This window comes from Mesorhizobium sp. M0910 (genome assembly GCF_040319465.1).
In the GTDB taxonomy this organism is placed as follows: Bacteria; Pseudomonadota; Alphaproteobacteria; order Rhizobiales; family Rhizobiaceae; genus Mesorhizobium.
In genome coordinates this window covers 457,565-569,689 of sequence record NZ_JAMYNZ010000003.1, presented here as the reverse complement: position 1 = coordinate 569,689, position 112,125 = coordinate 457,565, and the positions used below count along the sequence as shown (strand labels likewise).

Below are 112,125 nucleotides of genomic sequence, written 5' to 3'. Positions count from 1 at the left end.
TGCGGTCGAATTCCTTCGCGCGCCGCGCCGAGGTGTGTTCGTCCAGCACCCGCTCGCGCGCACGGCGGCGAATCGCGTCAAGCTCGGCGTCGGACAGGTCGAGCGCCGCGACCACGTCGTCGGTGCTGTTGGCCACGACGATCTCTTCACCGGGCCGGAAAAAGGCCTCCAGTCCGGGCCATGTGTCGCTCACCATCGCAGCCCCGCAAGCGGCGGCTTCGAACAGCCGGCCGGAAGGACACCAGCCCCGTTCGGCCATCGCCTCGCGGGTCACGTTCAGGGTCATTCGTGATGATGAAAAGAAGGCGGGGTGGTCGGCCGGCGGCAGATGCCGGACGAAGAAGATATTGTCGCTCCACGGGAATTCCTGCGGATATTGTGCGCCGCCAATAATGAAACGGTGATCCGGCAGGCGCGCAGCCGGGCTGACCAGCAACCTCTCGACCCCGGCCTGGCGGTCTGCCGCATAGGTTCCAAGATAGGACAGGTCGCCGGCAAACTCCGGCCTGGGCGGGGCGGGCCGGTGTCGCTCTGGATCGACATGGCCGTAGAGCGGCATGACGCGGCGTGCACCCAGCGTCGACCTCAATGCGTCGATCGCGGTTCCTCCCGTGTAGCTCAGCACGAGATCGAAATCGCGAAGCCCTTCCGGCCCGAAATAGGCCGGAGGCTCGCCTTGTTCGATCCGCGCCAGCGTCACCGGCGTGTCCAGATCGTAGAAGACCTTCAGCCCGCGACAGGCCTGGTGAGCAAGGCGCGACGCGCTCACGGCATCGGGGCAATAGGAGGTGACGATGACGACATCGGCCTCTTTCATCGCCTGCTCGGCAACGCGCTGGATGTCCTCCCAATCCGGGTAAAGGACAAGGTTGCCGCCATCCAACTGGTCGAGATCGCGTGTACCGGCATAATAGGGAGTGTTGCGTTCGAAGAAGGTGATGGACCAGCCCAGCCCGGCCATCGCCCGGATCAATCCGCGCCACAGCGTGGCGTGGCCGTTGCCCCACGACGATGTCACGGTAAGACCGAAAATGACCATGCGCATCCGGCAAATTCCTCGTCAGGCAGCTTCGTTGAGTCTGATCAGCTTCGACCCCCAGTCCCCCCAAACAACTGTGGTGATCGACGCTGGGTCGATATCGAAGCGAAAGCAGTTCCCCAGCGACAGGCCGAGCACTTTGCACACCGCGGCCTTGATGACGTCGGCATGGCTGACCAGTGCAACGGACTGGTTCTGGTAGGTGCCGCGGACCTGTTCGATCAGCAAGACGACGCGTTGCTGCACGTCCAGCATGGTCTCGCCGCTCGGCGTTCTCGCCTGCTGACGCTGGTCGTTCCACGCTCGCCAGTCGGCATCCTTGTTCAGCTCCTCGAAGGTCTTTCCCGACCAGGTGCCGAAGTCGATCTCATCGAGTTCCTCGCGGATCACGATTTCACCGGCATTGCAGGCAAGCGCCATCGGATTGGCAGTCTCCTGCGTGCGTTCGCGCGGGCTGCAGAAGATTGCCGCTACCGGCTCGCGTGCCATACGGTCAGCCAGATGCGAGGCCTGTGCCCTGCCGGCCTCGCCGAGGCAAACGCCGGCCATCCGCCCGGCAAGATAACAGCCGACATTGTCATGCGCGGCGTGGCGCACCAGAAAAAACGTCGTCGTCATTCCGCCGCATCGAGCATCGGCTCGTCCTTGCCAGCGATGAAAGAGAGTGTGCGCTGGCGGGCTTCCGCGTCGGTGAACTGCTCGGGCGGCGATTTCATGAAATAGCTGCAGGGGCCGGTCAGCGCGCCCGCGATGCCGCGGTCGAGCGCCAGCTTGGCGCAACGCACCGCATCGATGACGACGCCGGCCGAATTGGGCGAATCCCACACTTCCAGCTTGAGCTCGGCATTCAGCGGCACGCCGCCGAAGGTCGTGCCTTCGACCCGGATATAGGCCCACTTGCGGTCGGTCAGCCATGGGACATGGTCGCTCGGCCCGACGTGAATGTTGCCGGGCTCCAGGGGAACGTCGATCTGGCTGGTGACGGATTGCGTCTTTGAGATCTTCTTTGATTCCAGCCGCTCGCGTTCCAGCATGTTGAGGAAGTCGGTGTTGCCGCCGAAATTGAGCTGGTAGGTGCGATCGATGCGCACGCCGCGCTCACGGAACAGGTTGGCGAGCAGCCGGTGGACGATCGTCGCACCGACCTGGCTCTTGATGTCGTCGCCGATCAGCGGCAGCCCGTGCTGCTCGAAGCGCCGGCGCCACTCCGGCCGCGAGGCGATGAAGACTGGTATGCAGTTGACGAAGGCGCAGCCCGCCTCGAGCGCGCACTCGGCATAAAAGCGTGTTGCCTCCTCCGAACCGACAGGCAGATAGGACACCAGGATCTCGGCGCCGCTTTCGGCGAGGATGTTGCCGACATTGGCGACCGGCTCGTCGGCCTCCTCGATCTCGTCGCGCAGATATTTGCCGATGCCGTCCAGCGTCGGTCCGCGTTCGACGCGAACGCCGGTAGGTGCAACATTGGCAAAGCGGAAAGTATTGTTGGGCGCGCTGTAGATCGCGTCTGCCACATCACGTCCGACCTTGCCCTTGGCGACGTCGAAAGCGCAGACCACCTCGATGTCCTTGACATGGTAGCCGCCAAGATCGGCATGCATCAGCCCGGGTATGGGCTCATTGCTCCTTGCGTCGCGGTAATAGGTGATGCCCTGAACAAGGGAGGAGGCGCAGTTGCCCACGCCGACTATTCCGATCCGAACTTTCTTCGATCCCACGAAACCGCTGCCTATGCTGTTGAAGGTAAGTTCTTCGTGCCAAACCGCCTTCCTCCCGGATTGTTCCTTGCCGGCTGTAAAAATCGTGCAACCGACGGTGGATCAAAGTAGCGTCGGCCGAGTTGTGCAGCGGGGGATGAGGCCAACCGGGACGGACAATGATCGTCTATGGCGACCACAAGCAAACTGAGAGCGCGCGATATGTTCGCGCCTCGGCTCGCGACGCGGCCGGGCACATCGCGGACATGCCAAGCGGGATCGGACGGCACGCAGCCCTGGTCGGCCTGTTCATCAAGGTCTCGGAATTGGTCCAGGGCCTTGCCGACGCGGAATTCGAGGCCAAGGGCACGGACAGGAATTCTCCACAACGGATCGCGGGCGCAAATCTCCTGGTCGGCTTGGCCCGGGACGTGGGCAGATCGTGGAGGGCCGGATTCGCCGTCGACGGCCCGGTCGATGCCGAAGTGCCGCGAATGTTGGCCGAACTCGAATGCGATGGCGACATTCTGACCGGCGCGGCTGAGGGCTACGCTCATTACGGGCTTTATCCGGAGAGCTATTTCGTCGCCGCGCGGCAGTCGGGTCTCGATGCGAACACATGCGTAATCGGCATCCGCAGCATCGGCCTGGGGCTTGCAGCGATGGTGGCTGCAGCCATCGGCGCGCCAGCACCCGTCAGCGTCCGTCCGACCGGCCATCCGTTTCGCAGGCGGCTTGCCGCCGATCCGGAGCTGATCGGCGGCTGGATGACGAAGCCATCGGCCCGCTTTGCCATCGTCGATGAGGGCCCGGGTCTGTCCGGCAGCTCGTTCCATGCCGTCGTCGCATGGCTACAAGCGCTGGGCATCGATACCAGGCGCATCCATCTGTTCCCAAGTCATTTGCGTGGCCCGGGCCCCGAGACATCGGCGGACATCCGTGAGGCATGGACGGTGTGCCAAAAACACACCGCGGATTTCGAACGGACTTTCCCCGCTGGATCCGCTCTGCCGGCGCTGCGGGATTGGGTGGCTAGAATGATCGGCCGCACAGCGGTCAGCCTGATGGAAATATCCGCCGGAGAGTGGCGTCGCTTGCATTATGGCTCGCAGGATCATTGGCCGCCCGTTCATCGCGGCTTCGAGCGGCGGAAGTTCCTCGCTTCCGCGGGCCGGGAAAAATGGTCGGTCAAATTCGTCGGCCTCGGTGAAATCGGAATGCACAAGGCCGAGACCGCCAGGAGGCTGCACGACGCAGGCTTTGGCCCGGAAGTCGCCGGGCTGTGCCATGGCTTTCTGGTCGAACGCTGGATCGACGGCACAACGCTGGACCGGGCAACGCTTTCGAAAGAAAAATTGGTCGCTCACCTGGCGGGCTATCTCGCCTGGCGCGCAGCCAATCTGCCCGCCTCGGAGCCAGGTGCCTGGCTGGAGGCGCTTGCGGACATGGCCGTGCGGAATACAAGTGAGGCGCTGGGCGAAGGCCGCGCGGCGGAGCTGCAGACCTGGTTCTCGAAACAGGCTCCACCCAAGACCATGCAGCGGGTCGAGATCGACGGGCGGCTTCACCCGTGGGAGTTCATCCTTTCGCGCAGTGGAACGCTGGTCAAGACGGACGCCCTCGATCATTGCCGATCGCACGATCTGATCGGCTGCCAGAACATCGCCTGGGACATTGCCGGCGCCCGTGTCGAGTACAGCCTCTCCGACCCGGCGACTGGGGCGCTTTGCAAGGCCGTGGAAGCGAGAGCCTCCCGTCCCGTCCATGCCAATCTGGTCCACTACTATGAGCCCTGCTATCTTGCGTTCCAGCTTGGCTTGTGGAGCATGGCTGCACGATCTGGCGATGATCGGGAACAGATCCGGCTGGCGGCCGCGGCAAGACGTTATACCTCGATGTTGCTTCGTTTCCTGGAGAACCAAGGGGAGCTGCGGCCCTTCGACCAGGATCAGTCCAGCCGGCGAAGCATATCCGCTTCCTTTTCGAGGATGGCGACTACCTCCTCGCGCTGAAGATGCGTCATCATCAGGCTCACGCAACATTCCAGATAGGTGATGGAGGCGCGCCGCAGGAAGGCAGCCGTCTCCTTTGCGGCCATTTGCTCGATGTCTTTGGCGGATCGCTTCGGATGCACAATCGTCTCCATGCCGGTACCTTGGCAGAACCAGAAGCTGGACGGGTTGTTCCCGCGACGAGAAAAAGTGACCAAATCCGAAACGACCGCGCGATCATGCAGCGGCCAGACGCTCCCCGCCTCAGGCCGGCAGGTTTTGCAGCCGGCCTGAGGCAGAACGTACGGTGGCGGCAATTTGACGTCTTCTGTCGATCATCTGCGCCGTCTCAAGCTCGGCAAAATAGCCGATCGTGTGCATCAAACCTTGCCTGAGCGGCACTTTTGGCGACCAGCCGAGAAGCTTCCTTGCGCGGGAAATATCGGGTTGCCGACGACGAGGATCGTCTTGCGGCAGCGGCAGGAATTTCACGTCCGATTTGGTTGCGGTCATGCCTCTCACCAGGCTCGCCAGTTGCAGGATGGTGAACTCCCCCGGATTGCCCAGATTGACCGGCTTGCGTGGATTGGGATCGACCTCCATCAACCGGATCAAGCCGTCGACCAGATCGGAAACGTAGCAGAACGACCTCGTCTGCAGCCCGTCGCCGAATATCGTCAGCGGCCGTCTCTCGAGTGCCTGCATGATCAGATTGGAAACGATCCGTCCGTCCGCAGGGTCCATCCTGGGACCATAGGTGTTGAAGATGCGCGCGACACGGATATCGGCTTTTCCCATTCTCAGATAATCGAAGCATAGGGTCTCGGCGGTGCGCTTGCCTTCGTCATAGCAGGCGCGGGGGCCGATGCAGTTCACGTGGCCGACATAGTCTTCCTTCTGCGGATGCTGTTCGGGATCGCCATAGATCTCGCTGGTGGACGCCTGCAGGAAGCGGGCGCCACTACGGGCGGCAAGCTCCAGCAGATTGAGCGTCCCGATGACACAAGTCCGCGTCGTGTGGACCGGGTCGGCCTGGTAACGCGGCGGCGAGGCCGCGCATGCCATGTTGAAGATGCGATCCACCGGTTCGCCAGGCTCCAACGGCCGGCAAATGTCTTGCTTGATCAGCCGAAAATCCGGACGATCGGCGATCGATGCTATGTTCTCCATGCGGCCGGTAAGGAAATTGTCGACGCAGATCACGCGCCAGCCGGCCTGGAGCATTGTCTCGCAAAGATGCGAACCGAGGAAGCCGGCGCCGCCGGCGACAAGCACGGTCTTGGTCCGTTGCGCCTTTCTTGATAGCTGCATCTCTATCTTCTCCCGTCTGCGGGTCATGCTGCGCTCTCGACGTCCAGATCGAGAACAGAACGTGGCGATTTGGCTTGCGCCAGCAGCGCAACGAATTCGCGGGCTCTTGCGATGCTTGTGTGAGCTGCCAGGATGAGCACGCGCGCCTGCGTGGCCATGGCAAGCCGGGCGCCGTCGGATTCTCCAGACAGGATACCGATTACGTCCTCGGTCCTGCGCGCCGTGTGAATCGTCCGCCCTGGAAACAGGCTGTCCAGTCCGGCCCAGCTATCGCTGATGATCGCCGTGCCGCAGGCCGCTGCCTCGAAGAGGCGCACGCTGGGCGACCATCCGGCCGCGATCATGGAACTGCGCGTGACGTTCAACGTGTAGCGTTGGCGGCTGTAAAAGGCGGCATGGTCTGCCGGCGGCAGGTGTTCGATGCGATCGACATTGTCCGGCCAGGCGATTTCGCGCGGATATTGCGAGCCGGCAACGACGAAGCGACGCTCAGGCATGCGACGCGCCGGTTCGAACAGCAGGGCCTCCAGCGTCGCCTGGCGGTCGGGGCTGTACGTGCCGAGATAGCCGAGATCCCAGCGGATTGGGTCACCGGTTCCGTGATGCCGTTCCGGGTCGACGGAACAGTAGAGCGGCTCGGCCCGCCTCGCGCCGAATTCCGCAGTCAGACGGGCAAGCGTCGGCCCGCCGGTAAAGGAGAAGTAGACATCGAAATACGGGACCTGCCGCCTGGCAATATACTCGCAATCATCGGTTGAAAGCTTTGCCAGCGTGACCGGCGTGTCGATGTCGTAGAAGCAGAACTGACCTGTGCACAGCGATGCCACGACGTCGATGATTTCAGGACCTTCGGGAACGAAGGAGCCGACGACCACGATATCGGCATCGCGCAGGCAGCGCGCAAAATTGCGGCGAAGATCATCGGTCGTTTCATAGTAGCGCAACGCGCAGAAATCGGGGTCGCGCAGATCCCGGTGACTTGCGTACCACGGCACGTCGCGTTCGAGAAAGGTGACGCGGTGACCGAGTTCGTGGAGACCTTTAAGCAGCCCCCGAAAGGTGGTGGCGTGGCCGTTTCCCCAGGACGAGGAGAGCGACAGGCCAAGAAAGACGATGTCGAGCGGCTTCGTCATTCGGCCGCCTCCACGGTCGGACGCTCGAAATGGCGCCTGAAAATGGCGTCGGCCAAAACGGCCCGTGTCGTATAGGTATGTTCGCCAAGTACCCGCCGAAGCGCGGATGCCCCGATCGCCTTGGCCTGTTCGGCGCTAAGGCTTTGCATGATCTCGGCGACGTCCTCGCCATCGCGCGCGACCAGGATTTCCTCGCCGGGTTTCAGGAACAGGTCCACACCGAGCCAGGCGTCGGTGATGAGGCACGCGCCGGCGCCGGCTGCCTCGAACACGCGCGTCGCAGGTGAAAAGCCATTGGCCGCCATGCTGTCGCGGCTGATGTTCAGCACCGCCTTGGCCGTGACGTTCAGAGCATTGTGGTCACGCGTGCCGACATGGCCGAGCCATCGGACATTGGCGGGCATCTGCTTGTCGCCCCAGCCAGATCCGCCGAGCAGGAAGCGCTGATCGGCCGAGCGGCCGGCCGGGTCGAGGAAGAAGGCCTCGACGCGCGCCTCGCGGTCCGGCAGCCGGTTGCCGAGGAAGGCGAGATCGCAGGCAAAACGCATATCTTTGCCGACCGGATGATGCGTTTCCGGATCGAGCGCATTGTAGATCGGCACGCATTCGGCCGCTCCCATGGCCCGATAGGCCCAGACCACCGGGTCGCCGCCGCCATAGGTCAGCACGAGGTCGATTTCCTGCAGCGCGCGATGCAGCGGATGGTCGGGCTCGTCGCGCAACTGGCCGAGCGTCGCCGGCGCATCGACATCCCAGAATACGGTCAGCGCATCGGCACGGGCGTGATCGAGCACCGCCCGCAACAGCGCGTCGTCGGCGAAACCGACGCCGCTTGCCTTGACGACGATATCTGCCTCCGCCGCCCGCGCGGCCACCTGCATCATGGCATGCGGGGTGGCCTCGTAGACGACCACGGCACACCAGTCCGGCGCCTCGATGTCGCGGTTTTTCTGGCGATCGTAGACGTCCGGCTCGTAGAAGGTGATGTCATAGCCGAGCCTTGCCAAGGCCTTGAGCAGCCCGCGGTAATAGGTTGCCGCGCCGTTCCAATAGGACGACAGCAGACTCGATCCATAGAATGCGATCTTCATTCGGCGGCCTCCTTTGCAAGGATCGTGTCGGCGGCTTGGCGGTGCCCGCATTCGGCGAGCACGCCGAACAATTCATCCGCCCGGTGCCGGCATGTGTGCCGCAAGCGGATGGTCTCGAGGCCCGAGGTCGCCAGAGAAGCGGCGAGATCCGCATCGTGCAGCACGGCGCGAAGATGACGCCGCATCTCGAAGCCATTATTTGCAAACAAGAAATCGGTGCCGGGCCTGAACAAGCGTTCGACATCGGACCAAGGCGCCGAAACAAGCGGAATGCCGCAGGCGAGCGCCTCGAACATGCGGATGGTCGGGATGCCGGGCAGGCTTTCGCGATATGGACGCCGCGGGATGTGAACCGTGATGCGGTTCGCCGCGAATGCCTTCGGCACGTCGGCATTGGCGATCCAGCCTTCGTAGCGCAGGCCGGCGGCCGCAAGGTCGGCGAGCGCCTCCGGCGGATAGCGAACGCCGTGGACGGTTCCGCTCAGGCCGAGCTCACGCACCGGGCCGACCAGGAACTCCCTGATTTCGGCGCTGCGCTCGTCGTCGCCCCAATTGCCGATCCAGATAAGGTCGGAACTACGCTCGATTTCAGGATGCGGCTGGAACAGGTGGTCATCGGCTGCCTCGTGCCAGGTGAAGACCCGCTTGCCCCATCCGGCACGGAGATAGCTTTCCCGCAGCGCCTCGCCGAAGGCGAGCACGCCGTCATAATGTTCAAGCCGCAAGGAGGAGATCGCTTGCGTGGCCGATATGGCGCGATGGTGCGTGTCGTGGAACAGCAGCGTGAAACGCCCGCCATTCGCTTTCACCCTGCCCAGCCGCGCGACAAGATCCGGCTCGGTCCACTCATGCACGATCACCACATCGGCATCGGAGATCCAGGCTTCGTGGTCGAAGGCGGCGTCATAGGTGACCGGCATCAGCTCGGGAAAGTCGTTCCGGAATCGTTCGATGGCGAAGGATCCTTTCTCGGCCAGCAGGTTCGACCGGCTCCAGCCGTCGGCGGGCTCCAGCGCGATAGCCTGGTGCCCGCGCGCGACCAGCTCACGCATGATGCCCCGCAGGAAATGTGCGTTGCCGTGGTTCCAGTCGGAAACGATCGAATGGGTGTAGAACAAAAACCGCATAATCAACTACCCGCCATGGTGGCCAGGGCCGCCTTGTCGTAGACGCCGCGCATGGCGGTCGCCTGTCTTGCCAATGAAAATCTACGGCTTCGGCGGGCCGCTGCCTCACCGAGTTCTCGCCGGCGCTGCGCGTCACTGCACAGGCTGCTGATGCATCTGGCGAGATCGCTCGGATCGCGCGCGTCGTAGAACATGGCCGCGCCGTCCCACAGTTCGCGATAGGTCGAAATATCGGCGAGCACCAAAGGCGTCTTCGACATCGCGGCTTCCAGCGTGGCCAGACCGAACGGTTCGTAGCGCGACGGCGATACGAAAATGCCGGCCCGCGCCATCAGCAGGCGCACTTCCTCATGCGGTACCGGCCCGACGGGAACGGCGTGGCTGAAGCCAACATGCTGGCCGTCCGGGCCTTGCAGCGAGCCGGCGACGAAGACCGGCCATTGCGTGCGGGAAGCGGCCCGGTCCAGCACCGCCGCATTCTTTCCCTCGTCCCACCAGCGCGCAGCGGCGAAAACGACCGATTCCCGCCTTTCGCTCTTCGGCCCGGGCCGTGCACCGTTGCCGACGACGCTCAGGCGGGCGATCGGCCCGTAGCAGGTTTCCAGCATGTCGGCATGGCTGCGGCTGGGTGCAACGACCATGCCTGCGTCATCGAAACCGCGCCGGTTGCGGTCCTTTTGCCAGGCCCAATCGCCGTCCGCCGCCTGTCCTTTGACGGCGTGGAACCATGTCACCACGCAGGAATGCGACACCGCCACGACCGGGCAGGGCACGTCGAGCCCCGCAGCCTGCGTCGGCGCGTTGAGATGGACGATTTCGATGGCGTAGTCACGGATGAGCGGGAGCAGCTCCTGCTGCAACGCGTCGAGGTCTTGCTCGTCGCGGGTCATCCAGTCGGGCGGCGTGTTGAGCCAGGTCAGCGCCGCGAATGACTGGGCCTCCTCGGCCTGCTGCCTGGACGGTTCCGGACCAAGCCCGGCAAGCACGACACTGTCGCCTCCGGCGACGAGTTGCCTGGCCAGATCGAGCGCATAGCGCCAGACGCCGCCGACGGCATCGACAGTCATCAGGATGCGACGCGGCGGGCTCAGTGTCCGCAACATGTGGCCTCCAATTCAGCCAGCGGACGCGGACGCTTCTCCTGGATGTCGCTGAACGTCCGGAAGGATGCGAGGTAATGTTCATGCGCGCGCTCCCAGGCGAGATCGTCCGGCTCGCCCCAAAGTTCGCGGTAGCTGGGCGAACTCGGATAAGGATAAAGCGGCACCGGTTCGTTGGCCCAAACGCCGTTGTCGATCAGGTGCTTTCGCCAATAGTCGACCAGCGCGGGATCGTCTTCGACCACGCCGATGAGATTGGCCTGAACGAACGGCACATGGCGCCTGGCGTCGACCAGCAACGCAGCCAGTTCCTCGGTGCCCAGCCGGCAGCGTTTTGCCAGCATGGCGCGGCCTTCCACCGTCAGGCTTTCGAGCCCCGCCTCGATCGAGACGCAGCCGGCGGCGCCAAGCAGTTTCAGCAGTTCCGGTTTCCAGAGGTCGATCCGCGTCTGCACGCCGAACTTCACATCGCGATCGACCAGCGCTTCCAGCAATGCCTTTTGTGGCAGGAATATCTCGTCGATGAAGTAGATGTAGCCGACGCCCTGTGCGATCAGCCGGTCGATCTCGGCGATCACCGCTTCGTGGTTCCGACGGCGATAGGCGTCGCGGAAATCGATCTTGGCGCAGAAGCTGCAATTATACGGGCAGCCGCGCGAAGCCTCGACCTCGGCGCCAAAGCCGACCTGGTTGTCGTCGAAGCGGTGATGGTGGTGCGAATGGGCGGCAATCCAGTCCGATGGCCATTCGAGCGCTGGGTGATCGATGAACGAGCTCGCATGCGCGCTGCCGTTCGAAACCAGTTCTCCATCCTCAAAATGGGCGGTGGACGGCACAGCATTCCAGTCGTCGCGCCGGGCGAGTTCCGCGACCACTTCCTCGCATTCGCCGCGCACGACAATGTCGACGCCAAGCTTGCGCAAAGGCGGCGCCGGCGTCGCCGAGCCATGCGGCCCGACGGCGACGGTGCGGCCGCCGCGCCCGGCAAGATGGTTGAGAAACTCAGCCGGCACGCGCAACTCGGGCGGTGCGCAGCGCCAGAACAGGTAGGTCGGCGCGGTGCTGACGACGGTCATATCAGCCTCGAAAGCGGCGACGCGATCGGCAAGCGCGGCGTTGTCGAGCTTCTGGATCTGCCCGTCCAGCATCAGCACCTCGTGACCGGCGGCTTCGAGCAAGGCTTTCGAATAGCCGAGTTCGAGCGGCAGATGCGGCTGGCGGCAGCCGAAATAGATGCTGTCCTGGTAGGTCCAGGACGGATTGACCAGAGCGACCTTCATGCTACGTACCTCGCCGGTTCGGGATGCGGGTCGGCGCGATGACGCTGCAGCCAATCGGCGAGGTCGCGGATGCCGTTTCGCCACGAGACATGCGCTTTCCATCCCAGCGCCGCCTCGATCGCGCGTGTGTCGGCGACGAAGAACGGTTGGTCGCCGGTGCGTTCGCGGTCGTAACGGATCGAAACGTCCCGTTTCGTTATGTCGCAAATCTCCTTCAGTAGCATGCGCAGGCTGACGGCGTTTTCCGGTCCGCCGCCGAGATTGAATGCCTGGCCCTTGATTTCCTCGATCCGGTCGAGCACCGCGCGGTAGGCCGCGACCGCGTCGGCAACATGCAGGATGTCGCGCACCTGCTTGCCGTCGCCATAGATGGTGATCGGCCGGTCGGAAAACGCGCTAAGCAGGAAATGGGCGACCCAGCCCTGATCCTCCGTCCCGAACTGGCGCGGTCCATAGATGCAGCTCATGCGCAGCACCGCCGTCGGCAGATCGTATGACTTGGCGTAGTCGAGGACATACTGGTCCGCCGCGCCCTTGGAGCAGCCATAGGGCGTGCAGAAATCAAGGCCGCGCGTCTCGTCAATGCCGTGCGCCTGGATGCTGGCGTCGCAAGGCGCATATTTGCCGTCGTCTTCGCGCATCGCAATGTCAGCGAGCCGCCCATAGACCTTGTTGGTGCTGGCGAAAACGACGGGGATGCGTTTGCCGCTGCGGCGAGCGGCTTCCAGGACGTTGAACGTTCCGCGCAGGTTGATGTCGAAATCCTCGTCCGGCCGAACCAGGCTCGTGGTGACGGCGGTCTGCGCGGCAAAGTGGAAAACCGCCTTCGACCCAGCCACCAGCGGCATCAGCGCCTCCGATTCGCGGATGTCGATGATTTCAGTGGTGAGACGGCTGCCGTGCTTTTGCGTCAGCCATTCGAGGTTCTGCTCGACGCCGGGACGGCTCAGATTGTCGATGACCAGAACCGGTTCGCCATCCGACAACAGGCTGTCGGCGAGGTTGGAGCCGATGAAGCCGCTGCCGCCGATAACGGCGACGGGCGCTTCGCGAAAATCGGGTGAATCCGGTCTCATGATACCAGCCCTCGCGCTTCGAGTTCCCGCTTCATCTCGGCGCTGCGATCGATGGCGACGGTGTTGCGCACCCATGCGACGAAATCGCCGAGCGAATGCTCCAGCCGGTATTGCGGCTGGAAGCCGAGCAGTTCGCGCGCCTTCGATATGTCGGCAAAGCAATTGCGGATATCGCCGGAGCGTGCCTTGCCGAGGATTTCCGGCTGGCGGCCAGGCACGCCCATTGCTTCGGCGAGCAGCCGGGCGACGTCGCTGACTGCGTAGGCCCGCCCGCTGCCGATGTTGATGACGTGGCTGCGCGCCTGGGGCTGTTCCAGCGCCAGCCGGAAGGCGCGGGCAACGTCGCGCACGTGCACGAAATCGCGCTGCTGTTCGCCGTCCTCGAAAATCAGCGGTCGCTGGCCATTGGCGATGCGCGAGGCGAAGTTCGCCAGGACGCCGGTATACGGGTTCGAGAGCGCCTGTCCGGCGCCGAAGACATTGAACAGGCGCAGTGCCACCGCGTCGATGCCATAGGCTTCACCGAAGATCAGTACGGCGCGTTCCTGGGCGTATTTTGTCAGCGCGTAGATCGAGGCGAGGTCGACCAGTTTCTGCTCGTCGGTCGGCAGCGGCGATAGGACTTCGCCTTCCGGCGACAGGGGATTCCATTGGCCATTGCGGATGTCGTCCAGCTGCCGTCTTGCATTGTCGATGCGCCGGCCGTCCGGCGTGGCATAGAGACCCTCGCCATAGACGCTCATCGACGAAGCAACGACGATCCGTTCGATCGGGCGTTTGATCAGCGCTTCCAGCAGCGTGGCGGTGCCGAGGTCGTTGGCGCCGACATAGCGGGCGATCTCGTACATGGACTGGCCGACACCGACTTCGGCCGCCAGGTGAATGATCGCGTCGACATCGGCGACCGCCTCTGCGATGGCCTCGCGATCGCGAACGTCGCCTTTGATCAGCTTGGCGCCTGGCGGCAGGCTGATTGCCTCGCCGCCATGCACCTGGTCCAGCAACGCATCGAGAATTGAAACCCCATAGCCATGTTCAACGAGTTCCTGGGCGACGTGGCGGCCGATAAAACCGCAGCCTCCCGTGACCAGTATACGTTTCACGACAACTCCTCATACGAATGGCTTTGCCGCCCCAAACTTCCGGGCGAAAGGTTTGTTCCCTTGCTTCAACAAAGTTCCCGAGCGCTGCGCTCCGGAAGCGACCGCCTTGGGCTGGGCACGGGAACATCGAAGCGCGCTTGGTGTTAGGAGCCATAATCGACCAACCGCGCGCATATGCTCGGCAGCAATGCATCTGCTGGTTGTACGAGGCAGACCGGGATCTCGCGGTGTGCGGTGGAATCGAAGGGAGATTGGAATGTCTGAATCGAAGACGACCACCGATCATGATGAAATCCGCCGTTGGGCTGAGGATCGCGATGGCCGGCCGGCGGTGGTGCGCACCAAGGGCGAGGGCGGCATACTGCGCATCGACTTCGGCGAGCCTGAAGAGACGTTCGAGCCTGTCGAATGGGACGAGTTCTTCAGGATATTCGACGAGAACGAACTGGCCTTCCTCTACCAGGAAGAGACCAGCGGCGGCAAAACCAGCCGCTTCAACAAATTCGTCGAACGCAACCGGAAAGGCTGACCTCGTCTGATTGCCGACAACTGCCGCGGTCAGTGCAGCAGGTTCGCTCCACGTGCCCTGACGATGTTTCGCATGATGCCGTTGAGCCAGTCCTCGGTGGAGGAGCCGGATGGTCTCCGGTCGATTTCGCCGATAGCCTGTTCGAGCGTCCGCTCGACCAGCCGGTCGGAGGCCTCGACATCTCCCAGCAGCAGGCGCGCCGCGAGCCTGAGCTTAGGCAGCAGCGAAAATACGTCGTCCGAGGGCTCCGACGCTCGACCTCCTGTCGATGCCGACGTCTCGGCTGGAAAGAGAGCGTCGAAAACAGCCTGGGCGTCCGAGGATTTTCGGAGGCTGCTGGCATACCGAAGCCGCTCGGGAATAACGATGTCTTCATCGCCGCTGAAAAACACGAACGGCACGCCACGGCGCATCAGTTCGTCGGCGATCGGAAATACCCGTCGTCCGTTGAGATTGATGTCCAGGATCGCGGCTTCGGCCTCGTCCGTATGTTTCGATGCCTGTTCCACCGTCGCTACCGGGCCAAGCACCACGGCGCCCATCTTGCTGAAATAACGTGCAAGATCCCCCGCCAGCATCCATTCGTCCTCGACGATCAGGATATGCAGGCCTTGCAGGTCGCGCACCTCATTGTTCCTTCTTTCTGCGGGATCTACGCTTGTCGGCGCGGACTTCTGCAAAGTGGCGCTCCAATACCTCTTGCAACCGTTCCGCGAGCGCGAGCAGGCGAGGCGGAATGTTTTCAGATACCGGGAACTTGGTCAGATCCGGCGAGGGCAACAGAATTCGCTTGGCCGGCTTTATTTCAGGTGATCGTTTTGCCATTGGAACCGCCTCCAAAGTCAAATGTTAATGCCCACCGGCGGTACTTTGTTCCGTTGGTGGACTATTTACTGGCCTCAGGCTCGGCCCGGTCTTAATCTGAGGCGCGATTTGGGTCTAAGGCCCGATTTGACGGCTTTGTGTTTGCGGCTGTTACCAGGGGCTTGGCGTGGCATCCCAGAATGGAAGATTTCCCATAGTCGGGGTCGGCGCATCGGCCGGCGGCATTCCCGCGATGGAGGGCCTGTTCAAAGGGCTGACCGGCGACACCGGCATGGCGTTCGTCGTCGTCACGCATCTCAGCCCGGAGCGGGAAAGCCTGCTGCACGAGGTCATCCGACGTTATACCGAAATGCCGGTCTTGGTGGCCGAGGAGGGGGCAGCGGTCCAACCCGACCAGGTCTATGTGATGCCGCAAAACGTTGTCCTCACCATCCGTAAGGGCGCGCTTTCGCTGCGCCGGCCGAACACGCTCAACCGCGAGCGCAAGCCGATCGATATCTTCTTCAGCGCATTGGCCGAGGACCAGGGCGAGTATGCCGTCGGCATTATTTTGTCGGGTGGCGATTCGGACGGCACGCTCGGCGCCAGGGCAATTAAGGAGCATGGCGGGCTGACCATTGCCCAGGCCTCCAACGGTTCCGGCCCCCGCAATCCAGATATGCCGCAGAGCGCGATTTCGAGCGGCCTGATCGACATAGCGGCGCCCGCCGAGCAGATCGGTGCAAAGCTTCAGGCGTTTGTCCGCGGTTTCGACGTGCTGAACGGCCTGACCGAAGCGGACGACGAACGCAAGGCCGAGATAGATCGAGCCCGCGATGAAATCTACGCCATTCTGCGCAGCCATTCCGGTCACGACTTTTCCGGCTACAAGGCCAAGACGTTCCTGCGTCGCGTAAAGCGGCGCATGCAGATAACGCAGCTACAGTCGATCAGCACCTACATAGAACGGCTGAAGAGGGATCCCGACGAGGTGGCGAAGCTGTTTCGCGACCTGCTCATCAATGTCACCAGCTTTTTTCGGGACGCCGAAGCGTTCAAATTGCTGGAGGACAAGATCATACCGCAGATTTTCGAGGGCAGGAACGCGTCCGATGCGGTGCGTGTCTGGGTGCCCGGCTGCGCCACCGGCGAGGAGGTGTTCTCGATCGGCATGCTGATGCGCGAGCGCATGGAGAAACTTCCCGCGCCGCCGCGCGTCCAGATATTCGCGACCGACATCGACGAGCCGGCGCTCGCGGTGGCGCGTGCGGCGCGTTATCCCGAAGCGCTGCTGCACGGGCTATCGCCACAGCGCAGGCAACGCTTTTTCCACAGCGACGGCGAGAGCTATGTGCTGGCCAAAGAGGTGCGCGAACTCTGCATTTTTTCCCCGCACAGCGTCATCCGCGATCCTCCGTTCTCGCGTATGGATATGATTTCGTGCCGCAACCTGTTGATCTATTTCGGCCCGCAGATCCAGAACCGGGTCGTCCCGATCTTCCACTATGCGCTGAGGCCGGGCGGTTATCTGTTCCTCGGCACCTCGGAAAGCGTCGGTCAGCACGGCGACCTGTTCGCCACGGTCGATAAAAAGCAGCGGATATTCCAGGCGCGGGAACATGCCACGCCGCGACCGCCGGTCCTGATCGGCAATGGCTTCACAGCTGCCCTGCCGGCGGGACGCCGTGGCTCAAAAAACGATGGCGCGAGCCATTCGCTGCGCCAGGCAATCGAGGCTCAGGTGCTGGAGCGGTTCGCCCCGCCTCACGTGCTGGTCAATGGCGATGGCGACGTCGTCTACTATTCGGGGCGGACGGGTAAATATCTGGAAGCGCCGCAAGGTGCCCCGAGCCGGCAGTTGCTGACCTTGGCCCGCCGCGGGCTGAGACTTGAGATGCGCGCCGCGTTGCGGGAAGCAGCAACGACGCGCCGCACGGTCGTGCGGGAGAACATAGCGGTCGAAGAAGACGACGGACAGCTTCAGTTCATTACACTGACAGTCGAGCCGTACACGGAACGCAGCAATGGCGAGCCCCTCTACCTCGTCCTGTTCAATCCGGTGGGGCAGGCCCAGATACGCTCCGATCCGGCCCGCGAAAGCCGCGGCACAGACGACGCGGCCGATCTCGAACGGGAGTTGCGCGACACGCGCGAGCGGCTGCAGTCGACCATCGAGGAGTACGAAACCGCGCTGGAGGAAGTAAAATCTTCGAACGAGGAACTCGTCTCCGTCAATGAAGAGGCACAGTCGACGAATGAGGAGCTTGAGGCCTCGAAGGAGGAAATGCAGTCGCTCAACGAAGAGCTCAACACCATCAATGCGGAACTGACCGGCAAGATAGAGGAACTCGATCGCGCCAACAGCGATCTCAGAAACTTGTTCGAAAGCACGGAAATCGCCACCATCTTCCTCGACCGCAACCTTGTGGTGCGAACCTTTACTCCTGCCGCGTCGTCGTTCTTCAACTTGCGTCCGTCAGATGTCGGCCGACCGCTGACCGATCTTTCGAGCCAACTCGACTACCCCGAGTTGAAGCGGCACATCCAGGCGGTGTTCGAGACGGGAGAGACCCTGAACCATCACCTTGCGCGCGACGACAAGGGCCGGTTCTACCTGGTCCGCATCAACCCTTACCGGGACAAAGGCGGCAGCATCCAAGGCGTGGTCGTGACACTGATCGACGTGACGACACTGGCGCAGGCGGAAGAGCGTCAGCAGGTGCTCATCTCGGAGCTGAACCATCGCGTCAAGAACATGCTGGCGGTTGTCGCCAGCATCACCAACCGGACGCGGGAATACTCGGCGTCAAAAGACGAGTTCGCTGAAGCTTTGATCGGCCGTCTGCATGCAATGTCACGAGCCTACAGTCTGCTCTCGCGCGAAAGCTGGACGGAAGCCTCCGTCGAGGAACTGCTGCGCCAGGAGCTTGGTCCCTTCGGGGCCGAACGGTTCGAGCTCGATGGCAAGCGGGTAAGCCTCAAGCCTGTACAGGGGCTTTCGTTCGGCATGGCAATCCATGAACTGGCGACCAATGCCGCTAAATATGGCGCACTGTCGAAGCCTGCCGGGCGGATAATTGTGAAATGGTCGGTGGTGGATGGAACCTTCAAGCTCGTCTGGCGCGAGAAGGGCGGCCCCCGCATCAAGGAGCCAACCGACAGCGGCTTCGGCCTTACCCTTCTGCGCGGAGAAATCGGCTACAGGCTGGGCGGAAAAATTGAAACAACTTTCCGCTCAAATGGTTTGGAGGCGGAAATTGCATTCCCTCTGACCCGCGAGGGCTCGTCGTGACCGGAAAGGTGCGTGTGCTGATCGTCGAGGATGAATGGCTGATCGCCGACGACGCGGCGGCTTACCTGCGCAAAGCCGGCCATCAGGTGGTTGGACCGGTTTCGTCGGTAACGGCAGCACTTCGGCTCGTTGGCGAAGGCGGCATCGACGCGGCGTTGTTGGATATCCAGTTGAACGACGAAACCAGCTATCCGATCGCGGAAGCGTTGCAAACGCGCGGTGTTCCGTTCGCCTTCCTCTCCGGGTACGGCGAACGCGAAATTCCAGCCGGGTTCCGCGCTTGCAGGATCGTGCAGAAGCCGGCGAGCCAAAGTGCGATTTTGAATGCCGTAGATGAACTCGCGCGCGCCGGCTGAATTCCTGTCGTTCCAGCGGGCCCGCCTTTTCAATCCAGCGGCTTGTCGGTGGGGCAGCGAGGTGCCAGCCTGCCGCCGCCGATTCCGGTCGAGGCCTTCCGGAACCATTTCCGCCATCGTTTGTTCGGCTCGAAGAAAGGAGCCGCGCGAAATGGAGCGACGTAACGCGTTAATTGCGATGGTGATTTCGGCCATCATCATCGTCGGCTTTCTCATAGGCTTTCTGTACGGCGATATGGGCTGGCAAACCTCGCCGCTCAAAAGAGCCCCTGAACAGAACCAGGGTGGCAATGCTCCGGCCGATACCTCGCCTGCCGCCGGCATCAAGAAGAACCCCAAGGAAAATACCGAAATGCCAGGCCAGCAATGAAGGCCGGTCCAGCAATGAAGTTAACCAATGCCACGAACTGAAACGGGCTCCTGTTTTTGCGGCGCCATAACGGCGGAGATGCGCGGCGAGCCTTTCTGGATTTGCTCCGATCACGATGACGACTGTCGCAAGGCGATAGGAAGCCCTCTGACGGTGTGGGTCGGTTATCGGCCTTCCGAATTCACGTTGCTCACCGGCACGCCGAGGACCTTTTCGAAAACCTCCGGCGTGCTCCGGTCCTTCTGCGCGGATTGCGGGACATCGATCGGCTATGTCGACCAAGGGTTGCCCGACGAACTCTATCTGGCAATCGGCTTTCTCGATCATCCCGAACGGTTTCCGCCACAGGCCCATGCATACTGGGACATGAGGTTGCCCTGGGTCGACTTTCCAGACGAGCTGCCGCGGGTGGGGACGTATTCGAGGCGGCGAGATCCGACCTTCGGAAATCCGGCGGAACGCTAGCCTGGGGTCCTTGCAAGTTGGAAGACGTGCCATCGGGGCTGCGTACGAAAACGACAGTTGGCGCGGGGCCGAAAACGCGCAATTATCGGCCGATGAGCCGCCGTTTGGATGACAAGCTCGATTGCAAGGCGTGCGGGACGATCCTGATGGATATTCCCGACGACCCGAAGGATTCGACGCCGATCTATTGCAGCAATTGCGGCGCCTATCTCGGCGAATGGGGCGAACTGCAGGAGGATTTCTATAAACAGGCTTTCGGTGCCCAGGCCTTCGATCTGAACCACGGAACCATCATCAAGAAATAACCCCGGATTGTGCAGGCGTCCCCTGGGCTCAAGCCGTGGTCCGGGACCCGGCTCGTAGCGACAAGCGCCGTTCGTATCGGACCCTCGGGAACCTTTCTCCCGACCCGCTTGTTTGGGTGGCGGAAGGAGAAACGCCATGAGCACAAAACCTCCCCCTGTTCCACCGGAGAATCTGAGCCCAAAAGGAGCCGGTGACAAAAAAACGGTAGCCGCCGACCAAGCACCGCACGGCCAATCGACCGTGCCGGATCCCGACAAGCAGGGCCAGCAAGGCAATACGAAGGTCAACACCACCCACCAAGGCAACGTCCAGGATCGCTAGGTCATGTCCACGTCGAAGAAGACTCCTGCCAGCATCCGCCAGGGTGGTCCTGGCGCGGCGCACGAAAACGCCAAGAAGCCGCTGAGCGTCGAAAAGCCGCCCGCCGATCCCGACCGGCGCAGCCACAGCAAGGTCTCCGGTGGCGGCGGCGAACGCGACAGCCACCATACCCACGACCCCGAAAAGAAGGGCGACACCCGGCCTGCGCATCAGGGCAAGTGAAATCTGGTGGCGACGCGAAGATCGGTGGCTCGAGCGAAATTTCAGCGGGGACGGCGCGCCGAGGCGAACGGCACGACATTGTCGACATTTGCCGTCGGCAAATCAAACAGCATCGGAAGCCCCCGCGTCGCGGCCATCTCCACGATCAGCTCTTCGATGGAGTGATTGGTCAGACGTGTCTCGACGCCCAGCCGGATCATCGCCGCCAGCTTGTGCACCGGCACCGGCACGGACTTCGCCCGGTCGTCGAGCAGCTTGCTGATTTCGATGACGACGTCTGCGTCGATATCCCTAGGCAAGTCTCGCATAAGCGCCTCCCCGCCAAACGAAACGAAAAGCCCGCCGCACCTTTCGATACGGCGGGCGATCCAGTAATGCGCACCGGCGAGGGGATCGGATGGGCGTGCCGGCGCGCGCAGATCGCAAGTATTTTTAGTTAAATCCGCCAGCCTCGATGTGTCACGCGAAAACGTCTGTACGTTTTTACCGAACCGCGCGGATCGCTGGCTCTCCTCGCGTCGCGCGGCGCAACCCACGGATGGCGTGACCCTCTGCCCTCCGGACAACGAACCTAAACAGTATACATTATAAACTTAAAACATCTTGCCAGGCGATCCAGCCTGTGCTCCACTTCGCATTGGAACGTGGTCTGCAGGTCGAATTCTATCGATATGTAGCTGCAATTCCAACGGATCACTGCGAGAACACCAGCCTCAAACGATATACGAAATCTTCGCATGGGAAGGCGTGGATGACGGAAACGATAGAGCTCAAACGGGTTGGCGATGGCAATCTGCGTGCCCAGGTCTATCAACAAATCCGTCTGACCATACAGCATGGCGAATTGGCGCCTGGCCAGAAGCTCGTCGATGTAGACATTGCCGCCCAGCTCGGTATTTCCAGAATGCCTGTCCGCGACGCCTTGATGCAGTTGGTGCATGAGGGCTATCTCGTCGGCACCACACGCGGCTTCACCCTGCCCACGCTTACCGCGACGGATGTCGCCGACATCTTCGAGGTCCGCCGCTTGCTCGAGCCGCGGGCCGCCGCACACGCTGCGCGGACACTCGACGCCGCTGGCCTCAAGACGCTTGCGGCCGCGCTTCGGGAGGCGGAGGCTGCGGCCGCCGCCGGCGATGCCGACCGCTTCTTCCAGGCCAATTCGGCATTCAGGAATTGTTGGCTCGGCGCTGTCGCGAACCAGCGCCTTTCACAAACCATTGCAAGGTTCGCCGACCATGTCCTCGTCGTTCGTTTAAGGACGCTGTCGCACCAGCCGACGCAGGCCGTCGTCGTGGCCGGCATGCGCGCAATCTATGAGGCATTCGTCAAGCGCGACGCCGTCGCCGCTTACGACCGCATGACCCACTTCATTCAGAACGCCGAGGAGCGTTTCACGAAGCTGAGCCCACCGTCTCAACATTCCACCGGTGAAGGTGAGAACATGTCGCAGCCGGGGAAATCATGATCAGGAAGCAGCACCCGCTGAAAGGGCCGAACAGGTTCAAGCTCGGCGTCTTTTCCATGAACGCCGATGGCGGCCTGGCAATGACCACCGTTCCCGAGCGCTGGCGTGCCCGCTGGGAAGACAACCTCAATTCCGCCTGCATCGCCGACCGCGCCGGCCTCGAGTTTCTGCTGCCGATCGCCCGCTGGCGCGGCTTCGGCGGTTTGACGCATGTGCGGGAATGGTCGTTTGAGACGTTCACCTGGGCGGCGGGTCTTGCTGTCGCCACGGAAAACATCGGCCTGTTCATGACGGTGCATGTGCCGCTGGTTCATCCGCTGCAGGCTGCCAAAGCGCTTGCGACGGTCGACCACATCTCCAACGGGCGTGCCGGCTTGAACATCGTCTGCGGCTGGAACCCGGACGAGTTCGCCATGTTCGGGCAGACGGTCGGCGAGCGGACCTACGATCAGGCCGAGGAATGGATCAACATCATCGTGCGTGCCTATCAATCGAGGGAGCCGTTCGACTTCAGCGGCGAGTTCTATGATCTGAAGAGTGTCGTTAGCCGGCCGCCAAGCTTGCAAGTGCCACGACCGGTGACCATGAACGCCGCCTTCGGCGCGCCGGGGCGCAACTACGCGGCGCGCCACTGTGACTATCTGTTTTCGACTTTTTCCGAAATTGCCGACGGCCGTGCGCATGTGGTCGACATTACCAACCGCGCGGCCGAAGTCGGGCGCGAAGTCGGCGTCTATACGGTCTGTCACGTCGTCTGCCGGGAGACCCAGCAGGAAGCCGAGGACTACTACCGGCACTACGCGCTGGAATGCGCGGACGAGGGTGCCGTCGACGAGCATATGCGCAAGAAGAAGGAATTCGCGAACTCGCATGACGCGAAGGCCTTCACCGAATATCGGCAGAGGTTCGCCGGCGGTGCCGGGACGTTCCCGCTCATAGGCACGCCGGAAAAGATCGTCGACGACCTCGCCGAGATCATGGAACAGGGTTATTCCGGCGCCGCCCTCACATTCGTCAACTACACCTACGAACTGCCCTTCTTCTGCGACCGCGTGCTGCCGCTGATGCGCCAGGCCGGGCTTCGAGTAAATTGATGCCGGCGGCCGCCATTCCGACGCTATGGGTGGATGGGCACAACGCCATCGATCCGCGCGCGTTCAAGCAGGCTATGCGGGCCGTGGCGGGCTCCGTCGCCATCCTCGCGTCGGAGCATGACGAGATCGGCTTTTGCGGCATCACGGCGACCGCTCTCTGCTCGTTCAGTGCCGAGCCGCCTTCGCTGCTTGCCTGTGTCAACCGCGGCAGCACCTTTGCCTCGGCCATTCGCGAAGGTTTGCCTTTTTCGGTCAATCTTCCCGCCGGCGACCAGGAGAACGTTGTGCGTGCCTTTGGCGGCATGACCAAAGCCAAGGGCGCCGCGCGGTTCTCGTCCGGATCATGGGTGCGCGGCGAAACCGGCGCGCCCTTGCTTGTCGGCGCGCGGGCAATGTTCGAGTGCGTGGTGGCCGAAATCATCGTGCGGGCGTCGCACATGATTGTCATCGGCATCGTCTCGGGCGTTGCGCTGGATCGCGCTCACCGATCGCCGGTCTTCTACGCGCATGGGCGGTTCCTGACAGTAGGAGATGATGTCAACTAACCGCCGTTCGTGTGGCGGCGAAGCGTGCAATTTCAGATCGGCCCGATGATTGGGCCTCCGGCTAAGTGAATCTATCAGAGGGAATACGGCAATGCGCATTTGGAAATCCCTTGTTCTGGCTGCACTCATGTCGGGTGTGGCGGGTATCGCCATGGCCGAAGAGGTCGTCCTCAACGCCGTGCATTTTACGCCGACGCAGAACGGCTACGCCCAGAGCTTCCTGAAGTTCGTTCAGAAGGTGAACGAAAAGGGCAAGGGCGTGGTCCAGATCAACGTGCGTGGCGGGCCGGAGGTCATTCCACCGATCCAGCAGGGTGCGGCGCTCAGGAGCGGCCTGATCGATGTGATCGACACACCGGCAGGGCAGTTCCTCGAACTCGTGCCCGAAGGCGAGGTTTTCTCCGCATCGACGAAGACGCCGTGGGAGATTCGCGAAAATGGCGGCTGGGACTTCATCAGCGCAATTTTCGAGAAGAAGGCCAATGCCCATCTGCTGGCGCATGTCGACGCGGGCTCGGGCTTCAACGTCTTCACCGTCGACGAACCCAAGCTCAACGATGAAGGCAGCATCGACTGGGGCAGCCTGAAGATCCGCTCATCGCCGCTCTATCGCGATTTCCTCGAATCCCTGGGCGCGACAGTGATCGTGCAAGCGCCGGGGGATGTCTATACCTCGCTCGAGCGCGGCGTCGTCAATGCCAACGCCTATACCGTATTTGGCTATGCATCCTTCGGCTGGGACAAATTCACCAAATACCGTGTCGATCCGCAATTCTTCAAAACCGACGTGCTGATCTCGATCAACAAGGCCAGATGGGACACGCTGTCGCCCGAGGCGCAGAAGCTGCTGGCCGACACGGCCGTCGAATACGAGCGCGCGAGCTATGACGCCAACCTTGCCGAGTCCGAAAAACAGGCACAGGCGATGATCGACGGCGGGCAGAAGGTTGTCAGCTTGACCGGCGCCGGCCGCGACAAATTCCTGGCGGCTGCCACGCAGGCGAGCTGGGCGAGAATGGCCAAACGCGATCCCACCAACATCGATCAGTTGAAGAAATTCTTTCAGTAGCCGAGCCGAGGGTGCCTTGTGCGCCCTCCATCAAAGCTGGGCCAAGGGCAAAGGGGACATGAGGGTCGTCGGGCATGGACAGATTGTTTGCAGCGATTGGGAAGCTGAGCCTTGCGTTGGCGGCGGCGGCAAAATTGGTGCTTGGCCTCATCATTGTCGCGGTGGTTGCTGATGTGTGCGTCCGCAATCTGGGCCTGAGGCCGCTTGCCTGGGCAGTATCCGCGACGGAATACGGCTTGCTTTACGCGGCATTTCTGCCGATGCCCTGGCTGGTCCACAGCAAGGGCCATGTCTTCGTCGAGTTCCTGCGCAAGGCGCTGCCGGTGCGGGCACGGGCGGTGCTTGAAAAGCTGGTCTATCTCGCCTGCATTGCCGTCAGCCTCTACCTCGGCAGCGTCGCTCTGTCGTCCCTGACCAGTGCCGTGGCGGGCGGCGAATATGAAACGCGCAGCTTCGACATGCCGAAATGGCTGGTCTTTCTGCCCATCATGCTCGCCTTCTACCTCTCGGCGCTGGAATGGCTCAGATATCTGCTCGGCCGTGACACGCTGTACACGCTGGATCCTCTGGAAATGGAAGGGCTCTGACCGGTGGCCTGGCTGTTTCCATTCGCCGTGCTCGTTGGCACCATCCTGGTGTTGATGGGGCTGGGGCTGCCGGTTGCCTTCGCGTTCTTCGTCACCAATGTGATCGGGCTGTACCTGTTCTTCGGCGGTTCGATCGGCGTGACGCAGATGGTCGCCAACTTCTCCGACGCTGTCTCGACCTACGCGCTTGCCCCGCTGCCGATGTTTCTTGTCATGGGCAGCCTGTTCTTCCGCTCCGGCCTCGGCGAGAAAGTCATCTACGCGCTCGACCTGTGCATCGGCAATCTGCGCGGACGCCTCGCCTATGTCGTCCTCGCCGCCGGCACGATCTTTTCCGCGCTGTCGGGTTCGAGCCTCGCCAATACCGGCATGATGGGCTCGCTGATGGTGCCCGAGATGCTGAAGCGGGGTTACAAGCCGCATATGGCCTACGGCCCGGTGCTTGGCGCCGGAAGCCTTGCCGTCATCATCCCGCCATCCTCGCTGGCTGTCTTGCTCGGCTCGCTTGCCCAGATCGACGTCGGCGCGCTGCTCATAGCGGGGGCTCTGCCCGGGCTGCTGCTCGTTGTCATGTACGCAGCGCTGATCTTCGCCCAGACGAAGATCGACCCGGACGCCGCTCCGCACTATCCGGTGCCCGCCGTTCCCGCGGCCGAGAAGGTGAGGGCGGTCGCCGTCAACATCATTCCGATGAGCGTCATCGTGTTCATGGTGGTCGGCACGATCATCCTTGGGATAGCGACGCCGACGGAATCGGCGGGACTCGGCTGTGCCGCCGTTTTCGCCTTGTTGTTTGTCTACCGACGGTTCAGCTGGTCGGTTGTCTGGAAGTCGCTGGACGACGCGATGAAGGTCACCGGCATGACCTTCCTGATCATCTCGGCTTCGACGACGTTCTCGCAGATATTCGCCTTCTCCGGCGCCTCCAACGGCTTTATCCAGTTCATCGTCGGCTACGATCTTGGACCGTATCCCATGCTGCTCATGATGGTGCTCGTCATCCTGCTGCTCGGCATGTTCATGGATCAGGTCTCGATGATGCTGATCACGCTGCCGATCTTCCTGCCGATCGCCCAGCAATTCGGCTACGAGCCCGTATGGTTCGGGCTGATCCTGCTGCTCGCCTACGAGGTCGGCTTCACCACGCCGCCGTTTGGTCTGCTGCTGTTCATCATGATCGGTGTCGCGCCGAAAGGCACATCGCTCAAAACGGTTGCCATGTCAGCTGCGCCTTACATCGCGCTGACGCTTCTGCTGATCCTGCTGATTGTCCTCTTTCCGCAGATCGCTCTCTTTCTTCCGAATTTGATCTAGCCGAACTCGATCCAGAGGGTCTCCACATGCGCTTTGCCTATCTTGCCTTCTTCCATGACGACCGCGAGGCAAATTTGGCCATCGCCGGTGAAGACGTTGACGCTGTGCGGCGCGTGATTGCGTCGACCCCGGGCCTTGCGCTTGCCAACATCTACCTGCCCGAAGTGGCGACGGACATGTTCAACAACGATGGTCCACCGCCGGTCTTTGGCTTCCAGCTCTATTCGACGACTTGGCGGACATGGAGGCGGCGCTGGCGCCGTCCGGCCATCTGCAGGCACTTGCCGCACCTGGCATGCTGTCGAGCATCGCCGGTTCGAGGCCGACGCAACAGGCAATGTGCGTACGTCCGTTTCCCGTCGATGACGCTGGCGTCAAGACGTCCGGGCTGCCCTGCAGCTATCTTGTCCACTATCCCGGGCCGGCCGAAGACATGAATGTCTGGCTCCACCACTATGTGACGCATCATCCGCAATTGATGCGGGGCTTACCCGGCATTCGCCACGTCGAGGTTCTGTCGCGACTGGATTGGTGCGGTTCGCTGCCCTGGCCGCGGATCGACCATATGCAGCGCAATCGTGTCATGTTCGACAGTCCCGCTGCATTGACGCACGCGCTGCAATCGCCGGCGCGGCTGGAGATGCGTGCCGACTACAAGACTTTTCCGCCGTTTTCAGGCGGCAGCCGGCATTTTCCGATGTCGACGGAAGCCGTGCATCCTTCGTCAAGGGCCACATAGGCAAACAGGTTTTGCCGACGCCGAAAATTTCTGGAGATTTCATGTACGACTTTCGCAAGAAATGTATCTCTCTCGATCGCCTCATCGGCACCTTCTGCGCCATCCCGCACCCTGTGGCGGTCGAAGTGGCGGCCGCGAGCGGGGTCGATTTCCTGTGCATCGACTGGGAGCATTCGCAGATCGGCCGCGAACGGCTCGAGGATCTGATCCGCGCCGCCGATGTCCACAAGGTTCCCGCGATGGTGCGCGTTCCCGGCCACGCGCCGGAGTGGATCGCGGCCGCGCTCGACGCCGGCGCGTCGGGCGTCCTGGTGCCGCGTGTCTCCACGGCCGAGCAAGCCCGCATGGCGGTCATGGCCTGCCGTTACCCGCCGGTCGGCGCACGCGGTGTCGGCCCAGGCCGCGCCGCCGGTTATGGCTACAGCATTCCGGACTACCTCAAATCGGCCAACGAGGTCCTGGCGGTCGCCATCCAGGTCGAGACGGCGGAAGGCCTCGCCAACATCGACGACATCGTCCAGGTCGACGGCGTCGACGTGGTCTTCATTGGCCCCGGCGACCTGTCGGTCTCGATCGACGCCATGGGGCCGTCCGGCCAGGACAAGCTCAATGCCGCGATTATGAGGATCGCGGCCGCGGCGCGCACGGCCCGCAAGGCCGTCGGCATCTTTCGCCCTTCGGCGGATGATGTCGGCAAATGGTCGCGGCACGGCATCAGCTTCCACGTGCTGGCCAGCGACACGATGTTTCTCGGCGCCGGCCTTGCCGCCGGTGTCGCGTCGGCGCGCAGTGCCTCATAGCAAGAGTTTGGCATGAAGATCATCAAGACCGACGGCGTGTTGTCAGTCGAGGAAGAGCAGTTGCGCTACCTCGACGGCTTGGGCGCCGAGTTTGTCGAAAAGACGCTGCTCACGGAAGACGCCCTGATCGAACACTGCCGCGACGCCGACGCATTGATGGTATTGCGCGAGCCGATCACGGCTCGCGTTTTGGCGGAACTGAAGAGGCTCAAGGTCATCGGACGGTTCGGCGTAGGGCTCGACTCGATCGACGTAGAGGCCGCCAGCCGTGCCGGTGTTCAGGTAACCTACGTGCCGGACGCCAATCTGGTGGAAGTCAGCACCCACGCCATGGCCCTGATCCTGGCCTTGACGCGCAGGCTGAAGCAGTTCGACAGCGCGGTGCGCGCCGGCCGCTGGGCTGCAATGACCGATGGCGCCGGCATCACACGGCCCGACAGGCAGATCATCGGCCTGATCGGCTTCGGCCAGATCGGGCGCCTGACTGCCGAACGGGCGCGGGTCTTCGGCTACCACATCATCGCCTACGACCCGTACATGCCGGCCGAGCGCATCACGGCCGGTGGTGCTGAACCGGTCGGCTTCGACGAGTTGCTTGCCAGCGCCGACGTCGTCTCGCTGCACGTTCCCGCGACACCGGAGACCAGAAACATCATGTCGGCGCAAGCCCTGTCGCGGATGAAGGAAGGGGCGATACTCATCAACGTGTCCCGCGGCGGCCTCGTCGACGAGGTCGCCTTGGCGGATCTGATCCGGCGTCGCCATCTGGCTGGCGCCGGCATCGACACTTTCGAGCGGGAGCCGCCTTCGCCCGACAATCCGCTGCTGGCGCTGGACACCGTCCTGGTCAGTCCACACGCGGCGCACTACTCGACCCAGTCCTACGCAGAGGTTCGCAACAAGGTGTTTGCCGATGTCGCGTCGGTCCTGCGCGGCGGCAAGCCGGTATATCCGGTCAACCGGATATGACCATTCCCGATGTGGACACCATCCGCTGCCTGTCGATTCCACCTTAACGGTCCGGGGCAGGCGCCCCTTGAGCGCGACCTCGGCAAGCGGATAAAGACGGGAACGGGTGAAGAGTGAATTCGCATTTTTTGCCGACAGCGCCACATTTTGTTCTTGCTTTGTGCCGGCAGCTATGCTATTAATTTGTGCATGGTGCTGATTCGCACCGAGGACCCGCCGCAAGGCGGGTTTTTTGCCTTTAGGTTTCAGCGCCATCCGTCGAGGCTCTGCTCGGCTTGTCGCGACGCTCGACGATGTAGATGTGGTCGGCGACCAACACCACGTCGCCATGCTGGTTGATCACCTCGCAGCGCTCGACGACCCGGCCTGAATCGGGTCGCTTCGGGTCGTCTTCCCTGGCCGAGATGGTGGTGCGGGTCCGGATCGTATCGCCGATGAACACCGGCTTGATGAAGCGCAGCCTGTCGTAGCCATAGGAGAAGGCAACCGGATTGACGACGCTTGCCGTCAGCCCGACGCCGACCGAAAAGACCAGCGTGCCGTGGGCGATGCGCTGGCCAAACGGCGTCGTCTTCATGAACTCGGCGTCCATGTGGTGGGGAAAGAAATCGCCGGTATGGCCGGCATGGACGACGAAATCGGTCTCGGTGATGGTGCGCCCGCTGGTCATGCGCGACGACCCGATCTGGTAGTCCTCGAAGTAGATCGTCTGCTCCATGTCAGGGCCTCGCCGCTATCGGTGTTGCCGGCGCCGCGCTCGATTGATAGGCGGCTTCGACCAGCGCCATGGTGCTCCAGCCGTCCTCGACGGAACTGACAAGCTCGGCGTCCTCGCCCGACGCGTAGCGCTGGACATTGGCCATGCGGCCGGCAAAGGCGTCCGGAAACCATGAGCCGACGAGTGGAACCGCAATCCAGTCCCTGCCGCCTTTGGGGTAGATTTCGAGAATGTCCGGCTCGCCGCGCGGATAGTCGAGGTTGACGCCTAATTTGAGGTAAGCGGCGCCCTCGGTGCCGCAGATGCGGAATTCGCAGGCCTGGTGTTTTCGGCCGAATTTGTGATCGTGGTTGATCGACAGTGCACAGCGCACGGTGTCGCCATAGTCGAGGATCGCGCTGGTGCGCGTTTGCGCAACCTTATGGCCGGGGTGGCCGAGTGTCTTGGCGTGAACCCCCTTGGGATCGCCGAGCAATTGCCGGATCAGGTCGAGATAATGGATCGAATGCATGGCGATCTCGACGCGCGGCGCCTGCAACAGGAATTCCCAGAGCTGCCAGGGTGTCGCCAGCGCCAGCCATGCGTCGAAATCGACCACTTCGCCCAGCCAGCCCTTGGCGATCGCATCCTTCAGCGCCAGCATCATCGGCGCAAAACGGAGTTGGAAATTCACAGCGGCCCTGAGGTTTTTGGAGCGGCAGATTTCGAGGATCTCGGTCGCCTCGGTGAGGTCGCTGCCCATCGGCTTCTGGATCAGCGCCACCGCACCATCGGGCAGCGCCCTGAGCACGCCGGCGTGATTAGCCGGCGGTGTCGCCAGGTCGAAGACGGCGTCCTTGATTGACGCAGCTTCCTCGAGCGACCGGTAAGCGGTGACGCCCCATTTCTGCGCCAGTTTTTCCGCCTTGGCCAGGTCGGGGTCGAAAAGCCCGACAACCGGGAAACCGGCTTTCCCATAGGCCGGGAAATGCGCATCGCCGACGATCGAGCCGGCGCCGAAAATCACGATCGGCCTGGGCTTTGACGGTTGTGCCCAGGCCTGGGAAAGCGAGGCAGGATCGAAAATGTCATCAGTCATAATGGAAGACTTCGTCCATCGACGCCCACCACTCGCCCTCCTTGCGGGTCGGCAGTGGCTCCTGGCATGGCATGCACAGCGCCCACCATTCCTGCGTCGTGGGATCAGCAGCCATCTTCGCCATGTCGGAGGCATAGTCGGTGCCGTGGTACTCGAAGGTGCTGAACAAAAGGTGCTCCGGCTCCCTCAGATAGATCGAATAATTCTTGATGTTGCAGGCGGAAATCATCTTGAGGACGTCCGGCCAGACGGCAGCGTGAAGCCGCACATACTCGGCGACTTTCTCCGGCTTGAGACCGAGCACCATTCCCATTCGCTGCATGTCCGCCTCCTATTTCACTATCGCCATGGTGAATTCCGCGATGCTCTTCGACTTGATCGCATCCCAGTCCCAGTCGATGCCGATGCCGGGCTCGTCCGGCGCCAGCGCGTGCCCGTCCTCGATACGCATTTTCTTGCCGGTCAGCTCGTCGAGCTGGGGAATATACTCGACATATCTGCCGTTCTGAACGGCGCATGTCAGGCTGACATGCAGTTCCATCAGGAAATGCGGGCAGACCGGTATGTCGAACGCCTCGGCTGCATGCGCCACCTTCAGCCACGGCGTGATGCCGCCGATGCGACCGACATCGACCTGCACGATCGAACACGCGCCGTTTTGCATATATTCGCGGAAATGCCGGATCGAATAGAGCGACTCGCCGATGGCGATCGGCGTCGATGTGGCACTCGACAGCCGCACATGGCCGTCAATGTCGTCGGCCGGCAGCGGTTCCTCGATCCAGGCGAGGTCGAGTTCACGCAAGCGCTCGGCCCGGCGGATCGCCTCGTCGACTGAAAAGCCCTGGTTGCAGTCGGTCATGATCTCGTAGGAGTCTCCAACCGCCCGGCGCACCGCCGTCAGCCGGGCAAGATCCTGGGAACCGTGCGGCTTGCCGATCTTGACCTTCGAGCCGCGAAACCCCTGGGCCTTGGCGGCCAGCGCATCCTCGACCAGCGCCTCGGTTTCGATATGCAGCCAGCCGCCTTCGGTGGTGTAGAGCGGGCAGCGGTCCTTGGCGCCGCCGGCAAGCTTCCACAGCGGCAGGTTCTGCTTCCTCGCCCGCAGATCCCAAAGCGCAGTGTCGATGGCCGCCAGCGCGATTGCCGTGATCGCGCCGATCGTCGTGGCATGGGTGGCGAACTCCAGCTCGCGCCAGATCGCCTCGATCATGTCGGCGTCGCGGCCGATCAGCCGCGGTGCAAGGTGGTCGGCCAGGAGCCGCATCACCGACGAGCCGCCGGTGCCGATCGTGTAGCTGTAGCCGGTGCCGACCGCGCCGTCGGCGTCGGTGATGGTGACGATCGGTGTTTCCTGGCTGACAAAACTCTGGATGGCATCGGTGCGCTTGACCTTCGGCACCAAGTCGACCATGCGCAGTTCGACTTTCTCGATCTTTGCCATGATTTTAACCTCGCAATGTCTTGCCCGTTTCGGCAGAAAACAGATGGGCCTGCGACAGGTCCAGGCTCATCTTGACCCGGTCTCCGGCCTTGAGCGGCTTTGGATTGAGCATCCGCGATACCCAGTCGCTGCCGTTGAATTCGGCAAACACTAGCGTCTCGTTGCCAAGCGGTTCGGTGACGGTCACCGGCAGTTCCACCTGGTGGACGTCGACATCTTCGCCGGAGCTGATGCCGTGTCCCGTCGGATAGATGTCGTCGGGCCTGAGGCCGAATACGACCTTGTCGCCGGTTCCGACATTTGCCTTGAACTGGCTGGGCAGAGGCAGTCTCTCTCCGCTGGCGAACAGCAGCTGTCCGTCGTCGACGTCAGCCTCGTGCAAATTCATCGGCGGCGAGCCGATGAAGCCGGCGACGAAGCGTGTCTGCGGCCGGCGGAAGACCTCGTCGGGTGTGCCGACCTGCTCGATGAACCCGTCACGCATGATGACGATGCGGTCGGCCAATGTCATCGCTTCGACCTGGTCGTGGGTGACGTAGATCACCGTCGACCGGACCTTGGCATGCAGTTTCTTGATCTCGGTGCGCATCTGCGTCCGAAGCTTGGCATCGAGATTGGAAAGCGGCTCGTCGAACAGGAAGACGTCGGGATCGCGCACGATGGCGCGACCCATGGCGACGCGCTGCCGCTGTCCGCCCGACAGCTGCGACGGCCGGCGGTCGAGCAACTGGTCGAGGCCGAGAATGCCGGACGCTTCGGCTACGCGACGGTCCATTTCTTCCTTCGCGGCGCCGGCTATCTTCAGCGAGAAGCCGAGGTTTTCGCGCACCGTCATATGCGGATAGAGCGCGTAGGACTGGAACACCATCGAGATGTTGCGCGAGCGCGGCGGCAGGTCGTTGACCATGCGGCCGCCGATCTCGATGATCCCGTCGCTGATCGCCTCGAGGCCGGCGATCATACGCAGGGTTGTCGACTTGCCGCAGCCGGACGGCCCGACCAGCGCGATGAACTCGCGGTCGGCGACCTCGAGGTCGATGCCGTGCACGACCGCCACCGGACCATAGCTCTTGGTGAGTTTCTTGAGCGATACAGTTGCCATGTCAGCCTTTCACCGCGCCGGAAGTGAGGCCGCCGACGAGATGTTTCTGGACGATGAAGGTAAGCGTGAGCGCCGGTATGATCATAACCACGGCCAGCGCGCACATGCCGCGCCAGTCGATGGTGAATTCGGCCGTATAGTCGAGCAGGCCGACCGGCAGGGTCTTGGAGTTGATCGAGCGCGTCAGCTGCGAGGCGAGCGCGAACTCGTTCCAGGAGGTGAGGAAGGCAAAGATGCCGGCCGAGGCGATGCCCGGCCCGGCCAACGGAAACTCGACCTGCCAGAAGGCCTGCCAGCGCGTGCAGCCGTCGATCTGCGCCGCCTCGGCGAGGTCTTTCGGCACCTGGCGGAAAAAGCCGTCGATCAGCCAAACGGTGAAGGGCACGTTGAGCGCGACATAGACCAGGATCAGCCCGAAATGCGTGTCGATGATGCCGAGCCGCGCAAAGACGAAGAACAGCGGCAGCGACAGCGCAATGCCAGGCACCGTGCGCGTCAGCATCAGGCCAAGGAACATCGCCGATTTGGCGCGAAAGCGGTAGCGCGCAAAGGCATAGCCGCCGGCCATGCCGATAACGATGGCGATCACCGTCGAGGTCACCGAGATGATCAGCGAATTGCGGAAGTAGTCGAGCACCGGAATGCCGCCCTGGCCGACGCCGCTGAACATGGCTGTGTAGGCATCGAGCGAGAGTTGCTGCGGGATCCACACCGGCGGCTTGGCCATGATCTCGACGGTCGGCCGCAGCGACGACAGCACGATCCAGATGCCGGGCAGGCAGATGACCAGCATGGCCAGGAACAGTCCGATGCCGTGAACGATGCCGAGCGCTTTGTTGCCGACGCGATGCAGGCTGTTCTGGTCCATCCTCACCACTCCGCCGCGATCTGCGTGCGCGCCGCGGCGAGCTTGCGGTAGAAATAGACGGTGAACAGGATCGACAGCAGGATGGAGAAATAGGCCATGGCATTGGCCATTCCCATCCGGGCATCGCCATAGGCAATGCGGGCGACGAGCGTCCAGACGAGTTCGGTGCGGCCGGCAGGACCGCCGTCGGTCATGATCTTGACGATGTCATAGGCGCGCGCGACGTCGAGCGAGCGGATGGTCATGGCGATGAAGGCAAACGGCATGATGAACGGCCAGGTGACATAGCGGAATGTCTGCCACGGTGTGCAGCCGTCGACGCGCGCCGCCTCGACCGGTTCGCGCGGCATCGCCAGCAGCCCGGCAAGGATCAGGATCGCGAACACCGAGGTCGACGACCAGATCTCGGCGGTTAGGATGGCGATGAAGGCGAGATTGCCGTCGATCAGCCACGGGATGGCGCGGTCGGTCAGGCCGAGCCCCTGCAGGGCGTTGTTCACTAGGCCGATATTGTCGTTGAACATGAATTTGAACTGGAAGCCGACCAGGATCGGCGAAAACATCATCGGAAACATCATGATGGTGCGCAGAACCCGCTGGCCGCGCGATGCCTTTTCCACCAGCAGCGCCAGCCCGAGCCCGATCAGCATTTCCAGGTTGAGCGCCACCGTCAGCAGCACCACGGTGCGGGCAAAGGCGACCCAGAAAGCGCGGCTGGTCAGGATGGCGACGTAATTGCGCGCGCCGATGAAGACCCAGAACGTTTCCGGCTTGGTCAGCCGGAACGGCGTGAAGCTGGAATAGAGCGACAGCAGCAGCGGCACCATCACCACCGCCGCCAGCACGATCACCGCCGGCAGCAGGAGCAGCAATGGCGGCGAAGGTCTCCAGCCTTTCATGGCGATCCGGTTCTGGTTGGTGCCCGGACACCGAAGGCCGCCATTGGCGAGCTGGGATCAAGACAAAGCGTGTTGCGCATGGTTCGAAAAAAGTTCGGGGCGCCGCTCTTCAATGAGCGCGGCGCCCCCCTTGGTTGAATGATCAAAGCTTGCCTGCGTCCTCGAGGATCTGGGTGGCCTTGGCGGCAGCGTCGTCCAGCGCCTGCTTGGAGGTCTTGTCGCCAAGGATGGCGGCCTGCAATTCGGGATAGACGGCGTTGGAGATTTCGATCCATTCAGGTGTCTGCGGCACGGCAAAAGCGTGCTTTGCCTCTTCCTGGAAAGCCGCCAGCACTTCCTTCTTATAGGGATCGCTTGCCGCCTGCTGGATGTCCCAGTCCCACACCGCCGTGCGGGTCGGCAGTGGGCCGCTTGCCGCCTCCAGCTTCTGGCTGTCCTCATTGGTCAGGAACCAGACCAGCGACGCCGCAGCCTCCTTGCTGGCGCAGCTTTCAGTGACCGAAAATCCGTGGTGCCCCGACCAGCCGGTGCGAATGCCGGCCGATCCCTTCGGCGCCACCTTCACCCCGACATTGCCGGCGACCTTGGACGACTTCGGATCGTTGAAGAAGCCTGCCCAGCCCGGCCAGTCGAGGTTGATGGCGACGGTGCCTGAGGCAAAGCCCTGGCCGAGATCGTCCCACAGATAGTTGGTGGTGCCGGCCGGCACCGCCTTGGCCTTGTAGAGATTGACGAACCAGTCGAGTGCGTGCACGCCGGCTTCCGAGTTGAAGGCCGGCTTGCCATCCTTATCGAGGTATTCGCCGCCGTCGGCGATGAGCATCTCGTAAAACCGGCCGTTGATCGCCTCTTCCTTGCCGGCGAACTGGGTGCCGTAGAAATCGGGCGGGCTGGCGAAGAATTCCGCCTGCTGGGCGACCTCGTCCCAGGTGTCGGGCGGTGTCAGCTCCTTGCCGTACTTGGCCTTGTAGGCGGCCTTCTTGGCTTCGTCCTGGTAGAGGCTCTTCTGGTAATAGAGCGCCGACACGTCGAACTGCGCGCGCGGCAGCATCACCAGCTTGCCGTCGAGCGTCGAGGCCTTGATCGTCGACGGCACGAAGGCGTCGATCTCCTCCTTCGGCAGCAGCTTGTTGAGGTCGGTGTAGATATCAGGATACTGCGGCGCGAAGGACGAGTGGTTCGACCCAACGCACCAGTTGATGCTGCCGGAGGCGATGTCCGACTTGATTTCCTTGTCGAGCTCGAAGTGGTTTTTCTTCGAGATCACGTTGACCTTGGCGCCGGTCAGTTTTTCCCATTCGCCGATGCGCGCGTAGAGCCCTTCATATTGCTGGCCGCCGATCAGCTTGGCGTCGATGGTGACGCCGTCGAATTTGCCTGGCAGGTCGGCAGCAAGGGCAGCACTCGCACCAAGTGCGAGCAGCGTTACGCCGGCCGACAGGCCGCAGAACAGTTTCGTCATTGGTATCCTCCCAAGAGCCTGCATCGATCGCGTAGTGAGGTCGATCGGCAGCTTCATTCATATACAAACAAAACATTCATGCGATCGTCAAGCCGAAAGTTCTTTCGGAAGCAATACCGTTATGCGTATATGAAAAATGCAATTCACTGGAGAGGCGGAATGGCAGAGGACGAGGAAGACGACCGCTATCGAGCCCCAGCGCTGGACAAGGGGCTCGACATCCTCGAGCTGCTGGCCGGTGTCGATGGCGGCCTGACGCAGGCGGAAATCGCCAAGAAGCTCGACCGCAGCCCGAACGAGTTCTATCGCATGCTGGACCGGCTGGTGCGGCGCGGCTATGTCACGCGGCCGGATGGTGACCGTTACTCGCTGACGCTCAAGCTGTTTGGTCTGGCGCAGCTGCACGCGCCGGTGCGACGGCTGGTTTCCTATGCGACGCCGCTGATGCGCGAGCTGGCCGAGACCACACAGCAGGCAAATCAGCTGGTCGTCTTCGATCGCGGCTCCGCCGTGGTGATTGCCCAGCAGGAAGCGCCGGATTACTGGGGCATCTCGATCCGCGTCGGTTCGCATATCAGCCTGTTCGACACCGGCTCCGGCCATGTGCTGCTGGCGTTCCGCCCGCCGGAAGAGCGGCAGATGATGATCTCAGAACATCTGCGCAGCACCGACAAGCCGCCGCAATCGCCGGAGTTCTTTGCCCGCCTCGACCAGATCCGGGAACGCGGCTACGAGATGATGGCATCGATGCAGACCGCCGGTGTCTTCAACCTGTCGACACCGGTTCTTGGCTCGGACGGCAGGGCGATCGCCGCGCTGTCGATCCCCTACATAACCCTGGTCAACGCACCCAAGGCGCCCGACATTGCGAGGACGATTGAGCTGCTGCTGGCAGCGACCGAAAAGCTGTCCCAACTGGCGGGATCGACCGTCAAGCAATCGCGATGAATTCTTATTTGAATGAAGAATTTCTCCGTGAGATGATCGCGAAGTCGCCAAGGAGGAGCGCGCCACCATGATCTTCGACACTCATCTGCACCTGATCGACCAGTCCGCGCTGCGCTATCCCTGGCTGGCCGGCGTGCCGGCGCTCAACCGCGATTTCTCCTACGACGAATATGCAGTCCAGGCCCGCCGCGCCGGCATCGAGGGCGCATTGCACATGGAGGTCGATGTCGATCCTGCCGACATCGAGGCCGAGACCAGCCATGTGAAAACGCTGTCGCAGCAGAAGGGCAGCCTGCTACGCGGTGCAATCGCCTCCTGCCGTCCGGAAGAGCCGGGCTTTGCCGGCTATCTCGAGCGCCAGCGTGAAGATTCGTTCGTCAAGGGCTTTCGGCGTGTGCTGCACGTCATGCCGGATGAACTGTCGGAAGGCGCGCTGTTTCGTGAAAACATCAAGCGGCTTGCCGGCAGCGGCCTGACCTTCGACCTCGTCGTCCTGCCGCACCAGATCCCCAAGGCGATCGTACTCGCCGACCTCGCGCCGGATGTGCAGTTCGTGCTCGACCATTGCGGCGTGCCCGACATCAAGGGCGGTGCCGAGCACCCCTGGCGCGAGCACATGGCGGAGATCGCGCGGCGCCCGAACGTCGCCGGCAAAATTTCCGGTGTGGTCGCCTATGCGGATGCTGGATCCTGGACTGTCGAAACGCTGCGTTCCTATGTCGAGCACAGCATCGAATGCTTCGGCTGGGATCGCGTCGTCTGGGGCAGCGACTGGCCGGTCTGCACGCTCGGCGGCGGGCTTGCGACCTGGGTGGCGGCGACGCATGCGCTGCTCAGTGGTGCCAGCGACGATGAGCGGCAAAAACTGCTGTCAGGCAACGCCAAGCGGCTGTGGAGTTGGTAGAGCATTTTGCAGCCAAGCGGAATCACTTGGCGTCGCACAAATGCGGCTAAAACGAATAGACGGCCTCAGATGGTCGCCGACACGCGCCGCTCGCGACCGTAGAGCGAAACCAGGAGCACGATGACCAGGCCAGGTGCCGCCCAGGCCGACGGCAGCACCTTCTGCGGCGCGCCGTCATATCGCGCCTTCAGTTCGGTCGGCAATCCAGCGATCACGCCCGAAACGTCTTGAGCGCAGGCTATGGTCGTGAGCGATGCAAGTGCGGTTGCGGCCATAAGGCCGCGGATCAGCCTGTTCATGTTCTCCTCCGTTCGGTTGTTTCAGGCTCCTCCGCCGGAAACGCCGGACACCTGCGTCGAAAGGCTCTCCCGAAACAGGCGATTGAGATCGGCAACGACGCGAGCGGCATTGTGCCTTTCGCTCAGGCCAAGATTGATGCGATCTGACGCCGCCTGCTGGAAGGCCATGTAGCCGTCGTGCCGCGGCCTGACCCAGGCACCTTCGAGCGTGGCTCGGGTGTCCTTGTAGAAATTGCCGCTGGCGGCGTTGACGGCGGCATTCGCCCAGGCTGCCGCATGGCCGGGCTGGCCGCCGGCCGAGGCATAAGGGCCGCGCTGCACGTCACCGCTGGCGATCCAGTAAGCGAAGTCGATGGCCGCCCGCCTGGCCTTCGAAAAGGCCGACACGGCGATGCCGGTCCCGCCGAGCGCCGAGCCGATCGGACCGACATTGCCCGCAGCAGGGATATCGGCGAAAATAACGCGGCTGGGCCGGAATCCGGCGATGGCGTAGGAGACATAGCCATAGATCAGCGGCGCACAGGCGATCCGCGATCCCGATCCGGCCATTTGCTCCAGAACCGCGATCGGGTCCGTGCCAAGACAGGCCGGGTCGACGAGCGCCGCGATCTCGCGCATCATCTCGAAAACCTGCTTGCCGATTGCAGGATCCACATGGTCGCCCGGGCCTTCACCGGCGGGCCGGCCGAGATTACCGGCGAGCGTGTAGAACACCATCAGCGAATGCGGCGGCCTGAGCGGCAACAACACGCGGCCCTGCCGCGCCAGATCGAGCGCATCGGCCCATCTCGCCGGCGCAGCCGAGAGCATGTCGGGCCGCCACGCCTGCACCTGGCTGGCCGCGTCGATCGGAAACGCCCACTGCCGGCCCTGCCAGTTGTAGCTGGCATAGGATCGGCCGACGCTGCCCGCCGCAAGTGCTTTACGTTCGGCTTCCCGGCCGGCGACATCGAGCGGCGTCAGACAGTTCTCGGCGGTGATCTGGCCGACATGCGGATGGTCGATGACGATCAGATCATAGGTACGCGCCAGTTCCTCGACCGGGAAGGATTCGAAATCCTGCAGCGAGCGCTTGTCCCATTCGATAGTGACGCCGGTCCGTTCCTTCCACAGCGCCGAACAGGCGACCATCGGGTCATAGCCGCGCGGATGGCTCCAGGTCATGCCTTTGAGCATGACGTCGCTCACAGCCCGAACTCCGCGCGGATTTTTGCGCTGTGCTCGCCGATGCGTGGCGCGGCCCGCTCGACCTTGGCGCGGATGCCGTCGACCGTGAGCGGCGAGCGCGTGGTAAGGATCGAAACGTCATCCTCGCGCGTCACCGTCTGCAGCATGTCGAGAACCTGGAAGCCTTCGCTGGCCATCATTTCCGGCCAGGTCAAAACCTTGGCGCACCAGATGTCGGCAGGCTCGAGGATGGCAAGCCACTCGTCGACCGTTTTCGTCGCGATTTTTTGCGCGATGATCGCTTTGATCTCGTCGCGGGCAGTGAACCAGGTCGACGGCTGATCGCGGTAGGGCGCAAGCTCCTCGAGCCCGAGGAGATCGGCGAGTTTCGAGATCGGCGTCATGGCGATCGCCAGATAGCCGTCCTTGGCCGGATAGACGCCGTAGGGCGCCGACAGATAGGCGTGTGCGCTGCGGAAGCTCGACCGCCGCGGCAGCCGGCGCCCGTCATTGAGATGCGTGGTCAGCACCTCGAACTGGAAGTCGACCAGCGCTTCGAGCAGGCTGGTCTCGACATGGCTGCCCTTGCCGGTCACACCGCGCCGCACCAGTGCGGCGAGGATGCCTTGCGCGGCGGCCGAACCCGCCAGCATGTCGGCGATCGCCAGGCCGAAGGGCACCGGCCCCTGGTCCTCGTCGCCGTTCAGCCACATGACGCCGGAGCGGGCCTGCGCCAGCAGATCCTGCCCGGGCCGCTTGACCCATGGGCCTTCCTCGCCGTAGCCGCTGATCGAGGCATAGACCAGGCGCGGATTGATCTTGCGCACCGCCTCAAAGTCGAGGCCCAGTCGTTCGATGACGCCGGGCCGAAAATTCTGGATCAGCACGTCGGCCCTGGCCAGCAGGCCGCGCAGTGCCGCAAGGTCGGCCTCGTCCTTCAAGTCGATGGCAAAGCTTTCCTTGGCGCGGTTGATCGCGTGGAAGATAGTGGAATCGCCGCCGATCTCGGTGTCGCTGAGATAGAGACGGCGCGACAGGTCGCCGCCATCCGGCCGTTCGATCTTGATGACGCGAGCGCCGAGGTCGAGCAGTCTGAGCGAGCAGTAGGGGCCGGACAAGAACTGGCTCATATCCACAACGATGAGCCCGGTCAGCGGCAGTTCGGCAATGGCAGCCATTGCCTATTTCTCCGTCTTGCCGGCGAAATCGGCCGGATTGCGGTACTTCACCGTCTGCAGGTGCTCGCAATAAAGCACAAGCTCTCCTTCACCTTTGAAGACTTCATAGCTGGCGCGGATCAGCCCCATCTCCTTGTATTTGGGTTTCTTGTCGAGATTGGAGCGGATCGAATAGATCGTGTCGCCGATGAACACCGGCTTGATGAAGCGCAATTTGTCGTAGCCATAGGAAAAAGCGTTGATGCAGTTGGTGGCAACGAGGCCGAGCCCGGCCGAGAACACGAAGGCGCCGGCGACCAGGCGCTTGCCGAAGATGCCTTCTGTTTCGGCGAACATCTGGTCCTGCACGTAAGGATGGATATCGAGCACCAGCGCGTTGAAAAGATGGCTGTCGCCCTCGGCAATGGTCCTGCGCAGCGAGCGGATCTTCTGGCCGACCGGCCAGTCTTCGTAGAACCAGTTCTCCGCGTTCCAGACCGGAAGATCGGCGTGATCCCTAGGCATGTTGGCGGGGTGTGTCGATGCCACGCCCACGGTTGGCGCGAAACCGCTCATGACGACTTCCTCTGGGAGCGGGAATCGTCCATCAGGGCGCGCCGCAGACCAGCGAAATGCATGATCGATCCTCCCGTCAATCTTCTTTTGTGAATAGTATTTTCACATATGGGGTTGTGATGCAAGCGAGTCTCGGTGAAATTTTGGCGGCTCCGTCGCGGCCAATGCCGGCGGAACGTGGGAGGAAGTGATGCAGAATGCCTGTCTGGTTTTCGTCGGCAGCCTCAATCGCGACGCCCCCTATTTTCAGGGCGCGCGCGGCGTCGGGCTGGGCGTCTACAGTTTCGACGAGGGGACGCTGGAGACAAAGAAACTGGCCGAGACGGAAGACATCGACAATCCGACCTTCCTGTCGGTGACGCCGGACGGCTCCCACGTCTACGCCAACTCCGAAGTGTTCACCTGGCGCGAAGGGGTTGTCTCGGCCTACCGTTTCGACAGGCAGACCGCCACGCTGTCCTACATCAACAAGCAGCCGACGCTGGGCAGCATCACGGCGCATAACACCATCACGCGCGACGGGACCAAGCTGCTGGTCGCCAATTACGGCATGGGCGAGGGCGGCCCCGATCGCTCGGTCGTGGTCTTGGGGCTGCGCGAGGATGGCGGCCTGACAGCGCCGTTGTCGAGCATTGCCCATAGCGGGACCGGACCAGATCCTGCCCGCCAGGAGCGGCCGCATGCCCATAGCGTAACCGAGACGGTTGCCGGCGGCATGGCGATCGTCGCTGACCTCGGCATCGACCGGCTGGTGTCCTATCGCATCGGCTCAGACGGCAGCCTGACGAAGCTCGCCGAGTCGGCGCTTGCGCCAGGCGCGGGTCCGCGCCATCTCGCACTGCATCCGGGCGGTCGCTTCGTGTTCGTCATGAACGAGCTGGATTCGACGGTTGTCTCGCTGGCGCTGGACGAAGCATCAGGCAAGCTTACGGTGATCGACAGCAAGCCGGCCGTGCCGCCCGAGGTGCGCGACGGCAATCACTGCGCCGACATCCAGATCTCGCCTGACGGCCGCTTTCTCTACGGCTCCAACCGCGGTCATGACAGCATCGTGGTGTTTTCGATCGACCAGCAAACCGGCAGGATTGCCCTTGTCGACTATACGCCTTGCGGCGGTGCCACGCCGCGCAATCTGGCACTGACGCCCTCGGGCGGCCATCTCTTCTCGGCCAACCAGAATGCCGACCGCATCTCGATTTTCGCCCGTGATGCCGCAACCGGCCGGCTGACCGACACCGGCCGATCCATCGAAATTGGCACGCCGATGTGTGTGAGGATCGTGCGTTGACGCGATCTCAGAACTCGAGCGCCTGCCTGAGTGCCGGGCCGCTCCTGACGCGCAGATCGAGGTCGGCCTCGATATGGTCGATGTGGTGCAGCATCAGCGCGCTGGCGCGTTCGGCATTGCCATTTTCCAGCGCCTCGAGGATCTGCGTGTGTTCGTTGTGGCCGCAGCTCGAGATGCCCGAGCGGCCATAGAGTGCGATCACCAGCGATGAACGAGCGACCAATTCCTCCATGAAGCGCTGCAGGATGACGTTTCCCGCGACCGACGCCAGAAGCAGGTGAAAATCCCCCGACGCCTTGATCTCCGATCGCCTTGCGTTGGGTCCGCGTTCGGCGATGAAACGGCCTTCTTCGTCGAGCTGGGCCTTGAACGCGGCGACATGCGCCGGCGTCATCCGTCCGGCGGCGGCAATCGCGATGCCTGGTTCGATGAGCCGGCGCGAAGCAAAAACCTGCCGCGCTTCCTCCGGCGACGGATTGGCGACGAAGGCGCCGCGATTGCGCTCGGTGCGCACCAATCCCTCGAAGGAAAGCATCTGCAGTGCCGCACGCGCCACGGTGCGGCTGACATCGAACAGCGTGCCGACTTCGCCTTCGGAAAGCTTGGTTCCCGGCGCCAGCCGGCGATCGACGATCGCGTCGCGCAACTGGTCGCGGATCGCCTGCGCGCGATCCTCGTTGGCGGCCTCGATAGCAGGGAAGGTCTGGTCGGCAATGTTCATGGCAGTGGTCCTGCCTTCTTCTACCCTGAATCGCATCGCTTGGACGAGAGACAAAGTGAATACAGAGATGAAAAAGATTGCATACGATCTTTGCGAAGATCGGCGGCAATCGCCTATAATTTGTGCATTGCACAAGGGTGACGTATCGGCAGCTATATAGAGGCGGCCCTGATTTCTTCGAGGATTCAGTCGGTTGGTGCGGCGGCGCGCAACTGGCACGCATGATGCTTTGGCTAATCCGACCAAAGGGGAAGCTGGATGTCCAAAGCCGCCGAAATCGACATTGTGTCCGTTTCGAAAGTCTATGGCGCGACGACTGCCGTCGAAGGCATCAGCCTGAAAATCCCTGCGGGAACCTATTGCTGCCTGCTCGGTCCGTCCGGCTGTGGCAAGACCTCGACGCTGCGCATGATCGCCGGGCACGAGAGCATATCGAGTGGCGACGTGCGTCTCGGCAACACGGTGGTCACCGACCTGCCGCCGGCCAGGCGCGGCACTGCCATGATGTTCCAGTCCTACGCACTGTTTCCGCATCTCGACCTGATCGACAATGTCGCCTTCAGCCTGAAGATGAAAGGCGTCGGCAAGGAGGAGCGCCGCGCCAAGGCACTCGACATGCTGAAGCTGATGCAGATGGAGGCCTATGCCAGCCGCCGCCCGGCGCAGCTTTCCGGCGGACAGCAGCAGCGTGTCGCTCTTGCCCGCGCACTGATCACCGATCCCGAGGCGCTGTTGCTCGACGAACCGCTTTCGGCGCTCGATCCGTTCCTGAAGATCCGCATGCGGGCCGAACTGAAGAAGTTGCAGACGTCGCTCGGCATCACTTTCGTCCACGTCACCCACAGCCAGGAAGAGGCGATGGCGCTGGCCGACCTGATCGTGGTGATGAACGACGGCCGAATCGAGCAGGCGGCGCACCCGCGCACGGTGTTCGAGCGGCCGGCCACCCCCTTCGTCGCTCGTTTCATGGGCGACCACAATGTCATCTCCGGCCGCGTCACCGGTAGTCGCGACGGCATGGTCGTTTTCGACGTGCCCGGCGGCGTCGCGCTCGCCGCGAGCGGGCAGGGCAGGGAGACCGGGGAGCCCATCGACATCGCCATTCGCACCGACCACGTGCGCATCGGCGAGCCGGCGGCAGCCGGGCTCGGCTTCACCGGCATCATTGCAAACGTCGAGTACCGCGGTTCGACCGTGAAGCTCTCGGTCAATGGCGCCGGCATCGAGGATTTCACGGTGATCGTCGACGACACCAGCTTCTTCGCCAGGCCGGTTGCCGTCGGCGACGCCGTGCCGATCGCCTGGGATGCCGAGGACGCGATCGTCCTTGGCCGTCTCGATTCCTGAAATCCAGCATAACCAACCAAAACAGGGGAACTGAACATGACCAACACCACCGACAAGAAGACTGGAATATCGCGACGTTCGCTGCTCAAGACAGGTGCCGCCGCCGTCGGTTTCGCCGCCGGTTCCGGCGCCATATCAGGCTTTCCGACCATCTGGGCGCAATCGAACATCACGCTGCGCCAGTTCGGCACCGGCGTATCCAACCTCAATGCCATCGCCGACAAGTGCAAGGCCGACCTCGGCATCACGCTGGAGATGACAGCAACCGATTCCGACGCCGCCGCGCAGCGCGCCGTGACGCAGCCCGACAGCTACGACATCGCCGACATCGAATACTGGATCTGCAAGAAGGTGTTCCCGACAGGCGTCCTGCAGCCGATGGATGTCACCAAGCTGAAATATTACGACGAGCTGGTGCCGCTGTTCAAAACCGGCAAGCTGACGCCGGACAGCGTCATTGCCCAGGGCACCGCGCCGCATACCGTCGGTTACGTCGAGGCGCAGGACAGCAAGGTCTTCGCCAAGGCGCCGACCAACTGGTTCACCATGGTGCCGACGATCTACAATGCCGATACGCTTGGCATCCGCCCCGACCTCGTCGGCCGCGATATCACCACCTGGGCCGACATCATGGATCCGGCCTTCAAGGGCAAGACCGCCATCCTCAACATCCCGTCAATCGGCATCATGGATGCGGCGATGATCATGGAGGCAACGGGCAACATCAAATACGCCGACAAGGGCAACATGACCAAGGAGGAGATCGACAAGACGATCGACTTCCTGATCAAGGCCAAGCAAGCCGGCCAGTTCCGCGCCTTCTGGAAATCCTTCGACGAGAGCGTCAACCTGATGGCTTCAGGCGAAGTCGTAATCCAGTCGATGTGGTCGCCGGCCGTGGCCGCGGTCCGCTCCAAGGGCATCGCGTGCCGGTTCCAGCCGCTCAAGGAAGGCTACCGGTCCTGGGGTGGCGGGCTTGGCCTGGCAGCCCATCTCTCCGGCGCCGAACTCGATGCCGCCTATGAATACATCAACTGGTACACGTCCGGCTGGGTTGGCGGCTATCTCAACCGCCAGGGCTATTACTCGGCCAACATGGTGTCGGCCAAGAAGTTCATGTCCGAGGACGAGTGGGGCTACTGGATCGAAGGCAAGCCGGCAAAGGGCGATATCCTGTCGCCGGACGGCAAGGTCATGGAAAAGGCTGGCGCCGTGCGTGACGGCGGCTCGTTCGAAGAGCGCATGGGCAAGGTCGCCTGCTGGAACTCGGTCATGGACGAGGACCGCTACATGGTGAAGCGCTGGAACGAGTTCATCGCTGCTTGATGCAGCCGGGCAACAACTGAGATGCCTCATTCCTTCCCACCCCCCTCTGTCCTGCCGGACATCTCCCCCGCAAGGGGGGAGATTGCGCCGTCATCTCTGATTTCGCCAATCTCCAATGCTTCAAGAGGAGAGCTAGCAGCCAAATTGCCGATCTCCCCCCTTGCGGGGGAGATGTCCGGCAGGACAGAGGGGGGTGGGAAGGATCACGGCGTGCCGGACTATCGGCCCTCTGCGACACCCCAGGGCTGTTCCAGATGACAGTGGCACTCGATCAGCCCGCAACCATTGCCACAAAGCCTGCCAGACGTAGGCGCTCCTTTGCCGCCATCGCACCCTATCTCCAGGCAACACCACTTGCCCTGATCCTCGGCGCGTTCCTCCTGCTGCCGATCCTGATGATCGCCGTGGTCTCATTCTGGGATTACGATTTCGCGGCGATGTATCCGGATTTCCTGACCACCAATTATTCCGACACGCTCGGCTCCTGGGTCACCTGGAAAACCTACCTGAATACGCTGAAATACGCCGCCATCGTCTGGGCGCTGACGCTGTTCATCGGTTTCTGGGTCGCCTATTTCCTTGCCTTCCATATCAGGACCACGGCCATGCAGATGGTGCTGTTCCTTGTCTGCACGGTGCCGTTCCTGACCTCCAACATCATCCGCATGATCTCGTGGATTCCGGTGCTTGGCCGCAATGGCCTGGTCAACTCGACGCTGGTGCAAATGGGGCTGATCCCGAAGCCGATCGAATGGCTGCTCTATTCCGAATTCGCCGTGGTGCTGGCCATGGTGCATCTCTATACGCTGTTCATGGTGACGCCGATCTTCAACACGCTGATGCGCATCGACAAGTCGTTGATAGAAGCCGCGCGCGACGCCGGCGCTTCCGGCTGGCAGGTTCTGTGGAACGTCGTCATTCCGCTCGCCAAGCCCGGCATGGCGATCGGCACCATTTTCGTCGTCACCCTGGTGATGGCCGATTTCTCGACGGTGCAGGTGATGTCCGGCGGGCAGAGCGCCTCCGTCGCGCTGATGATGAAGAACCAGATGTCGCTGCTGCAATATCCGGCAGCCGCCGCCAACGCCGTCGTGCTCTTGGTGCTGGTGCTGCTGATGGTCGCGGGCATCCTGCGCATCGTCGACATCCGCAAGGAGCTGTGAGGCGATGAGCCAGGACAAGCGCACCCTCGAATTCTATGTGTTGGCGGCGTTCTTCGGTCTTTTCGTGTTGTTCCTCTACGGCCCGCTTTCGGCGATCCTGATCCTCTCTTTCCAGGGCGAGAACGGCGGTCTGACATTTCCGCTGAACGGCGTGTCGCTGCACTGGTTCGCCAATTTGTTCGAGCGCCAGGCGGTCGGCGACTTCGGCGGCAGCTTCAAACGCTCGCTCGTCCTTGGCCTGATGGTGATGGTCGTCACTGTCGCCGTGTCGCTGCTCGCCGGCCTGGCCTTCCGGCAGAAATTTCGCGGCGCAACCGCACTGTTCTATCTGGCCGTCGCCAGCCTGGTCGTGCCGTCGATCATCATCAGTCTCGGCATCGGCGTCGTCTTCCAGCAGATCGGCTTCCGCCCCGCCTGGTACACCTCCGCTTTCGGCGCCCATCTGACCTGGACCTTGCCTTTCGGCGTGCTGATTATGTTTGCTGTCTTCAACCGGTTCTCGCCAGCCTATGAGGAAGCCGCGCGCGATCTCGGAGCATCGTCGTGGCAGACCTTCGCACATGTCGTGCTGCCGATGATCGCGCCCAGCCTGATCGGCGTCGGCCTGTTCGGCTTCACTCTGTCATATGACGAGTTCGCCCGCACGCTGATGACCTCGGGCACGTTCAACACCTTGCCGCTCGAAATCTACGGCATGACGACCAATGTCACGACGCCGGTGCTCTATGCGCTGGGCACCGTGACGACCGTGTTTTCCTTCCTGGTGATCCTGCTGACGCTCGGCGCAATCGTCTATGTCGGCCGCCGCCGCGAGCGTGCCTGACAGTGCAGATCCTCGTCGTCAATCCAAACACCACCGCCAGCATGACCGACACTATCGCGGCGGCGGCCCGATCGGTCGCTGCCCAATCGACGAAGATCGTTGCCGTCACCTCGTCGATGGGACCTGTATCGATCGAAGGCTATTACGATGAAGCACTTGCCGTGCCCGGCCTGCTGGTCGAGATCGCCGCCGGCGAACGCTCGGGCGCGCAAGCCGCGATCATTGCCTGTTTCGACGACACCGGCCTCGATGCCGCGCGCGCCATGGCCAACATTCCGGTCATCGGCATTTGCGAGGCATCGCTCAGCACGGCCTCGTTCATCGCCCAGCGCTTCACGGTCGTCACCACCACCGGACGTTCGCGCGTGCCGGTCGAAGGGTTGGTGCAGCGCTATGGCATGGCAGGGCGCGCGCGTGTGCGCGCCGCCGACATCCCGGTTCTTGCCCTCGAAGATCCGGCGTCCGACGCACTGCTCAGGCTGCGCAACGAGATTGCGCGCGCCATCGACGAGGATCGCGCCGAGGCGATCGTGCTCGGCTGCGCCGGCATGGCCGATCTGGCGGCGGCGCTGCAGCGGGAATTCGGGCTTCCGGTCATCGACGGCGTGGGCGCTGCCGTGAAACAGGCCGAGGCATTGATCGCCCTTGGCCTGACGACATCCAAGCGCGGCGCCTATGCAAGCCCGTTGGCAAAGTCTTATCATGGCGCGTTGAAATCCTTCGCGCCTGGCGCCGCCGAGTGATCGAAAATGCTCAGAACGATCCGAACACTCGCACTTGAAGAGGTGGAAACCCTTGTCGACTGGGCGGCGCAGGAAGGCTGGAATGCCGGCCTCGGCGACGCCGCTCTGTTCCAGGCAGCGGACCCGCAGGGCTTCATCGGCGCCTTTGTCGAAGGCGAGATGGTGGCCGGCATTTCGGCTGTGGCGTATGGCGACGATTTCGGCTTCATCGGCCTCTATATCTGCCGGCCGGACAGGCGCGGTGCGGGCCATGGCAAGGCGGTCTGGGATGCCGGCATGGCGCGGCTCGGCAACCGCACGATCGGACTCGACGGCGTCGTCGAACAGCAGGCCAACTACCGCAGCATGGGTTTTGCACCGGCCTACCGGACGATCCGGTTCGTCGGATTGCCGGATGTTCCGGCAGCCGTCGGCAGTGACATTTGCGCAATAGGGCCGGATCTCGTGCCGGACATACTGGCCTATGACCGCCGCTTCTTTCCCGGCCCGAGACAGTCCTTCCTGGAACACTGGCTGCGCCCGCCGCATATGGCGCCTGCCATGGTCAAGGACGGCGCAATTGCGGGATACGGCGTCGCGCGCCGATGCCGCGACGGCTGCAAGGTCGGCCCGCTCTTTGCCGACAATCTGGACACGGCAAGCCGTCTCTTCGCCGCGCTCGCGCAGATGTGCGGCCCCGGAAACGTCCATCTCGACGTCCCCGAAACCAGCGGGCAATTTGCAGATTTGCTGTCGTCCGCCAGCCTTCAACCGGGCTTCGAAACGGCTCGAATGTACAAGGGAAGGGCGCCGCAGCTCACGCAGTCCGGTGTCTATGCGATAACGACCTTGGAGCTTGGTTGAGACGGTGCAAGTCGGCTTCAGCGCGCAAGTCGGGGAGCAGAAATGTCTACTTTTCCTGAACTGAAATGCCGGAATCGTCGATACGAAGTTCCACGCCTTTCGGCTTGGTCTCCTCGCGATAGACGTAAATGCCCAAGGCAATGACGGCGACGACCAAAGCGCCGATGATGAGATAAAGATAGTTCTGCTTCATCCGCTGTCGTTAACAACATGATTTGAGCGAGTCTAGCGGTTCGGTATCAGGACGGCGGACGGACGCGCACGTCGATCAGCCATCCAGCCGATCGCGCAGCATGCTTAGGGGAAGCAGCATGTTTGGCGCGTGCCGCGTCAGGCCGTGGAACGGGATCGGCGACGGCGGCGCAAACGGCAGCGGCAAATCCTGAGGCTTTGTTCCGTCAGTCCAATCCGCGAGCACCTTGCCCATGCTCGTCGTCATGGCGATGCCGCGTCCGTTGCAGGCAAAGCCCGCGATCAGGCCGGGGCCGAGATCGACAAGGCGCGGCAGGAAGTCGGGCTCGACGGCAGCCATCCCCGACCAGCTATATTCAAGCGGCGGGATCTCCGGGAGGTCAAGGTGTTTTGCCAGGCGCCGCCAGATCGCCCGCGGCACCCGCGTGTCGGCACCGGGGCCAAAAACATGCATGCCGCCAGTGATCAGCCTGTTTTCGCCGTCGAAGCGGAAGGTGAAGAGATTGCGTCTTGTGTCGCCGACGCCTTGCCCGCCAGGAAGCAGGCGAGTGCGTATCTCGCGCGGCAGCGGCGCTGTCGCGATCTGGAAGATTTTCAGCGGGAAATAGGTTCGCTGCAGCGCGCGATCCAGCGGCCCGCCATAGGCGTTGGTGGCGACCAGCACCTTTCCTGCGCGTACCGAGCCGGAGGCCGTCTTCAAAGCCCAACCATCGCCTATGTGATCGATCAACGCGACACGCGTATGTTCGAAAATGCGCGCGCCGGCCTTTTCCGCCGCATCGGCGAGGCCGCGCGCATATTCGACCGGATTGAGGACGCCACCCGACCGATCCATCCAGCCGCCGACATAGCCGTGAACGCCGGTCAGATCCTCGATCGCTTGCCTGTCCAGCGCAACAGTCGGCCTTCCGCGCCTTGCCCATTGTTCGGCCCGCGATCTGGTCTTTTCCAAAGCGGCCGGTGAATGGGCTGGTTGTATCCAGCCGCTCTGGATGGCATCGCATTCGATGGCATGCCGCTTGATCAGGTCGAAGACGAGGTCGGCGCTGCCGGCGGCGAACCCGACAAGGCGTTCGCCGCGTTCGGGTCCGAGCTGGGCAATGATATCGTCGGGGTCTCTTTTTGCGAAATTCGGCACGACAAAACCGGCGTTCCTGCCGGTCGCCCCCCAGGCGATGATTTCGGCTTCGAGGACGGCGACCGAGATGCCTTTCTCGGCGGTGTGCAGCGCGGCGGAAAGGCCAGAAAATCCGCCGCCGACAATCGCCAGATCGACCTCGAGTGCACCTTCGAGCGAAGGCCGGTCGCGGCGGTTACGGCCGACGGCGTGCCATAGCGAAAGGCCGCGTGGCACGGCAACGCTGCTCATGACCTTGCAGCGCTCTCGTCCGGAGCCGCTTTCGCGCCCTTGCCGAACCTTGCGCGCCGCGGCCTGTCGCCGAACAGGCCGTTCGGCCTGACCAGAAGGATGACGCACAACATCACGCCGATCGCCACGATCTGCAGCGAAGCGGCGCGTGCCTGCTGTTCCGGCGAGAACAACACACTGGTCAAGGCTCCCGATCCGGCCCATATCGCCCAGACCAGGATGCTGCCGATGACGGCGCCGATGTTGCTGCCCGAGCCGCCGACGATCAGCATCACCCAGACCTGGAAGGTCAGCGCCGGCAGATAATTGTCCGGAGCGATGAAGCCGGTGAAATGCGCCTGCAACGCGCCGGCCAGTGCCATGATGGCACCGCCCACGGCAAAGGCCTGGACGCGGTAGAACCGTGCGCTTTTACCTAGGGATATCGCGGCCCGCTCGTCCTCGCGAAGCGCCTTCAACACGCGCCCCCACGGGCTGCGCGACAGATGCTCCAGCGCGAGATAGACGATCAGCGTCACCACCGAGACGATCGCAAGGTTCGAAAGGTTGAACAGCAACGGCGTTTCGGCAAGACCGCCGAGCGGACGCGGAATGAAGCCGATGCCGAATGGGCCGCCGGTCAGCTTCTGGGCATTGAGCGCTACCAGTTGCACGACGACGGCGACGCCGAAAGTAGTGATCGCCAGATAGTCCGATCTCAGGCGCAGCGTCGCGATGCCGGTGATGGCGGCCGCGACGCCGCCCACCAGCATGGCGCCGAGCCAGCCGACAAGGATCGGCAGATCGAAGCCGCCGAGCCGCGCGGCATCGTCGGGCGTGGTCAGCAGTGCCGAGGTGTAGGCGCCGATGGCAACGAAGCCGGCGACCCCGACATTGAAAAGCCCGGTCAGCCCCCATTGCAGGTTGAGCCCGAGCGTGACGAGCGAAAAAATCAGCGCGGTGGTCAGGAAGAAAGCGCCGTAGCCGAGCAGATCCATCAGCGTTCCCTCACTCCGAAAAGGCCGATGGGGCGCACGAACAGCACCGCCATCAGGATGATGAAGGAGACGGCCGCCCGCCATTCGGCGCCGATCAATTGCACGGCACCCGCTTCGGCCATGCCGATGATCAAACCGCCGAGAACGGCGCCGGGCACGCTGCCGATGCCGCCGAGGATGGCGGCCGCGAACATCGGCAACAGCATCTCGAAACCCATGAATGGCCGGATCTGAATGAGAATGCCGATCATGACGCCGGCGACGCAGGCCAGCGCGCCGCCGATGAGCCAGGTGACGCGCACCACCTTGGCGACGTCGATGCCAACGATGCGCGCCAGTGCCGCGTTCTGGCTCAATGCCTGCATCGAACGGCCGGTCTGGGTGCGGGTCATCAGGAGGTGCACACCGAGCACGAGCACGGCGGTCAGCAGCAGCAGCGCGATCTGGTCGGGGGTGATGCGAATGCCGAAGCCGACGGGCATGGCGATCTGGATGGCCCGGCTGAAATAGGTCGGACGCGAGGTGAAGATGAATTCGAGCAGGCTTCTCAGCGCCATCGAGGCGCCGAAGCTGGCCATCACCACGATGATCGCCTGGCCCTTGGCCCGCAGCCGCGCGAACAGCACCAGATCGAGCGCCAGTGCCAGCAGGCCGGTAACCGCCATGCCGATGATGAGCGCGGCGATCAGCGGCCAACCGAAGGAGAGGGGCGCGATCGGCGCGATCTTGCCGAACATCGCGCCAATGGCGCCAACCACGGCCAGCGTCGCATAGGCGCCCCAGGCCATGAAGTCGCCATGGGCGAAGTTCGAGAAGCGCAGGATCGAATAGGTGAGCGTCACGCCGATGGCGCCGAGGCCGATCATCGAGCCTGCCAGCAGTCCGTCGACGACAAATTGCAGGTTCATGCCGCGCCTCCTTTCCCGAAGTCGGGGCGGCGCTGGCCAAGGTAGAGTTCGGCGACGACCGGATCGTTCCAGAGCTCGGAGGCGATGCCCTGGTGCCGCTCCTTGCCCTCGACCAGCACGTAGGCGCGGTCTCCAATGGCAAGCGCTGCCTTCGCGTTCTGCTCGACCAGCAGGATGGTGACGCCGGATTTGCGGATGCCGGCCAGCATCTCGAACACCATCGACACGAATTTCGGCGACAGGCCGGCCGACGGCTCATCGAGCACCAGCGCCTTGGGATGGACGATCAATGCCCGCGCGACGGCCAGCATCTGCCGCTGTCCGCCTGAGAGATTGCCCGCGGCTGTTCTGCGCTGAAGGGCGAGATCGGGAAAGACCGCATACATTTCCTCAATGCGGGCGGGGACCTCGCGCGGCCTCAGAATGCCGCAGGCGACCTTGAGATTGTCCTCGACCGACATCAGCGGGAAGATGTTCTCCGTCTGTGGCACGAAGGCAAGGCCAAGGCGGACCATGGTGTGGGCGGGCGACGCCGTGATATCCTTGCCGTCCAGCAGCACCGTGCCGCCGGTGATCGGGACAAGGCCGGCGATGGCCTTGATAAGGCTCGACTTGCCGGCGCCGTTGGGACCGAGGACGACGACGATCTCGCCCTTGTCGACGGTGATCGAGGCGCCGCGCACGATCGGAACGCCGGGCTCATAGCCGGCTTCGAGATCGCGGACATCGAGTACCCTTTGGCTCATGCCGTGCCTCCGAGGTAGGCCTGGATGACGCGTGGGTCACGCGCCACCTCGTCCGGAGTGCCTTCGCGCAGAAGCTGGCCGCTCGCCATGACCAGCACGCGGTGGCAGAGTCGCGTCACCATGTCGATATTGTGCTCGATCAGCAGGAAGGTGATGCCGCGCGCATTGATGTCGCGGATGCGGTCGATGATGATCTCGAGCAGGGTTGCGTTGACCCCGGCCGCCGGCTCGTCGAGCAGGATGATCGCCGGGTCGGCCATCATCACGCGGGCCAGCTCGAGCAGCTTGCGCTGGCCGCCTGAAAGCACGCGCGCCGGCTCGTGCGCAAGGTGAGCGATCGTGACGAGCTCGAGTAGTTCGACGGCTCTTATCTCGGCAGCCCTTTCTTCGGCAGCGACCCGCCGGGGCGTCAGGAAATTGGCGAGCAGTTTTTCTCCGGCCTGCCCTTGAGCAGCCAGCATGACGTTTTCGATCAGCGTCAGGTTAGGCAAGGGCCGGGGGATCTGGAACGTGCGGCCGAGGCCGCGGCGGATGCGGCGATGGGCAGCTTCCCCCGACACCGATACGCCGTTGAGGAGGATTTCGCCGCTGGTCGGCAGAATGCTGCCGGCGAGCAGGTCGAACATCGTGGTCTTGCCGGCGCCGTTCGGGCCGATAAGGCCAAGTATTTCGCCCGGCCGGACGTCGAACGAGACATTGTTGACCGCGACCAGGCCGCCGAAGCGTCTGAGGACGTTCCTGGCCGTGAGGACCGGCGTACGGATCTCCTCCTGCCGTTCCGTCGTGTCGCTCATCAATTCCTCTGGCCGAAAAGCGATCTTCGTCGCCTATGATCTGATTTGTGATCACGCTTGCTTTGATCACGCTATTCGGCTTTAATTTCTTCCGCAAGCCGAAAACGGCCAAGACCGGGATTGCCTATGCAGAAGGCCGCCATCGAAAAGAACAATGAGATGATCGCAGCCCAGCTTACGCCGGTCGGCCGCGAGACCGTGCAGGATCGCGTCTATTCGGAGCTGCGCCGCGCCTTGATCGGCGGCCTTTTCGAGCCGAGCCAGGTGCTGACCATCCGCGGCCTCGCCGACGCGCTGGTCACCAGCACCATGCCGGTGCGCGAGGCGCTCGGACGGCTGATCACCGAGAAGGCGCTGGAGGCGCTTCCCAACCGTTCAGTGCGCGTGCCGCCGATCACGCTGGAGCGCATCGACGACCTCTTGCGCGCCCGCTCTCTGATCGAGGGCGAAGCGATCGCGCTGGCCGCGACGCGCATGAACCCGCGCCAGATCGCTTCGGTCGAGGCCATGCTCGGCGAGTGGGACGAGATGCGGGCGCTGAAGCACAAGAAGGACATCGACCGGGAGGCGACGCTCAATCAGAGCTTCCACTTCGAGATCTACCGATGCTGCGGTTCCGCCGTGCTGATCCCGATGATCGAGAGCCTCTGGCTGCAATCCGGACCGTGCATCCGCGTAGCCATCTACGCCTTTTCCGACGCCGGCGAGGTCGATACGGCCCACTACCACCGCAGCATCGTCGCAGCGCTTTCAAGGCAGGATGCGCAAGCGGCGCGCGAGGCTCTGGTGGCCGACATCAGCCGGCCCTTCGCCTTTCTGCGCGACAAGCTCCAATCCACAAGCAAGGAAGGATTGAGGGCATGAGGGCGCCTGGCATCAGCATCACCGAGCCACACTCGATGCTTTCCGTGACCGCGCTGATGTTGCCTGAAAAGGCGCCCGACAACGCTGCCTTCCTGCTGGCCTATCTCGAGCAGCCGCGCGTCGTTGCCGGCATCCATGCTATGTGGACGGGGCCGGAAATCTCCTGCCCGGTTCCATCAGCCGAACTTGAGGGCCAAACGTATGCCAGGCCCTTGCCGGCGGAGAACGCAACGCTGACGCCGCAGCCGGGGGACATCGTGTTGTCCTACGTGCCGCCGCGCATGTGGGGCGGCAACCCGAATGCCATCTTTGACGTCGGCCTGTTCTACGGAGCGGGTGCACGCCTGCTATTCCCGATCGGCTGGCTTGCCGGAAGCGTCGTCGCGCAGGTGGTGCCTGAGGATCGCGATAAATTCGCAGCCGCTTGTGGCGTGATCCGCCGCAACGGTGCCTGCGACATCACCTTCACCCGGGTGGAGATCTGAATGGCTGAGACCGACGACAGTTTCGAACTCTTCGACCTTCGCGTCGAGGCGGTTATCCCCAAGGGCAAGCCGATCTATTGCGGCGCCAAGCCCGGCGACTATTTCGAGTTGAAGGGCGAGATGCTGTCGATGCCGGCGGGGCAAGGTTTCTCGATCTATTCCATTGCGGCAGTGTTGCCGCTTCTGGCCGCAAAGCAGCGCCCGACCCACAGGAACGACTGGATGACGTCGGACGCCGAGATCGCTTGTCCGGATCCGAATTGCGCCAGCCGGCTGCGGATCGTCAGGACGGGCAAGCGGCGGTTCAGCCATGCCGAGACCACGGCGGTTCCGCTGCCGAAGGAGAGTGACCAGAGATGACCGCCAAGGCATTCGAACTGAGTCCCGGCTACACGATCTCGCGCGTCATTCGCGGCGGCTGGCAGCTTGCCGGCGGGCACGGCGCGGTCGATCGCCAACAGGCGGTGAGCGACCTGATCGCCACGTTCGACGCCGGCATCTGGACCTATGATTGCGCCGATATCTATACCGGTGTCGAGGAACTGATTGGTGCGGCGCGCCTGCGCCTTGCCAATGAGCGTGGCCTCGACGCTGCCGCCAAGATGAAGGTGCACACCAAGCTGGTGCCTGACCTCGAACGGCTCTCCACGATCGGCCGCGACTACATCAGCAGCATCGTCGACCAGTCGCTGCGGCGGTTGAAGACTGAGCGCCTCGATCTTGTGCAGTTCCATTGGTGGGACTATTCGGTGCCCCGCTATGTCGACGCGATGGGCTGGCTCGACGAAATCCGCAGGGAAGGCAAGGTGCGCAATATCGGCACCACGAACTTCGACACGCTGCGGCTGGCCGAGATCCTGGCCGCGGGTGTGCCGCTGGTCAGCCAGCAATTGCAATACTCGGTGCTCGACCAGCGGCCGGCGAACAGCCTTGCAGCACTCGCCAGCCGGCATGGCGTCAGTTTCCTCTGCTACGGTTCGGTGGCTGGCGGCTTCCTTAGCGAAAAATGGCTTGGCGTTACCGAGCCGCAGACGCCGCTCGAAAACCGGTCGCTGGTCAAATACAAGCTGATCATCGATGATTTCGGCGGCTGGGAGCTTTTCCAGGAGTTGCTTCGCACACTGAAGGCCATCGCCGACCACCGCGGTGTCGACATCGCCACCATCGCCAGCGCCTGGGTGCTGCAGCAGCCGCAAGTGGCGGCCGTCATCGTCGGCGCCCGCAACCAGGCGCACGCCCTTGCCAATGCCAGAATCATGGACGTCGCGCTCGATGCAGACGAACGGGCGAGGATCGCTGCCGTAATCGCGCAAAGCCGGGGGCCGCTGGGCGACGTCTACACATTGGAACGCGACCGTCACGGCCGCCACGGCTCGATCATGCATTACAATTTGAATGCAGGCAGGAAATGAACGCGGCCATGGACGAAAACCCCTCCTTGCTTTCCCGCGCCAGCGTCGAGGTGGTCGATCTCCACCGCTTCTTCGTCGACTGGTTCAATGCAGCAAGTGCGGACAATGCAGATTTCAGGCGCTTCGAAAGCGTCATGGGCAAAGGCTTCCAGATGGTTGCACCGGATGGCCAGGTCCTCGATCGTGACGCGGTGCTCGACCATGTCAGGGCAAGCCGCGCCAGCTGCGACGGCGATTTCAGTATCTCGATCGAGGACATCCGGGCCGACTGGCAGGCCGGGGACACGATCGTCGTCTGCTACGTCGAGGCACAGCAACGCGCCGGCAGGCACAGCCGCCGTCGCTCGAGTGCCGTTTTCACCACCAGTTCATCGGCGCCTAACGGCGTCGAATGGCGACATCTGCATGAAACCTGGCTGCAGGTGCCGGAAGGCTGAACAGGCTCAAGACGTGAATGAGAGTCGTGTAACGAAAGGGGAACAACAATGACAAAGACGATACTTCAGATCACCACCGCGCTCGCCTTGCTGACAGCGGCCGGCGCAGCGCAGGCCGCCGACTGCAAGATCACCGTCGGCCTCGTCATGGAACTGACCGGCCCGGCCGGCGAATACGGCCAGGCCGGCGCCAAGTCGGTCGAAATGGCCTTCCGCGACATCAACGATGCCGGCGGCGTGCGCGGCTGCGATCTCGCGACCGACACGCGCGACAGCCAGAGCCAGGGCAACATTGCGGTCGACGCCGCAACCCAGCTCGTGCAGGTTAAGAAGGTGCCGGTGATCATAGGCGGCATCATCTCCTCTGTGTCGATCCCGATCCTGACCTCGGTCACCGCGCCGGCCAAGATCGTCCAGGTGTCGCCGGCTTCGTCGTCGCCGACGCTGACGGCGCTCGGGCGCGACGGCAAGACCAACGGCATCTTTTTCCGCACCATCACCTCGGACGCTCTGCAGGGCGTCGCCGCCGCCAAATATGCCATCGACAAGGGCTTCAAGAAGCTGTCGGTCATCCACGTCAACAACGACTTCGGCGTCAACATGGTGGCGGAATTCTCGCGTGCCTATAAGGCGCTCGGTGGCACCATCGTCTCCGACACGCCTTACAATGAAAAGCAGTCGAGCTATGCCTCGGAGGTAACCGCGGCCATGGCCGGCGAACCGGACGGGCTTTACCTCGTCAGCACGCCTGTCGATGGCGCAACCATCGCCCGTACCTGGATTTCGCAGGGCGGTGTCCAGAAATTCCTGCTCAATGACGGCATGAACAGCCCGGATTTCATCGAATCCGTCGGCGCCGACTATTTGAAGGATGCCTATGGCACTTCCTCGGGCACCAGCCCGACCGCATCGACCGAATATTTCACCAAGAACTACAAGGAATTTTCGGGCATTGAGCCGTCGAACCCGGCGGCCGACCGGTCCTATGATGCCGGCGCCATTGTCGGCTTGGCTATCGCGATTGCCGGCTCCGAGGATCCGGCCAAGATCAAGGACGCGATGTACAAGGCGGTCGATCCGGCCGGCACGCCGATCTATGCCGGCAAGGACGAGTTCGCCAAGGCGCTCGGCCTGATCAAGGACGGCAAGCCGATCCGCTACGAAGGCGTCATCGGCCCTGTAGCCTTCGATAAGTACGGCGACATCACCGGCCCGTTCCGGCTCTGGAAGATCGTCGACGGCAAGGTGACGACCGATGGCGAAATGACGACGGATGACGTCAACGCCTTGCAGGCGAAGCTTCAGTAAGCCCCCTATGTCTTGTCCGGCATTGATCCCATTTCATTGAGGTTGATGCCGGACACTTGCATGTCCTGTTGGTTAGGCCGGCCTGGAAACGACCACCGCACCAGCCGTCGGCATGATCCAGCGGCAGGCATAATAATCGGTGATGCGATTTATGGTCCCGCCAGCGGCTTCGATCCGAACCGGATGGGCCGGCTTCCAACCGTCTTCGCCATGGTGGAGCACGAGCAGCACCGCCTCGCCATCGATCATGCCAATCGCCATTTTCCAGGCCGTCGAGGCTCTTTCATATTCGACGAAGTAAGGTGATTCCGACAGCCTGCCCTTGAAGCAATCCGCGACCCGCAATTGTGCGTCGGCGCTGGTCAACGCCCGAACCCCGTCCCAGTCGCGGCGGTTGAACAGTTCGACATAGCGGCTGAGCAATTCCAGAAGTTCCGGATCGCGTTGGGGCTCCGAACGCACGATTGGCTCGCCTGACAAGGCGCCCAATTTGGAGCGGCCACGGCCCAACGCGGCCTTGACGCCACCCACGGTCGAGCCGACGAGATCGGCGATCTCTTCCAGCGAATAGTCGAAGACGTCCTTGAGCAGGACGCAGGCGCGTTCCTTGGGCGGCAGGTGGATCACCAGCCGTTCCATCGCGCGATCCGCGCCCTTGCCCGCCGGCTCGACCGGCAGGATGATCTCGTCTTCGACGAAATTGGCCTCCGCATGCTGACGCACCTGCCGGCTTCGCAGGAAATCGATGCAGCGATTATGTGCAATGCGAAACAGCCAGGGGCGAAGAGCAGTCGCATCGTCCAGCTTCTCGATCTTCCGATAGGCCTCGAACAGCGCCTCTTGCATCACGTCTTCGGCGTCGAGCGTCGAACCGGTCATACGTGCACAGTAGCGGTGCAGCCGTCCACGCAAATGCGCGACTGTCTCCAGGAAGCCGGCGTAGCGGACGTCGAAAAGCCCGGTCGGGTCAAGTCTTGGCTGCATCTTCATCGGCATTCAATTCGGCGGCGGATCACAGCGGGACATAGGTCAGCGTAATGACCCCGTTCTTGAAACGGTGCGTATCTATAAGCTCCAGCTTGACCAGGGACGGGTCGACATCCTGGAAAGCGCGTTTGCCATGCCCGACGCGGGTCGGCACGATCGAGAGTTGATACTCGTCGACAAGCCTGTTGGCGAGCAGCGTCTGGTCGAGATTGCTCACTCCATACTTCAATATGTTGCCGCCGGTTTGCTGCTTGATCCTGGCGATTTCGGCAGCGACGTCGCCTTCGATCAGCGACGCGTTCCAGCTCACTGCCTTGAGGCTGCGCGAAGCGACGAGCTTGTTCAGCCCGTTCATGCGGTCCATGTACTTGCTGCCTTTGACCTGCGGCCAACGCGCCGAAAACATTTCATAGGTGATGCGGCCGAGCAGGAAAAAATCCGCCTCGCCGGCCTTTTCATATGAGTGTTCCTTCATCTCCTCGTCGAAGAAGGGCGAGGCCCATTCCATTGGTGCTTCGATGACGCCGTCCAGCGAAATGAAGCTGCCTACGATTAATTTTCTCATCGCGTGTCTCCGGTTGCGCAACAGGCATTCCGTCGGATCCAAAAACCGGCGCAAACGAACCGGCCCGACGGATGACCACAGGATGCAGTGCCTAAGACGTTTCCGGTTCGACGTTGGATACGCGTGAGGATCGTATGAGCTAATAAAGCGGCTTGGCCATGTGCCGGGGGGTCGGCCATTCCGTCGTTATCCCCGGCTGCACCGGCCGCTCGAGATAGGTCGACAGCACGACGTAGCTTCGGGTCGAGGTGACACCAGGCGTTTCGTAGAGGCGCGACAACAGGCCTTCGAGTGCCCGCGTGTCCTCGGTGCGGACCTTGATCAGCATGCATGTGTCGCCGGCCACCGAATGAATCTCCTCGACTTCGGGGTGTTCGGAGATTGCCATCAGCTCCGGCGTCTTGCCCCACCCCTTGGTGTCGATATGGACGAAGGCAAGCAGCGGCTTGTGCACCGCTTTTGGATCGATGATGATCGCGGTGTTGCGGATGGCACCGCTGCGCCGCAGGCGCTTGACGCGTTCATGGGCTGCCGGCGGTGAAAGGCCGACGCGGTCGCCGAGCTCGGCATAGCTGATCGTGGCGTCGTCGACCAGAACGCTTAATATTTTTCGGTCGATTGCATCGATATCGCGGGCGGCAGGCCTGTTCTGCGGAATGCCATCTGTTTCTTCATCCATAATGAAATTCCCTATTGATGCAGAATTTAGTACGGCCAATATCGCCATATGTCGAACAATGATCAAGTCGCAACATTTACGGCAAGGCCGCCTATCCCGGCGCTCGCTTACCTCCTCACCGGATGCATTGCCGTGATCGGCTCGAACTCGCTGGTGCTCGGTCCGATCGCACCGGCGGTTGCCGCGTCCTTCGGCACAAGCGTGCCGGCGGTTATGATCGCGTCCGCCGCGTTCGGGCTCGGTACGTCGGCGAGCGCTTTGTTCCTGGCGCGCTATATCGACCGGCTTGGTGCCCGCCGCATGCTGCAAGGAGCGTTGCTGCTGCTGGCGATAGCGCTCGTCGCCAGCGCTGCTGCGCCGACGGTGACGGCGCTGGTCGCGGCCCAGCTTCTCGCCGGCATCGCTGCAGGTGTCGCCATGCCGGCAATCTACGCCAGCTCCGCCGCGATTGCACCGCCCGGCCGCGAAAGCGGCACCATAGGCGTCGTGCTGACCGGCTGGACGCTGAGCATGATCGCCGGGGTTTCGCTGTCGGCCGTACTTGCCGACCTGGTGCATTGGCGCGCCGTTTTCGCGGCGGTCGCGGTGCTCTCAGCACTCGCATTGGCAAGCCTGACGCTGACGTCGCTGAGCGATGTCAGGAAGAGCGGCCCGGCGCCGACGCCGCTGGGCGCTTTGAGCGTCCCCGGCATAGTGCCGCTTCTGGTTGCCTGCGCCGCATTCATGACCGCGTTCTACGGTGTCTATGGCTATCTTGGCGATCACCTTCACAATGGCTTGGGACGGCCGGTCAGCGCCAACGGGCTGGCCGCGCTCGCTTATGGCGCCGGATTTGGCGCGGCGGCACTTCTTGACGGCGTTATCGACCGCCTGGGCGCGCGGCGTGTCATGCCATTTGCCTACCTGCTCGTCGCGGCCGTCTATGTCGCGATTGCCGCGGCGAGCAGTAGTTTCCATCTGACCATAGCGATGATAGCCGTCTGGGGCCTTGCCAATCATTTCGGCCTGAATGTCCTGGTGATGCGCCTGTCCGCGCTCGATCCTGCGCGGCGCGGCACGATCATGGGCTTGAACAGCGCGGTGACCTATCTCGCGGTGTTCGTCGGCACCACGGCGTTCGGACCGCTTTATTCCACATTCGGTTTTGCGGCGTCGGCGGTGGTTGCAGCCCTGCTCATGCTGATCGCTGCTGTGGCAGCGGCGTGGCGTTCGCCGAAGCTATAGCGCAGCAAGGCTTGCGTCTCGGCCCCGTCCATCGATAGATGCTTGGTGGATGGACAATACAACGCTTGAGACAACCGCCGATCCCTTGCCGCACGAGCTGGCTTTTCTCGGAGAGCGGCTTGCTGCGTTCAACGACAGTGATGTCGGCGCCTCCCGCAGGAAGGCAATGGCCGTGTTCGTGCGCGATGAGCACGGCGTAATTGTCGCCGGCATCTCGGGATACACCGCCTGGGGCTGGCTCTATGTGCAATGGCTCTGGGTCGATGAAAAACTGCGCGGCCACGGCATGGCCGGCAGGATGCTCGAGGCGGCCGAGAGGGAGGCGATCGCGCGCGACTGTCACGGCGCCTGGATCGACACGTTCAATCCCAAGGCGGCCAAGGCCTATGAGCGCCACGGCTACCGGCCGTTCGGTGCGCTCGCCGACTTTCCCATTGGCCGCAGCCGCATCTTCTTACAGAAGAACCTGAAACACGATTAGCCGGCGAGCCGCCCTCCGCGCATCGGCTGCGGCACGCCGGTCGTGCTGGGGAAGCTGATCGGCAAGCCCCTAAGCACGCGCACTGCTAGGAAGGCAAAGCACTCCGCCTCCACCGCATCGCCCTTCCAGCCCAGCGCCTCGGCCGGAACCGCTTCGACGCCGGCGCGGCTGGCAAGCATGGCCATGATCGTTGGATTGTGGCGACCGCCGCCGCTGACCACCAGCCGCTTCGGCCGGTGCGGCAGAAGATCGAGCGCTTTGGCGACGGCGGCCGCGGTGAAGGCCGTCAGCAGGGCTGCCCCATCCGCGGCGTTCATTCCGTCCGCCATCGAGGCGCCGAAATCGAAACGGTCCAGCGATTTCGGGTAGGGTTTGGTCAAGTAAGGGTGCTGCAGGAGCTTGGCCAGCCGCGTCTCGTCGACCGTCCCGGCGCGGGCCAACGCGCCGTCGCGGTCCATTTCGCCAAGCCCCTTCGACTTGATGAAGTCGTTCAGCGGCGCGTTGGCCGGTCCGGTATCGAAGGCGACGACATTGTCCTTGCCGTCCCACCAGGTGATGTTGGCGACGCCACCGAGATTGAGCACTGCCGTGTCTCCACTGGCATCAGCGTCGCGCAGCAGCGCGGCGTGATAGGCGGCAGAGAGCGGCGCACCTTGGCCGCCGGCGCGCATGTCGGCCGAGCGGAAGTCATAGGCGACCCTGGTGCCAAGGATCGCATGCATCAGCTCGCCGTCGCCGAGCTGGCGGGTCTGGCCCAGCCGGCCCACTTGCGGGGCACGGTGCAGCACGGTCTGGCCATGGAAGCCGACGACGCCGATATCGGCCATGGTCAGGCCGTGACTTTCGACAAGATCCCTGACCGCGGCGGATTGGGCGCGCGTCAGTGCCTCCTCTGCCTCACGAAAAATCGCCGGTTCCGGTCCGGTGAAATTCCAGATCCTGGCCTGGCGCAACGTCTCCTCCAACAGGCTGCGGATCGACCTGGGGTAAGGCGCCAGCGTGTAGGTGCCGAAATCCGCGATCCGTTCGCCGTCGGTCTTGATCAGCGCGACGTCGATATTACCGTCCAGCACGGTGCCGGTCATCAGGCCGACAGCCCACATTGGTGCGCCATTTTTAGCAATCATGACTTGTCAGGCTCCGTTGACGAGATCGCCGATCGATTGCCTTAGCGCTGCGATCCCGCTGTTGAAATGACGTGTCGGATGGATCCGGTTGGTGAGCAAGGTCCATGCTCTGCCTTTGTCGAAGTCGACCCAAAGCCCGGTGCCGGTGAAGCCGGTATGGCCAATTGTGCCGGGGCTGCACAGCCGGCCGCCGGACCAGCCTTCGTAAGGCCGCTCCCAGCCATGGGTGCGGGTTGCCGACAAGGGCGTGCGCATCAGCGCTATTGAACGCTCGGATGCGCCGCTCCCGTCCAGCAGCCCTAGCGCAAAATCGAGGATCGCGGCCGCCGTTCCGAACAGCCCGGCGTGACCGGCCCCTTGCAATGCCGAGCAATTGTCGTCGTGGACCTCGCCGCAGAGAACACGATGGCGCCATGTGCAGTCTTCTGTGGCCGCCGCGCGATCCGGTTCGGTGGAGAACGCGAAGCCCGGACCGGGATCCATGTAGCGAATGGTCTTGCCGGACAGGCGCTCCAGGACGAAGCCGAGCAGAATGAAATTGATATCGGAATAGACCGGCTCCCCGACCTGCCACTCGCGCTGCAGGACAAAGGCGCGCAACAGCTCGGGATCGCGGCCATAGGTGTAGATTGGAGCAACGGCGGGAAACGGCGTCTGATGACCGAGACACTGGCGAAACGTCACCTTCCGTTCCCAGGCTTTTTCGTCATATTGGCGAAGGTCGGGCAGGACCGAAATCAGCGGCGCGTCGAGGTCGATGACGCCTTCTTCCGCCAGTGCAAGGATACGCGGCGTGGTGAAGATGACTTTGGTCAGCGACGCCAGATCGAACCATGTTTCGATATGCATCGGCCGTATCTTCGGCACGACTTGGGCTGAGCCGACTGCCCGGACGATGCGTTGACCGTCCCAGTCGACCATGCCGAGCACGCCGCCAGGAATGCGCGACGCAGCCACGGCCGTTTCGAGCGGGGCGAATGCACGGTCGAAGAGATCATGCTCGATCAAATGCGGCCTCCGTCTGAAAAGCAGCGAGGGGGCTGTCCGTCTGACTCTGCATGCTTTCGAGCGACAATCATCACGCTTCCACCCGTGCCCTATGGTCCGGCCCGAATTGCTGCCAATTGGCCGGGCCCGGCTCAAATCCCAGCGGGCGCACGAGCGAGGGAACCTGGCGCGTGTCCAGCTCGAAACGTTCATGCCGCCGGTCTATGGTGGGAACGGCCGCGATAAGCTGTTTGGTATAAGAGTGCTTCGGCTGCGAGAGCACCGATCTGGCATCGCCGATCTCGACGATCTGGCCGGCATAGATGACCGCAATGCGATGGGCGATCCGCTCGACGACAGCCATGTCATGCGAGATGAACAGGTAGGCCAGCCCGAATTCACGCTGCAGCTCGACCAAAAGCTCCAGCACCCTGGCCTGCACCGACACATCGAGCGCCGAAACCGCTTCGTCGAGGACGACAACCGAAGGATTGAGCATCAGCGCGCGAGCGATGCACAGGCGTTGCCGCTGGCCGCCGGAGAATTCGTGCGGATAGCGCTGCAGGCTGTTTTCCGGAAGGCCGACGCGTTTCAGCAGCGCGGCCATTTTCGCCCGCGTTTCAGCAGTTATCCGTCCGCCGCTAGCGATCACCGGCTCTGCGAGGATGCTTTCGATGGTGAGTCTGGGATTGAGCGAGCCATAGGGATTCTGGAACACCATCTGCACGGGAAGGGCGCTCTGCCCGGCGACGGCCTTGCGCGTGCTGGCCGAGATTGTGCCGCGTGTCGGGCGCACCAGCCCCAGAATCGCGCGGGCGGTGGTGGACTTTCCGGAACCGCTCTCGCCGACGACCGCCAATGTCTCGCCCGGCATTAGCTCGAAATCCACACCGTCCACCGCGTGCACGATACCGCTGGCGCGGCTGAAAAACCCAGCCTTGACTGGAAACCGCACCACGAGGCCATCGACCATCAGCGCCGGCTCGGCAGCTTTTTGCGTTTCGCATTGCACGTCCTTGCGTACGGCACTGCCGCCGGCGAAATGCGGCACCGCATGAAGCAGATGCCGCGTATAGGGATGCTGCGGATCGTCCAATATCTGGTTCAGCGCGCCCTGCTCGACAGCTTCCCCGCTTTGCATCACCATGACCTTGTCAGCGATGCCTGCAACCAGACCGATGTCGTGGGTGATGAAGATCATCGACATCCCGGTTTCCTGCTTCAACTCGGCGAGCAGCGCCATGATCTGCGCCTGCACCGTAACATCCAGCGCCGTCGTTGGTTCGTCGGCAATGAGCAGGCGCGGGTTGCAAGCGAGCGCCATGGCGATCATCACCCGCTGCAACATGCCGCCCGAAAGCTGGTTGGGCGTATATTTCAGTCGCCGTGCAGCGTCGGGAATACGCACGCGGTCGAGCGCGTCCTTGGCCGCCGCCGTCGCTTGCCGGCCGGTCAGGCCGCGATGCAGGCGAAACGATTCCTCGATCTGCCTGCCGATGGTCAGCACCGGATTGAGCGAGCTCATCGGCTCCTGGAAGATCATGCCGATTTCACCGCCGCGGATCTTCGTCAGTTGCGGCTCGTCCGCGGCGGTCAGGTCGAAAATGCTGTTGTCGACCCGCTTCAGCGTGATCGAGCCTGCGGTGATGCGGCCGCCGCCATAATCGACAAGGCGATTGATCGACAGCGCCGTGACCGATTTGCCCGAGCCGCTTTCGCCGACGATTGCCAATGTCTCGCCGTCGGCGAGATCGAAGCTGACGCCGCGCACGACCTCATTGGCTTTCGGGTTGCGGCCGAAGCCGACGCGCAATCCGCTGACGGACAGCAGCGGAATCATGCGATCGATCTCCGCATCTTCGGGTCGAGGACATCACGCAACGCATCGCCGAGCAGGTTGAAACCGAGGATGCTGATCATGATCGCCACGCCGGGGAAGATCATCAGCCAGGGAGCTGTCTCCATCAGATTGCGGCTGTCGCTCAGCATCAGGCCGAGCGACGCGGCGGGCGGCTGCGTGCCTAGCCCGAGGAAGCTTAAGCCGGCCTCGGTCAGCAGTGCCCAGGCCAGCGCCAGCGTCACCTGAACCGTCAGTGGCGCCACCAGATTGAGCAGCAGATGGCGTGTTACGATATAGCCCGCACTGCTGCCGAACGTGCGGGCCGCGTCGACGAACTCGCGCGCCTTGAGCGACAGAGCCGGACCTCGCACGACGCGCGTGAAGATCGGCGTGTAGACGATGGCAATGGCAATGACGCTGGTCGAGGTTCCCGGTCCAGCAACCGCGACGATCAGCAGCGCCAGCAGGATCGCCGGGAACGCCAGCACAACGTCCATGATGCGCATCACCAGGCCGTCCCAGCGGCGCCCGAACCAGGCTGCCGCCAGCCCGAGCACGGTGCCGGCCAGTGTCGCGAAGGCGACCGAAAAGAAGGCCACGATGAAGGACTGGCCGATCCCGGTCATCAGCCGACTTGCGACATCGCGGCCGAACAGGTCCGTGCCCATCAGGTAGGTGCCGTCAGGCGCATGCAGTCGCTCGACCCGGTGCTGCGTCAGCGGATCGTGCGGCGTCAGCCCCAGCATGCCAAGCACGGCAAGCAGCAGATAAAGCGCAACGATGGCACCGCCGATGCGGCCGCTGGGATGCGCAAATATAGCCCGCAATGTCGCCATCAGTGCTCGCTTAGCCGGATACGCGGGTCGAGCGCGACATAGGCGAGGTCGACGAGGAGATTGACGATCATGAAGTTGAAGGCGATGAACAGCACGCTTCCCTGCACCAGCGCGTAGTCGCGCTGCAGGATGGCATCCAGCACCATACGGCCGAGACCGGGCAGCGCAAATATCTGCTCGACGATGACTGCCCCGCCCAGCAGATAGCCGAACTCTATGCCGCTCAGCGTCACGACCGGGATGAGCGCGTTGGGCAAAGCATGCCCCCAGATGACGCCGCGCGCCGAAACGCCTTTGCTGCGCGCCGTCCTGACATAGTCGTCGCTGAGCACATCGAGCATCGCCGAACGCGATATGCGGGTCACCGAAGCCGCGAAGGCAAATCCAAGCGTGACCGCAGGCAGCAACAGCTGGCCGAGATTGCGCAGCGGATCCTGCCACAGCGGCGAAAACTCACCCATCGCCGGCAAAACGCCAAACCCCGCCGACAGCGTGTAGATGATCAGCAGGGCAAGGACAAAGTTCGGCGTCGACTGCCCGATCATTGCGACAACGCGCACGCCGAGGTCGGACAGCTTTTCATTATGGGTGGCGGCAAAAATCCCGGTCGGCATGCCGACAACCAGGGCGATGACCATCGAAAGCAGGGCGAGCTCCAACGTTAGCGGGAAACGCTCGAGGATGACGTCGAGCACCGGCCTGCCATAGGTGGACGAAATGCCGAGATTACCTTGGACAAGACCAAGCAGCCAGCGCCAGTACTGGATGAACCAGGGCTGGTCGATGCCGAAATAAGCTGCAAGCGCATCGCGCTGCTGCGGCGTCAGCAGGCCGGCTTCGGTCCCCAGCATTGCCGTGATCGAATCGCCCGGAACCATCCTGATCGCCAGGAACACGACGATGGACACGCCAAGCAGGACGAGAGGGAAGGTTGCCAGTCGCCGCATCAGATAGTTCACGCGAAGAATACCCTCTCGTCTGGCACCAAAGCAGCTACTGGATCGTCACCTTGGCGAGGCTGAACAGCGAGCCTGTCGGCACCGGTTCGAATCCTGCGATATTCTTCTGCTGTGCGGTGTAGCTGTAGGACGTGTAGAGCCAGATCCAGGGCGACATCTCAGTGATGTGCTTCTCGAAGTCGGCGAAGATCGCTTTGCGCGCTGCCGGGTCGGTCTCGCTGCGGCCCTTCTGCATAAGACTGTCCAGCGTATCGTCGATATAGTTCGCGACCTTCTGCAGATTGCCCGTCTTGGTCCAGTAACGGTTGTACATAGTGTAGGGATCGGCCCTGCCGCCGTTCAGGGCGATGGCCATGTCGAAATCGCCCTTCAGCCAGGCATCGACATAGACGTTGAGCTCCATCATTTTGATGTCGAGCTTGACGCCGATTTCTGCGAGTTGCGACTGGATGACCTGGGCTTCCGCCGCCGCTGTCGGCGGCTCGCCGGTGGCGCCGATCACGGTCGCCGAAAAGCCGTCGGCGTAGCCCGCTTCGGCCATCAGCTGCTTGGCTTTCTCGACGTCGCGCTTATAGCAGAACAACTGGCTCGGATCGGTCGCCAGCGCAGGGATAGTCAGCGGGCCGGTGACTTTGCCTTCACCGAGCGAGGCGGTGTCCAGCACTTCCTGCCGGTCGATGGCGCAGGAAATCGCCTGACGCACCTTGAGTTCGGTCATCGGCTTGCGGGAAGGATTGAGCTGCAGCACGTGATAGGCAAGCACCGGCACACGGTTCAACTGCAGGCTGGCTTCCTTGGGCACAAGCGTGGCGACAAGCGGATCGTTGAGCAGGGCAAAATCGATCTGCTTGCTGCGCATCGCCGCCAGGATCGCCGTCTCGTCCGGCAGCACGCTGACCTCGATGCCGTCGATGCCGGTCGTGCCGCCCGCCCAATCCTTGTTGGCGACAAGCACTTCCTTGGAATTCGGATCCCACTTTTCCAACTTGAACGGACCCGAGCCGATCGTCGTCGTGCCGATCGAGCCGGCCATGATTTCGCTTGCCGGGACGATCGCGGCGTTGACGTCGCTCATCGCCGTCAGGATCGGCACATCCGGCTGCGAGAGGTGGAACACGACGGTGGCTGGATCGGGTGTGTCGATGCTGGCGATCGAGAGAAAGTTGGCGCGCGCGGCCGCGCCGGTCTTCTCGTCGAGTATGCGCTCGAACGATGCCTTGACATCGGCCGAGGTCACGGCGGCGCCGTTCTGGAATTTTGCTTTCGGATTGAGTTTGAAACTCAGCTCCTTGCCGTCCGGCGAGAACTGCCATGAATCGGCAATCGCGGGCGTGATTTGCAGGTTTGCGTCGAGCCGCACCAGTGGCTCATAGATCAGTTCCAGCAGCCGCAGTGAGGAGAATGCCGTCTGCTTGTGCGGATCAAGACCGGTGGCGTCCTGCGACCACGCCATATGCAGCGTCGCCGCACTCGCCTGCGCCGGTAGCGCCGCGATGCCAATCATTGCCGCGAGGGTCATGCCGGAAAGCAGTTTCTTGCCAATGTGCCGTACCATTGTCGTCTCCCATTATTGTTAAACCTGATGCCTTGCAGTTCGCCGGACCGCTTCAAAGGGACACACGCCCCGGAACATCGGCCCAGTGTCCATGCGGTCTTACACCGTCTTTTCGCCTATCGCCTTGCGCAGGAAACCTCCCGCGTTGCCAAGCGCCTTACGTGCTTCCTCGACGCCCATGCCGGTGATCGTCACCAGGATTGCCAGTTTTACATCGTTGCCGGTCTGGTCGAGTGCCTGTCGTGCCTGCTGTGCCGCGCAGCCGGTCGTCTGCATCACGATCCTGACCGCCCTGGCGACAAGCTTCTTGTTGCTTGGATTGAGGTCAACCATCAGGTTCTGATAGCTCTTGCCGATGCGGATCATGCTGGCGGTAGACAGCATGTTGAGCACCAGCTTTTGCGCGGTTCCCGATTTCAGTCGGGTCGAGCCGGTGAGAACCTCCGGGCCGACCACCGGAGAGATGGCAATGTCGGCTATGCCGGCAATGGTCGATCGCGGATTGCAGGACAGCGCCACGGTGGTCGCTCCCACCTGCTTGGCATAGGTCAGGCCGCCGATGACGTAGGGCGTGCGCCCGCTGACAGCGATGCCGACCACCACATCGTCGGCGGTCAGCTTGATGTCCTGCAATGCCTTTACACCCTGTTTCGGGTCATCCTCGGCGCCTTCCGCGGAGCGCACCAGCGCGTCGTCGCCGCCGGCGATCAGGCCCACCACCATGTCCTCGGGTACGCCGAAGGTCGGCGGACATTCCGAGGCGTCGAGGACGCCGAGCCGGCCGCTGGTGCCAGCGCCCACATAGACAAGGCGCGCACCCTTCTGGAACGCGCTCACGATCCGGTCCACGGCAGCAGCAATCTCAGGAATGACCTTCTCGACGGCGGCCGCAACGCCTTTATCTTCGTCATTGATCTTCCGCAGCACCTCGATGGTCGGCAACAGGTCGATGTCGATGGTTCTCGGGTTGCGGTCCTCGGAAACCAGCCGCTCCAACTCCGACATCAACCCGTGTTCGACCACTTGCTTACTTTCAATCTGCCGTGAGCGGGAACGCGATGCCGTGCCGGGCAGGCGACCGGCTGTCGTGTTTCTGCTTAGTTAACTTTTTAGAATTCGGTATTCCCGGTGTCAACGGATTGTAGGAATAAAATATTCCTCTTTGAGTAGCGCGTTACTCGCCGCAAAGCGACTTTCTGGCCAGGATTATGGCTCCCGAAACCGCATCGCCGTCGGCCGGCTTCAGCCGTCGGCGGACGTCGGGAGCGAGCCATGGCTCAAGCGGGCTGGACAACCCTCCGAGCAACGTAACCCGCGGCGCGCCTTTTTCGAACAGCACCCGCACGAAGGTGTCGATCTGCTCGGCAGCGCCTTGCACGATCCGCCGACCGGCCGGATCGCCCTGGTCGGCATGGCGGATCACCATCGGCGCCATGGCGGCATAGTCCGTCGCACTGGCGCGGTCCATCCAGGCCACCGCCTCGAACGGGTCGTCCTTGAAGCGCTGCATCACCTCGGCCAGCAGCGCGGTCCGCTCGTGCCGGCCGTCATGGGCGCGCAAGGCGAACTGTACCGCTTCCAAACCTAGATCGGCGCCGCTGCCCTCGTCGGAAATCGGAAAACCGTAGCCGCCGACACGCAGGTCGCGCCCTTCGACAAAGCCGAGCCCGATCGAACCGGTCCCGGCTATGACGATGGCGCCGTCCTGGCCCGAATGCGCGCCCAGGCAAGCCGCGACGCCGTCGCTGACGAAGTCGAGACTTGCAAAGGGATGGGAGATCGCACGAAACGCCTCAAGCGACCCCTTGCGGCCGATGCCGGCAAGACCGACGCCGGCACGGATCCTGGCGATTTTCGTCGCCGTGAACCCTGCCTCTCTGATCGCAGCACCAAAGGCTTTGGCAACGGAGGCCCAGGCCGCCTCTATACCGAGCCGCGTTGTCGCCGGACCTGAGAGACCTTGCCCGAGCACGGTTCCCGCCTCGTCTTCGATACGCGCCCGACAGCCGGTTCCGCCGCCATCGACGCCCAGGAAATAATGCGAAGACGCCGCGCCGGCACTCATCCACTTATCCGCTCGATCTGGGCGCCGCAAAGCCGGAGCTTGCGGTCCAGCTGCTCATAGCCGCGATCGAGATGATAGACGCGGTTGATCGTCGTCTCACCCTGGGACACCAGCGCTGCCAGCACCAGCGAGACGGAGGCGCGCAGGTCGGTGGCCATCACTTGCGCGCCCTTCAGCTTCTCGCCTCCGCGCACCAGCGTCATGGTGCCTTGCAGCTTGATGTTGGCGCCGAGCCGCATCAGTTCAGGCACATGCATGAAGCGGTTCTCGAAGATCGTCTCACGCAATAGCGAAGCGCCCTCGGCACAGCACATCAACGCCATGAACTGCGCTTGGAGATCGGTCGGAAAGCCCGGATAGGGCTCCGTCGTCACATCGACGGCTTTGAGCGGCCCGTCTCTCGATACGATCAGCCCGCGGTCGCCCGGCCAGATTTTCACACCGGCTGTTTCGAGCAGCTGGACGACGGATGCCATGTGCTCGAGCCGCGCGTGGGTCAGCTCGAGCTGACCGCCGGTGATAGCCGCCGCGACGGCATAGGTGCCGGCCTCTATCCGGTCCGGGATGATGTCGTGCGTGGCGGCGCGCCAGCCTGTGCTGCCCGCGATCAGGATACGGTGCGTGCCGGCGCCCTCGATCCGCGCGCCCATGGCGTTCAAGCAGGCGGCAAGGTCGGCCACCTCCGGTTCGCGCGCCGCATTGAGGATCTCGGTTTCGCCCTTTGCAGTCGTCGCTGCCATCATCGCCGTTTCGGTCGCGCCGACCGATGGTGAGCTCAAAACGATACGCGCGCCTTTCAGTCCGCCCGGCGCGGACGCGACGATCAGCCCGTTTTCGATCGCAATGTCGGCGCCAAGTGCGGCAAGTGCGGCGACATGCATGTCGACCGGCCGTGCGCCGATCGCGCAGCCGCCGGGCAGCGAAACCCTGGCGTGGCCGAAGCGGGCAAGCAGCGGGCCGAGCACCAGCACTGTCGCGCGCATACGCCTGACGGTATCGTAGGTTGTCTCCTTGGAGACGGCAGCACTGGTATCGATTGTGGCGGCATGCGCCGATCTGGTGACTTCGGCCCCATGAAGGCCGACGACGCCAAGCATGTTGTCGACGTCGGTCACCGCAGGCAGGTTGGTCAGTTGCAGCGGATAAGGGCTGAGCAACGCCGCCGCTATTTGCGGCAAGGCCGCGTTCTTGGCGCCGGAGATCGTCACCGCGCCCTCAAGCCTATGCCCGCCGACGATCCGCAATTTGTCCATGGCTCTGACCTAATCCCGAGCTGTCGGCGTGTCTACGATCTTTCGTGGCCGAATCGTCGGCTTGCCCGAAGGCTGGGCCGCAACCGCACCGGTAGAGATTTGATGGATCATTCTTGGCTGTCAATCAGAGACGGAATAATTTATTCCTTGGTTTGGCATTGTCCGTGACTGGCAACAGGTGAACGCATGTCCATCCTGAAGAAAATCGAGGCCAAGCTCGAAATCATGGCGCCCGGCGACCGCGAGATCGGTCGGTATATCGTCGATAATCCCGACCAGATGCTGCGCCTGTCGACGGCGGCGCTTGCCGCTGAGATCGGCCGCAGCCAGTCGAGCGTCGTCAAGTTCAGCCAGAAGCTCGGCTATTCCAGCTATCAGGAGCTCAAGCTCGCCGTCAGCGAGGCCAAGTCGCAGGAATGGCACGTGCCGGCCGGCATGATCCACGGTTCGATCGAGGTCGGCGACAGCTATCTGGTCATCCTGCGCAAGCTGATCGGCAGCAAGCTTTTGTCGATGCAACAGACGGTCGCGGCCAACACCGAGCATGAAATCGGCAAGGCCCTCGAAGCATTGAACGGTGCGCGCCGCATTCATTTGGCAGGCGTCGGCGCATCCTCTCTGGTGGCGCGCGATTTCTCATACAAGCTGATGAAGCTCGGCCGCAACGTGCTGCACGACAGCGACAGCCATGTGCAAATGGCCAATGTCTCGACGCTTGGACGAGGCGACGCGTTATTCGCGCTCTCCTATTCCGGGGCGAGCATCGAAACCCTGCGGATAGCTGAACTCGCACATAAACGCGGCACCACCGTTATCGCCGTCACCGGGCTTCGCGACAATCCGCTGAGCCGGGTTGGCGACATTCGCCTCCACACGATCGCCGATGAAGAGCGCGCGCGCTCTTCATCGATAACCGCGCGTGATGCACAACTGACGCTAACCGACCTGCTGTTCATCCTGCTTGTGCAGAAGCAGCCTGACGCCAATGAATATGTCCACAACAGCGAATTGGCCGTCTCAGTGCTGAAGGCTTAGCTGTCTTCGGCATGGCGTTAAGGCCTCTGTTCCTCCCTGATGCTGCACGTCGACAAGAGCAGGTTTCGTCCTCCGAATAGCTTTCTTCAATGCGCTCACACGCTCTCCGGCTGGCAGAGCCGCGGGAGCGCCGATTGGTCAAACGCCGCCATGGCAAACCAATGTTGACAAGATCATCTGTTGTTTCATACATCGAGTTCAGCCTCGAATTTGGCGGGCCAGGTGAGACGATGGACGACCTTGGAGCACAAGAACAAGCGGTTCTCGACCTGATTGCGGCGAATCCGTTCTCCGGCCAGCAGGATATTGCAACCGCGCTCGGCATTGCCCGCTCGACGGTCGCCGCCCACATCGTGCAACTCATCAACAAGGGCTACATTCTCGGCCGCGGCTATGTCTTGCCGGCGTCCAAACGTATGGTCTGCATCGGCGGCGCGGTGCTCGACCGCAAATACCACGCCAGGAAGGATCTGATCTTCGAGACATCGAACCCGGTCGAAGGCCATCGCAGCTTCGGCGGGGTTGCCCGCAACGTCGCCGAAAACCTTGCCCGCCTCGGTGTCGACATAAGCTTCGTCTCGATCGTCGGCGAGGATGAAACCGGCCGCGCGCTGGTGCGGCATTTGCGTGATTTCGGCGCCGATGTCAGCCAGGTCATCACCACCACGGAGCGGCCGACGGCCGAATACGCGGCCATCCTCGACCGCAACAACGATCTCGTGCTCGGCATCGCCGACATGGAGATATTCGATCTGTTTTTGCCGTCCTATCTCGACCGTTTCTGGCCGCACCTGGCTTCGGCGACATGGGTCTTCATCGACTGCAATCTGCCGGCCGCGACCATCGCAGCGCTGATCTCGCGCAAGCACGGTGCGCGCTTCAAGCTCGCAGTCGACACGGTATCGTCGCCGAAGTCGGCGCGCCTGTCAAAGGACCTGACCGGCATCGATCTTCTGTTCACCAACCATGACGAGGCCAATACGATGCTCGGCGTGACGGATGCCGACAAGCGGCTGACGCCGGAGGGAGCAGCAGCAGGGCTGCGCGCGGCCGGCGCCGCCGAAGTGATCGTGACCGCAGGCGCGCATGGATTTGCCGTTGCGACCGAGAGCGGTGTGACGGCCATGCGCTCCGTCCCGGCGCAGGCCGTCGACATCACCGGCGCCGGTGACGCGATGATCGCCGGCACCCTGTACAAGGTGCTTTCGGGTGAGCCGGTCGCTCATGCCGTGCGCACCGGCGCGCTGCTTGCCACACTGACCACCGAGAGCGAATCCAGCGTCCACCCCGATCTGTCGCCGCGCTTCCTTGCCGCCGGCATGTACCGCCTTCCTGCCTGAAAGCGAGATGATATGAAACCTTCCCTTGTCCATTTGAACGATGAAGTCGCTGCTGCGCTTGATAAAGGCCGCGCGGTGGTGGCACTGGAATCGACGATTATCACCCACGGCATGCCATATCCGGCCAATCTGGAAACCGCTCGTGGTGTCGAGACCGTCGTGCGTGAAGACGGCGCCGTGCCCGCCACGATCGCAGTGGTCGCCGGCAAGATCAAGGTTGGCCTCGACGATCGGGAACTGGAAGAGCTGGCAGCGGCAAAGGGCGTGGTCAAGGCTTCCGGGCGCGATCTCGCCGCAATCATGGTGCGCGGCGGCTCGGCCGGAACCACCGTCTCGGCGACGATGCGGATTGCCGCTTTAGCCGGGATCGGTATTTTTGCGACCGGCGGCGTCGGTGGCGTGCATCGCGGCGCCGAAGCCACTTTCGATATCTCCGCTGACCTGACCGAACTTGGCCAGACCGGCACGACCGTCGTCTGCGCCGGGGTTAAGTCGATACTCGATATTGCGAAGACGCTGGAATATCTGGAAACTCAGCGCGTGCCGGTGATCGCCTATGGGAGCGATGATTTTCCGGCTTTCTACACCCGCTCCAGCGGGCTCAAGGCAGACCATCGCCTCGATACCCCCGACGAGGTCGCGCGAGCCATGCTGCTGCATGACGAGATGGAATCCGGCACCGGCATTCTCGTCGCCAACCCTATTCCCGAAGCGGACGCGCTCGATCCGGCGTTCATCGACGGCACGATCGCAGCGGCCGTGGCTGAGGCCGAGAAGCGCGGCATCGGGCGCAAGGAACTGACGCCGTTTCTGCTCGCCCGCATCAACGAGCTTTCACAAGGCCGCAGCCTGAAGGCCAACATAGCGCTTGTCCGCAACAACGCCGCGCTTGCTGCCCGCATCGCAGTTGCGCATGCGGAATTGAAGGGCGCGACCAGATAGAGACAGCGCCCGGCCAGCGCTACGTGCCTTCGATTTCAGCCCGGTGCGAGGTCGAAGATGCGCCCGGCATTGAGGATATTGTTCGGGTCGAAGGCTGCTTTCAGGCGGCGCATGGCCGCGATCTCGGCGTCGCTGCGCACGAGATGCAGCCATTCCTTCTTGTCGAGGCCGATGCCATGCTCGGCCGAGACGCCGCCGCCAGCCGCGGCCACACCCCGGTAGATGATCCCGTATGCGGCCGCCGGATCCACGGTGCGGACCTGGTAATGCAGGTTGCCGTCGCCGAGATGGCCGAAGACGTAGATGTCGGCGCTCGGGTCGACGGCTTTGATAGCGGCTTCCGTCTCGCGCAGGAAAGTCGCCATTTTCGCCAGCGGGATGCTGACATCGACGCTAATCAGGCCTGCTATCGAAAACAGAAAACGGTTGGCCTCCTCGCGCACCGCCCAGAGCGCCCGGAATTCGCGCGGCGATTGCGAGACGACGACGTCGTCGATCACGTCGTCCTCGACCGCCTGCATCAGCGCCGCGGCAAAGCGGTCGCCGTCGCGGTCCGACTCGCTGCCCTGTATCTCGGCCAGCACATAGACGGGCGAGCCGACGGGCAGCGGCGCCGGCGCCTCCATGCCGGCGATCATGGCGCCATAGAGCGGTGCGAAATTCACATCATAGGCCGAGAGCAACGGCCCAAGCTTCTGCCGAAGCTGCGCAAGCAGCGCAATCGCCGCATCGAGCGATGGAACTGCGCAGAAGGCATTGACCTCGGTAGCAGGTTTGGGATGCAGCCGCAGGCAGGCGCGCGTGACCACGCCGAGCGTGCCTTCGCTGCCGATGAAGAGCTGGTTGAGGTCATAGCCGGAATTGTCCTTTGGCAAGCCCTTGAGCGACGTGAGCACACTGCCGTCGGCAAGCACCGCCTCCAGCCCAAGCACCTGCGCCCGGTACATGCCGTAGCGCAGCACGCGGATACCGCCGGCATTGGTGGCGACATTGCCGCCGACGGTGGCCGTGCCGCGCGCGCCGATGTCGACGCCGAAAAGCAAGCCGGCCGCATCGGCCGCGTCCTGCACCATTTGCAGCGGCGCGCCGGCCTCGGCGACGATCGTCGCCGCCTCGCGGTCGGGCGCCGCGACCGCCGTCATGCGCTCCAGCGACAGCACCGCCTCGCCGGGCTGGATGCGCGCCGCGCCCGCAAGACCGGTGCGGCCACCCTGGATGACGAGCCTCTGCCCGGCCTCGTTGCACAGGCGCAGAATGTCCGACAGCTCGCCGGTCGTGCGTGGACGCAAGACGATCGCTGGCGGCGCGCCGTCCTTGCCGTCGGGATCTTCCCGGTAGCGTGGTCCGGCCTCCTCAGCCGAGACAATCGCTGACCTGTCCAGCCGCTTTTCCAGCCGCGACAGAAGCTCGGCAATTTTCTGCGACATGTGGCTCAAGGACATGAACGGCCCGGGCGCATCGACGCGGCCGGGAGAGGGAAGGGCGAGGGCTGTGAAAGCGGCCGTGGCTGATTTCTACTGTTCAGCAAATATGGGGAAAACCCGCCAAGAATACAGCCGGTTGCCTTCGCCATGCGTCGCTCCTGTAACCGGTCGACCATAGGCGCGGCCGGCTATTTGTCAAACCTTTGACCGCAAGCGCTTGCCTGCGGGCGGCCCGGTATTCTGGACCGAGGCAAACGCTCACTCATGCATCCCAGGCGCCTCAGCCTCGGCGCGAATGAGCTTGATGTCGGCTCCCGCCGCCCAGGCGCCGATATCCTCCCGCCGCAGTGCCGCCGCCATCATGTCCGGAAACAGATCCGGCGTGCAGGCGAAGACCGGAATGCCAAGTGCCGCGACCGAACCTGCCATCGCTGGATCATAGCCGGGCCGTCCCTGATCGGTCAGCGCCAGAAGCACGACGACATTGACGCCGGATCGAACCAGCGCCGCCAGCCGCCGCAGCAGTTCCTGGCCATTGCCGCCTTCAAAGAGGTCGGTGATCAGCACCAGATGCGACTTGGTGGGCCGCTCGATACGGTCGGCGCAATAGGCGACTGCCTGGTTGATGTCGGTGCCGCCGCCGAGTTGCACGCCGAACAGCACTTCAACAGGATCGCTGAGTTCTTCGGTCAGGTCGACGATTGCGGTATCGAAACAGACGAGCTTGGTGCGCACAACCGGCAGCGAGGCCATGACCGCTGCGAAGATCGAGGCATAGATCACCGAACTTGCCATCGAGCCGGACTGGTCGACGCACAGAACCACCTCGTCGAGATCGACCAGCCGTCGCTGCTTGCGTATGAAACCAACCAGCTTCTCCGGCACGATGGTCTTGTGTTCGGGTTGGTAGTGGCGAAGGTTCGCCGAGATGGTGCGCTGCCAGTCGATATCGCGCGAACGCGGGCGGTTGGTGCGCCTCGACCGGTCGAGCGCGCCTCGGATTGCCTCGACTGTCTTCTGCTCCAGCCTCTGCATCAGCTTGGCCACGATATCGGCGATGATCGCGCGGGCGATGTCCTTGGTCTTGGCAGGCATCACCGAGCGGAGCGAAACCAGGTCGGCGACCAGATTGACGTCCGCCTCGATCGCCTTCAGGAACTCCGGCTCCATCAGCATCTGCTTCAGGTTCAGCCGTTCGAAGGCATCTTTCTGGACGATCTGGACGACCTGCGCGGGAAAGAAAGAGCGGATGTCGCCCATCCATTGCGCAACGCGCGGCGCCGAACGGCCTAGCCCGCCGCGCCGTTTGCGCGGGTCGGCAGCGGCATTGGCGCCGTCGCCGTATAACGCGTCAAGAGCCGCCGAAAGCCGTTTGTCGTCGCTGGAAAGTGCCGCAGATGTCTCATCGTCGGCGCCGATCGCCAGACGCCAGCGGCGCTCTCTTCCGCCATCGGGCGATGGTGCGCCGGTTTGGGTCGCCTCTGCCTCGTCGTCCATCGTTATGTCCCGCTCTTGAGCAAGGGTCCAAGCCGCTCCAGGTGCCGACGCCAGGCCTCGCCGCCATCGGGCGCCGGTATCAGGCCGGCTGGCAGCCGAGCGGCGCGGCCGAGCACCGCTTCAATCAACCGCCGGCGCTCCATGCTGTCCAGATTGGAGAAGACGCGGCGCAGCAGCGGTAGATGCGCGATGAAAGCGTCCTCGTCGAGGGACTTCAGCCACGCATCAACCGCGCCGCGCAGACCTTCGTCATAGATCAGCCGCTGACCGGCAGTGCTGAAGAAGCCTTCGAAGAACCCGGCCGCTTCAATGACAGGAGTCCCCGGTGACAAGCGTCGCTCGAGCAGTCCGGCAGCGTCCTCGGCGGAAAGCCGGCCAGCTTCGTAGAGCAGGTGCGCGGCGCATCCTGCCGGCAGCGCCGTCGACCGCGATCCCTCCAGCACGGCAGCCAGTCCGTTACGCCATCCGTCCAGCACGTCTTGCCCGGGCTCGACCAGTCTGATCGCCTCATCGGCCTTGCGCATCGCACCGACCAGCGTCGCGGCGGCTTGCTCATCCAGATCGCGTACAGCATACGGAAGCGCGATCGCACCTTCGACGATCAGCCGCTCCATGAGACCGGACAGCCGGTTCGTCTCCGTTTTGCGGGCCTCGCCGTAACGGATGATGTCGGCGAGGGGCGGCACAGACGCCAGGATCTCCAGGCATTCGCTGCTGCGCGCCGCTCGCGCCTCCAACGCCGCAAGGCCGGCAGTCGATGCTTCCGACAGGCTTGCCGTGATCGCGTTCTGCACCAATGCCGCAAGCGTATCGAGCGTCGCCGCCGTTTCGATCATCTGGATCAGGCGGGCATTGGCAGCCTTTTCGATGGTCGGCCCGTAGATCAGGTTCTCGACCAGACGAACGGCATATTCCGGTTCCCACGCCAGGGTCCACCGCTCGCGGAAGGTGCCACGGCTGCGACCGGCATCGGTCAGTCTGCCCCAATGCACACCAAGCACGCTCAGCCGATGCAGCAATGTCGAGCGAAACAGCCCGCTTTCGCTGCGCAGGTCGACGGACAGTTCGCGCTCCAGCGCCTCGGGCTTCAGCCGCGCCGCCTTCTGGTTGCGCTGCAGATCCTCGATCAATGGCGCCAGCGGCGTGTCGGGCGGAATTTCACCGACGTCCGCACCCAGAAGCAACTCGGCCTCGACCAGCCCCCACAGCAACGCTTCGCCATTGAACAGGGTCGCGATCGCGGCGTCGCGCAATTCCTCGAACCCGGGCTTCGGCCGTTCGCGAATGGCGGCGAGCGCGCGGGCGAGCCGCTCCGCTTCGATCAGCGAAGCGGTCGAGACCAGATGGCCCTTCGCCCGCAGCAGCGCCGCGATCATGGCAAGCCACAGGGTTGCCGCATCGCGCCGACCGCGCGTGCGCCAAAGATGCTTGCACCAGCCGGGCGCGACGACGCCCGCGCCATAGCCGTATCCCAGCGCCAGGCGCGGTCCGGTCCACGGTGCCCATGTCATTGTGCTCTTGCGCCGGGCAATTCCCTTGATCAGGACCTGATCGTTTTTCTGAGTGTGGGTGGCTTGCAGCGCCGGCACATGCCATGCTCCGCAGACGACGGCGATCGGCCCCTCGAACTGCTTACGCGCCTTGGCGATTTCGAGCCGCATATGCGCCTCGCGCTTGGCTTCGAACTGCGCGATCGGACCCTCACCATTCCGCAGTGTCGTCATCGCATCGGCGATGGCCGCAAATATCGGGCCGGGTTCCGGGTTCTGTTCAATGATGTCCGACCACCAGCTTTCGCCGTCCTCATAACCGGCGGCGTGCGCCAGCATGGCAATCGGATCACGCGGAATCGGAGCCGCGTCACCATCCTCGGGGGCTTGGGTAGCTTCGGTCGCATCGGTGTCCTCCGCGCCACCGATCGCAGCAGTGGTGAACCGTGCCGACGATGGCAGGTCGATAAACTGCAACGTCGCCTTATTGCCCACAGCCCAAAGCGCCGCCTGGTATTCGGGCGAGAACTCGGCAAAAGGCCAGAAGCTTGTCGAAGCCGGATCGTCTTCCGGATAGCAAAGGAGCGCCACCGGCGGCTGCATTTCGGGGCGGGCCAGCATGGGCAGAAGCTCAGAGGCGTCGATCGGCCCCTCGATCAGCACGGCGACCGGGTTCAAATCCTGCAGTGCCTGCAGCAGGCTGTCGGCGGAACCCGGCCCGTGATGGCGTATCCCGAAATAGGCAATGTCGCCGTGGCTCATGGCGTCAGATCGCTGCGTTCAGCGCCGCGTAATAGCCGGCATAGTCGGGGCGCTTCTTGAGCACCGTTTCCAGATATTCCTCGAGCACCACCTTATCCTGCACCGGATCCTTCACGATCGCGCCGACAAGGCTGGCGGCGAGACCTTCGGCGCCGAGCTTGCCACTGTCGAACCACGCCGCCTGGCTGAGCCCGCCAACCATCGTGGCGATCGCTTCTGCGGTCGACAGCGAGCCGGAAGGAATCTTCAGCGTCACCTTGCCGTCGGCAGTCGCGCCGGAGCGCAATTCGCGAAAGATGGTCAGCACACGGGCGATCTCCTCGCCGACATTTTTTGGCACCGGCAGGTCGAGTCCGCCAGCCATCTCATCGACCCGTTTGGAGACGATCGCCACCTCTTCGGCCATGTCTTCCGGCAATGGCAGCACCACGACATTGAAACGACGCTTGAGCGCCGAGGAGAGCTCGTTGACACCTTTGTCGCGGTTGTTTGCCGTGGCGATAATGTTGAAGCCGCGCTGGGCGTAGATCGAGGTGTTCAATTCCGGGATCGGCATCATCTTTTCGGAAAGCACGGTGATCAGCGTGTCCTGCACGTCCGAGCCCATGCGGGTCAGTTCCTCCAGCCGGCAGAGCTTGCCGTTCTGCATGGCTCGGTAGAGCGGCGTCGGCACCAACGCTTCTTGGCTCGGGCCTTTTGCCAGCAGCTGCGCATAGTTCCAGCCATAGCGGATCTGGTTCTCGTCGGTGCCGGCCGTGCACTGCACGATCAGCGTCGAGTCGCCCATGATGGCGGCGGCAAGATGTTCAGATACCCAGGACTTGGCGGTTCCGGGAACGCCGAGCAGCAAGAGTGCACGGTCGGTGGCGAGCGTCGCTACCGCGGTTTCCATCAACCGGCGGCGACCGACATATTTCGGGGTTATCAGTGTGCCGTCGCTAGCCTTGCCGCCGAGCAGATAGGTCAGCACAGCCTGTGGCGACAGGCTCCAGCCGGCAGGTTTTTGCCTGTCGTCACCGCGCGCCAGCGCCTGCAATTCAGAGGCATAGGCCTGCTCGACCGGGAGACGGATGGCAGCGTTCATATGAATTCTCCGGATTGATCATGTGTCGGTTCGAGACTGATGTTCGGCCAGCGCCGCGTTGAGACGCAGGACACTGAGTGATGGGGCGGCGGGCGGCATACCGGCAGCGACGACCTCGTCGATCAATTTGGCTGCTGTGGTCGCTGTGGCAAGGTAGCCGATCGTTGCCAGTATATCGTCAGCGCCCCGCCGCACGGCTTCGTCGTTTCCCGCAACGGCGGAACGCAAAGCGGGAAGAACTGACCCGTTCGAAAGATCGTCCCATTCCAGCCAGCCAGCATCAATGCCTTCCGCCAGATTGATCGCGCTGAGGTAATTTGCTTGCTTGAGGATCAGCCGGACGAGAGCCCGTTTCCTGCGGCTGTCCAGACGCGGCACAAGGTGCAACACGAACAGCGCCGGTTTGCCGCCTTCGGTGACAAGCATGTCCGCCATATGCGTCACCGCCGCGTCGCTCCCAGAAGCGGCGACCATTCGGGCGATCAGGATATCAGCGTTGTTGTCGGCGCCGAACTGCCAGGCTCCGATGAATTCGGGTTCCGTGATGCCGAACCGTCTGGCGAGGTCGACCAGATTGCAGGTCTCGAACAATTCGGCGCGGCGCTTTTCCTGCGCCGGGGATTTGAGTTTCGCCGGCGTGTAGGTGGTCCGGCGGCGGATGAAGCCGGATTTGCCTTCGCCGATGAAGACGGCGAGTTCGACTGCTGGATCCTCCGCCCCGCCTTCGCTCGAATGGCCGTGCTCGCCCAACCTTGCCAGCAACCGGCCAGCCAGGTCCTGCACCTTGCCGGAACGGTCGGTGGCAAGGCTTTTCAGGAACGGCGCGTCCTCGGCATTGAGGCCGAAGCGCATAAGTTCGATGAGCGCAAGCCTGACCTCCGCAGGTTCGCCCGAGGCCTTGGCCTCGATCAGCATTCGCGCCGCGGCCGGTTCGCGCCGGCGCATATCGGCCAGCGCGATGCGGCGCGCGGCGGGATAGAACTCATCCCAATTTTCCGCCGTGAGTTTCTCTTGCGGGGTATGTCTTTCTCCATCCACGCTGGCTTGCCAGTCGATCCATGGAGCGTAGATATCCGGGCTGTTCTGATCCGACGAGGGCATCCAGTCCATTGGGTGGAGCACGAAGCCGCGGCTGGCGACGAGCGCCGCCACGCGTGCCTTTCGCCTCGCGTCAGCGGCTTGTTTCAGGGCGGCGCGCAAAAGCGGCCGCAACCGCTCCGGCAGCATTGGCAAGGCAAGCCCGGGCAGCGGCGGCCGCCGCTTGAGCGTCTTCGGCGCCGCCGGCCGCAAGGCGACGTCGAGCGCTTGCGCTGCAATTGCCAGGAGCCGGCGCTCCTGCTCGTCGGGACTTGCGCCGCCTGCGATTGCCTTCCAGGCGGCAGGAGCCAGATCGAAGGTGGCTCCGCCGGTGATCCAGCATTCGCGCATGGTCGCCAGGCCTGTTTGTTCGCCCTCATTCACGACAGGTCAAGCCTCCCGAACCCGCTTTGAGCCGCCAGAAGGTCAAGCCGAGCGCCGTCCCAGAGCGCTGCCGTGGCGGCAAGGTCGAGGCCGAGCAATGTCTGATTGACGGCGCCACTGATCGGCAAGGCGAGCCCTTGCGGATCATCGGCGGCCTGCCACCAGGCTGCGCCCCGATCGTCGACCAGGATCGCACCAGGCGGCAGCATGAGAGGGCTATCTGTGAGCCAGGGAGCGGCATCCTGATGGCACACATGCGCAGCCAGCGGATCCTTGGCGACGCCCAGGGTAAAATCGGGCCACGGGCCCGATGCGACGTCGCCCATGCGTTCTGCCACCAGCGCCCGGAGTGGCCGGCGTGATGGATAAAAGACCAACCGGGCATTGAAGCGATCGCCTGGCGAGAAGGCGTTGGATCGGCGTCCGGCCGAGGCGGGAAAATAATCGAGCAGCAGGGCAAATTGTGGTGTGGAGCTTTTCAGATCGAGCAGCCATGTCGAATGGCTGACCAAACCATCGCGCCGGGTCTCGATCTTCTCGCCGACAACCTCCCAGAGACTTTCGACTTGCATTGCATCGGGATTGGCCAGCACCTGTTCGCGGGTTTCGGATGTCGATACAAGCCGCTTCAGCTCGGGATCGTCGGGCGCCGACCGCCAGGCCTTGGCCAGCAGCACGAGCTTGCCGAGTTCGCGGATCGCCGCATCCGGTCGTTCTTCGCTGCGCAGCGCCATCAGCCGCGATGGAATCTCGTCGATACGGCCGGCGAGCGCCGCTGCCTTCATATCGACCAGCCGCGCAGCAATCCGCCGGCAACGGTCGCTGCTGGCGTCGACAAACCCGGAAAGACCGAGCCGCAACTGGTCGGCAATCCATTGGTCGAGTTCATCGAGCGCCGCCGACACTGCTTCTCGTGTGCTTTCCGCCCGCTTGCGCTGCGCCGCCTCGCGACGCTCGACCGTTGCGTTATCTTCAACGGTGGCGCTCTCGTCCGCCCGTGCGGCTTCGCCAATGCTCTTGGCTTCCGCGCCCGGCGCCGGTTGCTGCACCGGCTGTGACGCCGTCTTCCGGCGCCGGCCAAGCCAGTCATTCACCCATCCCGGCGTGGATTCGGCCGCGGCAAAGCTGGCTGGCGCGGTGGCGGCAATCCACATCAGGGCCAGCGTGTGCTTGCATGGGAATTTGCGCGAAGGGCAGGTGCATTGGTAGCCGTGATCACCCGTGTCGACCACCACTCGATAAGGATTGGAGCCGGAGCCCTGGCATTCGCCCCAGATGAGCGCCTGCTGCTCATGCTTTTCGAGCCGCGGCCAGTTCGTTCGTTTGGTGAGCTTGGAGGCGGCGCTCAGCGACGCCTGATCGGGAGCAAGCGCCTCAATGGTCTTCAGGTCGAATTCCAAGCCGCGCTTCTCCCCGCCCCGACGCAGTATAGATAGGGTTTGTGACGAATTATTATAGCTCTGGCATGGTGAAGATTGGGCATGCCTTGGCCTGTTTGATGGGCCAGGACACGCCTCAGACGCAAATGGGGTCGACTGTTATTCGGCAGACAGAACGGGCTTTGGTAGCCGGCGGCCTAGACGGAAGCGTTCAGGCTCTGCCGTTCAGGAACTCGATCACCATCGCCGCGGTCCAGGTGAAGCGATTGCCGCCGAGCGGCTCGCCGCTGAGGGGACCGTAATATTCGGCAAAACCGCTCTCGGCGATCAGGTCGAGACTGGATTGCGTGATCCGTTGTGCGATTTGGCTGTGGCCGGCGGCGGCAAGGCCGTCGGCGATCATGTAGTTGACCACCAGCCAGACCGGGCCGCGCCAGTAGCGCTTTGGGTCGAAGCGTCCATCGCCAGGATCGTGCGAGGGGACGATGTAACGCGCTTTGCCGGCGATGCGCTCGATCGTTGCAGCGATGGCCGCTGCCCGGCTTTCCGGAATGGCCGAAAACACCGGCAGAATGCCGCCGACCGACGCGCTGTCCACGAGCTTTCCGGCCACTCGGTCGAAACAAATGTACTGGCCATGTGTGTCGCTCCACAGCCGTTCCATCGTTGAAAGCCCCTTTTCGGCACGGGCGCGGTTGGCTTCTGCGATTTCGGTTTCGCCAAGTGCCTCGGCGAGATCGGCAAGGTCGGCGGCGGAACGGATCAGGATGGCGTTGAAGCCGGGATCGACGACCTGGAAGGGCGAGGCATCGTGCAGCCGGGTGTTGTCCCAACCAAGTCCGCGGAAATGCTGCAGCAGCCAGATATAGCGATCGTACTGGGCCCTGGTCGGTCGATGCGCAGGGTCGGCGTGCAGGATGTCGCGGCGGGTGTAGGGCTCGACGCCTTCGGTCGGCACGCGCTCGAACGCCTCGTCCCAGTCGATCGAGTTGTCGCGGCCGGACTCCCATGGGTGAATTATGGCGACCAGCCCTTCGCCGTTCGGGTCGCGATTTTCGTAGAACCAGCGGTGCCAGGCGTCGATCTTCGGCAGCAGCGCGCGGGCGCGCTCGGCCGCCAGTTTCTTGTCCTTGGCCTGATCGAACAGGCGGCGCACGGCAAAGCCGGCGACTGCCGGCTGGGTGATGCCGGAGGTGGCGGTCGGGCGGTCCGTTCGCCAGACCTCCGGCCCGGGGAAATAGCCGTCGCTCCAGACGTGGAAGACGATGTGCGGCACCATGCCGTCCGGCCACTGGTGAGCAAACAGTGTGTCGATCTCGGTCCAGGCTCGGGCCTCGTCATAGTGGGCAAGACCGAGGGCGGTCAGGCAGGAATCCCAATTCCACTGGAACGGGTAGAGGCCTTTGGTCGGTATGGTGTAGGTGCCTTGGTCGTTTTCCCTGAGCACCTCGACGGCGCGGGCAATGGTTTCGTCAATGGCAAGAGATATCATTGAGGCGTTCGTGCTTTCAGGATCAAAGGGCGTTCGTGGTTTCGGGATCGAACCAGCGGATGCGGTCGGGTTTGGGAGCAAGCCGAAGATGATCGCCGACCGCGACCGTGGCATTCGATTCGAGGATGGCGCGAAACAGGCCGCCCTCGACATCGCAAGTGACCAGCGTGTGCGGTCCGAGCGGCTCGACGACGCGCACGGTGGCGTTAATACCTTCGTTGCTGGCGTCTACGTCCTCGGGGCGAATGGCGAATTCTATTGTCTGCTTGTCCGATTTGGGGCCGGGCAGCGTCAGGCCGGCGACGATCCAGCTGCCGTTCGCCGTCTTCGTCGCCGGGATGAAATTCATCGGCGGGTTGCCGATGAAGGAGCCGACGAAGCGGGCCGCCGGATTGCGGTAGACCTCTACCGGCGAGGCGGCCTGGACGATACGGCCCTGATGCATGACGGCGATGCGGTCGGCGAGGCTCATCGCCTCGACCTGGTCGTGGGTAACGTAGATGGTGGTGGTCTTGGACGCCGCCAGCACGCCCTTGAGCTCGGCGCGCATTTCGAGCCTGAGCAGCGCGTCGAGGTTCGACAGCGGCTCGTCCATCAGGATCACATCGGGCTCCATGGCGAGCGCGCGGGCGACGGCCACACGCTGGCGCTGACCGCCGGAAAGCTGGCCCGAATAGCGCTTCAAAAGCTGCTCGATATGCATGAGCTCCGCGGTGCGGTTGACGCGCCCGTCGACCTCCTGCTGCGGCAGCTTCTTCATGCGCAGGCCGAAGGCGATGTTCTCGAATACCGTCAGGTGCGGAAAGACCGCGTAATTCTGGAACACCATGGCGATGCCGCGGTCGCGCGGCGGCAGATGGTCGACGCGACGGCCGCCGATCCAGACCTCGCCCTGGCTTGGCGTTTCCAGCCCGGCGACGATCCTCAGCAGCGTGGTCTTGCCGCAGCCCGAGGCGCCAAGCAGCACCATGAATTCCTGGTCGGTGATGGTCAGGTCGATCGAATGCAGCGCGGTGAAGCCGCCGAAACGTTTTGCCACCTGCTTGATGACGATCTCAGCCATCGGCGTTCTCTTTTGTGCGTCATCGATTGGCGATCCCCCACATGGCGAACAAATATTTGCGGACGGCGAAGATGAAGATCAGCGCCGGAATGACCAGTGCCGCGCCACCGGCAAATTTGAGGTAGAGCGGCGATTCGCCAAGGCTCTGCAGCAGGAAGGCGGTCAGCGTCCGGTTCTCGATGGTGAGCACTGCGGCGGCAAACACCTCGTTCCAGGAGATGGTGAAGGCAAACACCGCCGACGCCGCGATGCCCGGCAGCGCCAGCGGCAGAATGACTTTTCGGAATGCCTGCAATCTCGTGCAGCCGAGTGTCCAGGCCGCCTCCTCCAGCTCGACGGGAATGCCGGAGAACAGCGAGAAGGTGATCAGCACGGCAAACGGCAGCGCCAGCGTGGTGTGGACCAGCGCCAGCCCGATCGCGGTGTCGTCGAGGCCGGTGCGGATGAACATCACCGCCAGCGGCAGCGCCAGCAGCGGCAGCGGGAAGGCGCGGGTCATCAGCACGAGGAAACGGAACGTTTCCTTGCCCCGGAAATCGAAGCGCGACAGCGCGTAGCCCGCGGGTGCGCCGAAGCCGATCGAGAGCAGCATCGTCAGCGTGGCGACGAGAACGGAGTTCCACAGCGCCTTGGCGACACCGGCGAAATTGATGAAGAAAGAAAGGCTGCCGAAATCGAGTGACGGGAAGAATCGCTTGGGAAAGGCGGTCACCTGTTCCGGCGACGACAGCGCGTTGACGATCAACAGATAGATCGGCAGCAGCACCCAGACGCAAAGCAGGATGACGGTGGCGACCAGCAACCAGTTACCGGCTTTGCGGGCCTCAGGCGCGGCGATCGAGAGCTCCGCGACCGTGCTCATATCCGCGCCTCCTTCGGCACACGCAGCACCCGCAGGAAGAACAGCGTGAAACCGATCGAGATGGCGAGGATGAACAGCGCCATGGCGGCGGCGACATTGCGGTCCTGCAGCGTGAACTGCCAATTGTAGGTCTCGCCCATCAGCACCGGCAGATTGGTGCCGCCGAGTGCTGCAACCACGGCGAAGACTTCAAAGGCAAGGATGACGCGCAGGATGATCGCCGTCTGCAGGCTTGGGCGCAGCAGAGGCAGCGTGATCTTGATGAAGCGCTTCCACGGGCTAGCGCCAAAAACCTCCGCCGCCTCGTAGTATTCCCGGGGGATCAGCCCCATGCCGGCGACCAGAATGACCATCATGATGGCGGTCGCGCGCCAGATCTCGGCCAGCGCCACGGCGATGAAGATCGTCAGCTTGCTCTGGTAGCCGAGGAACATAACCGGCCTGTCGATGACGCCGAGATTGGAGAGCAAGGTGTTCAGGAAGCCGGACTGGTCGAAGATGGCGAGCCAGATCAGTCCGGCGGCGAGATCGGAAATGCCGAGCGGAATAGCGAAGATGTAAAGCGCAGCGCTGCGTCCGGTTTCAAGCCGCGACACCATCGTTGCCATCAGCAGCGCCATCACCAGTTGGATCGGCACGACGATGGCGCTCAGCAGCAGCGTGTTGCGGACAGTGACCGGAAACTTCCAGCTGCCCGCCATGGTGCGGAAATTGTCGAGCGTAAAGCCGCCGTCGCGGGTGAACGCCTCGAAGGCGACCAGCGCGAACGGGTAGAGGAAGAAGACGCAGAGGAACAGCGTCGCCGGCATCAGCAGCAGATAGGGAAGGGCCTTGCCGTGCATGGAGCGCTCTCTATTCGACGCTTGAAAAAAGGGTGGGCGCCCGGCGCGCTGGAAATCCGGACGCCCAGGGAGGATTCCTAATCGACCGGGCAGGCGCCTTGCGATGGCTTGTCGGGCGCCCAGCACGGCGCCTTCGCCTGTTCGATGATCGCTTTCAGCGCCGTCGCCTGTTCGTCGAGCACGCCGTGCACATCCTCGCCGCCGAGCACGATGCGCTCGAAGCTGTCGGTGTAGATCTGATTGAACTTGCCGCTGAGGCCGCCAAGTCCCATCGGCAGCAGCGCCGGCAACGCATCGGGAGCTGCTGTCATGGTGGCGATCACTGGGCTGAAAGCCTTCACCGAGGCCGGCATGTCGTCGGGCAGCTTGACGTTGACGATGGGGAAGAAGTTTGTCGCCTTCAGCGTCGCGATCTGGGTTTCCGGTTTCAGCATATAGGCGACCAGCGCCTTGGCCTTGTCCATGTCAGGCGAGGTCTTCGGGATAGCGACACCGGCCACCACCGGCATGTAGCCGCGGCCTGCCGGGCCAGCCGGCGCCGGAAAGGCGACGAAGTCATTGGGTTTCTGGTTAAAGGCGTCGGCAAGCCGCGCCACGTGGTCGAATGCCACCCAGACTTCGCCGGTCAGCAGCGGCTCCTGCATGAAGGCATAGTTGGTCGAATTCGGGTTGGTGTACTGCCACAACTCCTTGAATTTGTTCCACGCCGTCTCGGCCTCCGCCGAGCGGAACTTGGTCACCATCGAACCGGTATAAGACGGAAGGAGAAAACCCTCGAAGAAACGATGCTTCAGCCCTTTCGGGCCGGCCGGAAAACCGAACTTGGGTGAACCAGTCTTTTCCGCGATGTTTTTCGCCCACTCGATCAGTTGGTCATAAGTGATGGTGTTGAGATCGGTGCCGGCCGGCAGATATTGCAGCGCCTGTTTGTTGGCCGCCATCAGAAAGGTGGCCTGCATCCATGGCAGGTACTTCTGCTCGCCGGTGCCGAGCATGCCGAGCTTCTTGTAGGTCTCGTTGACCTTGACGCCACCGAGATCGACGCCGGACAGATCGACAAGGTTCGCGCCGACGGTGGAGAAGTCTCCGTGCAGGCCGCCGAGCACGCCTATGGTGCCGGAGCCGGCCTGCAGTTCGGCCTGAAGGCGGGTGAGCCAGGGCCCGTCCTCGGCGACCTGATAGTCGACCTGGCCGTCAAACCCCTTCAGCACTTCGCTGCGCATCTTCTGTGTCTCTTCCACTGGTCGCGCCTGTGTCGACCAGAACAACACTTGCTGGGCTTGTGCTGCGCCAGCAGCAAGCGACAACGCCAGCACCGCACCTGCCAATGTCCTCAACGCATTCATCGTCATCTTCCTCCCTGGTTGTGCGCCGCTAAGGCGTCAGTTCCGTCCTGTAGGTGTCGGGCCATGGCTTGCCCGCGAGACAAGTATCGGCCGCACCAGCCGCGTCAGCGGCTTGGTCGGCCTGTCGCCGATGACGGTCAGCAGCATCTCGCCGATCTCGCGCGCGCACTGGCGGATCGAGGCGTCGAAAGTGGTCAGCCCCGGCGGCGCATAGGCGGAGGCGGCTATGTTGTCGAAGCCGATCACCGACAGGTCGTGAGGAATGGCAAGTCCGGCGCGCCCTGCCTCTTCCATGACCGTCAGCGCCAGCTCGTCGAACAGCGCGACAATGGCCGTCGGCCGCTCGGCAGCGTGCAGCAGCCGGTTGATCGCCTGGATGCGGGCACCGCGATCGAAACGCGGCGCCGTCGCCACATCGAGCCTGACCGACGGATCGCCCCGGCGGGCGATCGCGGCGGCGAGCCCATCCTGCCTAAGATGGCGAAACGTCATCGGCTCGGAAATCGTCACCAGGCCGAAATGCCGGTGTCCGAGGTTGTAGAGCATGTCGAAGGCTTCGCCGAAAGCATGCGCGCCATCGGTATCGAGCCAATGGTAGGCAAAGTCGCCGTCGAGCAGCCTGCCATGCGCGACGAACGGGAAATTGCGTTGGCGCAAATAGGCAAGCCGCTCGTCGACCTCGGCGATACGGGTGACGATGACCCCGTCGGCGCGGCCCGATTCGACGACATGGCGAAGCACGGAAAGTTCCGACTGGCCCTGCGCCGCTGCGGCCAGGATCAGGTCGGAGCCGTGCGAAACCAGCCCTTCGCCGAGCCCTATGACGAATTCGCCGAGGAAGGAATCGACCAGATTGGGGCCGCGGATCGGCAGCACCATGCCGACAAAGCCGCTGCGGCCGGAGACCAGCGTGCGGGCTGCGGTATTCGGCACATAGCCGGCCAGGCGCGCGGCCTCGGTGACACGTTGGCGCGTTTTCAAGGCGATCTGCTCGTGGCCGGCAAGGGCCCGCGAAACGGTGGTGATTGACAGGCCGAGCTGCGCAGCAAGTTCCTTGAGGGTGGTAACGCGGGCCGGCATCGTTCCTCCCGAACGAAGTTTGAAACGTTTGTAATCACTTCAAACGAAATTGCAAACGTTTTAAATGGTGCGCGGTCGATGTGATTTCTTGCCCGTTGGGTAGCGCGGCCCTATCGACCCCGGCCCGCAAGCTCCTAGTCGGCGATTTAAACGCAGCGGTTGCTTGACTCGGGCGACGCCTTGTGAAAAATTTTGCAGCAACTGATAAAAATATCAAAGGGCGGAAATGGTTGGTTTTGGCAACGGCCTGCTGCGCGACGATGAGACAGGTATGGCAGCCCGTGCCGCCTGGCTTCACTATGCCGGCGGCCTGACCCAGTCGGAGGTCGCCAAGCGGCTCGGCCTGACCAGCCTCAAGGCGCATCGCCTGATCACCAAGGCCAATCAGGAAGGCCTGGTCAAAGTCTATATCGACGGCGAAGTCTCCGAATGCGTGGAGCTTGAGGACGAGTTGTCCGGCCGCTACGGCCTCGACTATTGCGAGGTAGTTCCGGACTTCGATGCCGAAGACCTGCCGCTCAAGGCGCTCGGCATCGCAGGCGCGCAGTTTCTCAAGCGCGAGATCGAACGCGGCGAAGAGGCGCTGATCGGCGTCGGCCACGGCCGCACGCTTGCCGCCTGCGTGGAGTATCTGCCGCGCATATCGGCCGGCCGGATCCGTTTCGTCTCGCTGCTTGGCGGCCTGACGCGCAAGTTCTCGGCCAATCCGCATGACGTCATCCACCGCGTCGCGGAACGGACCGGTGCGGAGGCCTATGTGATGCCCGTACCGATGTTCGCCAACACGGTCGAGGATCGAACCGTGTTGCTCGGGCAGAAGGGCGTCAGCGATGTCTTCGACCTCGCCAAGTCCGCCGACTTGCTTATCGCCGGCATCGGCACCGCCGAACGTGAGGCCTCGCTTGTCGCCACCGGTATGATCGAGAAGGGCGAGATGGAGGAGATCCGCCGCAATGGCGGCGTCGGCGAACTGCTCGGGCATTTCTTCGACAACGCCGGAAAGGCCGTTGCGACGACGCTTTCCGACCGGGCGCTGGCGCTGGCGCGCGAAGACATCAGCAACCGCAGGATTGTCGCCGTTGCCGGCGGCAAGGTGAAGGTTCGCGCCATCAAGTCAGTGCTGGAGGGCCGCTATCTCAAAGGCTTGATAACCGACGAGCGGACGGCGCGATCGCTCGTGGAACAGACGCCGGTCGGGTAGCCGGCAACCATTTCGTTGAAACTACCCTGTGGAGGAGAAGAGAAATGCGTGAGAAAGAGAAAGACCTCATCGACGCGTTCCTGCGTGGACAAGTCGACCGCCGTGGGCTGATCAAGGGCCTCGGTACAATGGGCCTTGCCGCCAGCACCGCCGGCACACTGCTCAATTTCGGGCAGACCCGCGCCCTGGCGGCTGATTTCGACTGGCAGGCGCATAAGGGCAAGACCATCAAGCTGTTGCTCAACAAGCATCCTTACGCCGATGCGATGATCGCCAACCTCGACAATTTCAAGCAGTTGACCGGCATGAATGTCGTCTATGACGTGTTCCCCGAAGACGTCTATTTCGACAAGGTTACCGCCGCGCTGTCGGCCAGCTCGCCCGAATACGATGCTTTCATGACGGGCGCCTACATGACCTGGACCTACGGCCCGGCCGGCTGGATCACCGACCTCAACGAATGGATCAAGGATCCGGCCAAGACCAACCCGAAATATGCCTGGGACGACTTCCTGCCCGGCGTCAGGAAGTCCTGCGCCTGGAACGGCCAGCCTGGCGGAGTGCTCGGTTCCGACGACGCCAAGCAGTGGTGCATTCCGTGGGGTTTCGAACAGAACAACATCACCTACAACAAGGGCATGTTCGACAAGGTCGGCGTCAGCGTTCCCGGCAATATGGATGAGATGGTCGCTACGGCGGCGAAGCTCACCAAGGACGTCGGCGGTGGCGTCTACGGCATCGGCGTGCGCGGCTCGCGCTCCTGGGCGACGATCCACCCGGGCTTCCTGTCGGCCTACGCCAATTTCGACCAGAAGGACCTGAACGTCTCGGCTGACGGCAAGCTGTCGGCCGCGATGAGCACCGCCGAATCCAAGGCTTTCCACAAACAGTGGGTCCAGATGATTCAGGAGAGCGGCCCGAAGGACTGGTCGACCTACACCTGGTACCAGGTCGGCACCGATCTCGGTGCAGGCGCCTCGGCGATGATCTACGATGCCGACATTCTCGGCTACTTCATGAATGGCGGCGATAACAAGATGGCCGGCAAGCTCGCCTTCGCGGCGTTCAAGGCCAATCCCGCCGCCAAGGCACCGACGCCCAATATCTGGATCTGGTCGCTGTCGATGTCCAACTTCTCCAAAGACAAGGACGCCACCTGGTACTTCATGCAATGGGCATCCGGACCCGAGCATGCACTGTTCGGTGCGACCAAGATGGACTTCGTCAATCCGGTCCGCCAGTCGGTCTGGAACGACCAGATGTTCCGGGACAAGTTGAACAAGAGCTATCCCGGTTATGTCGAGATGTTCGACGTCTCGGCGCCGGGCGCCAGCATCAAGTTCACTCCGCAGCCGCTGTTCTTCGATCTCACCACCGAATGGGCGGCGACGCTGCAGAAGATGGTGGCCAAGGAAGTGCCGGTCGACGAGGGCCTCGACAAGCTGGCCGAGAGCATCAACGGCCAGCTCAAGGAAGCCGGGCTCGGCTAAGGGGCGGCAAAGGCTGGCCCGTCGCGGGCCAGCCTTTGAGATGTGATACGTTTGCGACGCGGTCCCGAAAGGTGCCGCCTGCTCGCCCGCCCGGCCGCCTTGCTCCCTTGGGCGGCCGGGACGGCGAAGCAACAGGATGACGGAGCAGCAGATGACTGCGGCGACAATACAAAGAAACACGCCGTCGGGCTTCAGGATCAGCAAGCGTGTGCTGCCTTACCTCCTCAGCCTGCCGGCCCTGCTGGTCTGCATCGGAATCCTGATCCCGTTCCTGACCTCGGTGGTCTATTCGTTCCAGCGCTACCGGTTGAGCCAACCCTGGGCGCGGCAGTTCAACTGGGGCGACAACTATATCTCCTTCTTCACCGACCCGAAGTTCTGGAACACGCTGGAGATTTCGCTGCTCTACGCCGGCATCACCGTCGTGCTCGAGCTGCTTCTCGGTCTCGGCATCGCCATGCTGCTGCAGAAGCGCTCGACGCTAAACAACTTCATCTCGATAATGCTGTTGATGCCGCTGATGACGGCGCCGGCGCTCGCCGCGCTGATGTGGAAGCTGATGACCAATCCCGGCTTCGGTGTGCTCAGCTATCTCGCTAGCCTGATCGGGCTGCAGGATTTCCGCTGGGCCTCGTCTCCGTCGACGGCATTGCTCACCGTCGTCCTTGTCGACATCTGGGTCTACACGCCTTTCATCATGATCCTGCTGCTTGCCGGACTGCGCAGCCTGCCGACGCAGCCCTTCGAGGCGGCAGCACTCGACGGCGTGCCGCGCAGCTTCGTCTTCTTCCGCATCACCCTGCCGATGCTGACCCCCTACATCCTGACAGCGACGCTGTTCCGCCTGCTCGATTCAATCCAGCAGTTCGACATCATCTACGCCATGACCCAAGGCGGGCCGGGCGATACGCTGACCGTCTTCCAGGTGGAGGCCTATCTCAACTTCTTCCAGTCGACCAATGTCGGCCGCTCGGCAGCACTGATGATCATCCTGTGGGCGATTACCTATTTCCTCTCGAACATTTTCATCAAGAACTGGCTGCGGCTGCGCGAACGCGCCCGCGGCCATGCATAGGAGGCTGGCATGGAACACACCTCCCTTCTCGAACGCATCCTGCGTGGCATAGCCCTGGCACTGGTCGTGATCTTCTTCATGTTCCCGATCGTCTGGATCCTGATGATGTCGTTCCAGACCAACGAGACAATCCTGCGGATCCCGCCGCAGCTTGTCTTCGAGCCGACGCTCGCCAACTACACCGCCTTGATCACAGGCAAGCTGATGACGGCAGCCGGCACGCTCGACATCGCCTTCATGCGCAATCTCTGGAATTCCGTCTTCCTGTCGGTCACCTCGGTTGCCGTCGCGCTGCTGCTCGGCGTTCCCGCAGCCTATGCCTTTGCCCGGCACAAATTCCGCGGCTCGGAGGACATCGCCTTCACGCTGCTGTCGTTCCGGTTCGCGCCGGCGCTGCTGGTGCTTTTGCCGCTCACCCTTTATTTCCAGAAGCTCGGGCTGGCCAACACCTATATCGGGCTGATCTGGGTCTACCAGCTGATCTGCCTGCCGCTGATCCTGTGGATCGTGCGCGGCTATTTCGAGGATATTCCGGCCGACATCGAATACGCCTACCGCATCGCCGGCCATTCCTGGTTTGCCACCTTCCGCAAGATCGCGCTGCCGCTCGCCGGGCCGGGCATTGCCGCTGCCGGCCTGCTCGCCTTCATCTTCGCCTGGAACAATTTCGTCTTTGCGCTGGTGCTCGCTTCGGCCGACAAGCAGCCGGTGACGGTCGGCGCGCTGGCGTTCATCACCTCCTCCGGCATCCAGTACGGCCAGATCTCAGCCGCGATCGTGCTGTCGATCACGCCGACGCTGGCGCTCGCGCTTTATGCGCAGCGCTATCTCGTCGAAGGCCTGTCGCTTGGCGCGGTGAAAGGATAGTCCGATGGCAAGCCTCGAACTGCGAAACATCGTCAAGCGCTACAAAAGCCAGACCGTTCTCGACAATCTGTCGCTGACCGTCGCCGACGGCGAAACGCTGGTCCTGTTCGGGCCGTCCGGCGCCGGCAAGACGGTTCTATTGCGGCTGGTCGCCGGCGTCATCGACCCCGACGAGGGAAAGATCCTCATCGGCGGCGAGGACATGACCGACGTCGACGCCGAGTTCCGCGGCGTCGGCATGGCGTTCCAGAACTTCGCGCTGTTCCCGCATATGACGGCGTTCGACAACATCGCCACGCCGCTGCAGGCGAAGCATTCGTCGCAGGGCGCGATCAAGGCCGGCGTCGAGAGCGTCGGCAAGCTGTTGAAGATCGGCCATGTGCTCAGCCACAAGCCGCGGGCGCTGTCCAACGGCCAGAAGCAGCGCACCGCGCTTGCCCGCGCCCTGGTCGGCTCGCCGCCGCTTCTGCTGCTCGATGATCCCTTGCGCAACGTCGATGCCAAATTGCGCTTCGAAATGCGGCTCGAACTGCCAAGACTGCTCGCCGATCGTGGCGCAACCGTTGTCTACGTCACCCAGGACTACAAGGAAGCGATGGCGCTTGGCGATCGCATCGCAGTGATGTCGCAAGGCGTCGTGAAACAGCTCGGCACGCCCGAACAGATCTACCGCGAGCCGGCCAACGTCGAGATCGCCCGGCTGTTCGGCGACCCGACCATCAACCTGCTCGACGTCAAGCCGTCCCGGGATGCCAAGGGCGTCTATGTCGGCCTGTCCAATGTCCAGGTCCATCTGGCCGGCGCGCATGAGGCGGCGGTCGGCCGTGACTGCGTGATCGGCTTGCGGCCGGAGGCGCTGGCCTTTGTTGACGAAGGCACGTCCGGCGCCATCCCGGTAACGGTCGAGGCCGAGACGCCGCTCAACGAGAAGATCGTCACCCTGGTGCGCACCGTGCGCGGCCGTGAAATCCTGGTTTCGCGTCCGTCCGGGATACCGGGTCAATCCGAGGGCAGGGCGCATATCGCTGTCGACAGCAAAAGCGCCCTGCTGTTCGATCGTGCAAGCGGCGAGCGCATCGGCTCGAAAAATGTCGTCAATTTGCGCAGTGGAGAAGCGGCATGAGCCCGAGCGCAATCACCATTTCGGGCGTCGACAAGTTCTACGGTCCGGTCGACCGCGGCGTGCACGCCGTCAAGAACCTGACGATGGAAATCGCCAAGGGCGAGATCGTGGCACTGCTCGGCTCATCCGGCTGCGGCAAGACCTCGACATTGCGCATGATCGCAGGCTTCGAAGAGGTCTCGCGCGGCACAATCTCGGTTGCCGGCCGCAAGGTGCACACGTTGCCGCCGGTCAAGCGCAACGTCGCGATGGCCTTCGAGGGCTATTCGCTCTACCCGCCGCTGACCGTGCGCGAGAACATGGCCTTCGCCCTCAAGGCTGCCAGGCTGGCTAAGAGCGCGGTCGATGCAAAGGTTGCTCATATCGCCAAGCTGCTTGAGATCGAGGACATTCTCGAGCGCTATCCAAGCTCGATCTCCGGCGGCCAGCAGCAGCGCGCCAGCCTCGGCCGGGCGCTGATCCGCGAAGCCAACCTGCACCTGCTGGACGAGCCGATGGGCCAACTCGAGCCGCAGCTTCGCGCTGTGCTGCGCGGCCGCATCAAGCACTTCATCAAGGAGCGCGGCCTGACCGCGATCCTGGTCACCCACGACCAGACGGAGGCCAATGCGCTGGCCGACCGTATCGCGGTCATGGAAGGCGGCGTGCTGCAGCAGTTCGATACGCCTGACAGGATCAAGGAGCGGCCGGCAAACCTGTTCACCGGCACCTTCGTTGGCGAGCCGCCAATGAATGTCTTCGAAGCCTATGTCGGCACGACTGACGGCAAGATCAATCTCAAGCTGCCCGACGGGCTTTCGCTCGACTACGACAAGGATGCCTTCAGCGGCCCGGTTCGCGACGAATTGCTCAACCGGCAGCGCGTCGTCATCGGCGTCAGGCCTTATGCTGTCCGCCGCTCCAAGGACGGCGTGCCGGCCACGGTTTCGGCCAATCAATGGCTCGGCGATCAGACCCATATCGCCGCCGATTTCGCCGGCGGTTCGCTGGTTCTGGTCGAGCATGACCGGACCCGCCTGGAGCTCGGGGCGCCGATCAAGGTCAGCATCGATCCAAAAAACCTGCACGTCTTCGATCAGGCGAGCGGTGACGCCATATCGCATGGCACGGAGCTTGCCTGATGCGGGATGTGCTGATCGGCGTCGACGCCGGCACGTCTGTCATCAAATCCGTCGCCTTCGACACGGCGGGCAGGCAGATCGCGGCTGCCGCGCTGCCCAACAAGTACGAGACACTGCCGGGCGGCGGCGCCGAGCAGGACCTGACACGCACCTGGGCCGACACCGCGACGACCTTGCGCGAGCTTGCCAACAAGGTGCCGGATCTCGCCAGCCGGACCATTGCCATCGCCGTGACCGGGCAGGGCGACGGCACCTGGCTGATCGACAAGGATGGTGAGCCGGTGGCCAAGGGCTGGCTGTGGCTCGACGCGCGCGCTGCCGCGGTCGTCGAGGAGATACGCGCGCGGCCCGAGGACCGGCTGCGCTTCGAAAAGACCGGCAGCGGGCTCGCTGCCTGCCAGCAAGGATCGCAGTTCGTCTTCATGAAGCGCCACATACCCGCGATGCTTGCCAATGCAGCGACGGCCTTCCACTGCAAGGACTGGCTCTATTTCAAGTTGACCGGCCACCGCGCCACCGACCCGTCCGAGGGCACCTTTACCTTCGGGGATTTCCGCACGCGCGGCTATTCAGATGATGTACTCGAGGTACTCGGCGTCACCGATCTCCGGCATCTGCTGCCGCCCATCGTCGATGGCACCAGGCAAAGCACCTCGCTGTCGGCGGCAGCCGCCAAAGCGACCGGTCTGCTCGCCGGCACACCGGTCGTTCTGGCCTATGTCGATGTCGCCTGCACGGCGCTTGGCGCCGGCCTGTTCGATCGCGAGCGCAAGCCGGGATGCTCGATCATTGGCTCCACCGGAATGCATATGCGGCTTGCCGAAACGCCGGAGGAGGTTCTGCTCAACGAGGCTGCAACCGGCTACACGATGACGATGCCGGCGCCGGGCGTCTTTGCGCAGATGCAGTCGAACATGGCGGCAACGCTCAATATTGACTGGGTCCTTGGCCTCGCCTCCGGCATTCTCGCCTCGCAAGGTATCACACGGACCAATGGCGAGATGATCGCGCTGGTCGACCAGTGGATATCGTCGTCCGAGCCAGGCTCGTTGCTCTACCAGCCTTATGTCTCGGAGGCCGGCGAGCGCGGGCCGTTCGTCGATGCCAATGCCCGGGCCGGCTTCATCGGCATTTCGTCCAGGCACGGCTATGCCGACATGGTTCGTGCGGTGTTCGAGGGGCTGGCTTTCGCGGCACGCGATTGCTACGCCGCCATGGGGCCGCTGCCCAAGGAAATCCGCCTGACCGGCGGAGCGGCCAGGAGCCCGGCGCTGCGCAATATCCTGGGTGCTGCGATCGGCGCCGACATTCGCACCAGCGAGCGCGAGGAGGCCGGTGCGGCGGGCGCCGCAATGATTGCTGCGGTCTGCGTCGGCCAGTACGCATCGATGGACGATTGCGTCAGTGAATGGGTCACACCGTTGCTCCGTTCGGCCGAGCCCAGCGACCGAAAGCTTGCCGCTGCCTATGAGGCGATGGCTCCGTCCTACACATTGGCGCACGAGGCGCTGCGGCCGGTCTGGCGTTCGCTGGCCGCGTCCAGGCAAACCGACGTGAATTGAGAAGAGCATGCCCAAGAAAATTGCGATCATCGGCGACCGCTTCATGCTTCCGAACGTGTTTCGCGAGAAAATCGAGGCGGCCTGCGGCGACAATCTCGACATCCGCACCGTTGAAACCGCTTGGCCCGACGAGCCGATGCAATTCGGCAATGCGGCGCTCGGCCTCGACAAGGTCAAGGAGTATTTCGGCGATCCGGACGAGGTGGTCGATTTTGTCGGCGATGCCGAAATTTTTGTTACCCAGCTTGCGCCGCTCTCCGAAGCCATGATGCAGCGCCTGCCCACACTCAAGCTGGTTGCGGTGTCGCGCGGCGGGCCGATCAACATCGACATGGCTGCCGCCAAGGCCCATGGCATCACGGTGGTCAATGTGCCCGGCCGCAACGCCAGCGCGGTGGCCGAGTTCACCATTGGCGCCATTCTCGCCGAAACGCGGCTGATCCGCGTCGGTCACGAAGCCTTGCGCAAGGGCGAGTGGCGCGGCGATCTCTACCGCGCCGACCGCACCGGCCGCGAGCTCAACGAAATGACCGTTGGCGTCATCGGCTATGGCAATATCGGCACCAGGCTGGTTCGGCTGCTGCGTGCTTTCGGCTGTCGCATCCTGGTCTGCGATCCCTATGTGCAGTTGAGCGTCGAGGACCGCAATGCCGGCGTCGAGCTGGTAGCGCTGGACGATCTGCTGTCGCGCTCCGATGTGGTCACGCTGCATTCCCGGGTCACCGAAGAGACGCGCGGTCTCATCGGCAAGGACGCTATTGCCCGGATGAAGCCAGGCGTAATCTTCGTCAATACCGCGCGCGGACCGCTGGTCGACTACGATGCACTCTACGAGGCGCTCGTCTCGGGACAGATCGGCAGTGCCATGTTGGAGACGTTCGCCGTCGAGCCGGTGCCTGCCGACTGGCCCTTGCTGCAGCTGCCGAACGTGACACTGACGCCGCATATCGCCGGCGCGTCGGTGCGCACGGTGACTTATGCGGCCGAGCAGGCGGCCGAGGAAGTGCGCCGCTTCATCGCCGGTCTGCCTCCGGTCAATCCATGCTGACGACAGGGCATCGAGCGAGATGAACGGTGAAACCGAAATCGTCGACCTCTTCGTCGTCGGCGGCGGCGTCAATGGCGCCGGAATCGCGCGCGATGCGGCGGGCCGGGGCCTGTCGGTCATTCTTTGCGAAAAAGACGATCTCGCCGAGGGCACCAGTTCGCGATCGGGAAAGCTCGTTCATGGCGGTTTGCGCTATCTCGAATATTACGAGTTCCGCCTGGTGCGGGAGGCGCTGATCGAGCGCGAGGTGCTGCTCGAATCCGCGCCGCACATCATCTGGCCTATGCGCTTCGTGCTGCCGCACAGCCCCGATGACCGGCCGGCCTGGCTGGTCCGGCTCGGCCTGTTCCTCTACGATCATCTTGGCGGCCGCAAGCGGCTGCCGGCCACCCGCACGCTCGACCTGCGCACCGCACCCGAAGGCGCGCCGATCAAGGACGCCTTCAAGCGCGGCTTCGAATATTCCGACTGCTGGGTCGACGACGCCCGCCTGGTCGTCATCAACGCGCTCGACGCCGCCGAGCGCGGGGCCAGGATATTCACCCGCACCGCCTGCATTGCCGCCCGTCGCGAAAGCGGCCTGTGGTCGGTGGAGATGCGCGACGGTCGAACCGGCGTCAGGACCACCGTCCGGGCACGCGCGCTGATCAACGCCGGCGGTCCCTGGGTCAACGACATCGTCAACCGCGTGGCCGGCCAGAACTCCAAGCGGAACGTGCGCCTGGTCAAGGGCAGCCATATTGTCGTGCCAAAATTCTGGGAAGGGCGACAGGCCTATCTCGTCCAAAACAGCGACAAGCGCGTGATCTTCATCAATCCCTACCAGAACGATCTGGCGCTGATCGGCACCACCGACATCCCCTATGACGGGCGGCCGGAAGACGTGACCGCGGATGCCGGCGAGATCGATTATCTGATCAAGGTGGTCAACCGCTACTTCAAGCGCCAGCTTGCGCGCAGCGACGTCGTTCATTCGTTTTCCGGCGTCAGGCCGCTCTATGACGACAATGCCGACAATCCGAGTGCGGTGACCCGCGATTATATTTTCGAACTCGACGCTTCGGCAGGGCAGGCGCCGCTGCTTTCCGTCTTCGGCGGCAAGATCACCACCTTCCGCAAATTGGCCGAGCACGCGCTGGACCGCATCGCCCCGTTCTTTCCGAAGATGGGCAAGCCGTGGACCTCGAAAGGGCATCTGCCGGGCGGCGATATCGCCAATGCCGATTTCGAGCAGTTCCTCGGTGACCTCGGCCACGAATATCCCTGGATGCCCGCCTCCCTGGTCAAGCATTATGGCCGGCTCTATGGCACAAGGACGCGTGATCTGGTCGGCGCGGCCGGTTCGCTCACCGAACTGGGCCGGCGCTTCGGCAAGGATTTTTTCGAGCGCGAAGCTAACTACCTGCTCGAGCACGAATGGGCCGAGACCGCGGCCGATATTCTCGAACGACGCACCAAGCACGGCCTGCATCTGTCCAGCGCGGAAAGAGAAGCGTTCGAGGACTGGTGTTCGAATCGGCTGGCGAAGGCCGGCTGATGGCCTTTACGCTGTCCCTCAACACCAATCCGCTGGTCAACCGTTTTGCCGAACCGAACGACCTGATCGATACGATCGCCTACGACATCGGCATCCGCGACGTGCAGCTCACGCATGAGTTCATCAATCCCGGCTGGCCGGCGGCAACGATCGCTAAATTCACCCGCCTGTTCCGCTCCGCTCTCAACCGCACCGGGGTGCGCGTGACCTCGGCGATGACCGGCCCTTACGGCCGGCTCAATCATTTCGGCCATCCCGATGCCGACGTGCGACGCTACTACGTCGACTGGTTCAAGACCTTTGCCGAAGTTTCGGCCGAGCTCGGCGCCGGCGGCATGGGTACGCAGTTCGCGATCTTCACCCATCGGGATTACGACGATCCTGAACGTCGCGCGCGGCTTTTCGACATCGCGCTGGCGTGCTGGCGTGAGGTTGCCGAGCATGCCCGGGCCGCCGGCTTGATCTACCTGTTCTGGGAGCCGATGTCGGTCGGCCGCGAGTTCGGCCATACGATCGAGAGCTGCCGGACGCTGCAGCGCGAGATCGATGCCGCCGGCATGGCGATCCCGCTCAAGATGATGGTCGACATCGACCATGGCGACGTGACGTCGAGCAATCCGGACGACATCGACCCTTATGCCTGGGCCGAAGCCTTTCCAAAGCAATCGCCGATCATCCACGTCAAGCAGTCGTCGATGAACAAGGGTGGCCATTGGCCGTTCATTGCCGCCCACAACAAGGACGGCCGCATCACGCCGGAAAAGCTGCTGGAGACGGTTCGCCGTGGCGGCGGCGTCGACAACGAGATCTGCCTCGAATTGTCGTTCCGCGAGCGCGAGCCCGTCGACCACCGGGTCATCGCCATGATCCGCGAGTCGGTCGACTATTGGGCGCCCTTCATCGAGACTGGCAGGGCCGATCTTTTGCCGCGAGCATGATGGATGAGCAGGAGCCGATGCGGCCCCTGCTCATCCAGAACACATCAGCCGAATTTAGGGTCGAGGCTGCCGGATTTATAGCGCCTGGCCATTTCCGATAGCGGCAGCGGCTTGATCTTCAGTGCGTTGCCAGCGGTGCCGAATTGCTCGAAACGCTCCTTGCAGAGCTTTCGCATGGCGGCCATCGCCGGCGTCAGATATTTGCGCGGGTCGAATTCGCCCGGGTTCTCGGTCAGCACCTTGCGAATGGCGCCGGTCAGCGCCATGCGGTTGTCGGTATCGATGTTGATCTTGCGCACGCCGTGCTTGATGCCGCGCTGGATCTCCTCGACCGGCACCCCCCATGTCGGCTTCATCTGGCCGCCGTATTTGTTGATGATCTCCTGCAGCTCTTCCGGCACCGAGGACGAGCCGTGCATGACGAGATGCATGTTCGGCAGGCGGCGGTGAATTTCCTCGATGACGTTCATGGCCAGCACAGCGCCGTCCGGCTTGCGGCTGAACTTGTAGGCGCCGTGGCTGGTGCCCATGGCGACGGCCAGCGCATCGACACGGGTGTCGCGCACGAATTGTTCGGCCTGCACGGGATCGGTCAGCAGCTGGTCGTGACTGATGACGCCCTCGACGCCATGGCCGTCCTCCTGCTCGCCGCCGCCCATCTCCAGCGATCCGAGAACGCCGATCTCGCCTTCCACCGAGACGCCGCCCCAATGCGCCATGTCGACGACGCGGCGGGTGATGCCGGAATTATAGGTGTAGTCGGCCGGTGTCTTGCCGTCTTCCTTCAGCGATCCGTCCATCATCACCGACGTGAAGCCGTGCTGGATCGCGGTGACGCAAGTGGCTTCGTTGTTGCCATGGTCGAGATGCATGCAGACCGGGATATCGGGATGGATTTCGACCAGCGCGTCGATCAGCTTGGCCAGCACCACATCGTTGGCGTAGGCTCGCGCGCCGCGGCTCGCCTGCAGGATAACCGGCGATTTGGTCTCCTCGGCTGCCTCCATGACGGCGAGGCCCTGTTCCATATTGTTCATGTTGAAGGCAGGCACGCCATAGCCGTATTCGGCGGCATGATCGAGCAATTGTCTCAGTGTGATGCGAGCCACTCAGTAGTCTCCCGTATCCGGTTTCGAGCCAGTGTTTGCGGGCTGTTCGGTTGTCGTCGAGCCCCTGATGCTTCTGGCCGGATTTCCGCGGCACCGCAACCGCTGGGCGCTCGGCCGGCAGCAATTCTTGTTACAGCACGCGACCAGAAGCGTCATGATATCCCATAGAGACATAACATTATCACAAAAAATTTGATGGCTTGTGCGACGTTTGCTGTTATGTCTCGGAACCGGGGTGCACGAGGAAGCCGCGGAAATGAAGAGCGACGGCCGTCGGCAAGGCATCATGGATTTTCTGATGGACATCGGTACGGCCAGTGTCGACGATCTTGCCTCACGCTTCGGCGTGTCGAAGATGACCGTCCACCGCGACCTCGACGAGCTCGAGGAAAGCGGCTTTCTGCGCAAGGTGCGCGGCGGCGCCTCGATCCAGCCGAGCAGCCTTTTCGAGAGCGATTTCCGTTACCGCCAGAGATTGGCTGGCGACGAGAAAAAGCGCATCGCCGTCGCCGCCGTGAGGATGATCGAACCGGGCCAGACGGTGATTATCGACGACGGCTCGACCGCGGGCGGCGTTGCTCGGCACCTTGCCGATCTGCGTCCGCTGACGGTGATCTCGAACAACCTGGCTGTCATCCAGGATTTGGCGGGCGTTGCCGGCATCAACCTGATTGCGCTTGGCGGCCAATACAGCAAGAAGTTCCACGGCTTCTTCGGCCTGCTCGCCGAAGACACGCTGAAATCTTTGCGCGCAGATGTCGCCTTCCTGTCTTCATCGGCCATCCATGGTGCCTCTGCCTTTCACCAAGATCAGGAAGTGGTCCAGACCAAACGGCTGATGATGGCCGCAGCAGCGCGCAAATATCTGCTGGCCGATCACGGCAAGTTTGGCCGCACTGCCTTGCACTTCCTGGCCGATCTCAAGGCCTTCGACATGGTCTTCACCGGCCGCGAGCCGCAGCCGCAGATGCGCGCCGCGCTGGATGGCGCTGGCGTTTCGCTGACGGTGATCGCAGAGTAGGAGGGCACGTATGGTTTATTGGGTCGGCACCAGCTGGAAAATGAACAAGACGCTCGCCGAGGCGATGGCTTTCGCCGAGGCGCTGGCGGAGTTCGTCCCCGGTTTCGACGAGCGCATTCAGCCTTTCGTCATCCCGCCCTTCACGGCGGTCCGCGAGGTCAAGAAAGCGCTGTCGCCGACACGCATCAAGGTCGGCGCGCAGAACATGCATTGGGCCGACGCCGGTGCCTGGACCGGCGAGATCTCGCCGGTAATGCTGAAAGACTGCGAACTTGATATGGTAGAGTTGGGCCACAGCGAACGGCGCGAGCATTTCGGCGAGACCGACAAGGCTGTCGGGCTGAAGACTGCAGCGGCGGTGAAGCACGGTCTCGTGCCACTCATCTGCGTCGGCGAGACCTTGGCTCAACGCAACAGCGGGCAGGCCGCTGCGGTACTGGCCCTGCAGGTGCACGGCGCACTGCAGTTTCTCGAAGGGGCGGCGAAGGCGGCGACGATCCTGTTTGCCTATGAGCCGGTCTGGGCGATCGGCGACAAGGGCGTGCCGGCCAGTTCTGATTATGCCGACAGGCAGCAGGCGCTGATCAAGAAAATCGCCCGCGACCTGCTGCCGGTGGTGCCGCCGGTGCTTTATGGCGGCAGCGTCAATCCGCAAAATGCCGCCGAACTGGTCGGCCAGCCCAATATAGACGGCTTGTTTATCGGCCGTTCCGCCTGGCAGGCGGAAGGCTATATCGACATCCTCAAACGCGCCTCGGCGGCGATCTGAAGCATCGAACAGGAAGGAAACCGAACATGAAAATAGCCATTGGAGCCGACAGCGCCGGCAAGCCGCTGCTCGACGTCATTGCTGCTCACCTCGCCACCAAGCCCGGCCTCACGGTCAGCGACCTCAGCCAGGCGGGCTACTATGCCGACCTGTCGCAGAAGCTCGCCCAGACCATCCTGGACGGCGAGAACGATCGCGGCATCCTGTTTTGCGGCACCGGCATCGGCGTATCCATTTCCGCCAACAAGGTCCCCGGCATTCGCGCCGCACTCACCCACGACACCTATTCGGCAGAGCGCGCGGCAAAATCCAACAACGCCCAGATCATCACCATGGGCGCGCGCGTCATCGGCCCGGAACTGGCCAAGTCGATCGTCGACGCCTGGCTCGCATCGGAATTCGATGAGAAGGGACCATCGGCCGGCAATGTCCAGGCCATCGACAGGCTCGACGCGGCGAAGCGGGGTTAAGCCAGACTGTTCCGCATTGCCCTGATGATCGTCACGGCCGATGCGGCGCCAGGATCGAGATGGCCGATCGAGCGCTCGCCGAGACGCGAAGAGCGGCCCTTCGTGGCGATCATGTCCTTGGTCGCCTCGGCGCCGCTTTCGGCCGCGGCAAGTGCCGCATCCAGGCTCTCGGACAGGCTCTTGCCGGCTTCCTGTGCGACACCCGCTGCCTGCGCTGCCGGCAGCCAGGCGTCGATCATGGTCTTTTCGCCGAGCTCGGCCTTGCCGCGATCCTGGATGCCTTGTGCCATCGCCCGGAACATGGCGATGACGTCAGCGTCCTCCAGAATTGCCTTGCCTTTGACGGCGGCGGCACCGCGCATGAAGGCGGTCGCATAGAGCGGGCCCGACGAGGCGCCGACTGCGTTGAGAAACGACTTTGCCGCGGTGTTGAGCAATGCCGTCGGCTCGGTCGACGCATCGATCTGGTCCAGCGTGTCGCGCACAGCGCCGAAGCCTAGTGCCATGGCGATGCCATGGTCGGCGTCGCCGATGACGCCGTCGAGCCGGCAGAGCCTGTCCTTGTCGGCGTCGATCGCCGCGGCGATCGCATCGAACATTCTTTTCAATTTGGCCGTATCGGTGGATGTCATGATGCTCTCTCAGCCGGCGCGGAACATGGCGCAGTCGCAGGGATGGTCGAGCATCTCCTGCAATTCGCCGTCGAGATGCATCAGCGTCACCGAGGCGCCGGCCATTTCGAGCGAGGTGCAATAATTGCCGACCCAGGTCGCGTGGACGGAAACGCCGATGTCATCGAGCCTCTGCTTGATCCGCCGGTTCATGATGTAGAGCTCCATCAGCGGCGTTGAGCCGAGCGAATTGACGAGCACGGCGACCTTATCGCCGCGCGCCGGCGCCATCTCGTCGAAGATCTTGTCCAGCATCTCGTCGGTGATCTCGTCGGCGGTTTTCAATTTTCCGCGCGCGATGCCCGGTTCGCCATGAATGCCCATGCCGATCTCCATCTCGTCCGGCCCGATCTCGAAATTGGGCCGGCGGGTCTGCGGCAGCGAGCAGGGCGACAGTGCCACGCCCATGGTAAAGGTGTGATCGTTGGCCTTCCTGGCAATGCGTTCGCATTCATCGAATGACAGCATCCGGTCGCAGGCTGCACCAGCGGCCTTGAAGATGAAGAAATTGCCGGCGACGCCGCGCCGCTTCTGCCTCTGGTCGCGTGGCGCCGAGGCGACGTCGTCGGTGGTCAGCACGGTGCGCACTTCGATGTCGTCCATCGCCGCCATCTCTGCGGCCATGTCGAAGTTCATCACGTCGCCAGCATAGTTGCCGTACATGAACAGCACGCCGGCGCCGCCGCTGGCCGCCTTGGCGCATTCGAGGATCGGGTCCGGCGGCGGCGAGGCGAAGACATTGCCGATTGCGGCGGCGTCGGCCAGCCCCTTGCCGACGAAGCCGAGGAAGGTCGGCTCGTGGCCCGAGCCGCCACCGATGACGAGACCGACCTTGTCGGGGCGTGGGCCGTCGCGGGCGATGATGGAGCGCGGACTTCCCTCCGCACTGCTGAGATGGCGCGGATGCGCAGCCAGGATGCCCTCCAGCATCTCGTCGACGGAGCGGTTACCGTCATTGATGATCTTCTTGGTCTGCACCGGCATCCTCCCTGGTTTTCGTGAGATACTACAGCGCCTTACCGGGATTTCCACCCGCGACGGAGATTTCATGCCGCGATGCGTTCGCGTGCCGCCAGCAGTTGCACGCAGGCACTGGCCGCCTCTTTGCCCTTGACCTTGAAATGCTCGAAGAAGAAGCGGTGATGGTCCGCGCTGTCATGGTAGTTGTGCGGCGTCAGCACCGCCGAAAGCACGGGCACGCCAGTCGACAATTGCACGTTCATCATGCCGTCGATGACAGCGCCCGCCACGAATTCATGGCGGTAGATGCCGCCATTGACGACAAACGCCGCGCCGAGGATCGCCGCATAGCGACCGGTCTGGGCCAAGGTCTTTGCATGCAGGGGAATCTCATAGGCACCCGGCACGTCGAAGACATCGACGGCAAAGCGTTTCTCCCCGAGAGCCGCCAGTTCCGCCTCGAACGCTTCAACGCATTGGTCGACGATGTCGGCGTGCCAGCGCGCCCGAATGACGGCAACGCGGATCATTTCATAGTTTTTCCGGGAATGCTGATTCATGGGTCCATCCTTCCGTTTCGAACCAGAATCAGGACGCACGATAGGGAATCCGAACCGCGAGAGCGGACCGTCTTCCATTCGTTCTCTTCCATCCGGACTTTGACCGTCGGCTCCGGAATCACACCGGATCTGCTGACCCTTCCGATCATCTGGAAGGCGCTCGCGGGCTTGGGCCGAAACCCTTCACCGCCGGTGGGGACTTTCACCCCGCCCTGAGAACATTGACGGCGTTTGTATGAAAGGGCTGGATGACGCTGTCAACCACCGGCGTCGCGGTCACCCTTGAGGGCGAGGAGGCGCTGACAACTTGCAGCGTCAAATGGCGATCACAGGCAAGGCAGGCAGCACCTTGTCCAAGGTGATGGGAAATTCACGCACTCGCACGCCGGTCGCGTTGTAAATGGCGTTGGCGACAGCTGCCCCGGCACCGCACACGCCGAGCTCGCCGAGACCCTTTGCGCCAAGCGGGTTGGCCTTGTCGTCATCTTCCTCGAGGAAGGCGACCTCCATATCGGGGACATCGCCATTGACCGGCACATGATACTCGGCAAGATCGTGATTGACGAAGTGGCCGTAGCGCGGATCGAGCACCGTCTGCTCCATCAGCGCTGCACCGATCCCCAGGTCATGCCGCCGATGATTTGCGAGCGCGCGGTCTTGGCGTTGAGGATACGGCCCGCGCCGATCACAAGTCAGCATCCGGCGCATGCGGATTTCACCGGTATCGCAATCGACAGCGACCTCTGCGAAATGCGCGCCATAGGAATGCTGCGAATAGGTCTTGTATGACTGGGTAGTGGCGCCCGCGGCTACGGAGCCTTCGGCTTCGAGCCCGTCGGGAGAGATCCCTCGGATAAGATCGGCTAGGCTCGCCGATCGCTGGCCGACCCTGACCTCGCCGTCGGCAAAGCTTGCCTCGGTGGCGTTCGCGCCGCGCAACGGCGAGGCTTCGTTCGACTGCGCCGCCTCCAGGATGCGTTCCGTCAGAGCGTTGCAGGCGTTGTGCAGCGCCGAACCCGCGCTTGCTGCGCCCCAGGACCCGCCGGAGCCGGCGGTACGCGGGAAGCGGCTGTCGCCAAGCTCCACTTTGATGACGAGATCGGCAGGCCGAGGCTCTCCGCCACGATCTGGGTCAGGATCGTATAGGTGCCGGTCCCAATATCGGTCATGTCGAGCCGCGCCGTCACCCGACCGTCCCGGTCGATCGCAACCCGCGCCGTCGCCGCGCCGATGTAGTTCGGACGGATCGCCGCCGCCATGCCGTAGCCGATGAGCTTGCGGCCCTCTCGGGTGCGGCCAGGTGTCGGGTTTCTCCGCTCCCAACCGAAACGGCGGGCGCCTTCCTCCATGCAGGCGACGAGATTGCGGGTGGAGAACGGC

112 protein-coding genes, 1 pseudogene and 1 riboswitch (2 of these 114 only partly in view) are annotated in these 112,125 nt (G+C 63.1%); of the genes and pseudogenes, 51 read left to right on the top strand and 62 right to left on the bottom strand.

What is annotated here, in order from left to right; genetic code table 11:
* The 3 genes in view from NKH78_RS10405 to NKH78_RS10395 are tightly spaced (at most 15 nt apart) and all read right to left on the bottom strand, a layout consistent with a single transcriptional unit that may run on beyond the window.
* Positions 1–1,045: the 5' portion of a CgeB family protein gene (locus NKH78_RS10405; protein ID WP_352701929.1), read on the bottom strand. The gene continues 59 nt to the left of window position 1, outside the view; the window shows 1,045 of its 1,104 coding nt (coding positions 1–1,045); its start codon is at positions 1,043–1,045; its stop codon lies beyond the left edge, outside the window.
* Positions 1,046–1,060: 15 nt separating this feature from the next.
* Positions 1,061–1,657 (bottom strand): histidine phosphatase family protein, encoded by a 597-nt coding sequence (locus NKH78_RS10400; RefSeq protein WP_352737246.1) that lies wholly within the window; start codon positions 1,655–1,657, stop codon positions 1,061–1,063.
* A complete protein-coding gene (locus tag NKH78_RS10395; RefSeq protein ID WP_352505425.1) occupies positions 1,654–2,757 on the bottom strand; it encodes an inositol-3-phosphate synthase in 1,104 nt (367 codons plus the stop codon). Before NKH78_RS10395 ends, NKH78_RS10400 begins: the two co-directional genes overlap by 4 nt.
* A gap of 158 nt (positions 2,758–2,915) precedes the next feature.
* On the opposite strand from NKH78_RS10395, the gene NKH78_RS10390 reads away from it, so the two are divergent.
* Positions 2,916–4,748 carry a hypothetical protein gene (locus tag NKH78_RS10390; protein WP_352882813.1) on the top strand — a complete coding sequence of 611 codons (1,833 nt, stop codon included), beginning with the start codon at positions 2,916–2,918 and terminating at the stop codon, positions 4,746–4,748.
* A gap of 243 nt (positions 4,749–4,991) precedes the next feature.
* Here the strand turns inward: NKH78_RS10390 and NKH78_RS10385 are convergent, their stop codons facing one another.
* Genes NKH78_RS10385 through NKH78_RS10350 form a run of 8 tightly spaced genes read right to left on the bottom strand, consistent with a single transcriptional unit; the run spans position 4,992 to position 13,948 of the window.
* Positions 4,992–6,038, bottom strand: coding sequence for a UDP-glucuronic acid decarboxylase family protein (locus NKH78_RS10385; protein WP_352701920.1), 1,047 nt, complete (start codon positions 6,036–6,038; stop codon positions 4,992–4,994).
* A 23-nt stretch (positions 6,039–6,061) separates the two neighbouring features.
* Positions 6,062–7,171 carry a CgeB family protein gene (locus NKH78_RS10380; protein ID WP_352701918.1) on the bottom strand — a complete coding sequence of 370 codons (1,110 nt, stop codon included), beginning with the start codon at positions 7,169–7,171 and terminating at the stop codon, positions 6,062–6,064.
* The gene (locus NKH78_RS10375; protein ID WP_352701915.1) at positions 7,168–8,262 is read right to left on the bottom strand and encodes a CgeB family protein; all 1,095 of its coding nucleotides are present in this window, start codon (positions 8,260–8,262) and stop codon (positions 7,168–7,170) included. The genes NKH78_RS10380 and NKH78_RS10375 overlap by 4 nt, the downstream gene beginning before the upstream one ends.
* Entirely contained in the window at positions 8,259–9,389 is a 1,131-nt protein-coding gene (locus NKH78_RS10370) for a CgeB family protein (protein ID WP_352737244.1), read from the bottom strand. Before NKH78_RS10370 ends, NKH78_RS10375 begins: the two co-directional genes overlap by 4 nt.
* A 2-nt stretch (positions 9,390–9,391) precedes the next feature.
* Entirely contained in the window at positions 9,392–10,492 is a 1,101-nt protein-coding gene (locus NKH78_RS10365) for a glycosyltransferase family 4 protein (protein WP_352701911.1), read from the bottom strand.
* Positions 10,477–11,769, bottom strand: coding sequence for a TIGR04295 family B12-binding domain-containing radical SAM protein (locus NKH78_RS10360; protein ID WP_352737243.1), 1,293 nt, complete (start codon positions 11,767–11,769; stop codon positions 10,477–10,479). Before NKH78_RS10360 ends, NKH78_RS10365 begins: the two co-directional genes overlap by 16 nt.
* Entirely contained in the window at positions 11,766–12,845 is a 1,080-nt protein-coding gene (locus NKH78_RS10355; RefSeq protein WP_352737242.1) for an NAD-dependent epimerase/dehydratase family protein, read from the bottom strand. The genes NKH78_RS10360 and NKH78_RS10355 overlap by 4 nt, the downstream gene beginning before the upstream one ends.
* The gene (locus tag NKH78_RS10350; protein WP_352737241.1) at positions 12,842–13,948 is read right to left on the bottom strand and encodes an NAD-dependent epimerase/dehydratase family protein; all 1,107 of its coding nucleotides are present in this window, start codon (positions 13,946–13,948) and stop codon (positions 12,842–12,844) included. The genes NKH78_RS10355 and NKH78_RS10350 overlap by 4 nt, the downstream gene beginning before the upstream one ends.
* A 256-nt stretch (positions 13,949–14,204) precedes the next feature.
* Here NKH78_RS10350 and NKH78_RS10345 point away from each other — a divergent pair, with 256 nt between their 5' ends.
* Positions 14,205–14,477: a hypothetical protein gene (locus NKH78_RS10345; RefSeq protein WP_352505415.1), complete on the top strand. Its 273-nt coding sequence runs from the start codon at positions 14,205–14,207 to the stop codon at positions 14,475–14,477.
* 29 nt (positions 14,478–14,506) lie between these two features.
* Here NKH78_RS10345 and NKH78_RS10340 read toward each other — a convergent pair whose 3' ends face one another.
* Both NKH78_RS10340 and NKH78_RS10335 read right to left on the bottom strand, forming a co-directional pair.
* Positions 14,507–15,103, bottom strand: coding sequence for a response regulator (locus tag NKH78_RS10340; protein WP_352505414.1), 597 nt, complete (start codon positions 15,101–15,103; stop codon positions 14,507–14,509).
* A gap of 1 nt (position 15,104) precedes the next feature.
* A complete protein-coding gene (locus NKH78_RS10335; RefSeq protein WP_352645256.1) occupies positions 15,105–15,302 on the bottom strand; it encodes a hypothetical protein in 198 nt (65 codons plus the stop codon).
* A 166-nt stretch (positions 15,303–15,468) separates the two neighbouring features.
* On the opposite strand from NKH78_RS10335, the gene NKH78_RS10330 reads away from it, so the two are divergent.
* The 7 genes from NKH78_RS10330 (at position 15,469) to NKH78_RS10300 (ending at position 20,613) form a co-directional block, all read left to right on the top strand.
* Positions 15,469–18,573 carry a CheR family methyltransferase gene (locus NKH78_RS10330; protein ID WP_352701896.1) on the top strand — a complete coding sequence of 1,035 codons (3,105 nt, stop codon included), beginning with the start codon at positions 15,469–15,471 and terminating at the stop codon, positions 18,571–18,573.
* Positions 18,570–18,929 (top strand): response regulator, encoded by a 360-nt coding sequence (locus NKH78_RS10325; RefSeq protein ID WP_352645259.1) that lies wholly within the window; start codon positions 18,570–18,572, stop codon positions 18,927–18,929. Before NKH78_RS10330 ends, NKH78_RS10325 begins: the two co-directional genes overlap by 4 nt.
* A 151-nt stretch (positions 18,930–19,080) precedes the next feature.
* Positions 19,081–19,299, top strand: coding sequence for a hypothetical protein (locus tag NKH78_RS10320; protein WP_254818791.1), 219 nt, complete (start codon positions 19,081–19,083; stop codon positions 19,297–19,299).
* Positions 19,300–19,326: 27 nt separating this feature from the next.
* Positions 19,327–19,764: a GFA family protein gene (locus NKH78_RS10315; RefSeq protein WP_352505410.1), complete on the top strand. Its 438-nt coding sequence runs from the start codon at positions 19,327–19,329 to the stop codon at positions 19,762–19,764.
* A gap of 104 nt (positions 19,765–19,868) precedes the next feature.
* Complete coding sequence (locus NKH78_RS10310; RefSeq protein WP_352701892.1) at positions 19,869–20,069, top strand: hypothetical protein; 201 nt, start codon at positions 19,869–19,871, stop codon at positions 20,067–20,069.
* A gap of 136 nt (positions 20,070–20,205) precedes the next feature.
* Positions 20,206–20,391, top strand: coding sequence for a hypothetical protein (locus NKH78_RS10305; RefSeq protein ID WP_352701890.1), 186 nt, complete (start codon positions 20,206–20,208; stop codon positions 20,389–20,391).
* Positions 20,392–20,394: 3 nt separating this feature from the next.
* A complete protein-coding gene (locus NKH78_RS10300) occupies positions 20,395–20,613 on the top strand; it encodes a hypothetical protein (RefSeq protein WP_352701888.1) in 219 nt (72 codons plus the stop codon).
* A gap of 41 nt (positions 20,614–20,654) precedes the next feature.
* Here NKH78_RS10300 and NKH78_RS10295 read toward each other — a convergent pair whose 3' ends face one another.
* Entirely contained in the window at positions 20,655–20,921 is a 267-nt protein-coding gene (locus NKH78_RS10295) for a hypothetical protein (protein WP_352701886.1), read from the bottom strand.
* Between the two features lie 443 nt (positions 20,922–21,364).
* Between NKH78_RS10295 and NKH78_RS10290 the strand changes: the two genes are divergently transcribed.
* The 9 genes from NKH78_RS10290 (at position 21,365) to NKH78_RS10250 (ending at position 29,198) form a co-directional block, all read left to right on the top strand.
* On the top strand, positions 21,365–22,081 hold the full coding sequence (locus tag NKH78_RS10290) for a GntR family transcriptional regulator (RefSeq protein ID WP_352737239.1): 717 nt from the start codon (positions 21,365–21,367) through the stop codon (positions 22,079–22,081).
* Positions 22,081–23,175, top strand: a complete 1,095-nt coding sequence (locus NKH78_RS10285; protein WP_352737305.1) for an LLM class flavin-dependent oxidoreductase — start codon at positions 22,081–22,083, stop codon at positions 23,173–23,175. The genes NKH78_RS10290 and NKH78_RS10285 overlap by 1 nt, the downstream gene beginning before the upstream one ends.
* Positions 23,175–23,720 carry a flavin reductase family protein gene (locus NKH78_RS10280; protein ID WP_352688599.1) on the top strand — a complete coding sequence of 182 codons (546 nt, stop codon included), beginning with the start codon at positions 23,175–23,177 and terminating at the stop codon, positions 23,718–23,720. The genes NKH78_RS10285 and NKH78_RS10280 overlap by 1 nt, the downstream gene beginning before the upstream one ends.
* Before the next feature lie 91 nt (positions 23,721–23,811).
* Positions 23,812–24,789: a TRAP transporter substrate-binding protein DctP gene (gene dctP, locus NKH78_RS10275; RefSeq protein WP_352737238.1), complete on the top strand. Its 978-nt coding sequence runs from the start codon at positions 23,812–23,814 to the stop codon at positions 24,787–24,789.
* Between the two features lie 74 nt (positions 24,790–24,863).
* A complete protein-coding gene (locus tag NKH78_RS10270; RefSeq protein WP_352688604.1) occupies positions 24,864–25,376 on the top strand; it encodes a TRAP transporter small permease in 513 nt (170 codons plus the stop codon).
* 3 nt (positions 25,377–25,379) lie between these two features.
* Positions 25,380–26,690 (top strand): TRAP transporter large permease, encoded by a 1,311-nt coding sequence (locus NKH78_RS10265; RefSeq protein ID WP_254818782.1) that lies wholly within the window; start codon positions 25,380–25,382, stop codon positions 26,688–26,690.
* Positions 26,691–26,931: 241 nt separating this feature from the next.
* Positions 26,932–27,429: an EthD domain-containing protein gene (locus NKH78_RS10260; RefSeq protein ID WP_352882805.1), complete on the top strand. Its 498-nt coding sequence runs from the start codon at positions 26,932–26,934 to the stop codon at positions 27,427–27,429.
* A gap of 41 nt (positions 27,430–27,470) precedes the next feature.
* The gene (locus NKH78_RS10255; protein ID WP_352505399.1) at positions 27,471–28,229 is read left to right on the top strand and encodes an HpcH/HpaI aldolase family protein; all 759 of its coding nucleotides are present in this window, start codon (positions 27,471–27,473) and stop codon (positions 28,227–28,229) included.
* Positions 28,230–28,241: 12 nt separating this feature from the next.
* On the top strand, positions 28,242–29,198 hold the full coding sequence (locus NKH78_RS10250; RefSeq protein ID WP_352505398.1) for a C-terminal binding protein: 957 nt from the start codon (positions 28,242–28,244) through the stop codon (positions 29,196–29,198).
* 238 nt (positions 29,199–29,436) lie between these two features.
* Here the strand turns inward: NKH78_RS10250 and NKH78_RS10245 are convergent, their stop codons facing one another.
* The 8 genes from NKH78_RS10245 to NKH78_RS10210 form a co-directional block, all read right to left on the bottom strand.
* On the bottom strand, positions 29,437–29,916 hold the full coding sequence (locus NKH78_RS10245) for a MaoC/PaaZ C-terminal domain-containing protein (RefSeq protein ID WP_352505397.1): 480 nt from the start codon (positions 29,914–29,916) through the stop codon (positions 29,437–29,439).
* 1 nt (position 29,917) lies between these two features.
* Positions 29,918–30,994, bottom strand: coding sequence for a Gfo/Idh/MocA family protein (locus NKH78_RS10240; protein ID WP_352505396.1), 1,077 nt, complete (start codon positions 30,992–30,994; stop codon positions 29,918–29,920).
* Positions 30,987–31,316 (bottom strand): L-rhamnose mutarotase, encoded by a 330-nt coding sequence (locus tag NKH78_RS10235; RefSeq protein ID WP_352505395.1) that lies wholly within the window; start codon positions 31,314–31,316, stop codon positions 30,987–30,989. Before NKH78_RS10235 ends, NKH78_RS10240 begins: the two co-directional genes overlap by 8 nt.
* A gap of 9 nt (positions 31,317–31,325) precedes the next feature.
* On the bottom strand, positions 31,326–32,438 hold the full coding sequence (locus NKH78_RS10230; protein WP_352737236.1) for a mandelate racemase/muconate lactonizing enzyme family protein: 1,113 nt from the start codon (positions 32,436–32,438) through the stop codon (positions 31,326–31,328).
* Positions 32,439–32,442: 4 nt separating this feature from the next.
* On the bottom strand, positions 32,443–33,540 hold the full coding sequence (locus NKH78_RS10225; protein ID WP_352737235.1) for an ABC transporter ATP-binding protein: 1,098 nt from the start codon (positions 33,538–33,540) through the stop codon (positions 32,443–32,445).
* Between the two features lies 1 nt (position 33,541).
* Positions 33,542–34,408, bottom strand: coding sequence for a carbohydrate ABC transporter permease (locus NKH78_RS10220; protein WP_352737234.1), 867 nt, complete (start codon positions 34,406–34,408; stop codon positions 33,542–33,544).
* Between the two features lie 2 nt (positions 34,409–34,410).
* Positions 34,411–35,307: a carbohydrate ABC transporter permease gene (locus tag NKH78_RS10215; RefSeq protein WP_352737233.1), complete on the bottom strand. Its 897-nt coding sequence runs from the start codon at positions 35,305–35,307 to the stop codon at positions 34,411–34,413.
* A gap of 142 nt (positions 35,308–35,449) precedes the next feature.
* Positions 35,450–36,769, bottom strand: coding sequence for an ABC transporter substrate-binding protein (locus tag NKH78_RS10210; RefSeq protein WP_352737232.1), 1,320 nt, complete (start codon positions 36,767–36,769; stop codon positions 35,450–35,452).
* Positions 36,770–36,928: 159 nt separating this feature from the next.
* Here NKH78_RS10210 and NKH78_RS10205 point away from each other — a divergent pair, with 159 nt between their 5' ends.
* Both NKH78_RS10205 and NKH78_RS10200 read left to right on the top strand, forming a co-directional pair.
* Entirely contained in the window at positions 36,929–37,717 is a 789-nt protein-coding gene (locus tag NKH78_RS10205) for an IclR family transcriptional regulator (protein WP_352737231.1), read from the top strand.
* A gap of 67 nt (positions 37,718–37,784) precedes the next feature.
* Complete coding sequence (locus tag NKH78_RS10200) at positions 37,785–38,621, top strand: amidohydrolase family protein (protein WP_352737230.1); 837 nt, start codon at positions 37,785–37,787, stop codon at positions 38,619–38,621.
* A 65-nt stretch (positions 38,622–38,686) separates the two neighbouring features.
* On the opposite strand, the gene NKH78_RS10195 is transcribed toward NKH78_RS10200, so the two are convergent.
* Genes NKH78_RS10195 through NKH78_RS10180 form a run of 4 tightly spaced genes read right to left on the bottom strand, consistent with a single transcriptional unit; the run spans position 38,687 to position 41,820 of the window.
* On the bottom strand, positions 38,687–38,920 hold the full coding sequence (locus tag NKH78_RS10195; protein WP_352737229.1) for a hypothetical protein: 234 nt from the start codon (positions 38,918–38,920) through the stop codon (positions 38,687–38,689).
* A gap of 21 nt (positions 38,921–38,941) precedes the next feature.
* The gene (locus NKH78_RS10190; protein WP_352737304.1) at positions 38,942–40,084 is read right to left on the bottom strand and encodes an extracellular solute-binding protein; all 1,143 of its coding nucleotides are present in this window, start codon (positions 40,082–40,084) and stop codon (positions 38,942–38,944) included.
* A 20-nt stretch (positions 40,085–40,104) separates the two neighbouring features.
* Complete coding sequence (locus NKH78_RS10185) at positions 40,105–41,265, bottom strand: CaiB/BaiF CoA transferase family protein (RefSeq protein WP_352688633.1); 1,161 nt, start codon at positions 41,263–41,265, stop codon at positions 40,105–40,107.
* 3 nt (positions 41,266–41,268) lie between these two features.
* Positions 41,269–41,820: a MaoC family dehydratase gene (locus NKH78_RS10180; RefSeq protein WP_352505387.1), complete on the bottom strand. Its 552-nt coding sequence runs from the start codon at positions 41,818–41,820 to the stop codon at positions 41,269–41,271.
* A 190-nt stretch (positions 41,821–42,010) separates the two neighbouring features.
* On the opposite strand from NKH78_RS10180, the gene NKH78_RS10175 reads away from it, so the two are divergent.
* Positions 42,011–43,108, top strand: a complete 1,098-nt coding sequence (locus NKH78_RS10175) for a lactonase family protein (protein ID WP_352737228.1) — start codon at positions 42,011–42,013, stop codon at positions 43,106–43,108.
* A 7-nt stretch (positions 43,109–43,115) separates the two neighbouring features.
* Here NKH78_RS10175 and NKH78_RS10170 read toward each other — a convergent pair whose 3' ends face one another.
* Entirely contained in the window at positions 43,116–43,829 is a 714-nt protein-coding gene (locus NKH78_RS10170; RefSeq protein WP_023676076.1) for a GntR family transcriptional regulator, read from the bottom strand.
* Between the two features lie 258 nt (positions 43,830–44,087).
* Here NKH78_RS10170 and NKH78_RS10165 point away from each other — a divergent pair, with 258 nt between their 5' ends.
* The 6 genes from NKH78_RS10165 to NKH78_RS10140 all read left to right on the top strand — a co-directional run bounded on the left by NKH78_RS10165 (position 44,088) and on the right by NKH78_RS10140 (position 50,074).
* Positions 44,088–45,176 carry an ABC transporter ATP-binding protein gene (locus NKH78_RS10165; RefSeq protein WP_352688639.1) on the top strand — a complete coding sequence of 363 codons (1,089 nt, stop codon included), beginning with the start codon at positions 44,088–44,090 and terminating at the stop codon, positions 45,174–45,176.
* Between the two features lie 36 nt (positions 45,177–45,212).
* The gene (locus NKH78_RS10160) at positions 45,213–46,502 is read left to right on the top strand and encodes an ABC transporter substrate-binding protein (RefSeq protein ID WP_352451581.1); all 1,290 of its coding nucleotides are present in this window, start codon (positions 45,213–45,215) and stop codon (positions 46,500–46,502) included.
* A gap of 254 nt (positions 46,503–46,756) precedes the next feature.
* Entirely contained in the window at positions 46,757–47,665 is a 909-nt protein-coding gene (locus NKH78_RS10155) for an ABC transporter permease (RefSeq protein WP_352688642.1), read from the top strand.
* A 4-nt stretch (positions 47,666–47,669) separates the two neighbouring features.
* Positions 47,670–48,488, top strand: a complete 819-nt coding sequence (locus NKH78_RS10150; RefSeq protein ID WP_352451583.1) for an ABC transporter permease — start codon at positions 47,670–47,672, stop codon at positions 48,486–48,488.
* 2 nt (positions 48,489–48,490) lie between these two features.
* Positions 48,491–49,231 (top strand): aspartate/glutamate racemase family protein, encoded by a 741-nt coding sequence (locus NKH78_RS10145; protein WP_352688645.1) that lies wholly within the window; start codon positions 48,491–48,493, stop codon positions 49,229–49,231.
* Between the two features lie 6 nt (positions 49,232–49,237).
* A complete protein-coding gene (locus tag NKH78_RS10140) occupies positions 49,238–50,074 on the top strand; it encodes a GNAT family N-acetyltransferase (protein WP_352882797.1) in 837 nt (278 codons plus the stop codon).
* A 46-nt stretch (positions 50,075–50,120) separates the two neighbouring features.
* Here NKH78_RS10140 and NKH78_RS10135 read toward each other — a convergent pair whose 3' ends face one another.
* The 6 genes from NKH78_RS10135 to NKH78_RS10110 form a co-directional block, all read right to left on the bottom strand.
* Positions 50,121–50,267 (bottom strand): hypothetical protein, encoded by a 147-nt coding sequence (locus NKH78_RS10135; protein ID WP_023716676.1) that lies wholly within the window; start codon positions 50,265–50,267, stop codon positions 50,121–50,123.
* A gap of 75 nt (positions 50,268–50,342) precedes the next feature.
* A complete protein-coding gene (locus tag NKH78_RS10130; RefSeq protein WP_352505378.1) occupies positions 50,343–51,635 on the bottom strand; it encodes an NAD(P)/FAD-dependent oxidoreductase in 1,293 nt (430 codons plus the stop codon).
* Positions 51,632–52,615 carry a branched-chain amino acid ABC transporter permease gene (locus tag NKH78_RS10125; RefSeq protein ID WP_352688736.1) on the bottom strand — a complete coding sequence of 328 codons (984 nt, stop codon included), beginning with the start codon at positions 52,613–52,615 and terminating at the stop codon, positions 51,632–51,634. Before NKH78_RS10125 ends, NKH78_RS10130 begins: the two co-directional genes overlap by 4 nt.
* Complete coding sequence (locus NKH78_RS10120) at positions 52,612–53,520, bottom strand: branched-chain amino acid ABC transporter permease (protein ID WP_352688649.1); 909 nt, start codon at positions 53,518–53,520, stop codon at positions 52,612–52,614. The genes NKH78_RS10125 and NKH78_RS10120 overlap by 4 nt, the downstream gene beginning before the upstream one ends.
* Complete coding sequence (locus tag NKH78_RS10115; protein ID WP_352505376.1) at positions 53,517–54,266, bottom strand: ABC transporter ATP-binding protein; 750 nt, start codon at positions 54,264–54,266, stop codon at positions 53,517–53,519. The genes NKH78_RS10120 and NKH78_RS10115 overlap by 4 nt, the downstream gene beginning before the upstream one ends.
* Positions 54,263–55,060 carry an ABC transporter ATP-binding protein gene (locus NKH78_RS10110; RefSeq protein ID WP_352505375.1) on the bottom strand — a complete coding sequence of 266 codons (798 nt, stop codon included), beginning with the start codon at positions 55,058–55,060 and terminating at the stop codon, positions 54,263–54,265. Before NKH78_RS10110 ends, NKH78_RS10115 begins: the two co-directional genes overlap by 4 nt.
* Positions 55,061–55,186: 126 nt before the next feature.
* Between NKH78_RS10110 and NKH78_RS10105 the strand changes: the two genes are divergently transcribed.
* From NKH78_RS10105 to NKH78_RS10080, 6 genes are read left to right on the top strand one after another with little or no spacing between them, the layout of a single operon-like run.
* Positions 55,187–55,924 carry a GntR family transcriptional regulator gene (locus NKH78_RS10105; protein WP_352505374.1) on the top strand — a complete coding sequence of 246 codons (738 nt, stop codon included), beginning with the start codon at positions 55,187–55,189 and terminating at the stop codon, positions 55,922–55,924.
* Complete coding sequence (locus NKH78_RS10100; protein ID WP_352688652.1) at positions 55,921–56,409, top strand: DUF3830 family protein; 489 nt, start codon at positions 55,921–55,923, stop codon at positions 56,407–56,409. The genes NKH78_RS10105 and NKH78_RS10100 overlap by 4 nt, the downstream gene beginning before the upstream one ends.
* Positions 56,410–56,769, top strand: coding sequence for a TIGR04076 family protein (locus NKH78_RS10095; RefSeq protein WP_352505372.1), 360 nt, complete (start codon positions 56,410–56,412; stop codon positions 56,767–56,769).
* On the top strand, positions 56,766–57,821 hold the full coding sequence (locus NKH78_RS10090; RefSeq protein ID WP_352505371.1) for an aldo/keto reductase: 1,056 nt from the start codon (positions 56,766–56,768) through the stop codon (positions 57,819–57,821). The genes NKH78_RS10095 and NKH78_RS10090 overlap by 4 nt, the downstream gene beginning before the upstream one ends.
* A gap of 8 nt (positions 57,822–57,829) precedes the next feature.
* A complete protein-coding gene (locus NKH78_RS10085; protein ID WP_352505370.1) occupies positions 57,830–58,258 on the top strand; it encodes a DUF4440 domain-containing protein in 429 nt (142 codons plus the stop codon).
* 48 nt (positions 58,259–58,306) lie between these two features.
* Entirely contained in the window at positions 58,307–59,566 is a 1,260-nt protein-coding gene (locus NKH78_RS10080; protein WP_128244314.1) for an ABC transporter substrate-binding protein, read from the top strand.
* Positions 59,567–59,638: 72 nt separating this feature from the next.
* On the opposite strand, the gene NKH78_RS10075 is transcribed toward NKH78_RS10080, so the two are convergent.
* The 3 genes from NKH78_RS10075 to NKH78_RS10065 all read right to left on the bottom strand — a co-directional run bounded on the left by NKH78_RS10075 (position 59,639) and on the right by NKH78_RS10065 (position 61,797).
* On the bottom strand, positions 59,639–60,556 hold the full coding sequence (locus NKH78_RS10075; protein WP_352505367.1) for a sigma-70 family RNA polymerase sigma factor: 918 nt from the start codon (positions 60,554–60,556) through the stop codon (positions 59,639–59,641).
* A gap of 22 nt (positions 60,557–60,578) precedes the next feature.
* The gene (locus NKH78_RS10070) at positions 60,579–61,118 is read right to left on the bottom strand and encodes a dihydrofolate reductase family protein (protein WP_352505366.1); all 540 of its coding nucleotides are present in this window, start codon (positions 61,116–61,118) and stop codon (positions 60,579–60,581) included.
* 139 nt (positions 61,119–61,257) lie between these two features.
* Positions 61,258–61,797 (bottom strand): Lrp/AsnC family transcriptional regulator, encoded by a 540-nt coding sequence (locus NKH78_RS10065; RefSeq protein WP_352476516.1) that lies wholly within the window; start codon positions 61,795–61,797, stop codon positions 61,258–61,260.
* Between the two features lie 48 nt (positions 61,798–61,845).
* Here NKH78_RS10065 and NKH78_RS10060 point away from each other — a divergent pair, with 48 nt between their 5' ends.
* Together NKH78_RS10060 and NKH78_RS10055 are read left to right on the top strand one after the other, a co-directional pair.
* Positions 61,846–63,021: an MFS transporter gene (locus NKH78_RS10060; protein ID WP_352688658.1), complete on the top strand. Its 1,176-nt coding sequence runs from the start codon at positions 61,846–61,848 to the stop codon at positions 63,019–63,021.
* A 49-nt stretch (positions 63,022–63,070) separates the two neighbouring features.
* Positions 63,071–63,502: a GNAT family N-acetyltransferase gene (locus tag NKH78_RS10055; RefSeq protein WP_352505364.1), complete on the top strand. Its 432-nt coding sequence runs from the start codon at positions 63,071–63,073 to the stop codon at positions 63,500–63,502.
* Here the strand turns inward: NKH78_RS10055 and NKH78_RS10050 are convergent.
* From NKH78_RS10050 to murA, 9 genes are all read right to left on the bottom strand, one after another.
* A complete protein-coding gene (locus NKH78_RS10050) occupies positions 63,499–64,629 on the bottom strand; it encodes an anhydro-N-acetylmuramic acid kinase (RefSeq protein WP_352505363.1) in 1,131 nt (376 codons plus the stop codon). The two genes, NKH78_RS10055 and NKH78_RS10050, sit on opposite strands and share 4 nt — an antisense overlap.
* A gap of 6 nt (positions 64,630–64,635) precedes the next feature.
* On the bottom strand, positions 64,636–65,637 hold the full coding sequence (locus NKH78_RS10045; protein ID WP_352505362.1) for a serine hydrolase domain-containing protein: 1,002 nt from the start codon (positions 65,635–65,637) through the stop codon (positions 64,636–64,638).
* A 70-nt stretch (positions 65,638–65,707) separates the two neighbouring features.
* Positions 65,708–67,456: an ABC transporter ATP-binding protein gene (locus NKH78_RS10040; RefSeq protein ID WP_352737227.1), complete on the bottom strand. Its 1,749-nt coding sequence runs from the start codon at positions 67,454–67,456 to the stop codon at positions 65,708–65,710.
* Positions 67,453–68,292, bottom strand: coding sequence for an ABC transporter permease (locus NKH78_RS10035; protein WP_352476522.1), 840 nt, complete (start codon positions 68,290–68,292; stop codon positions 67,453–67,455). The genes NKH78_RS10040 and NKH78_RS10035 overlap by 4 nt, the downstream gene beginning before the upstream one ends.
* A complete protein-coding gene (locus NKH78_RS10030) occupies positions 68,292–69,251 on the bottom strand; it encodes an ABC transporter permease (protein ID WP_352505360.1) in 960 nt (319 codons plus the stop codon). Before NKH78_RS10030 ends, NKH78_RS10035 begins: the two co-directional genes overlap by 1 nt.
* 34 nt (positions 69,252–69,285) lie before the next feature.
* The gene (locus NKH78_RS10025; protein ID WP_352505359.1) at positions 69,286–70,806 is read right to left on the bottom strand and encodes an ABC transporter substrate-binding protein; all 1,521 of its coding nucleotides are present in this window, start codon (positions 70,804–70,806) and stop codon (positions 69,286–69,288) included.
* Between the two features lie 99 nt (positions 70,807–70,905).
* Positions 70,906–71,811 (bottom strand): N-acetylmuramic acid 6-phosphate etherase, encoded by a 906-nt coding sequence (gene murQ / locus NKH78_RS10020; protein ID WP_502896030.1) that lies wholly within the window; start codon positions 71,809–71,811, stop codon positions 70,906–70,908.
* A 169-nt stretch (positions 71,812–71,980) separates the two neighbouring features.
* A complete protein-coding gene (locus NKH78_RS10015; protein ID WP_352737226.1) occupies positions 71,981–72,871 on the bottom strand; it encodes a glucosamine kinase nucleotide-binding domain-containing protein in 891 nt (296 codons plus the stop codon).
* Positions 72,868–74,124, bottom strand: coding sequence for a UDP-N-acetylglucosamine 1-carboxyvinyltransferase (murA, locus tag NKH78_RS10010; protein ID WP_352737225.1), 1,257 nt, complete (start codon positions 74,122–74,124; stop codon positions 72,868–72,870). The genes NKH78_RS10015 and murA overlap by 4 nt, the downstream gene beginning before the upstream one ends.
* A gap of 186 nt (positions 74,125–74,310) precedes the next feature.
* On the opposite strand from murA, the gene NKH78_RS10005 reads away from it, so the two are divergent.
* From NKH78_RS10005 to NKH78_RS09995, 3 genes are all read left to right on the top strand, one after another.
* A complete protein-coding gene (locus tag NKH78_RS10005) occupies positions 74,311–75,159 on the top strand; it encodes a MurR/RpiR family transcriptional regulator (protein ID WP_352737224.1) in 849 nt (282 codons plus the stop codon).
* A gap of 230 nt (positions 75,160–75,389) precedes the next feature.
* Complete coding sequence (locus NKH78_RS10000; protein ID WP_352737223.1) at positions 75,390–76,499, top strand: carbohydrate kinase; 1,110 nt, start codon at positions 75,390–75,392, stop codon at positions 76,497–76,499.
* A gap of 12 nt (positions 76,500–76,511) precedes the next feature.
* Positions 76,512–77,441, top strand: a complete 930-nt coding sequence (locus tag NKH78_RS09995) for a pseudouridine-5'-phosphate glycosidase (protein WP_352737222.1) — start codon at positions 76,512–76,514, stop codon at positions 77,439–77,441.
* Between the two features lie 35 nt (positions 77,442–77,476).
* Here the strand turns inward: NKH78_RS09995 and NKH78_RS09990 are convergent, their stop codons facing one another.
* The 12 genes from NKH78_RS09990 to NKH78_RS09935 all read right to left on the bottom strand — a co-directional run bounded on the left by NKH78_RS09990 (position 77,477) and on the right by NKH78_RS09935 (position 93,223).
* Positions 77,477–78,868 (bottom strand): FAD-binding oxidoreductase, encoded by a 1,392-nt coding sequence (locus NKH78_RS09990; RefSeq protein ID WP_352777147.1) that lies wholly within the window; start codon positions 78,866–78,868, stop codon positions 77,477–77,479.
* Between the two features lie 255 nt (positions 78,869–79,123).
* The gene (locus NKH78_RS09985) at positions 79,124–80,362 is read right to left on the bottom strand and encodes a VWA domain-containing protein (protein ID WP_352738484.1); all 1,239 of its coding nucleotides are present in this window, start codon (positions 80,360–80,362) and stop codon (positions 79,124–79,126) included.
* 2 nt (positions 80,363–80,364) lie between these two features.
* The gene (locus NKH78_RS09980) at positions 80,365–82,614 is read right to left on the bottom strand and encodes a DUF5682 family protein (protein WP_352738487.1); all 2,250 of its coding nucleotides are present in this window, start codon (positions 82,612–82,614) and stop codon (positions 80,365–80,367) included.
* Between the two features lie 4 nt (positions 82,615–82,618).
* Entirely contained in the window at positions 82,619–83,698 is a 1,080-nt protein-coding gene (locus tag NKH78_RS09975) for an ATP-binding protein (RefSeq protein ID WP_352823084.1), read from the bottom strand.
* Between the two features lie 18 nt (positions 83,699–83,716).
* Positions 83,717–85,159, bottom strand: coding sequence for a DUF5691 domain-containing protein (locus NKH78_RS09970; protein WP_352738491.1), 1,443 nt, complete (start codon positions 85,157–85,159; stop codon positions 83,717–83,719).
* Positions 85,156–86,559 carry an SWIM zinc finger family protein gene (locus tag NKH78_RS09965; protein WP_352738494.1) on the bottom strand — a complete coding sequence of 468 codons (1,404 nt, stop codon included), beginning with the start codon at positions 86,557–86,559 and terminating at the stop codon, positions 85,156–85,158. Before NKH78_RS09965 ends, NKH78_RS09970 begins: the two co-directional genes overlap by 4 nt.
* 190 nt (positions 86,560–86,749) lie before the next feature.
* Positions 86,750–88,030: an amylo-alpha-1,6-glucosidase gene (locus NKH78_RS09960; RefSeq protein ID WP_352738495.1), complete on the bottom strand. Its 1,281-nt coding sequence runs from the start codon at positions 88,028–88,030 to the stop codon at positions 86,750–86,752.
* 22 nt (positions 88,031–88,052) lie between these two features.
* On the bottom strand, positions 88,053–89,093 hold the full coding sequence (locus NKH78_RS09955) for an ABC transporter ATP-binding protein (protein ID WP_352882789.1): 1,041 nt from the start codon (positions 89,091–89,093) through the stop codon (positions 88,053–88,055).
* Positions 89,094–89,112: 19 nt separating this feature from the next.
* Positions 89,113–89,955, bottom strand: a complete 843-nt coding sequence (locus NKH78_RS09950) for a carbohydrate ABC transporter permease (protein ID WP_352738499.1) — start codon at positions 89,953–89,955, stop codon at positions 89,113–89,115.
* Positions 89,952–90,797 (bottom strand): carbohydrate ABC transporter permease, encoded by an 846-nt coding sequence (locus NKH78_RS09945; RefSeq protein ID WP_352645339.1) that lies wholly within the window; start codon positions 90,795–90,797, stop codon positions 89,952–89,954. Before NKH78_RS09945 ends, NKH78_RS09950 begins: the two co-directional genes overlap by 4 nt.
* Positions 90,798–90,874: 77 nt before the next feature.
* Positions 90,875–92,143 carry an ABC transporter substrate-binding protein gene (locus tag NKH78_RS09940; RefSeq protein ID WP_352701804.1) on the bottom strand — a complete coding sequence of 423 codons (1,269 nt, stop codon included), beginning with the start codon at positions 92,141–92,143 and terminating at the stop codon, positions 90,875–90,877.
* A gap of 36 nt (positions 92,144–92,179) precedes the next feature.
* Positions 92,180–93,223 carry a substrate-binding domain-containing protein gene (locus NKH78_RS09935; RefSeq protein WP_352882786.1) on the bottom strand — a complete coding sequence of 348 codons (1,044 nt, stop codon included), beginning with the start codon at positions 93,221–93,223 and terminating at the stop codon, positions 92,180–92,182.
* Positions 93,224–93,449: 226 nt separating this feature from the next.
* Here NKH78_RS09935 and NKH78_RS09930 point away from each other — a divergent pair, with 226 nt between their 5' ends.
* From NKH78_RS09930 to NKH78_RS09885, 10 genes are all read left to right on the top strand, one after another.
* A complete protein-coding gene (locus NKH78_RS09930) occupies positions 93,450–94,424 on the top strand; it encodes a sugar-binding transcriptional regulator (protein ID WP_352701800.1) in 975 nt (324 codons plus the stop codon).
* A gap of 44 nt (positions 94,425–94,468) precedes the next feature.
* On the top strand, positions 94,469–95,914 hold the full coding sequence (locus NKH78_RS09925) for an ABC transporter substrate-binding protein (RefSeq protein WP_352505338.1): 1,446 nt from the start codon (positions 94,469–94,471) through the stop codon (positions 95,912–95,914).
* A gap of 151 nt (positions 95,915–96,065) precedes the next feature.
* Positions 96,066–96,989 (top strand): carbohydrate ABC transporter permease, encoded by a 924-nt coding sequence (locus NKH78_RS09920; protein ID WP_352505337.1) that lies wholly within the window; start codon positions 96,066–96,068, stop codon positions 96,987–96,989.
* 9 nt (positions 96,990–96,998) lie between these two features.
* Positions 96,999–97,856: a carbohydrate ABC transporter permease gene (locus tag NKH78_RS09915; RefSeq protein WP_023676025.1), complete on the top strand. Its 858-nt coding sequence runs from the start codon at positions 96,999–97,001 to the stop codon at positions 97,854–97,856.
* A 4-nt stretch (positions 97,857–97,860) separates the two neighbouring features.
* Positions 97,861–98,979, top strand: coding sequence for an ABC transporter ATP-binding protein (locus NKH78_RS09910; RefSeq protein ID WP_352476539.1), 1,119 nt, complete (start codon positions 97,861–97,863; stop codon positions 98,977–98,979).
* Positions 98,976–100,100 carry an ABC transporter ATP-binding protein gene (locus NKH78_RS09905; RefSeq protein WP_352476540.1) on the top strand — a complete coding sequence of 375 codons (1,125 nt, stop codon included), beginning with the start codon at positions 98,976–98,978 and terminating at the stop codon, positions 100,098–100,100. The genes NKH78_RS09910 and NKH78_RS09905 overlap by 4 nt, the downstream gene beginning before the upstream one ends.
* Positions 100,100–101,662, top strand: coding sequence for an FGGY-family carbohydrate kinase (locus NKH78_RS09900; RefSeq protein WP_352738502.1), 1,563 nt, complete (start codon positions 100,100–100,102; stop codon positions 101,660–101,662). Before NKH78_RS09905 ends, NKH78_RS09900 begins: the two co-directional genes overlap by 1 nt.
* Positions 101,663–101,669: 7 nt before the next feature.
* Entirely contained in the window at positions 101,670–102,710 is a 1,041-nt protein-coding gene (locus NKH78_RS09895; protein ID WP_352738505.1) for a 2-hydroxyacid dehydrogenase, read from the top strand.
* A 19-nt stretch (positions 102,711–102,729) separates the two neighbouring features.
* Positions 102,730–104,247 (top strand): glycerol-3-phosphate dehydrogenase, encoded by a 1,518-nt coding sequence (locus NKH78_RS09890; protein WP_352738507.1) that lies wholly within the window; start codon positions 102,730–102,732, stop codon positions 104,245–104,247.
* Positions 104,247–105,185, top strand: a complete 939-nt coding sequence (locus NKH78_RS09885) for a sugar phosphate isomerase/epimerase family protein (RefSeq protein WP_352882860.1) — start codon at positions 104,247–104,249, stop codon at positions 105,183–105,185. Before NKH78_RS09890 ends, NKH78_RS09885 begins: the two co-directional genes overlap by 1 nt.
* Positions 105,186–105,229: 44 nt before the next feature.
* Here the strand turns inward: NKH78_RS09885 and fba are convergent, their stop codons facing one another.
* Complete coding sequence (fba, locus tag NKH78_RS09880; RefSeq protein WP_352738509.1) at positions 105,230–106,294, bottom strand: class II fructose-bisphosphate aldolase; 1,065 nt, start codon at positions 106,292–106,294, stop codon at positions 105,230–105,232.
* A gap of 256 nt (positions 106,295–106,550) precedes the next feature.
* On the opposite strand from fba, the gene NKH78_RS09875 reads away from it, so the two are divergent.
* The 3 genes from NKH78_RS09875 to derI are packed head-to-tail and all read left to right on the top strand — an operon-like array spanning position 106,551 to position 108,554.
* Positions 106,551–107,315 carry a DeoR/GlpR family DNA-binding transcription regulator gene (locus tag NKH78_RS09875; protein ID WP_352738511.1) on the top strand — a complete coding sequence of 255 codons (765 nt, stop codon included), beginning with the start codon at positions 106,551–106,553 and terminating at the stop codon, positions 107,313–107,315.
* A gap of 10 nt (positions 107,316–107,325) precedes the next feature.
* A complete protein-coding gene (locus NKH78_RS09870) occupies positions 107,326–108,084 on the top strand; it encodes a triose-phosphate isomerase (RefSeq protein ID WP_352777153.1) in 759 nt (252 codons plus the stop codon).
* Between the two features lie 26 nt (positions 108,085–108,110).
* Entirely contained in the window at positions 108,111–108,554 is a 444-nt protein-coding gene (derI, locus tag NKH78_RS09865) for a D-erythrulose-4-phosphate isomerase (protein ID WP_254818715.1), read from the top strand.
* Here the strand turns inward: derI and dhaL are convergent.
* From dhaL to NKH78_RS09845, 4 genes and pseudogenes are all read right to left on the bottom strand, one after another.
* Positions 108,551–109,186: a dihydroxyacetone kinase subunit DhaL gene (gene dhaL / locus NKH78_RS09860; protein WP_352738516.1), complete on the bottom strand. Its 636-nt coding sequence runs from the start codon at positions 109,184–109,186 to the stop codon at positions 108,551–108,553. The two genes, derI and dhaL, sit on opposite strands and share 4 nt — an antisense overlap.
* Before the next feature lie 9 nt (positions 109,187–109,195).
* Positions 109,196–110,203: a dihydroxyacetone kinase subunit DhaK gene (locus tag NKH78_RS09855; RefSeq protein ID WP_352701781.1), complete on the bottom strand. Its 1,008-nt coding sequence runs from the start codon at positions 110,201–110,203 to the stop codon at positions 109,196–109,198.
* Between the two features lie 68 nt (positions 110,204–110,271).
* Positions 110,272–110,745 (bottom strand): 6,7-dimethyl-8-ribityllumazine synthase, encoded by a 474-nt coding sequence (locus NKH78_RS09850; RefSeq protein ID WP_352882780.1) that lies wholly within the window; start codon positions 110,743–110,745, stop codon positions 110,272–110,274.
* A gap of 76 nt (positions 110,746–110,821) precedes the next feature.
* Positions 110,822–110,969: riboswitch (FMN riboswitch) on the bottom strand.
* 91 nt (positions 110,970–111,060) lie between these two features.
* Positions 111,061–112,125: pseudogene (locus NKH78_RS09845) on the bottom strand (xanthine dehydrogenase family protein molybdopterin-binding subunit); it runs 1,222 nt beyond the window's last position.

Excerpts from the sequence above, each read along its gene's own strand:
- NKH78_RS10225 (WP_352737235.1), bottom strand. The coding sequence starts at position 33,540 with ATGGCAACTGTATCGCTCAAGAAACTCACCAAGAGCTATGGTCCGGTG.
- NKH78_RS10380 (WP_352701918.1), bottom strand. The coding sequence starts at position 7,171 with ATGACGAAGCCGCTCGACATCGTCTTTCTTGGCCTGTCGCTCTCCTCG.
- murA (WP_352737225.1), bottom strand. The coding sequence starts at position 74,124 with ATGGACAAATTGCGGATCGTCGGCGGGCATAGGCTTGAGGGCGCGGTG.
- NKH78_RS10210 (WP_352737232.1), bottom strand. The coding sequence starts at position 36,769 with ATGACGAAACTGTTCTGCGGCCTGTCGGCCGGCGTAACGCTGCTCGCA.
- NKH78_RS10065 (WP_352476516.1), bottom strand. The coding sequence starts at position 61,797 with ATGGATGAAGAAACAGATGGCATTCCGCAGAACAGGCCTGCCGCCCGC.
- NKH78_RS09875 (WP_352738511.1), top strand. The coding sequence starts at position 106,551 with ATGAAGAGCGACGGCCGTCGGCAAGGCATCATGGATTTTCTGATGGAC.
- NKH78_RS10135 (WP_023716676.1), bottom strand. The coding sequence starts at position 50,267 with ATGAAGCAGAACTATCTTTATCTCATCATCGGCGCTTTGGTCGTCGCC.
- NKH78_RS10315 (WP_352505410.1), top strand. The coding sequence starts at position 19,327 with ATGCCACGAACTGAAACGGGCTCCTGTTTTTGCGGCGCCATAACGGCG.
- NKH78_RS10150 (WP_352451583.1), top strand. The coding sequence starts at position 47,670 with ATGAGCCAGGACAAGCGCACCCTCGAATTCTATGTGTTGGCGGCGTTC.
- NKH78_RS09990 (WP_352777147.1), bottom strand. The coding sequence starts at position 78,868 with ATGTCGCAGAAAATTGCCGAGCTTCTGTCGCGGCTGGAAAAGCGGCTG.
- NKH78_RS09905 (WP_352476540.1), top strand. The coding sequence starts at position 98,976 with ATGAGCCCGAGCGCAATCACCATTTCGGGCGTCGACAAGTTCTACGGT.
- NKH78_RS10400 (WP_352737246.1), bottom strand. The coding sequence starts at position 1,657 with ATGACGACGACGTTTTTTCTGGTGCGCCACGCCGCGCATGACAATGTC.
- NKH78_RS10090 (WP_352505371.1), top strand. The coding sequence starts at position 56,766 with ATGACCGCCAAGGCATTCGAACTGAGTCCCGGCTACACGATCTCGCGC.
- NKH78_RS09980 (WP_352738487.1), bottom strand. The coding sequence starts at position 82,614 with ATGAGCCACGGCGACATTGCCTATTTCGGGATACGCCATCACGGGCCG.
- NKH78_RS09915 (WP_023676025.1), top strand. The coding sequence starts at position 96,999 with ATGGAACACACCTCCCTTCTCGAACGCATCCTGCGTGGCATAGCCCTG.
- NKH78_RS10245 (WP_352505397.1), bottom strand. The coding sequence starts at position 29,916 with ATGGAGCAGACGATCTACTTCGAGGACTACCAGATCGGGTCGTCGCGC.
- NKH78_RS09955 (WP_352882789.1), bottom strand. The coding sequence starts at position 89,093 with ATGGCTGAGATCGTCATCAAGCAGGTGGCAAAACGTTTCGGCGGCTTC.
- NKH78_RS10230 (WP_352737236.1), bottom strand. The coding sequence starts at position 32,438 with ATGGCAAAGATCGAGAAAGTCGAACTGCGCATGGTCGACTTGGTGCCG.
- NKH78_RS10270 (WP_352688604.1), top strand. The coding sequence starts at position 24,864 with ATGGACAGATTGTTTGCAGCGATTGGGAAGCTGAGCCTTGCGTTGGCG.
- NKH78_RS10355 (WP_352737242.1), bottom strand. The coding sequence starts at position 12,845 with ATGAGACCGGATTCACCCGATTTTCGCGAAGCGCCCGTCGCCGTTATC.
- NKH78_RS10015 (WP_352737226.1), bottom strand. The coding sequence starts at position 72,871 with ATGAGTGCCGGCGCGGCGTCTTCGCATTATTTCCTGGGCGTCGATGGC.
- NKH78_RS10305 (WP_352701890.1), top strand. The coding sequence starts at position 20,206 with ATGAGCACAAAACCTCCCCCTGTTCCACCGGAGAATCTGAGCCCAAAA.
- NKH78_RS09910 (WP_352476539.1), top strand. The coding sequence starts at position 97,861 with ATGGCAAGCCTCGAACTGCGAAACATCGTCAAGCGCTACAAAAGCCAG.
- NKH78_RS09975 (WP_352823084.1), bottom strand. The coding sequence starts at position 83,698 with ATGAACGCTGCCATCCGTCTCCCGGTCGAGCAGGCCTATGCCTCTGAA.
- NKH78_RS09870 (WP_352777153.1), top strand. The coding sequence starts at position 107,326 with ATGGTTTATTGGGTCGGCACCAGCTGGAAAATGAACAAGACGCTCGCC.
- NKH78_RS10080 (WP_128244314.1), top strand. The coding sequence starts at position 58,307 with ATGACAAAGACGATACTTCAGATCACCACCGCGCTCGCCTTGCTGACA.
- NKH78_RS10185 (WP_352688633.1), bottom strand. The coding sequence starts at position 41,265 with ATGGCTGCCATTGCCGAACTGCCGCTGACCGGGCTCATCGTTGTGGAT.
- NKH78_RS10160 (WP_352451581.1), top strand. The coding sequence starts at position 45,213 with ATGACCAACACCACCGACAAGAAGACTGGAATATCGCGACGTTCGCTG.
- dctP (WP_352737238.1), top strand. The coding sequence starts at position 23,812 with ATGCGCATTTGGAAATCCCTTGTTCTGGCTGCACTCATGTCGGGTGTG.
- NKH78_RS09985 (WP_352738484.1), bottom strand. The coding sequence starts at position 80,362 with ATGGACGACGAGGCAGAGGCGACCCAAACCGGCGCACCATCGCCCGAT.
- NKH78_RS10180 (WP_352505387.1), bottom strand. The coding sequence starts at position 41,820 with ATGAGCGGTTTCGCGCCAACCGTGGGCGTGGCATCGACACACCCCGCC.
- NKH78_RS10165 (WP_352688639.1), top strand. The coding sequence starts at position 44,088 with ATGTCCAAAGCCGCCGAAATCGACATTGTGTCCGTTTCGAAAGTCTAT.
- NKH78_RS10205 (WP_352737231.1), top strand. The coding sequence starts at position 36,929 with ATGGCAGAGGACGAGGAAGACGACCGCTATCGAGCCCCAGCGCTGGAC.
- NKH78_RS10360 (WP_352737243.1), bottom strand. The coding sequence starts at position 11,769 with ATGAAGGTCGCTCTGGTCAATCCGTCCTGGACCTACCAGGACAGCATC.
- NKH78_RS10120 (WP_352688649.1), bottom strand. The coding sequence starts at position 53,520 with ATGAACCTGCAATTTGTCGTCGACGGACTGCTGGCAGGCTCGATGATC.
- NKH78_RS10195 (WP_352737229.1), bottom strand. The coding sequence starts at position 38,920 with ATGAACAGGCTGATCCGCGGCCTTATGGCCGCAACCGCACTTGCATCG.
- NKH78_RS09960 (WP_352738495.1), bottom strand. The coding sequence starts at position 88,030 with ATGATATCTCTTGCCATTGACGAAACCATTGCCCGCGCCGTCGAGGTG.
- NKH78_RS10085 (WP_352505370.1), top strand. The coding sequence starts at position 57,830 with ATGGACGAAAACCCCTCCTTGCTTTCCCGCGCCAGCGTCGAGGTGGTC.
- NKH78_RS10040 (WP_352737227.1), bottom strand. The coding sequence starts at position 67,456 with ATGATTCCGCTGCTGTCCGTCAGCGGATTGCGCGTCGGCTTCGGCCGC.
- dhaL (WP_352738516.1), bottom strand. The coding sequence starts at position 109,186 with ATGACATCCACCGATACGGCCAAATTGAAAAGAATGTTCGATGCGATC.
- NKH78_RS10095 (WP_352505372.1), top strand. The coding sequence starts at position 56,410 with ATGGCTGAGACCGACGACAGTTTCGAACTCTTCGACCTTCGCGTCGAG.
- NKH78_RS10220 (WP_352737234.1), bottom strand. The coding sequence starts at position 34,408 with ATGGACCAGAACAGCCTGCATCGCGTCGGCAACAAAGCGCTCGGCATC.
- NKH78_RS10175 (WP_352737228.1), top strand. The coding sequence starts at position 42,011 with ATGCAGAATGCCTGTCTGGTTTTCGTCGGCAGCCTCAATCGCGACGCC.
- NKH78_RS10035 (WP_352476522.1), bottom strand. The coding sequence starts at position 68,292 with ATGGCGACATTGCGGGCTATATTTGCGCATCCCAGCGGCCGCATCGGC.
- NKH78_RS09890 (WP_352738507.1), top strand. The coding sequence starts at position 102,730 with ATGAACGGTGAAACCGAAATCGTCGACCTCTTCGTCGTCGGCGGCGGC.
- NKH78_RS10365 (WP_352701911.1), bottom strand. The coding sequence starts at position 10,492 with ATGTTGCGGACACTGAGCCCGCCGCGTCGCATCCTGATGACTGTCGAT.
- NKH78_RS10105 (WP_352505374.1), top strand. The coding sequence starts at position 55,187 with ATGCAGAAGGCCGCCATCGAAAAGAACAATGAGATGATCGCAGCCCAG.
- NKH78_RS10100 (WP_352688652.1), top strand. The coding sequence starts at position 55,921 with ATGAGGGCGCCTGGCATCAGCATCACCGAGCCACACTCGATGCTTTCC.
- NKH78_RS10320 (WP_254818791.1), top strand. The coding sequence starts at position 19,081 with ATGGAGCGACGTAACGCGTTAATTGCGATGGTGATTTCGGCCATCATC.
- NKH78_RS10375 (WP_352701915.1), bottom strand. The coding sequence starts at position 8,262 with ATGAAGATCGCATTCTATGGATCGAGTCTGCTGTCGTCCTATTGGAAC.
- NKH78_RS10370 (WP_352737244.1), bottom strand. The coding sequence starts at position 9,389 with ATGCGGTTTTTGTTCTACACCCATTCGATCGTTTCCGACTGGAACCAC.
- NKH78_RS09850 (WP_352882780.1), bottom strand. The coding sequence starts at position 110,745 with ATGAATCAGCATTCCCGGAAAAACTATGAAATGATCCGCGTTGCCGTC.
- NKH78_RS10060 (WP_352688658.1), top strand. The coding sequence starts at position 61,846 with ATGTCGAACAATGATCAAGTCGCAACATTTACGGCAAGGCCGCCTATC.
- NKH78_RS09925 (WP_352505338.1), top strand. The coding sequence starts at position 94,469 with ATGCGTGAGAAAGAGAAAGACCTCATCGACGCGTTCCTGCGTGGACAA.
- NKH78_RS10005 (WP_352737224.1), top strand. The coding sequence starts at position 74,311 with ATGTCCATCCTGAAGAAAATCGAGGCCAAGCTCGAAATCATGGCGCCC.
- NKH78_RS10155 (WP_352688642.1), top strand. The coding sequence starts at position 46,757 with ATGACAGTGGCACTCGATCAGCCCGCAACCATTGCCACAAAGCCTGCC.
- NKH78_RS10115 (WP_352505376.1), bottom strand. The coding sequence starts at position 54,266 with ATGAGCCAAAGGGTACTCGATGTCCGCGATCTCGAAGCCGGCTATGAG.
- NKH78_RS09885 (WP_352882860.1), top strand. The coding sequence starts at position 104,247 with ATGGCCTTTACGCTGTCCCTCAACACCAATCCGCTGGTCAACCGTTTT.
- NKH78_RS09995 (WP_352737222.1), top strand. The coding sequence starts at position 76,512 with ATGAAACCTTCCCTTGTCCATTTGAACGATGAAGTCGCTGCTGCGCTT.
- NKH78_RS10280 (WP_352688599.1), top strand. The coding sequence starts at position 23,175 with ATGCCGGCGGCCGCCATTCCGACGCTATGGGTGGATGGGCACAACGCC.
- NKH78_RS10250 (WP_352505398.1), top strand. The coding sequence starts at position 28,242 with ATGAAGATCATCAAGACCGACGGCGTGTTGTCAGTCGAGGAAGAGCAG.
- NKH78_RS09945 (WP_352645339.1), bottom strand. The coding sequence starts at position 90,797 with ATGCACGGCAAGGCCCTTCCCTATCTGCTGCTGATGCCGGCGACGCTG.
- NKH78_RS10260 (WP_352882805.1), top strand. The coding sequence starts at position 26,932 with ATGGAGGCGGCGCTGGCGCCGTCCGGCCATCTGCAGGCACTTGCCGCA.
- NKH78_RS10390 (WP_352882813.1), top strand. The coding sequence starts at position 2,916 with ATGATCGTCTATGGCGACCACAAGCAAACTGAGAGCGCGCGATATGTT.
- NKH78_RS09940 (WP_352701804.1), bottom strand. The coding sequence starts at position 92,143 with ATGAATGCGTTGAGGACATTGGCAGGTGCGGTGCTGGCGTTGTCGCTT.
- NKH78_RS09935 (WP_352882786.1), bottom strand. The coding sequence starts at position 93,223 with ATGCCGGCCCGCGTTACCACCCTCAAGGAACTTGCTGCGCAGCTCGGC.
- NKH78_RS10050 (WP_352505363.1), bottom strand. The coding sequence starts at position 64,629 with ATGATTGCTAAAAATGGCGCACCAATGTGGGCTGTCGGCCTGATGACC.
- NKH78_RS10055 (WP_352505364.1), top strand. The coding sequence starts at position 63,071 with ATGGACAATACAACGCTTGAGACAACCGCCGATCCCTTGCCGCACGAG.
- NKH78_RS10025 (WP_352505359.1), bottom strand. The coding sequence starts at position 70,806 with ATGGTACGGCACATTGGCAAGAAACTGCTTTCCGGCATGACCCTCGCG.
- NKH78_RS10070 (WP_352505366.1), bottom strand. The coding sequence starts at position 61,118 with ATGAGAAAATTAATCGTAGGCAGCTTCATTTCGCTGGACGGCGTCATC.
- NKH78_RS10215 (WP_352737233.1), bottom strand. The coding sequence starts at position 35,307 with ATGAAAGGCTGGAGACCTTCGCCGCCATTGCTGCTCCTGCTGCCGGCG.
- NKH78_RS10000 (WP_352737223.1), top strand. The coding sequence starts at position 75,390 with ATGGACGACCTTGGAGCACAAGAACAAGCGGTTCTCGACCTGATTGCG.
- NKH78_RS10300 (WP_352701888.1), top strand. The coding sequence starts at position 20,395 with ATGTCCACGTCGAAGAAGACTCCTGCCAGCATCCGCCAGGGTGGTCCT.
- murQ (WP_502896030.1), bottom strand. The coding sequence starts at position 71,811 with ATGTCGGAGTTGGAGCGGCTGGTTTCCGAGGACCGCAACCCGAGAACC.
- NKH78_RS09900 (WP_352738502.1), top strand. The coding sequence starts at position 100,100 with ATGCGGGATGTGCTGATCGGCGTCGACGCCGGCACGTCTGTCATCAAA.
- NKH78_RS10140 (WP_352882797.1), top strand. The coding sequence starts at position 49,238 with ATGCTCAGAACGATCCGAACACTCGCACTTGAAGAGGTGGAAACCCTT.
- NKH78_RS10385 (WP_352701920.1), bottom strand. The coding sequence starts at position 6,038 with ATGCAGCTATCAAGAAAGGCGCAACGGACCAAGACCGTGCTTGTCGCC.
- NKH78_RS09930 (WP_352701800.1), top strand. The coding sequence starts at position 93,450 with ATGGTTGGTTTTGGCAACGGCCTGCTGCGCGACGATGAGACAGGTATG.
- NKH78_RS09895 (WP_352738505.1), top strand. The coding sequence starts at position 101,670 with ATGCCCAAGAAAATTGCGATCATCGGCGACCGCTTCATGCTTCCGAAC.
- NKH78_RS09950 (WP_352738499.1), bottom strand. The coding sequence starts at position 89,955 with ATGAGCACGGTCGCGGAGCTCTCGATCGCCGCGCCTGAGGCCCGCAAA.
- NKH78_RS10200 (WP_352737230.1), top strand. The coding sequence starts at position 37,785 with ATGATCTTCGACACTCATCTGCACCTGATCGACCAGTCCGCGCTGCGC.
- NKH78_RS10240 (WP_352505396.1), bottom strand. The coding sequence starts at position 30,994 with ATGACTGATGACATTTTCGATCCTGCCTCGCTTTCCCAGGCCTGGGCA.
- NKH78_RS09920 (WP_352505337.1), top strand. The coding sequence starts at position 96,066 with ATGACTGCGGCGACAATACAAAGAAACACGCCGTCGGGCTTCAGGATC.
- derI (WP_254818715.1), top strand. The coding sequence starts at position 108,111 with ATGAAAATAGCCATTGGAGCCGACAGCGCCGGCAAGCCGCTGCTCGAC.
- NKH78_RS10190 (WP_352737304.1), bottom strand. The coding sequence starts at position 40,084 with ATGACCTGGAGCCATCCGCGCGGCTATGACCCGATGGTCGCCTGTTCG.
- NKH78_RS10235 (WP_352505395.1), bottom strand. The coding sequence starts at position 31,316 with ATGCAGCGAATGGGAATGGTGCTCGGTCTCAAGCCGGAGAAAGTCGCC.
- NKH78_RS10075 (WP_352505367.1), bottom strand. The coding sequence starts at position 60,556 with ATGAAGATGCAGCCAAGACTTGACCCGACCGGGCTTTTCGACGTCCGC.
- NKH78_RS10110 (WP_352505375.1), bottom strand. The coding sequence starts at position 55,060 with ATGAGCGACACGACGGAACGGCAGGAGGAGATCCGTACGCCGGTCCTC.
- NKH78_RS10130 (WP_352505378.1), bottom strand. The coding sequence starts at position 51,635 with ATGAGCAGCGTTGCCGTGCCACGCGGCCTTTCGCTATGGCACGCCGTC.
- NKH78_RS10335 (WP_352645256.1), bottom strand. The coding sequence starts at position 15,302 with ATGGCAAAACGATCACCTGAAATAAAGCCGGCCAAGCGAATTCTGTTG.
- NKH78_RS10345 (WP_352505415.1), top strand. The coding sequence starts at position 14,205 with ATGTCTGAATCGAAGACGACCACCGATCATGATGAAATCCGCCGTTGG.
- NKH78_RS10295 (WP_352701886.1), bottom strand. The coding sequence starts at position 20,921 with ATGCGAGACTTGCCTAGGGATATCGACGCAGACGTCGTCATCGAAATC.
- NKH78_RS10290 (WP_352737239.1), top strand. The coding sequence starts at position 21,365 with ATGACGGAAACGATAGAGCTCAAACGGGTTGGCGATGGCAATCTGCGT.
- NKH78_RS10170 (WP_023676076.1), bottom strand. The coding sequence starts at position 43,829 with ATGAACATTGCCGACCAGACCTTCCCTGCTATCGAGGCCGCCAACGAG.
- NKH78_RS10255 (WP_352505399.1), top strand. The coding sequence starts at position 27,471 with ATGTACGACTTTCGCAAGAAATGTATCTCTCTCGATCGCCTCATCGGC.